The organism is Halomarina litorea (genome assembly GCF_024227715.1).
Lineage (GTDB): Archaea > Halobacteriota > Halobacteria > Halobacteriales > Haloarculaceae > Halomarina > Halomarina litorea.
This window is the reverse complement of sequence record NZ_CP100448.1, coordinates 872365-982587: the sequence shown is the minus strand read 5'-3', so window position 1 is coordinate 982587 and position 110223 is coordinate 872365. Positions and strand designations below refer to the sequence as shown.

113 protein-coding genes and 1 pseudogene (2 of these 114 cut by a window edge) are annotated in these 110223 nt (G+C 69.7%); 56 read left to right on the top strand and 58 right to left on the bottom strand.

Going from position 1 to position 110223, the window contains the following annotated elements:
• A protein-coding gene (locus NKG96_RS05345) for a PHP-associated domain-containing protein (RefSeq protein WP_368409290.1) crosses the window boundary here: on the bottom strand, nt 1–407 show its 5' portion. The gene continues 322 nt to the left of window position 1, outside the view; 407 of the gene's 729 nt are visible here — the first part of the coding sequence; the start codon lies at nt 405–407; the stop codon falls past the left edge of the window.
• 131 nt (nt 408–538) lie between these two features.
• Between NKG96_RS05345 and NKG96_RS05340 the strand changes: the two genes are divergently transcribed.
• Nucleotides 539–1720 carry a redox-regulated ATPase YchF gene (locus NKG96_RS05340; RefSeq protein WP_254537437.1) on the top strand — a complete coding sequence of 394 codons (1182 nt, stop codon included), beginning with the start codon at nt 539–541 and terminating at the stop codon, nt 1718–1720.
• 6 nt (nt 1721–1726) lie between these two features.
• Here the strand turns inward: NKG96_RS05340 and NKG96_RS05335 are convergent, their stop codons facing one another.
• The 7 genes from NKG96_RS05335 to NKG96_RS05305 form a co-directional block, all read right to left on the bottom strand.
• Nucleotides 1727–2122, bottom strand: coding sequence for a DUF8048 family protein (locus tag NKG96_RS05335; RefSeq protein WP_254537436.1), 396 nt, complete (start codon nt 2120–2122; stop codon nt 1727–1729).
• Between the two features lie 82 nt (nt 2123–2204).
• Complete coding sequence (locus NKG96_RS05330) at nt 2205–3128, bottom strand: ornithine cyclodeaminase family protein (protein WP_254537435.1); 924 nt, start codon at nt 3126–3128, stop codon at nt 2205–2207.
• Nucleotides 3125–3916: a class I SAM-dependent methyltransferase gene (locus tag NKG96_RS05325; RefSeq protein ID WP_254537434.1), complete on the bottom strand. Its 792-nt coding sequence runs from the start codon at nt 3914–3916 to the stop codon at nt 3125–3127. Before NKG96_RS05325 ends, NKG96_RS05330 begins: the two co-directional genes overlap by 4 nt.
• A gap of 43 nt (nt 3917–3959) precedes the next feature.
• Nucleotides 3960–4814 carry a UbiA family prenyltransferase gene (locus NKG96_RS05320; protein ID WP_254537433.1) on the bottom strand — a complete coding sequence of 285 codons (855 nt, stop codon included), beginning with the start codon at nt 4812–4814 and terminating at the stop codon, nt 3960–3962.
• A gap of 63 nt (nt 4815–4877) precedes the next feature.
• Nucleotides 4878–5204, bottom strand: coding sequence for a hypothetical protein (locus tag NKG96_RS05315; protein WP_254537432.1), 327 nt, complete (start codon nt 5202–5204; stop codon nt 4878–4880).
• Nucleotides 5205–5427: 223 nt separating this feature from the next.
• Nucleotides 5428–5799 carry a hypothetical protein gene (locus NKG96_RS05310; protein WP_254537431.1) on the bottom strand — a complete coding sequence of 124 codons (372 nt, stop codon included), beginning with the start codon at nt 5797–5799 and terminating at the stop codon, nt 5428–5430.
• 52 nt (nt 5800–5851) lie between these two features.
• Nucleotides 5852–6973, bottom strand: a complete 1122-nt coding sequence (locus tag NKG96_RS05305; protein ID WP_254537430.1) for a pyridoxal phosphate-dependent aminotransferase — start codon at nt 6971–6973, stop codon at nt 5852–5854.
• A 79-nt stretch (nt 6974–7052) separates the two neighbouring features.
• Here NKG96_RS05305 and NKG96_RS05300 point away from each other — a divergent pair, with 79 nt between their 5' ends.
• A complete protein-coding gene (locus NKG96_RS05300; RefSeq protein ID WP_254537429.1) occupies nt 7053–7247 on the top strand; it encodes a hypothetical protein in 195 nt (64 codons plus the stop codon).
• Between the two features lie 4 nt (nt 7248–7251).
• On the opposite strand, the gene NKG96_RS05295 is transcribed toward NKG96_RS05300, so the two are convergent.
• The 3 genes from NKG96_RS05295 to NKG96_RS05285 all read right to left on the bottom strand — a co-directional run bounded on the left by NKG96_RS05295 (nt 7252) and on the right by NKG96_RS05285 (nt 10609).
• Nucleotides 7252–8406, bottom strand: a complete 1155-nt coding sequence (locus NKG96_RS05295; protein WP_254537428.1) for a thiolase family protein — start codon at nt 8404–8406, stop codon at nt 7252–7254.
• 58 nt (nt 8407–8464) lie between these two features.
• Entirely contained in the window at nt 8465–8611 is a 147-nt protein-coding gene (locus NKG96_RS05290; RefSeq protein WP_254537427.1) for a hypothetical protein, read from the bottom strand.
• A gap of 78 nt (nt 8612–8689) precedes the next feature.
• Nucleotides 8690–10609: a beta-CASP ribonuclease aCPSF1 gene (locus NKG96_RS05285; protein WP_254537426.1), complete on the bottom strand. Its 1920-nt coding sequence runs from the start codon at nt 10607–10609 to the stop codon at nt 8690–8692.
• A 219-nt stretch (nt 10610–10828) separates the two neighbouring features.
• On the opposite strand from NKG96_RS05285, the gene NKG96_RS05280 reads away from it, so the two are divergent.
• Genes NKG96_RS05280 through NKG96_RS05270 form a run of 3 tightly spaced genes read left to right on the top strand, consistent with a single transcriptional unit; the run spans nt 10829 to nt 12417 of the window.
• On the top strand, nt 10829–11302 hold the full coding sequence (locus NKG96_RS05280) for a DUF7984 family protein (protein WP_254537425.1): 474 nt from the start codon (nt 10829–10831) through the stop codon (nt 11300–11302).
• Nucleotides 11303–11354: 52 nt separating this feature from the next.
• Nucleotides 11355–12074 (top strand): AzlC family ABC transporter permease, encoded by a 720-nt coding sequence (locus NKG96_RS05275; protein WP_254537424.1) that lies wholly within the window; start codon nt 11355–11357, stop codon nt 12072–12074.
• Nucleotides 12067–12417 carry an AzlD domain-containing protein gene (locus NKG96_RS05270; RefSeq protein ID WP_254537423.1) on the top strand — a complete coding sequence of 117 codons (351 nt, stop codon included), beginning with the start codon at nt 12067–12069 and terminating at the stop codon, nt 12415–12417. Before NKG96_RS05275 ends, NKG96_RS05270 begins: the two co-directional genes overlap by 8 nt.
• On the opposite strand, the gene NKG96_RS20875 is transcribed toward NKG96_RS05270, so the two are convergent.
• The 3 genes and pseudogenes from NKG96_RS20875 to NKG96_RS05265 form a co-directional block, all read right to left on the bottom strand.
• The gene (locus NKG96_RS20875; protein WP_256558111.1) at nt 12393–12515 is read right to left on the bottom strand and encodes a hypothetical protein; all 123 of its coding nucleotides are present in this window, start codon (nt 12513–12515) and stop codon (nt 12393–12395) included. The genes NKG96_RS05270 and NKG96_RS20875 overlap by 25 nt on opposite strands.
• Before the next feature lie 110 nt (nt 12516–12625).
• Nucleotides 12626–12895, bottom strand: a pseudogene (locus NKG96_RS21005) (ATP-binding cassette domain-containing protein); the annotation flags it as partial.
• A 195-nt stretch (nt 12896–13090) separates the two neighbouring features.
• Nucleotides 13091–13807 carry a helix-turn-helix domain-containing protein gene (locus NKG96_RS05265; RefSeq protein ID WP_254537422.1) on the bottom strand — a complete coding sequence of 239 codons (717 nt, stop codon included), beginning with the start codon at nt 13805–13807 and terminating at the stop codon, nt 13091–13093.
• 448 nt (nt 13808–14255) lie between these two features.
• On the opposite strand from NKG96_RS05265, the gene proS reads away from it, so the two are divergent.
• From proS to NKG96_RS05230, 7 genes are all read left to right on the top strand, one after another.
• Nucleotides 14256–15713 carry a proline--tRNA ligase gene (gene proS, locus NKG96_RS05260; protein ID WP_254537421.1) on the top strand — a complete coding sequence of 486 codons (1458 nt, stop codon included), beginning with the start codon at nt 14256–14258 and terminating at the stop codon, nt 15711–15713.
• Nucleotides 15714–15863: 150 nt separating this feature from the next.
• Nucleotides 15864–20393, top strand: coding sequence for a glutamate synthase large subunit (gltB, locus tag NKG96_RS05255; protein ID WP_254537420.1), 4530 nt, complete (start codon nt 15864–15866; stop codon nt 20391–20393).
• Between the two features lie 51 nt (nt 20394–20444).
• Entirely contained in the window at nt 20445–21191 is a 747-nt protein-coding gene (locus NKG96_RS05250; RefSeq protein ID WP_254537419.1) for an MBL fold metallo-hydrolase, read from the top strand.
• A gap of 35 nt (nt 21192–21226) precedes the next feature.
• Nucleotides 21227–22213 (top strand): NAD-dependent epimerase/dehydratase family protein, encoded by a 987-nt coding sequence (locus tag NKG96_RS05245; RefSeq protein WP_254537418.1) that lies wholly within the window; start codon nt 21227–21229, stop codon nt 22211–22213.
• 148 nt (nt 22214–22361) lie between these two features.
• On the top strand, nt 22362–23333 hold the full coding sequence (locus tag NKG96_RS05240; RefSeq protein WP_254537417.1) for an NAD-dependent epimerase/dehydratase family protein: 972 nt from the start codon (nt 22362–22364) through the stop codon (nt 23331–23333).
• A 172-nt stretch (nt 23334–23505) separates the two neighbouring features.
• Entirely contained in the window at nt 23506–23967 is a 462-nt protein-coding gene (locus tag NKG96_RS05235) for a MaoC family dehydratase (RefSeq protein WP_254537416.1), read from the top strand.
• Between the two features lie 22 nt (nt 23968–23989).
• Nucleotides 23990–25036, top strand: a complete 1047-nt coding sequence (locus NKG96_RS05230) for an NAD(P)-dependent glycerol-1-phosphate dehydrogenase (RefSeq protein ID WP_254537415.1) — start codon at nt 23990–23992, stop codon at nt 25034–25036.
• An 18-nt stretch (nt 25037–25054) separates the two neighbouring features.
• Here NKG96_RS05230 and NKG96_RS05225 read toward each other — a convergent pair whose 3' ends face one another.
• The 3 genes from NKG96_RS05225 to NKG96_RS05215 all read right to left on the bottom strand — a co-directional run bounded on the left by NKG96_RS05225 (nt 25055) and on the right by NKG96_RS05215 (nt 27909).
• Nucleotides 25055–25531 (bottom strand): NUDIX hydrolase, encoded by a 477-nt coding sequence (locus tag NKG96_RS05225; RefSeq protein ID WP_254537414.1) that lies wholly within the window; start codon nt 25529–25531, stop codon nt 25055–25057.
• A 276-nt stretch (nt 25532–25807) separates the two neighbouring features.
• Nucleotides 25808–26023 (bottom strand): hypothetical protein, encoded by a 216-nt coding sequence (locus tag NKG96_RS05220; RefSeq protein WP_254537413.1) that lies wholly within the window; start codon nt 26021–26023, stop codon nt 25808–25810.
• A 74-nt stretch (nt 26024–26097) separates the two neighbouring features.
• The gene (locus NKG96_RS05215; RefSeq protein WP_254537412.1) at nt 26098–27909 is read right to left on the bottom strand and encodes a S9 family peptidase; all 1812 of its coding nucleotides are present in this window, start codon (nt 27907–27909) and stop codon (nt 26098–26100) included.
• Between the two features lie 95 nt (nt 27910–28004).
• Here NKG96_RS05215 and NKG96_RS05210 point away from each other — a divergent pair, with 95 nt between their 5' ends.
• A complete protein-coding gene (locus NKG96_RS05210) occupies nt 28005–29054 on the top strand; it encodes a glycosyltransferase family 4 protein (RefSeq protein ID WP_254537411.1) in 1050 nt (349 codons plus the stop codon).
• A gap of 25 nt (nt 29055–29079) precedes the next feature.
• On the opposite strand, the gene NKG96_RS05205 is transcribed toward NKG96_RS05210, so the two are convergent.
• Both NKG96_RS05205 and folP read right to left on the bottom strand, forming a co-directional pair.
• Nucleotides 29080–29229, bottom strand: coding sequence for a hypothetical protein (locus NKG96_RS05205; protein ID WP_254537410.1), 150 nt, complete (start codon nt 29227–29229; stop codon nt 29080–29082).
• Nucleotides 29230–29297: 68 nt separating this feature from the next.
• The gene (gene folP, locus NKG96_RS05200) at nt 29298–31724 is read right to left on the bottom strand and encodes a dihydropteroate synthase (RefSeq protein WP_254537409.1); all 2427 of its coding nucleotides are present in this window, start codon (nt 31722–31724) and stop codon (nt 29298–29300) included.
• A 110-nt stretch (nt 31725–31834) separates the two neighbouring features.
• Between folP and NKG96_RS05195 the strand changes: the two genes are divergently transcribed.
• Nucleotides 31835–32725 carry a hypothetical protein gene (locus tag NKG96_RS05195; protein WP_254537408.1) on the top strand — a complete coding sequence of 297 codons (891 nt, stop codon included), beginning with the start codon at nt 31835–31837 and terminating at the stop codon, nt 32723–32725.
• Here the strand turns inward: NKG96_RS05195 and NKG96_RS05190 are convergent.
• Nucleotides 32621–33214, bottom strand: coding sequence for a hypothetical protein (locus NKG96_RS05190; protein ID WP_254537407.1), 594 nt, complete (start codon nt 33212–33214; stop codon nt 32621–32623). The two genes, NKG96_RS05195 and NKG96_RS05190, sit on opposite strands and share 105 nt — an antisense overlap.
• Nucleotides 33215–33314: 100 nt before the next feature.
• Between NKG96_RS05190 and NKG96_RS05185 the strand changes: the two genes are divergently transcribed.
• The 3 genes from NKG96_RS05185 to NKG96_RS05175 are packed head-to-tail and all read left to right on the top strand — an operon-like array spanning nt 33315 to nt 34541.
• Nucleotides 33315–33668 carry a hypothetical protein gene (locus tag NKG96_RS05185; RefSeq protein ID WP_254537406.1) on the top strand — a complete coding sequence of 118 codons (354 nt, stop codon included), beginning with the start codon at nt 33315–33317 and terminating at the stop codon, nt 33666–33668.
• A gap of 45 nt (nt 33669–33713) precedes the next feature.
• Nucleotides 33714–34250, top strand: a complete 537-nt coding sequence (locus NKG96_RS05180) for an HAD family hydrolase (protein WP_254537405.1) — start codon at nt 33714–33716, stop codon at nt 34248–34250.
• A gap of 45 nt (nt 34251–34295) precedes the next feature.
• On the top strand, nt 34296–34541 hold the full coding sequence (locus tag NKG96_RS05175) for a hypothetical protein (RefSeq protein WP_254537404.1): 246 nt from the start codon (nt 34296–34298) through the stop codon (nt 34539–34541).
• A gap of 476 nt (nt 34542–35017) precedes the next feature.
• Here the strand turns inward: NKG96_RS05175 and purH are convergent, their stop codons facing one another.
• Nucleotides 35018–36595 carry a bifunctional phosphoribosylaminoimidazolecarboxamide formyltransferase/IMP cyclohydrolase gene (gene purH, locus NKG96_RS05170; protein ID WP_254537403.1) on the bottom strand — a complete coding sequence of 526 codons (1578 nt, stop codon included), beginning with the start codon at nt 36593–36595 and terminating at the stop codon, nt 35018–35020.
• 206 nt (nt 36596–36801) lie between these two features.
• Between purH and purB the strand changes: the two genes are divergently transcribed.
• A complete protein-coding gene (gene purB / locus NKG96_RS05165) occupies nt 36802–38163 on the top strand; it encodes an adenylosuccinate lyase (RefSeq protein ID WP_254537402.1) in 1362 nt (453 codons plus the stop codon).
• Nucleotides 38164–38176: 13 nt separating this feature from the next.
• On the opposite strand, the gene NKG96_RS05160 is transcribed toward purB, so the two are convergent.
• Nucleotides 38177–39256, bottom strand: coding sequence for an endonuclease/exonuclease/phosphatase family protein (locus NKG96_RS05160; protein WP_254537401.1), 1080 nt, complete (start codon nt 39254–39256; stop codon nt 38177–38179).
• A gap of 137 nt (nt 39257–39393) precedes the next feature.
• On the opposite strand from NKG96_RS05160, the gene NKG96_RS05155 reads away from it, so the two are divergent.
• Together NKG96_RS05155 and NKG96_RS05150 are read left to right on the top strand one after the other, a co-directional pair.
• On the top strand, nt 39394–40035 hold the full coding sequence (locus tag NKG96_RS05155) for a phosphoribosyltransferase (RefSeq protein ID WP_254537400.1): 642 nt from the start codon (nt 39394–39396) through the stop codon (nt 40033–40035).
• A 42-nt stretch (nt 40036–40077) separates the two neighbouring features.
• Entirely contained in the window at nt 40078–40290 is a 213-nt protein-coding gene (locus NKG96_RS05150; protein ID WP_254537399.1) for a zinc ribbon domain-containing protein, read from the top strand.
• A 15-nt stretch (nt 40291–40305) separates the two neighbouring features.
• Here the strand turns inward: NKG96_RS05150 and NKG96_RS05145 are convergent, their stop codons facing one another.
• The 7 genes from NKG96_RS05145 to NKG96_RS05115 form a co-directional block, all read right to left on the bottom strand.
• Nucleotides 40306–41358, bottom strand: coding sequence for a M20 family metallopeptidase (locus tag NKG96_RS05145; RefSeq protein ID WP_254537398.1), 1053 nt, complete (start codon nt 41356–41358; stop codon nt 40306–40308).
• On the bottom strand, nt 41355–42206 hold the full coding sequence (gene dapF / locus NKG96_RS05140) for a diaminopimelate epimerase (protein ID WP_254537397.1): 852 nt from the start codon (nt 42204–42206) through the stop codon (nt 41355–41357). Before dapF ends, NKG96_RS05145 begins: the two co-directional genes overlap by 4 nt.
• Nucleotides 42203–43432: a diaminopimelate decarboxylase gene (gene lysA, locus NKG96_RS05135; protein WP_254537396.1), complete on the bottom strand. Its 1230-nt coding sequence runs from the start codon at nt 43430–43432 to the stop codon at nt 42203–42205. Before lysA ends, dapF begins: the two co-directional genes overlap by 4 nt.
• Nucleotides 43429–44262, bottom strand: a complete 834-nt coding sequence (locus NKG96_RS05130; protein ID WP_254537395.1) for a 2,3,4,5-tetrahydropyridine-2,6-dicarboxylate N-succinyltransferase — start codon at nt 44260–44262, stop codon at nt 43429–43431. Before NKG96_RS05130 ends, lysA begins: the two co-directional genes overlap by 4 nt.
• Nucleotides 44259–45008, bottom strand: coding sequence for a 4-hydroxy-tetrahydrodipicolinate reductase (dapB, locus tag NKG96_RS05125; RefSeq protein WP_254537394.1), 750 nt, complete (start codon nt 45006–45008; stop codon nt 44259–44261). The genes NKG96_RS05130 and dapB overlap by 4 nt, the downstream gene beginning before the upstream one ends.
• Complete coding sequence (gene dapA / locus NKG96_RS05120) at nt 45005–45916, bottom strand: 4-hydroxy-tetrahydrodipicolinate synthase (protein WP_254537393.1); 912 nt, start codon at nt 45914–45916, stop codon at nt 45005–45007. The genes dapB and dapA overlap by 4 nt, the downstream gene beginning before the upstream one ends.
• 233 nt (nt 45917–46149) lie before the next feature.
• On the bottom strand, nt 46150–46332 hold the full coding sequence (locus tag NKG96_RS05115; protein WP_254537392.1) for a hypothetical protein: 183 nt from the start codon (nt 46330–46332) through the stop codon (nt 46150–46152).
• A 112-nt stretch (nt 46333–46444) separates the two neighbouring features.
• Here NKG96_RS05115 and NKG96_RS05110 point away from each other — a divergent pair, with 112 nt between their 5' ends.
• The 6 genes from NKG96_RS05110 (at nt 46445) to NKG96_RS05085 (ending at nt 49307) form a co-directional block, all read left to right on the top strand.
• Nucleotides 46445–46942 (top strand): LabA-like NYN domain-containing protein, encoded by a 498-nt coding sequence (locus NKG96_RS05110; RefSeq protein WP_254537391.1) that lies wholly within the window; start codon nt 46445–46447, stop codon nt 46940–46942.
• A 53-nt stretch (nt 46943–46995) separates the two neighbouring features.
• On the top strand, nt 46996–47457 hold the full coding sequence (locus NKG96_RS05105; RefSeq protein WP_254537390.1) for a PUA domain-containing protein: 462 nt from the start codon (nt 46996–46998) through the stop codon (nt 47455–47457).
• 90 nt (nt 47458–47547) lie between these two features.
• Nucleotides 47548–47955: a nascent polypeptide-associated complex protein gene (locus NKG96_RS05100; RefSeq protein ID WP_254537389.1), complete on the top strand. Its 408-nt coding sequence runs from the start codon at nt 47548–47550 to the stop codon at nt 47953–47955.
• Nucleotides 47952–48674, top strand: a complete 723-nt coding sequence (locus tag NKG96_RS05095; RefSeq protein ID WP_368409282.1) for a methyltransferase domain-containing protein — start codon at nt 47952–47954, stop codon at nt 48672–48674. The genes NKG96_RS05100 and NKG96_RS05095 overlap by 4 nt, the downstream gene beginning before the upstream one ends.
• Before the next feature lie 70 nt (nt 48675–48744).
• Entirely contained in the window at nt 48745–48969 is a 225-nt protein-coding gene (locus NKG96_RS05090; RefSeq protein ID WP_254537388.1) for a hypothetical protein, read from the top strand.
• Entirely contained in the window at nt 48966–49307 is a 342-nt protein-coding gene (locus tag NKG96_RS05085; protein WP_254537387.1) for a hypothetical protein, read from the top strand. The genes NKG96_RS05090 and NKG96_RS05085 overlap by 4 nt, the downstream gene beginning before the upstream one ends.
• Nucleotides 49308–49322: 15 nt before the next feature.
• Here NKG96_RS05085 and NKG96_RS05080 read toward each other — a convergent pair whose 3' ends face one another.
• The 3 genes from NKG96_RS05080 to NKG96_RS05070 all read right to left on the bottom strand — a co-directional run bounded on the left by NKG96_RS05080 (nt 49323) and on the right by NKG96_RS05070 (nt 50851).
• Nucleotides 49323–49934 carry a DUF6517 family protein gene (locus NKG96_RS05080; RefSeq protein ID WP_254537386.1) on the bottom strand — a complete coding sequence of 204 codons (612 nt, stop codon included), beginning with the start codon at nt 49932–49934 and terminating at the stop codon, nt 49323–49325.
• A 286-nt stretch (nt 49935–50220) separates the two neighbouring features.
• Nucleotides 50221–50544 (bottom strand): transcription factor S, encoded by a 324-nt coding sequence (locus NKG96_RS05075; protein ID WP_254537385.1) that lies wholly within the window; start codon nt 50542–50544, stop codon nt 50221–50223.
• Nucleotides 50545–50593: 49 nt separating this feature from the next.
• Nucleotides 50594–50851 carry a DUF5789 family protein gene (locus NKG96_RS05070; RefSeq protein WP_254537384.1) on the bottom strand — a complete coding sequence of 86 codons (258 nt, stop codon included), beginning with the start codon at nt 50849–50851 and terminating at the stop codon, nt 50594–50596.
• Between the two features lie 126 nt (nt 50852–50977).
• On the opposite strand from NKG96_RS05070, the gene NKG96_RS05065 reads away from it, so the two are divergent.
• From NKG96_RS05065 to NKG96_RS05040, 6 genes are all read left to right on the top strand, one after another.
• Nucleotides 50978–52324, top strand: a complete 1347-nt coding sequence (locus NKG96_RS05065) for an MFS transporter (RefSeq protein WP_254537383.1) — start codon at nt 50978–50980, stop codon at nt 52322–52324.
• A gap of 105 nt (nt 52325–52429) precedes the next feature.
• Nucleotides 52430–52903 carry a redoxin domain-containing protein gene (locus NKG96_RS05060; protein ID WP_254537382.1) on the top strand — a complete coding sequence of 158 codons (474 nt, stop codon included), beginning with the start codon at nt 52430–52432 and terminating at the stop codon, nt 52901–52903.
• Nucleotides 52904–53019: 116 nt separating this feature from the next.
• A complete protein-coding gene (gene sppA / locus NKG96_RS05055) occupies nt 53020–54042 on the top strand; it encodes a signal peptide peptidase SppA (protein WP_254537381.1) in 1023 nt (340 codons plus the stop codon).
• Between the two features lie 57 nt (nt 54043–54099).
• Nucleotides 54100–55254 carry a DUF373 family protein gene (locus NKG96_RS05050; protein ID WP_254537380.1) on the top strand — a complete coding sequence of 385 codons (1155 nt, stop codon included), beginning with the start codon at nt 54100–54102 and terminating at the stop codon, nt 55252–55254.
• A gap of 59 nt (nt 55255–55313) precedes the next feature.
• Entirely contained in the window at nt 55314–56066 is a 753-nt protein-coding gene (locus NKG96_RS05045; RefSeq protein WP_254537379.1) for a diphthine--ammonia ligase, read from the top strand.
• A gap of 231 nt (nt 56067–56297) precedes the next feature.
• Nucleotides 56298–60941 carry a multicopper oxidase domain-containing protein gene (locus NKG96_RS05040; RefSeq protein ID WP_254537378.1) on the top strand — a complete coding sequence of 1548 codons (4644 nt, stop codon included), beginning with the start codon at nt 56298–56300 and terminating at the stop codon, nt 60939–60941.
• Between the two features lie 604 nt (nt 60942–61545).
• On the opposite strand, the gene NKG96_RS05035 is transcribed toward NKG96_RS05040, so the two are convergent.
• Nucleotides 61546–62502 (bottom strand): nucleotidyltransferase family protein, encoded by a 957-nt coding sequence (locus NKG96_RS05035; protein ID WP_254537377.1) that lies wholly within the window; start codon nt 62500–62502, stop codon nt 61546–61548.
• An 86-nt stretch (nt 62503–62588) separates the two neighbouring features.
• Between NKG96_RS05035 and NKG96_RS05030 the strand changes: the two genes are divergently transcribed.
• Nucleotides 62589–62876 (top strand): transcriptional regulator, encoded by a 288-nt coding sequence (locus tag NKG96_RS05030; protein WP_254537376.1) that lies wholly within the window; start codon nt 62589–62591, stop codon nt 62874–62876.
• Between the two features lie 65 nt (nt 62877–62941).
• Here the strand turns inward: NKG96_RS05030 and NKG96_RS05025 are convergent, their stop codons facing one another.
• Together NKG96_RS05025 and NKG96_RS05020 are read right to left on the bottom strand one after the other, a co-directional pair.
• Complete coding sequence (locus NKG96_RS05025; RefSeq protein WP_254537375.1) at nt 62942–63358, bottom strand: Rieske (2Fe-2S) protein; 417 nt, start codon at nt 63356–63358, stop codon at nt 62942–62944.
• Between the two features lie 59 nt (nt 63359–63417).
• Complete coding sequence (locus tag NKG96_RS05020; RefSeq protein ID WP_254537374.1) at nt 63418–63927, bottom strand: SRPBCC domain-containing protein; 510 nt, start codon at nt 63925–63927, stop codon at nt 63418–63420.
• Nucleotides 63928–64036: 109 nt separating this feature from the next.
• Between NKG96_RS05020 and NKG96_RS05015 the strand changes: the two genes are divergently transcribed.
• Nucleotides 64037–65104: a saccharopine dehydrogenase family protein gene (locus NKG96_RS05015; protein ID WP_254537373.1), complete on the top strand. Its 1068-nt coding sequence runs from the start codon at nt 64037–64039 to the stop codon at nt 65102–65104.
• A gap of 6 nt (nt 65105–65110) precedes the next feature.
• On the opposite strand, the gene NKG96_RS05010 is transcribed toward NKG96_RS05015, so the two are convergent.
• The 5 genes from NKG96_RS05010 to NKG96_RS04990 form a co-directional block, all read right to left on the bottom strand.
• The gene (locus NKG96_RS05010; protein WP_254537372.1) at nt 65111–65983 is read right to left on the bottom strand and encodes an aminotransferase class IV; all 873 of its coding nucleotides are present in this window, start codon (nt 65981–65983) and stop codon (nt 65111–65113) included.
• Between the two features lie 61 nt (nt 65984–66044).
• Nucleotides 66045–66698, bottom strand: coding sequence for an anthranilate synthase component II (locus NKG96_RS05005; RefSeq protein ID WP_254537371.1), 654 nt, complete (start codon nt 66696–66698; stop codon nt 66045–66047).
• Nucleotides 66695–68155 carry an aminodeoxychorismate synthase, component I gene (gene pabB, locus NKG96_RS05000; RefSeq protein ID WP_254537370.1) on the bottom strand — a complete coding sequence of 487 codons (1461 nt, stop codon included), beginning with the start codon at nt 68153–68155 and terminating at the stop codon, nt 66695–66697. Before pabB ends, NKG96_RS05005 begins: the two co-directional genes overlap by 4 nt.
• Nucleotides 68156–68225: 70 nt before the next feature.
• Nucleotides 68226–69068: a helix-hairpin-helix domain-containing protein gene (locus tag NKG96_RS04995; protein WP_254537369.1), complete on the bottom strand. Its 843-nt coding sequence runs from the start codon at nt 69066–69068 to the stop codon at nt 68226–68228.
• 33 nt (nt 69069–69101) lie between these two features.
• Nucleotides 69102–69893 carry a shikimate dehydrogenase gene (locus NKG96_RS04990; RefSeq protein WP_254537368.1) on the bottom strand — a complete coding sequence of 264 codons (792 nt, stop codon included), beginning with the start codon at nt 69891–69893 and terminating at the stop codon, nt 69102–69104.
• A gap of 129 nt (nt 69894–70022) precedes the next feature.
• Between NKG96_RS04990 and NKG96_RS04985 the strand changes: the two genes are divergently transcribed.
• The 5 genes from NKG96_RS04985 (at nt 70023) to NKG96_RS04965 (ending at nt 74822) form a co-directional block, all read left to right on the top strand.
• Nucleotides 70023–71402 (top strand): calcium:cation antiporter family protein, encoded by a 1380-nt coding sequence (locus tag NKG96_RS04985; protein ID WP_254537367.1) that lies wholly within the window; start codon nt 70023–70025, stop codon nt 71400–71402.
• 48 nt (nt 71403–71450) lie between these two features.
• On the top strand, nt 71451–72776 hold the full coding sequence (locus NKG96_RS04980; protein WP_254537366.1) for a D-aminoacyl-tRNA deacylase: 1326 nt from the start codon (nt 71451–71453) through the stop codon (nt 72774–72776).
• Between the two features lie 67 nt (nt 72777–72843).
• A complete protein-coding gene (gene ftsZ, locus NKG96_RS04975) occupies nt 72844–74052 on the top strand; it encodes a cell division protein FtsZ (protein ID WP_254537365.1) in 1209 nt (402 codons plus the stop codon).
• Nucleotides 74053–74209: 157 nt separating this feature from the next.
• Nucleotides 74210–74383, top strand: coding sequence for a protein translocase SEC61 complex subunit gamma (locus NKG96_RS04970; RefSeq protein ID WP_254537364.1), 174 nt, complete (start codon nt 74210–74212; stop codon nt 74381–74383).
• 1 nt (nt 74384) lies between these two features.
• Entirely contained in the window at nt 74385–74822 is a 438-nt protein-coding gene (locus NKG96_RS04965) for a transcription elongation factor Spt5 (protein WP_254537363.1), read from the top strand.
• 391 nt (nt 74823–75213) lie between these two features.
• Here NKG96_RS04965 and NKG96_RS04960 read toward each other — a convergent pair whose 3' ends face one another.
• On the bottom strand, nt 75214–76086 hold the full coding sequence (locus tag NKG96_RS04960; protein WP_368409280.1) for a polymer-forming cytoskeletal protein: 873 nt from the start codon (nt 76084–76086) through the stop codon (nt 75214–75216).
• A gap of 153 nt (nt 76087–76239) precedes the next feature.
• Between NKG96_RS04960 and NKG96_RS04955 the strand changes: the two genes are divergently transcribed.
• A complete protein-coding gene (locus NKG96_RS04955) occupies nt 76240–76437 on the top strand; it encodes a DUF5800 family protein (protein ID WP_254537362.1) in 198 nt (65 codons plus the stop codon).
• Between the two features lie 52 nt (nt 76438–76489).
• Complete coding sequence (locus NKG96_RS20870) at nt 76490–76621, top strand: hypothetical protein (protein WP_256558110.1); 132 nt, start codon at nt 76490–76492, stop codon at nt 76619–76621.
• Here NKG96_RS20870 and NKG96_RS04950 read toward each other — a convergent pair.
• Nucleotides 76618–76947: a DUF7410 domain-containing protein gene (locus NKG96_RS04950; RefSeq protein WP_368409279.1), complete on the bottom strand. Its 330-nt coding sequence runs from the start codon at nt 76945–76947 to the stop codon at nt 76618–76620. The genes NKG96_RS20870 and NKG96_RS04950 overlap by 4 nt on opposite strands.
• A 2-nt stretch (nt 76948–76949) precedes the next feature.
• The gene (locus NKG96_RS04945) at nt 76950–78341 is read right to left on the bottom strand and encodes a hypothetical protein (RefSeq protein WP_254537361.1); all 1392 of its coding nucleotides are present in this window, start codon (nt 78339–78341) and stop codon (nt 76950–76952) included.
• An 85-nt stretch (nt 78342–78426) separates the two neighbouring features.
• On the opposite strand from NKG96_RS04945, the gene NKG96_RS04940 reads away from it, so the two are divergent.
• Together NKG96_RS04940 and NKG96_RS04935 are read left to right on the top strand one after the other, a co-directional pair.
• Nucleotides 78427–79287, top strand: a complete 861-nt coding sequence (locus NKG96_RS04940) for a cytochrome c oxidase subunit 3 (RefSeq protein WP_254537360.1) — start codon at nt 78427–78429, stop codon at nt 79285–79287.
• A gap of 101 nt (nt 79288–79388) precedes the next feature.
• A complete protein-coding gene (locus NKG96_RS04935) occupies nt 79389–80297 on the top strand; it encodes a biotin--[acetyl-CoA-carboxylase] ligase (protein ID WP_254537359.1) in 909 nt (302 codons plus the stop codon).
• Between the two features lie 43 nt (nt 80298–80340).
• On the opposite strand, the gene coxB is transcribed toward NKG96_RS04935, so the two are convergent.
• Nucleotides 80341–81261, bottom strand: coding sequence for a cytochrome c oxidase subunit II (gene coxB / locus NKG96_RS04930; protein WP_254537358.1), 921 nt, complete (start codon nt 81259–81261; stop codon nt 80341–80343).
• 107 nt (nt 81262–81368) lie between these two features.
• Here coxB and NKG96_RS04925 point away from each other — a divergent pair, with 107 nt between their 5' ends.
• The 3 genes from NKG96_RS04925 to NKG96_RS04915 are packed head-to-tail and all read left to right on the top strand — an operon-like array spanning nt 81369 to nt 83780.
• On the top strand, nt 81369–82796 hold the full coding sequence (locus tag NKG96_RS04925; protein ID WP_438267389.1) for a heme o synthase: 1428 nt from the start codon (nt 81369–81371) through the stop codon (nt 82794–82796).
• Nucleotides 82797–82836: 40 nt separating this feature from the next.
• Nucleotides 82837–83532, top strand: a complete 696-nt coding sequence (locus tag NKG96_RS04920) for a DUF7546 family protein (protein ID WP_254537357.1) — start codon at nt 82837–82839, stop codon at nt 83530–83532.
• Entirely contained in the window at nt 83529–83780 is a 252-nt protein-coding gene (locus NKG96_RS04915) for a SelT/SelW/SelH family protein (RefSeq protein WP_254537356.1), read from the top strand. The genes NKG96_RS04920 and NKG96_RS04915 overlap by 4 nt, the downstream gene beginning before the upstream one ends.
• An 8-nt stretch (nt 83781–83788) precedes the next feature.
• Here NKG96_RS04915 and NKG96_RS04910 read toward each other — a convergent pair whose 3' ends face one another.
• Both NKG96_RS04910 and NKG96_RS04905 read right to left on the bottom strand, forming a co-directional pair.
• Nucleotides 83789–84397 (bottom strand): class I SAM-dependent methyltransferase, encoded by a 609-nt coding sequence (locus NKG96_RS04910; protein ID WP_254537355.1) that lies wholly within the window; start codon nt 84395–84397, stop codon nt 83789–83791.
• Nucleotides 84398–84451: 54 nt separating this feature from the next.
• The gene (locus NKG96_RS04905; RefSeq protein WP_254537354.1) at nt 84452–85456 is read right to left on the bottom strand and encodes an aldo/keto reductase; all 1005 of its coding nucleotides are present in this window, start codon (nt 85454–85456) and stop codon (nt 84452–84454) included.
• A 99-nt stretch (nt 85457–85555) separates the two neighbouring features.
• Here NKG96_RS04905 and NKG96_RS04900 point away from each other — a divergent pair, with 99 nt between their 5' ends.
• Both NKG96_RS04900 and NKG96_RS04895 read left to right on the top strand, forming a co-directional pair.
• On the top strand, nt 85556–86482 hold the full coding sequence (locus NKG96_RS04900) for an ABC transporter ATP-binding protein (RefSeq protein ID WP_254537353.1): 927 nt from the start codon (nt 85556–85558) through the stop codon (nt 86480–86482).
• On the top strand, nt 86479–87252 hold the full coding sequence (locus NKG96_RS04895) for an ABC transporter permease (protein WP_254537352.1): 774 nt from the start codon (nt 86479–86481) through the stop codon (nt 87250–87252). Before NKG96_RS04900 ends, NKG96_RS04895 begins: the two co-directional genes overlap by 4 nt.
• 9 nt (nt 87253–87261) lie before the next feature.
• Here the strand turns inward: NKG96_RS04895 and NKG96_RS04890 are convergent, their stop codons facing one another.
• Nucleotides 87262–88293 carry a S1C family serine protease gene (locus NKG96_RS04890; protein ID WP_254537351.1) on the bottom strand — a complete coding sequence of 344 codons (1032 nt, stop codon included), beginning with the start codon at nt 88291–88293 and terminating at the stop codon, nt 87262–87264.
• Nucleotides 88294–88415: 122 nt separating this feature from the next.
• Nucleotides 88416–89081: a DUF420 domain-containing protein gene (locus tag NKG96_RS04885; RefSeq protein ID WP_254537350.1), complete on the bottom strand. Its 666-nt coding sequence runs from the start codon at nt 89079–89081 to the stop codon at nt 88416–88418.
• A 114-nt stretch (nt 89082–89195) separates the two neighbouring features.
• On the opposite strand from NKG96_RS04885, the gene NKG96_RS04880 reads away from it, so the two are divergent.
• From NKG96_RS04880 to NKG96_RS04870, 3 genes are all read left to right on the top strand, one after another.
• Complete coding sequence (locus tag NKG96_RS04880; RefSeq protein ID WP_254537349.1) at nt 89196–89624, top strand: cobalamin B12-binding domain-containing protein; 429 nt, start codon at nt 89196–89198, stop codon at nt 89622–89624.
• Between the two features lie 6 nt (nt 89625–89630).
• On the top strand, nt 89631–90695 hold the full coding sequence (gene meaB / locus NKG96_RS04875) for a methylmalonyl Co-A mutase-associated GTPase MeaB (protein ID WP_254537348.1): 1065 nt from the start codon (nt 89631–89633) through the stop codon (nt 90693–90695).
• Between the two features lie 72 nt (nt 90696–90767).
• Nucleotides 90768–91712, top strand: coding sequence for an alpha/beta fold hydrolase (locus NKG96_RS04870; protein WP_254537347.1), 945 nt, complete (start codon nt 90768–90770; stop codon nt 91710–91712).
• Nucleotides 91713–91851: 139 nt separating this feature from the next.
• On the opposite strand, the gene dnaK is transcribed toward NKG96_RS04870, so the two are convergent.
• Complete coding sequence (gene dnaK, locus NKG96_RS04865) at nt 91852–93735, bottom strand: molecular chaperone DnaK (RefSeq protein ID WP_254537346.1); 1884 nt, start codon at nt 93733–93735, stop codon at nt 91852–91854.
• A 171-nt stretch (nt 93736–93906) separates the two neighbouring features.
• On the bottom strand, nt 93907–94581 hold the full coding sequence (locus NKG96_RS04860) for a nucleotide exchange factor GrpE (RefSeq protein WP_254537345.1): 675 nt from the start codon (nt 94579–94581) through the stop codon (nt 93907–93909).
• Nucleotides 94582–94662: 81 nt separating this feature from the next.
• Between NKG96_RS04860 and NKG96_RS04855 the strand changes: the two genes are divergently transcribed.
• The 3 genes from NKG96_RS04855 (at nt 94663) to NKG96_RS04845 (ending at nt 98546) form a co-directional block, all read left to right on the top strand.
• Nucleotides 94663–96018, top strand: coding sequence for a DEAD/DEAH box helicase family protein (locus tag NKG96_RS04855; RefSeq protein ID WP_254537344.1), 1356 nt, complete (start codon nt 94663–94665; stop codon nt 96016–96018).
• Between the two features lie 118 nt (nt 96019–96136).
• Nucleotides 96137–96796, top strand: a complete 660-nt coding sequence (locus tag NKG96_RS04850; RefSeq protein ID WP_254537343.1) for a helix-turn-helix domain-containing protein — start codon at nt 96137–96139, stop codon at nt 96794–96796.
• A gap of 247 nt (nt 96797–97043) precedes the next feature.
• Nucleotides 97044–98546 carry a DUF790 family protein gene (locus tag NKG96_RS04845; RefSeq protein ID WP_254537342.1) on the top strand — a complete coding sequence of 501 codons (1503 nt, stop codon included), beginning with the start codon at nt 97044–97046 and terminating at the stop codon, nt 98544–98546.
• Nucleotides 98547–98798: 252 nt separating this feature from the next.
• On the opposite strand, the gene NKG96_RS04840 is transcribed toward NKG96_RS04845, so the two are convergent.
• The 3 genes from NKG96_RS04840 to NKG96_RS04830 form a co-directional block, all read right to left on the bottom strand.
• Nucleotides 98799–103499, bottom strand: a complete 4701-nt coding sequence (locus NKG96_RS04840; RefSeq protein WP_254537341.1) for a multicopper oxidase domain-containing protein — start codon at nt 103497–103499, stop codon at nt 98799–98801.
• 244 nt (nt 103500–103743) lie between these two features.
• The gene (locus tag NKG96_RS04835; protein WP_254537340.1) at nt 103744–104280 is read right to left on the bottom strand and encodes a DUF7122 family protein; all 537 of its coding nucleotides are present in this window, start codon (nt 104278–104280) and stop codon (nt 103744–103746) included.
• The gene (locus tag NKG96_RS04830) at nt 104277–105182 is read right to left on the bottom strand and encodes an RsmB/NOP family class I SAM-dependent RNA methyltransferase (protein WP_254537339.1); all 906 of its coding nucleotides are present in this window, start codon (nt 105180–105182) and stop codon (nt 104277–104279) included. Before NKG96_RS04830 ends, NKG96_RS04835 begins: the two co-directional genes overlap by 4 nt.
• Before the next feature lie 109 nt (nt 105183–105291).
• On the opposite strand from NKG96_RS04830, the gene NKG96_RS04825 reads away from it, so the two are divergent.
• Nucleotides 105292–106032, top strand: a complete 741-nt coding sequence (locus NKG96_RS04825; protein ID WP_254537338.1) for a proteasome assembly chaperone family protein — start codon at nt 105292–105294, stop codon at nt 106030–106032.
• Between the two features lie 10 nt (nt 106033–106042).
• Here the strand turns inward: NKG96_RS04825 and NKG96_RS04820 are convergent, their stop codons facing one another.
• The 4 genes from NKG96_RS04820 to NKG96_RS04805 form a co-directional block, all read right to left on the bottom strand.
• Nucleotides 106043–106504, bottom strand: coding sequence for a DUF7575 domain-containing protein (locus NKG96_RS04820; protein WP_254537337.1), 462 nt, complete (start codon nt 106502–106504; stop codon nt 106043–106045).
• 58 nt (nt 106505–106562) lie between these two features.
• Nucleotides 106563–107240, bottom strand: coding sequence for a type I 3-dehydroquinate dehydratase (locus NKG96_RS04815; protein ID WP_254537336.1), 678 nt, complete (start codon nt 107238–107240; stop codon nt 106563–106565).
• 22 nt (nt 107241–107262) lie between these two features.
• Nucleotides 107263–108300: a DNA-methyltransferase gene (locus NKG96_RS04810; RefSeq protein WP_254537335.1), complete on the bottom strand. Its 1038-nt coding sequence runs from the start codon at nt 108298–108300 to the stop codon at nt 107263–107265.
• Between the two features lie 110 nt (nt 108301–108410).
• Nucleotides 108411–109373, bottom strand: a complete 963-nt coding sequence (locus NKG96_RS04805) for a transcription initiation factor IIB (RefSeq protein WP_254537334.1) — start codon at nt 109371–109373, stop codon at nt 108411–108413.
• A 203-nt stretch (nt 109374–109576) separates the two neighbouring features.
• Here NKG96_RS04805 and NKG96_RS04800 point away from each other — a divergent pair, with 203 nt between their 5' ends.
• Entirely contained in the window at nt 109577–110116 is a 540-nt protein-coding gene (locus tag NKG96_RS04800; protein WP_254537333.1) for a DUF84 family protein, read from the top strand.
• Here NKG96_RS04800 and NKG96_RS04795 read toward each other — a convergent pair.
• Nucleotides 110113–110223: the 3' portion of a flippase-like domain-containing protein gene (locus NKG96_RS04795; RefSeq protein WP_254537332.1), read on the bottom strand. 1692 nt of this gene lie beyond the right edge of the window; 111 of the gene's 1803 nt are visible here — the last part of the coding sequence; its start codon lies off the right edge, out of view; the stop codon is at nt 110113–110115. The genes NKG96_RS04800 and NKG96_RS04795 overlap by 4 nt on opposite strands.

Here is a 110223-nt window from a genome sequence, read left to right as displayed (position 1 = left end):
TCGAGCGCGCGGTCGTTCTGCTCGGGGAAGTGCTTCGGGTTGTACACCTCCACGGCGTCCACGTCGTACTTCCGGATGTCGGACTCCTCCAGGCTGACGGTGAGGAACTCGGGGTGGGGGGCGAGGACGGCGGCGTCCTGCCGGTCGAGTTCCCGCATGGCCCCCTCGAGCGTGACGAAGTCGGGGACGGGGTCGGTGAGGCCGACGGCGAGGACGTGCTTCCGGTCGCGCCACGACCCGGTGAATATCTCGCGGGCGGGGAACACCCGCAGATCCTCGTCGGAGAACGCCTCGGCCTTCGCCGCGATGTTCGGCAACCGGACGAAGTGGGGGGCGTACACCAGCGCGTCGAGGCCGCGCGCCTTCGCTCGCTCGACGACTCGCTCGTCGAGTATCTTGACGTGCATATCGACGCGGAACTCCTCGCTCGACACGTCCCCGGCTACCGGCGGTTCGATGATAACTGGTTCGGACGAGCGCGGGACGCGAGAGTCGCGCGACCGAAAGGCACACCCGGTCCCCCCGCGAGGGGTGCGGTATGCTCTCAGTCGCGCTCGCGGGCAAGCCCAACGCGGGCAAGTCCACCTTCTACCGCGCCGCGACGCTCGCGGACGTGGACATCGGCAACTACCCCTTCACGACCATCGACCCGAACCGGGGGGTGAGCCACGTCCGGACCGAGTGTCCCTGTCTCGAACGCGAGGAGCGCTGTGGCGACGAACACTGCCACGACGGGAAACGGTACGTCCCCATCGAACTGCTTGACGTGGCGGGACTGGTCCCCGGCGCCCACGAGGGGCGCGGCCTCGGCAACCAGTTCCTCGACGCGCTCTCGAACGCCGACGTCATCCTCAACGTCGTCGACGCCTCCGGCGGGACGAACGCCGAGGGCGAACCCGTCGAACCGGGGAGCTACGACCCCGTACAGGACGTCGACTTCATCGAGGAGGAGATGGACCTCTGGATGGCGGGCATCGTCGACCGCAACTGGGAGTCCGTCGAGCGCCAGTCTCGCTCCCCGAACTTCGACCTCGAAGACGCCCTCACCGAGATGCTCACCGGCATCGGCGCGAGCGAGGCCGATGTGGCCGCCACCCTCCGCACCGTCGAGTACCCGACCGACCCCAAGCAGTGGACCGACGAGGACCGCAGGCGACTCGCGCGTGACCTCCGCGAGCGCTCGAAGCCCATCATCGTCGTCGCGAACAAGGCCGACGCCGCGAGCGAGGAGAACCTCGACCGCCTCCGGGAGGCCGCAGAGGTCGTGGTACCGGCCACCGCCGAGGGGGAACTCGCCCTCCGACAGGCGGCGAAGGCGGGCGTCATCGACTACGACCCCGGCGACCCGGACTTCACCGTCACTGGCGACGTCTCCGAGAAGCAGGAGGCGGGCCTCGAACGCATCCGGACGGTCATGGAGGCGTGGGGCGGGACGGGCGTACAGGAAGCCCTCGACACCGCGGTCTACGACTTCCTCGACCACGTCACCGCCTACCCGGTCCAGAACGAGGGGAAGTGGACCGACGGGCAGGAGAACGTCCTCCCCGACGCCTTTCTCTTACCCCGAGGCTCGACGCCGAAGGACCTCGCGTACGCCGTCCACTCCGACATCGGCGACGGCTACCTCCACGCCGTGAACGCGAAGGAGAACCGCCGCATCGGCGACGCCTACGAACTGGCGGAGGGCGACGTGGTGAAGATCGTCAGTACGGCCTCCTGAGGGCGCTCAGACCATCTCCTCTGCCGTGTCGACGCCCGCGACGACCGCCGTCCCCTCGGCCAGTTTCTCCCGGTAGCCCGTCGTCGCCTCCGAGAGCAGTCGCTCGGCCTGTTCCTCGTGGGCGGCCCGGACCGCCCCGAGCGTCGACTCCGAGAGGTCCAGTCGGTCGCCGATGTCGGCCCACTCCTCGCCGTCGACGAAGTAGATTCGAGACCCCTCGACGGTGGTGTGGTCGTACTCGCGTTCGAACCGCGAGTGCTCGTCGGTCAGGTCGGCGGCGACCACGTCCAACGCGCCCGCGAGGTCGTCCGCGTCCACGTCGCGTTCGGCGGCGACGCGCTCGCAGATTCCCGCGTCGATGGCCGTCTCGCCGGTCGGCGTGTCGTCGGTGTCGTCGGTCATCGCCGGGGCCTACTCGCGGACGGGCCATGAAGCCCCCACCCGACGCGACTCGATTCGCCCGACCCCGTCCGATCCCGCCCGACTACTCCCGCCCCGAGAGCAAGGCGTCCGCGAGGACGACCTCCGTCCCCGCGAGGCCGACCGAACAGAACAGCGTCAGGTCGTCATCGCTCTCGCGTCCGACCTCGTCGCCCGCGACGACGGCGCTCAACTCGACCATCTCGTCCCGGGGCGAGTCGAGGAAGAACGGGTCGCGGTACTCCGCGTACCCCTCGACCTGCGCCAGCGAGTCCGTCGCGATGCAGTCGGCGGCCTCGGCCATCGCGAGGGGGAGTTCGTGCGCTCCCGCGAACTTCGGGCCGAGGGTGGTGACGTGCGCGCCCGGCGCTAGCCACTCCGGGTCGAAGACGGGCGAGTCGCTGTCCGTCGCACACACCAGCACCTCGCAGTCGCGGACCGCCGCCTCGGCGCTCTCGACGGCTTCGACGGGCACCCCCGTGGACTCCCGGAGGGTCGCGGCGAACGACTCGCGGTGCTCCCTCGTCGGCGAGTAAACCAGTGCCGCCTCGACATCCCGGACCGCACAGGCCGCCTCCAGTTGCGACCGGGCCTGCGCGCCAGACCCGAGGACGCCCACCGTCGACGCGTCGCGGGGTGCGAGGTGGTCGATGGCGACGCCGCCGATGCCGCCCGTGCGCAGGAGGCCGACGGCGTGTCCGACGCACTGCCCCCGGTAGGCCCCTGACTCGCTGTCGAAGACGGCCACGAGTTGCGTGTGGTCGTCACCCGTCCCGAGCGTCTCGTACACGCGAAAGCCCATCGCGCCCCGGCCGAGGGCCGCGCCCGCCGTGAACACGAGTTCTCCAGCGGGAACGTCCAGCGACCAGCGCGGGGGCGCGACGAGCGTTCCGGCGGCGTGTTCGCGGAACGCCGACTCCATCGCCGCGACCACCCTCTCGGTGTCGGCGGCGAAGACGTCGCCGTCGGTGAGGGTCGGAGCGCTCATCGACCTCCCTCCTTCCGGGCGACGAGGACGCCGGTGTCCTTCTCGACGTGGAGGACGCCGTCCTCGAACCGGTCGACGAACGCCGCGTGGAGGTCGGGGGCGTCCTCGGGGCCGAACTCCTCGCGCGAGCAGAGGTAGCGCACGACGGGTTCCACCTCCGTCACGGCGAGGGCGTTGTCGTGACGGTGCAGCGTGACGGACTCGAAGACGTCGGCGAGTTGCTCGCGCCCGTTCTCCAGTCTGAACCCGTCGATTCGAGCGAGGGGGCCCCCGTGGACCCCCTCCGCGACCTCGTACACCTCCTTCAGCGCCCGCTCGCCGTTCGTGGTCGCGTACAGTCGCCCGCCGGGCCGGAGAACCCGACGAACCTCGCGGAGCGCACGGCGGCGCTCGGCGACGTGGTAGAGCATGTGGTTCGCGGTGACGGCGTCGAAGGAGTTCGAAGCGAAGGGGAGCGAGGCGGCGTCGACGACGCCGAAGCCGAACCCGCCGTTCGCGTCGCGGAGGGTCTCGCGTGCCTCCTCGACCATCCCCGGCGAGGCGTCGGTGTGGAGGACCGACCAGCCCTCGGGAACGCGGTCGGGGACGGCCGCCCAGAGGTCGCCCGGCCCGCCGCCGAGGGTGAGGACGCGGGCGTCCGACGGGAGGTCGAGGCGGTCGAACAGCCACGGGTGGAGGTCCACCTCGGCTGTCGAGAACCGTTCGTGGAGGGCGACGCGGTCGGAGAGGTTGGCGGCGTCGGCGTACTGCTCTGCGAGGGCCTCCCGGTCGTCGAACCAGTCGGTCATGGCCGTCACTCGCCGTGTGCCGTGAAAAAGCCCCCCGACGCCCTCACTGGAACGGCCGGAACCACACCGCGACGACGAGGAGAGCGAGGAAGACGTACGACCCGCGGATGAGCACCATCGTGGTGTGTTCGGCGTCCATCCGGCGGGTGAGGAGGGCGATGGCGGCGAAGGCGGCGACGGCGAGGACGCTCCCCGGCGGGAAGACGGGCGTGAGGACGGCGAGCGCACAGACGACGACCATCCCCGTCGCCATGAGGAGGTAGGCCGTCGTGCGCGCGCGCTCGCGCCCGAGGACGACGGCGACGGTGCGTTTGGAGATGGAGCGGTCGTACTCGTAGTCCTTCGCGTCGTCAATGACCTTGATGCCCGAGAGGACGGCCACGAAGACGACGGCGAAGCCGAGGACGGTCGGCGAGACGGACTCGGCTTGGACGTAGTGGCCGCTGACGAGGGCGAACCCGATTCCCAGCGGGTAGCCTGTCGTCGCGGTGACGGGGTTCATGTCCAGTTGCGGGGCGTGGAGATAGCCGATGACCCACCCCGGGAGGGTGAGCAGGGCGGCGGTGGGGCCGACGAGGACGGCGATGGCCGTCGTCCCGAGGAAAAAGAGGACGGAGGACCCGGCGAGGGTGCGGCGACACCCCGCCGCGCTCAGGGGATGGTCGTTGTCCTCGCCGCGGACGTGGAAGTCGACGTAGCCGTCCTTGACGTGGGCGGTGTACAGCGCGAAGAACGCCGTCACCATGTGCAAGAGCGCCAGTGGGACGGAGAACTCCCCGGCGAGCACCGCGCCGAACGCGCTCGCGGCGACGGGCGGGAGCATGAACACCGGGTGGACCTGCGAGGCGAGTGCCGCGAGGTCGGCGCGGACGCCGTCTCCGTGTCTGGCGATAGCCATGCTGAACGGTAGCGTGACACGGCAATAAAACGTCAGGCTGCTTTCACGCCGACCGGGGAGCGGTCAGCGTTCGGCGAGGCCGACGTCGAGGCGCAGGCCGAGGCCGGGGACGGCCAGCGAGGCCTGCCGGCCGGCGACCCGTCGTGCGGCGGCGCGAGCGACGGCCGCGAGGGCGGCCAGCGTCAGGAGGGCCGCGAGGGCGGTCAGCGGGTAGGCGACGACGGCGACGGCGAGAGGCGCGAGGAGCGTCATCGCCAGCGTCGCGGTCAGCGACCGGGCGTCGGCGGGGACGCGGCGGTGACCGGACGTGCCAGCGAGGGCGCGGGGCCGGTCGAGGGCGGCGGGTTCAGGGGCGGTACGTCGGGAACGGGGTGAGTGCTGTCGTGACATCTGACTGCGGGGGGTGGGCACTCGTGAGCGATGCGGCACTCGGCAGGAGCAGTCGTGCCGAGACGGGGGTCCCGACACGGCGAGGACTCGTCCACGGGAGACGAGGGCCGGTGGGACCGGGGTCAATCGAAGCGGATAACGGGGTTCATTGTCCTCACTCGTTCCGAGACCCGCGGGGAGTAAAAAGTGTCAGGGTGGTGTGACGAACGGTCGCACGGTACGGTCAGGCCCAGTTGCGCTCGTCGAGGACCGTCTCCGCGAGGTGCGAGGCGAGCGTCCGCGCTCGCTTCTCGGTCCCCTCGTGCAGTTCGCCGGAGACCGGTCCCGTCTCCCCGCCCAGTTGCTCGACCTGCGAGATTCGGGCGTCGAGGGGGTCGCGGTCGCGGTGGGCCAGAAGTCGGTCGCGGAGTCGCTGGAGGGCGTCCGGGGAGAGTTCCCGGTCGAGGTGCTGGAGGTCGTATCTGACGACGAAACCGCGTTCGGCGTCGCGGACCGCGACGACCGGCAGGTCGCGGTCGGCACATCGCTCCCAGACCCGACGCTGTTCGGCGGGCGTCTCGTAGAACGGGACGTGTGCGGGTGCGAGTGAGTCCACGTCGACACTACGAGTTCGAGGGGGAAGTGGTGCGCGTTCGTGGTTCGAGGACTCAGCGGACCGCGTCGGTCGCCTCGCGCATGATTTCGACGGCCTGTTTCAACTGCTCGGTGCTGGCGGCGTAGGAGATGCGGGCGTGGCCCGCGCCGCCCTGCCCGAAGGCGTCGCCGGGGACGACGACGACGCCGCGGTCGATGACCGCGTCGACCCACCCGTCGGGCACGCGGGGCATCGCGTAGAACGCCCCCTGCGGCGTGGGGGTGTCCAGTCCCATCTCCTCCAGTCCGTCCAGCAGGATGTCGCGGCGCTCCTCGAACGTCTCGACCATCTGGCCGACGACGTCCTGCGGGCCGGAGAGGGCGGCCTCGGCCGCGAACTGCGCCGGGGCGCTGGCGCACGCTTGCACGTACTGGTGGGCGCGGAGCATCCGCTCGATGCGTCGTTCGCTGCCGGCGACCCACCCGAGTCGCCACCCGGTCATGGAGTAGGTCTTCGAGCAGGCGTTGACGACGACGACGTTGTCCGTCTCGGCGAACGCCATCGGCGAGTGGTGGTCCCGCCCGAACGTGATGCGCTCGTACACCTCGTCGGTGATACAGAGCACGTCGTGGTCGTCCGCGATGCGGGCGAACTCGCGCATGTCCTCCTCGGACTGGACCGCGCCGGTCGGGTTCGACGGGGAGTTGACGACGAACGCGGCGGTGTCCTCGGTGATTGCCGCCTCGACGGCGGCGGGGTCCATCGTCAGGTCCTCGCGGAGTTCGACGGGTTTCGGCGTCCCGCCGGCCAGTCGGGTGAGGGCGTCGTAGGAGACGAATCCGGGGTCCGGAAAGAGTACTTCCTGACCGTCCTCGACGTGGGCCTCCATGGCGATGTGGAGGGCCTCGCTCCCGCCCGCGGTGGCGATGACATCCTCGGGGTCCACCGAGAAGTCGTTGTCCCGGTCGTGTTTGGCGGCGATGGCCTCCCGGAGTTCGAGCGTGCCCTTGTTCGAGGTGTAGCCGTCGGCGCGCCCCGACTCGATGGCGTCGATGGCCGCTCGCTTCGCGTGTGCCGGCGTCGGGAAGTCGGGTTGCCCGAGGCCGAGGTTGATGGCGTCCTCGCCCGCCGCCTCGAACACCTTCCGGATGCCGCTGATGGAGATCTCCTCGATTCGCCGTGAGAAGCCGGTCATACCCCTACCCCGGAGCGATGGGGTATAACCCTTCATGTGCGACGAACACTCATGTCCGTCGGGTGCGTACTGTCACCACGTGACGTCACCGATCGCACTCTCGATGCCGGGCGGCGTCGAGTCGTTCCTCGTCGCCGTCCTCGCGATGGTCGGCCTGCCCCTCACCATCTTCGCCGTCGGCCACCTCTTCGACACCTACCTCATGGAACCGTGGGACGGCACCGACCCCGGGGCGCGCCTGAACCTCGACGACCCGGACGACCGAGACGACTGAATCCTCACGCGCGTTCGAGGAGGAGCATGATGCCGCCGCCCCCGCCGATGCTCATCCCGACCATCCCGTAGCGCACGTCGTCGTCTCGCATGGCGTACGCGAGCGAGGCGGCGAGCATCCCGCCGCTGGCGCCGATGGGGTGACCGAAGGCGACGGCCCCGCCGCGCGTGTTCAGGCGGTCGGCGGGGATACCCAGACGGTCGCTCGTGTGGACCATCTGGGCGGCGAACGCCTCGTTCAACTCGTACAGGCCCACGTCTGCCACGTCGAGGCCCGTCTTCGAGAGCAACGCCTCCACGGCGTCCGGGACGGCGTCGTTGAACCACTTCGGGTCGCGGTAGGTCACCACGTAGTCCACGACGCGCGCGAGGGGGTCGACCCCGTGGTCCTCGACCGCGTCGCCGGAGGCCAGCAGGACGACCCCCGCCCCGTCGCTCAGTTTCGAGGCGTTGCCCGCCGTGATGGTCCCGCCGAAGGCGGCCGGCAGGTCGCCCAGTCGCTCCATCGAGGTGTCCCGGGGGCCCTCGTCGGTGTCGACTGGCCCGTCGCGCGTCTCCACCGTGACCGTCTCGTCGGCGAACCGCCCCGACTCGATGGCCGCCAGCGCCTTCCGGTTGCTCTCGACGGCGTACTCGTCCTGTCGCTCCCGCGAGATGCCCTCCCGCTCGACCAGCGCCTCGGTCAGTTCGCCCATGTGGGCGTCGTAGCTCTCGTCCCAGAGGGCGTCGCGGACCATCGAGTCGACCAGTCTACTGTCGCCGTGCCGTCGCCCCCGCCGGTGGTCGGGGACGAGGAAGGGCGCGTTCGTCATCGACTCCATCCCGCCGGCGATGGCCACCTCGCTCCGTCCCGCCAGAATGCGGTCGGTGCCGAGGGCGATGGCCCGCAGGCCCGACCCGGACGCCTCGTTGACGGTGGTCGCGGGTGTCGTCTCGGGGAGGCGGGAGGCGACGACGGCCTGTCGGCCGGGGACCTGCCCCAGTCCCGCCTGGATGGCGTTGCCGAGGCAGACCCAGTCGACGGCGTCGGGGGGGACCGGGACGCGGTCAAGGAGGCCGTCGAGGGCCACCGTCCCGAGTTCGACCGCCGTGTGGCCCGCGAGCGACCCGAGCAGTGCGCCGTGGGGCGTGCGAGCGCCGTCGACGAGGAAGACGTCCATGGCCCGGCGTACGGCAGCGCTGGCTATGTGGTTTGCTCACGTTTCGCAGAACGACCGGCTACTGCGTCTCCGCTTTCAGTTCGTCGACGTAGAGTTCCATCGCGTTCATCGCCGCGTCGGCGTCCATGTAGCCGCGTTCGTACTCGTGGAACACCTCGTCTGCCTTCCGGATGAACTGCTGGACCGCTGCGTCGGATTCACTCATACCTACCAGAAGGCGCGGCCGGGTAATGAAGCCCCGCCACGGCGGACGAGCCGAACCCGATTCGACGGACGTGCGGACCTATCGGAACCGGAACGTCTCGAGGTTCTTCGGCGCGAACGTCCGCATGTTGAACTCGTGGTAGAGCGCGCTAGAGAGGTCCTGCACGCTCGACTCGTCGCCGTGGACGCAGAGCACCTTCTCCGGGCGCGGGTTCATCGTGCGCACGAAGTTCTCCAGGCCCTGCCGGTCGGCGTGGCCGGAGAAGCCGTCGACCGTCTCCACGTCGAGTTTCAGCGTGAGCGTGTTCGACCGCCCGCCGCGGCCGTTCATCGGAATCTCGTCCCAGCCGTTCTGGATGCGGCGGCCGAGGGTCCCCTGCGCCTGGTAGCCGACGAACACCATGCGCGACTTGGGGTCGGGCCCGATGTGTTCGAGCCACGACATGATGGGGCCGCCCGTGACCATCCCGGACGTCGAGAGGATGATACACTGGTCGCCGTCGGCGACCTCCTGTCGTTCCTCCTCGCCGCGGTCGATGTGGTTGAACTGCGGCGCGAGGAACGGGTTCTCGTCCTCGTGGAAGATGCGGTCGCGCAGGTCGTCGCGCAGGTACTCGGGGTAGGTTGTGTGGATGGCCGTCGCCTCCCAGATCATCCCGTCGAGGTGGACGGGCATCTCGGGAATCTTGCCCGAGCGCATCGCCTCCTCGAGGACGAGCATGATCTCCTGTGACCGACCGACCGCGAAGGCGGGGATGACGACCTTCCCGCCCTTCTCGTAGGTCTCGTTGATGACCTCGACGAGTCTCCGCTCGGAGTCCTCCTGGTCGGTCTGGTAGTCGTTCCGTCCGCCGTAGGTCGATTCGAGGACCAGCGTCTCGACGCGGGGGAACTCGTTGACCGCGCCGTTGAACAGGCGGGTGTCGTCGTAGTGGATGTCGCCGGAGAACGCCACGTTGTAGAGGCCATCGCCGATGTGGAAGTGACTCACCGCCGACCCGAGGATGTGCCCCGCGTTGTGGAAGGTGAGTTTGACGTCCGGCGCGATGTCGGTGACGTCGCCGTATTCGAGGGGGATGGTGTGCTTGATGGCCTCGCGCACCATCTCGGACTCGTAGGGCGGCGTCCGCCCCTCCTTGGCCGCGACGTCGAGGTAGTCCAGCGTCAGCAGGCCCATCAGGTCCCGCGTTGGTTCCGTACAGTAGATGGGACCGTCGTAGCCGTACTTGAACAGGAGGGGGATGAGCGCCGAGTGGTCGAGGTGGGCGTGGGTCAGGACGACGGCGTCGATGGTGTTCGCGCCCGCTCCGAGGGCCTCGGGCACCTGCAAGTAGGGTACCTCGCCCTCCGCACCCGGTTTGTCCCCGCAGTCGATGAGGATGCGCGTCTCGGGCGTCGAGAGGATGAACGAGGCGCGACCGACCTCGCGACAGCAGCCGAGGGTGGTGATACGCACCCACTCGTCGTCGGACATCTCCTTGCGGTGGATCTGTCTGCCGACGCGTTCGAGGATGTCCCGGCGCTCCTCGCGTTCCTGCTTGAGGAAGTTCCGGACGTTCGACACCGTGGAGGACTCGATGGGCGGCGTCCGGACGACTTCGGGCGTCCAGCCGACGCGCTGGGTTATCTCACGGAGGGTCGAGCCGTGACGGCCGATGACCATCCCGGGTTTCTGGGCCTCGATGACGACCTCGCCGGTGTCGGCGTGGAAGTCGAGGTCCGTGACGCCCGCCTCCTCGGGGATAACCCCGCGAATCTCCGCCTCCGCGTCGGTCGGTCGCGAGAGCACGTCCGGGTCGGGCCGGACCGTGATGCGCTTCCTGAGTTTGCCCGCGAGGGTGCGGATGAGGTCGCCGTTCTGCGCGAACTTCTTCGGGTCGCGCGTGTAGATGACCAGTTCCGGGCCCTCGTAGGTGACGTCGGAGATGGAAATGTCGTCGGGGACTTCCTCGGTGATCTGTGCTTTGAGTTCGTCGAGTTGCTTCTCTACCGTGCTCATATCTGGCTCGAAAAGGCGGGGTTCCGGGACACGCCGATGGCACTCGCCCGTCCGGCCCGGTGCCGGACCTCGGGAACCAACCCAGTGACGAAAGAGTAGGTCATGCTAGGGAGTCGTGACCGTTGAGACGGTCCGGAAAACCCGCGTTATCCGTGGCTATACCCCCACGGTTATAAAAGCCTTCGCAAAGACCACGTCGTTCGCCCGACAGCTTCCCCCATGCGTCTCACGCCCGGGACCGTCCGCGAGCACTACGAGTTCGTCCGCGAGCGCCCCATCGCCCCCCACATCACGGAGGTCAGGGCGGCTCTCGGCGAACAGTTCGACACCACCGTCGCGCCCGTCAGCGACGAGGAGTACCGCGCGGAGGTGGACGCCGTGTTCGCCGACGGCGACCGGGCGGTGAACGTCGCGGCGTTCGTCGCCATCCTCCGCGAACTCGACGTGGAGGGCGACTACCCGGGGTTCGTCGTCGACGAGTTGCTGGGACGGCAGCTCGCGGCGACCATCGCGGGCGGCCAGCCGCTCGCCCTCCTCGCCGAGGCCACGTTCCACTTCGCTGACGTCCACACCGACAGCCCGGAGGGCGAGGCGGGCCTCGACGACCTCGATGCGGCGCTCGCGGCGGGCTTCCAGACCCGCCTCCCCGGGTGGGAGTGGCGCGAGTCGCCGAGTCCGTTCGCGATAGACTGAGCACGCTGGCCGGAACCGGGGCCGGTTTGTGTCCCGCCGTGAACGGAGTCGTATGGCAGCCAATCGTGTCCCGCGCCGCGCCTCCTTCCTCGCCGGCGTGCGGGCCGTCGCTCCCATCATGCTCGGCATCGTCCCGTTCGGCCTCGTGGCCGGCGCGGCGGTGGTGGCCGCGGGCCTCCCGCCGCGCATCGCCCTCGGGATGTCCGTCGTCATCTTCGCCGGCGCCTCCCAGTTGGCCGCCGTCGAACTCATCGAGGCGGGCGCGCCGGGCCTCGTCGTCGTCGCCACCGTCCTCGTCATCAACCTCCGGATGATGATGTACAGCGCCTCGCTCGCCCAGTACATGGACCGCCTCGGCCTCGCGCGGCGCTTCCCCCTCGCGTACCTCCTCACCGACCAGGCGTACGCCCTCTCGGTGGCACGCTTCGAGGAGGTCGACCGCGAGAGCAGGGACGTCTCCCGACCGTGGTACTACCTCGGCACCGCCGCCCCCCTGTGGGTCGTCTGGCAAATCTGCACCGTCGTTGGCGCGGTGGCGGGCGCGAGCGTCCCCGAATCCGTCCCGCTCGGCTTCGCCGTCCCGCTGACGTTCCTCGCGGTACTGGTGCCCGCCCTGAAGGGGCGGTCGACGGGCACGGCGGCCGTCGTCGGCGGCTGCGTCGCCCTCGCGCTGACGTGGCTCCCGTTCAACCTCGGCCTGCTCGCGGGCGCGACGGCCGGCATCGCGGGCGGGGCTGTCGCCGAACGCCGCTGGGGGGTCGACGATGCGTGAGGCGACTCTCTGGGCAGTCATCCTCGCCGCCGGAATCGGGACGTTCCTCATCCGCGTCTCGTTCCTGCTGGTGTTCGAACAGGTCGACGGCATCCCTCCACGCGTCCAGCGAGTCCTCAGATACGTTCCGGCGGCGGTGCTGGCGGCGCTGGTCCTCCCCGAGTTCGCCCTGAGCGATGCCGGCGGCACGACGGCCCACCTGCTGGCGAGCGTCGCGCCCGCACAACTGCTCGCCGGAGCCGTCGCTGCCGGCGTCGCGTGGCGCACCGAGAGCGTCCTCTGGACCATCGTCGTCGGGATGGCCGCGCTGGTAGCGCTTCAGTCGCTCCCGCTGCCGGTCTGACGGGCGTACACCATCCAGCGGAGGTCCTCCTCCCTCCCCTCGGGTGTCGTGGTCGTGTCGGGGAACGCCCCGAACCCGCAGCGCTCGTGGAACGGCACCGGTCCCTCGCGACAGGACAGTACGCGTGTGGTGCGTTCTCTCGGGAGTGGGTACAGTTCCTCCCATCGTCACCGCGTGCCTCGCGGGTCGCTCGCGCTCCTCGCTCGGATTCCGGGTCCATCGTGATGGCCCGCGCCAGTTCGACGAGTTTCAACTGCCCGCCCGAGAGGTCCGTCGAGGGCTGGTCGATGAGGTGTTCGATCTCGAAGCGTTCGAGCAACGCCTCGGCGCGAGCGAGGTTCGCCCGCACCTCCTCGGCCACCGTGTCGGACCGGAAGAAGAGAGGGAGGACCGACTCGCCCGCCTGCGGTCGGGGGCCGACGAGCATCGCCTCGCTGACGGTCATCCCCTCCAGTCTGCGAGGGGTCTGGAACGTCCGCCCACGTCGTGTCATCCCCTCTCATGTCGAGCACTACTGCCACGTTAGCGAGCCACACGAAATACCGTGACCTGTCCATGGTCGGATGTCGTCATGATTCACCGCCTGTAGCCCCGCAAACAACCGTCTGCGGGGGTCGCGTCGCTCGTCGGGCGCTCGTCGGGAGGAGGTGACGTGGCGGACCGCCGGTCGTGGTCAGGGGTCGAGCAGTTTCGCCTCTGCCTTGCGCAGGTGTTCGAGGAGCGTGGTCTTCGAGACGCCGAGGTCGGCGGCGAGTTCCCGCGTCGAGGCCTGTCGGGGCCACTCGTAGTAGCCCTGTTCGCGGGCGTGTTCGAACACCTCGCGCTGGGCGGCCGTGAGGGTGCCCGTCCGGTGCTGGCGCTCGGTGGCCGCGGTGTCGGTGGCCGTGATGCGCGAGACGCACACCTCGGCGGGGCCCTCCTCGCGGACTCTCTCCAGTCGAGACTCGATGTCCGAACGCTCGCCGGCGAAGCAGACCTGCCAGTACTCCCGGCCCGCCTCGATGCGGACGGGGGCGCTGTGGACGAAGCCGTGTTCGAGCAGGGTGGGGCAGATCATGTCGCCGGGGTCGTACTCGAGGAAGAACTCGCGGACGACGTTGCCCGGCGCGGCGTCCTCGGTGTTGCCCCCGAAGCGCGTCTGGAGTTCCTGGACCTCGCCGGCGTACGACGACTCGCGGACGGCGCCGAGGAGGGCTTCGACCTCCCGCTCGGAGTCGCCGTAGGCGGTGAACAGGCCGTTGACCGCCTCGCCCGCGGTCGGCGCGGTGTAGATGGCGTGGGCGAGCACCCCGCCACCCGCTCGCTCGGTCGCTTCGATGGCCCAGCAGTTCGGGTGCCAGAGGTCCAGCGTCAGTCGGGTCCCCGCAAACGGTGTCGCGGCGCCACTCATCGCTCACCCAATCGGCCGAGAGCCATATCCGTGTGTCGGTGTCGCAGGTCACCGACTGTGAGAGCCGCCCTCGGTCGTCCGCCCATCGTCGCCACGACCTGTCGGGGTACTGTGGCATGGTGAGGAGGCCCCGAGGGTCGAACACACGCCTCCCCTCCGGCGTGCCGGTATCCGAGCCTCCGTCGCGTCCCCCTGCCAACCATCACCCCACACCCCGGCGTGTCGCCTCGTCGGTCACAATGCGAACGCGTGACACGGCTTCGGACGGTTTATCCGTCTCGCCGGCCCGCTCTCGGATATGGACCGACGGACCCACTCGCGATTCGCCGCCTGGCGAGCCGACGGGTCCCGCCGCCGGCCGACACCGGGTGGCCCGCGCGCCACCACCACTTCTCCCCCGCCGACCGAAACGCACCGCGTTTAAATCGTCCCGCAGACAGCACTAGACATGAGCGACACCGACCAGGAACTCGGAATCACCGAGTCGAAACAGCACAGCCCCGGCGACTGGTACGCCGAAGTCGTCCAGAAAGCCGGCCTCGCCGACTACGCCCCCATGGGCGGGTTCATCGTCACCCGCCCCCGTGGGTACGCCATCTGGGAGGGCATCCAGAGCTACCTCGACGGCGAGTTCAAGAACACCGGCGTCCAGAACGCCTACTTCCCCCTCATGATTCCCGAGTCCTACCTCGAACGCGAGAAGGACATCGTCGAGGGGTTCGACCCCGAGGTGGCGTGGGTCACGCAGGGCGGCCACGAGGAACTGGAGGAGCGACTCGCTGTCCGCCCCACCAGCGAGTCCATCATCACCCCCTACATGTCCCAGTGGGTCCGCTCGCACCGTGACCTCCCCCTGCGCCTGAACCAGTGGTGTTCGGTCGTGCGCTGGGAGGCCACCGACACGAAGCCCTTCTTCCGGACGAAGGAGTTCCTCTGGCAGGAGGGCCACACCGCCCACAAGAGCCACGAGGACGCGTGGGAGGAGACGATGACCCGCCTCGACCAGTACGAACGGCTCTACACGGACGTCCTCGCCCTCTCGGTCATGCGCGGGCGCAAGCCCGACCACGACAAGTTCCCCGGCGCGGACACCACCACCACCGTCGAGGCCCTGATGCCCGACGGGAAGAGCGTGCAGGGCGGCACCTCCCACCACCTCGGCACTTCCTTCGCGGAGGCCTACGACGTGACCTACGCCGACGAGGGCGAGGAGGACCAGTTAGCCCACACCACCTCGTGGGGCCTCTCGTGGCGCGCCATCGGCGCACTCGTGATGAGCCACTCCGACGACCAGGGCCTCGTCCTGCCTCCCACGCTCGCGCCCGAACAGGTCGTCGTCGTCCCCATCTGGCAGGAGGACACCCGCGACGAGGTGCTGGAGTACGCCGAGGGCCTGACCGAGGAACTTGACGAGGCGGGCGTCCGCGTCCACCTCGACGACCGGGACGAGCGAAACCCCGGCTTCAAGTACAACGAGTGGGAGCTGAAGGGCGTCCCCCTCCGCATCGAGGTGGGTCCCCACGAGGTCGAAGACGGCGAGGCTACCCTCGTCCACCGCCCCGACGGCGAGAACGAGGTGGCGACCCGCGAGGACATCACGAGCACCGTCGAGGACGCCCTCGACACAGTGTACGCGAAGCTGTACGCCGCGAGCGAGGAGCGACTGGAGGAGAACGTCCGGGAGGCCCACGGCCGCGGGCAGATTCTCGGCACCATCGGTCAGCACGGCGGCTACGTCAAGACCGGCTGGTGCGGCGAGGAGGCCTGCGAGACGGCCATCAAGGACGAAATCGCCGCCGAGATCGTCATGGTCCCCATGGACGAGGACGAAGAACCCGTCCACGACACCTGCGGGGTCTGCGAGGAGGAGAGCGTCACGACGGCGTACTTCGCGAAGTCCTACTGAGGCCGGTCCCTCGCCCCCGGCCCGGTATCCCTCATGAACCTCTAGGAGGATACTAAATCCTTAGCCGCAAACTATGCCTTAATATAGCATTAATATGCCCAAACCCCCTTGAGGATAACCCTCATAGGGGGCGGCCCGCCGCACCTAGGTATGACTGGACGAACCACCGACTTCGCGAGCGGTGCCGGGCTCGCGTCCCCCGACGACTCCCGCGGCAGTTGTGGCGTGGGCGTCGTCATGGACCTCGACGGGAGCGCATCGCACGGCGTCGTATCCGACGGGCTGGACCTGCTCGGGAACCTCGAACATCGGGGGACGACCGGTGCCGAGGAGGACACGGGCGACGGCGCGGGCATCATGCTCCAGCGGCCCGACGAGTTCCTCGCCGACGAGTTCGACGAACTGCCGGAGACCTACGCGGTCGGCTCGCTGTTCTTCCCGCAGGACGGGACCGCCCGCGAGCGCCTGCAGGACCTCTTCGAGGAGGTCGTCGAGAACCACGGTCTCGACGTGGTCGGCTGGCGCGACGTCCCCACGGACAACGACGGCCTCGGGAAGACCGCCCTCGACTCCGAACCCGACGTCTGGCAGGTCGCCGTCGCCCCCGACGACGACTGCACCGAAGAGGCGTTCGACCGCCGCCTCTACGTGGCTCGCAACGCCGTCGAGAGCGCCGTCGAGGAGCGCGCGCCTGACGGCAGCGGTCGCTTCTACGTCTGCTCGCTCTCGCGGACCACGCTCGTCTACAAGGGCCTCCTGAAGTGCGAACAGCTCCCCGCCTACTACCCCGACCTGACCGACGACCGGGTGCGTTCGACGTTCGTGATGGTCCACGCCCGGTTCTCGACGAACACGCTCGGCGCGTGGCACCTCGCGCACCCCTACCGCCGCATCATCCACAACGGCGAGTTCAACACCATCCAGGGGAACATCAACTGGATGCGGGCGCGACAGAACGACGTCGCCCACCCCGAGTTCTCGGAGCGCGACCTCGACACCATCCGCCCCATCATCGACGACCCCGAACAGTCCGACACCGCGAGCGTGGACAACGCCCTCGAACTCCTCCTGGAGTCGGGCCGCGACCTGCCCCACGCCCTCCGGATGCTCATCCCCGAGGCGTGGCGCGACGAGGCCACTCACGTCGACGAGTCCAGAAAGGAGTGGTACGACTTCCACGCCTCGCTGGTCGAACCGTGGGACGGGCCGGCACTCGTCGCCGCGACGGACGGCACCCGCGTCGGCGCGGTCCTCGACCGCAACGGCCTGCGCCCCTGCCGGTACGACGTACTGGAGGACAACACGCTCGTGATGGCGAGCGAGGTGGGCGCGCTCGACTACGACGCCAGCGAGGTACGCGAACGCGGCCGGCTCCAGCCCGGACAACTGTTCCTCGCCGACCCCGAGGAGGGCCGGGTCATCCCCGACGACGAGGTGTTCGAGAGCCTCACCGACGAGAAGTACGGCGAGTGGGTCGCCGAGGAGCAGGTCCGCATGGACGCCCTCGACGTGCCCGAGCGCGACACGGGGAGTCGAGAGGGACTTCGCTCCCGGCAGGCGCTCTACGGCTACACCTACGACGAACTCGACCACCTGCTCGAACCGATGGCCACCGACGGGAAGGACCCCGTCGGGTCGATGGGCGACGACACCCCGCTGGCGGTCCTCGGCGAGTACGACCGCCCGCTGGCGTCGTACTTCAAACAGCTGTTCGCGCAGGTGACGAACCCGCCGCTGGACTACATCCGCGAGGACCTCGTCACCTCCCTCGAATGTAGGCTCGGCGAACAGCGCAACCTGCTCTCGGAGTCGCCGGCACACGCGCGACAGCTCGTCCTCGACTCGCCGTTCCTCACCGACGAGGAGACGAGCGCGATAAAGGACCTCGACGGCGAGTTCTCCTCGCACGTCGTGGACATCACGTACGACGGCGACACCGACCTCGAGGAGGCCGTCGCCGCCGTCCGCGAGGAGGCGAACGCGAACGCGGACGGGCACGACCTGCTCGTGCTCTCGGACCGCGAGGCGGGAGAGGGGCGCCTGCCCGTCCCGAGTCTGCTCGCGGTGAGCGCGGTCCACCACCACCTCGTGCGGACGGGCCAGCGCAACCGCGTCGGCCTCGTCGTGGAGTCGGGCGACCCCCGGACGGTCCACCAGATGGCCACGCTCGTCGGTTACGGCGCGGGCGCGGTCAACCCGTACCTCGCCTTCGAGACCATCGAGGACCTCGTGGCCGGGGCGGACGGCGCGGACCCCGAGGCGGCCATCGACGCCTACCTCGGCGCGCTGAACGACGGCCTGCTGAAGACGATGGCGAAGATGGGCATCTCTACGGTGGAGAGCTACCGCGGCGCACAGATATTCGAGGCCGTCGGCCTCGACTCGGGGCTCGTCGCCGAGTACTTCGAGGGCACCACCGCCCGCACCGGCGGCATCGACCTCGCCGACGTCGAGAGCGACCTCCGGGCGCGCCACGCGGCCGCCTTCGGCGAGGACGCCGACCTCGAACGGCAGGGCGAGTTCGAGAACCGCAAGACCGGCATCCGCCACAGCTGGAACCCCGAGACGGTCGGGACGCTCCAGCAGGCGGTCAGACAGGGCGACTACGAGCGCTACCGGGAGTTCGCCGCGCTCTGCAACGACGAAGACGGCGACGGCCCCATCCAGACCCTCCGGAGCCTGCTCGAGTTCGAGTCGGGCGACCGCGAGGCCATCGACATCGACGACGTGGAGCCCGTCGAGTCCATCGTCAAGCGCTTCTCGACGGCTGCGATGAGCCTCGGGAGCCTCTCGCCGGAGGCCCACGAGAACAACTCCATCGCGATGAACCGCCTCGGCGCGAAGTCGAACACGGGCGAGGGCGGCGAACCGCCCGAGCGCTTCGGCACCGAGAAGGAGTGCAACGTCAAGCAGGTGGCCTCCGGGCGCTTCGGCGTCACCTCCGAGTACCTCGCCAACGCCGAGGAGATACAGATCAAGATGGCGCAAGGGAGCAAGCCCGGTGAGGGCGGCCACCTCCCCGGCGGGAAGGTCAACGAGATGATCGCCCACATCCGCTACTCCACGCCCGGCGTGGGCCTCATCTCGCCGCCCCCGCTGCACGACATCTACTCCATCGAGGACCTGAAACAGCTCATCCACGACCTGAAGACGGCCAACCCGCAGGCCGACATCAACGTGAAACTCGTCAGCGAGGCCGGTATCGGCACCATCGCGGCGGGCGTCGCGAAGGCCAACGCCGACGTGGTCCACATCTCGGGGCACTCCGGCGGGACCGGCGCGTCCCCGAAGACGAGCATCAAGCACGCGGGCCTGCCGTGGGAACTCGGCCTCGCCGAGGCCAATCAGATGCTCCGGCACACGGACCTGCGCTCGCGCATCAAGGTCACCTGCGACGGCGGGATGAAGACCGGCCGCGACGTGGCCGTCGCCGCCCTCCTCGGGGCAGAGGAGTACGTCTTCGGTACCGCGCCGCTCGTCACCTCGGGCTGTGTGATGGCCCGGCAGTGTCACAACAACACCTGCCCGGTCGGCGTCGCCACGCAGGCGATGGACCTGCGCGAACGCTTCCCCGGCCAGCCACAGCACGTCATCAACTACATGACGTTCATCGCCGAGGAACTCAGGGAGATAATGGCCGACCTCGGCTTCGAGACGGTCGAGGAGATGGTCGGGCACGTCGAGTGCCTCCGCCAGCGCGAGGACGTCAGCCACGAACGGGCGCGGAAACTCGACCTCTCGGCGGTGCTCGCCCAGCCGGCGGGCGACCAGCGCACCAAGACCGTCGAGCAGAACCACGACGTGGACGAGGCGCTGGACCACGACCTCATCGCGAAGGCTGCGCCGGCACTCGACCGCGAGGAACCCGTCCAGCTCTCGTCCGAGATCGCGAACACGAACCGGGCCGTCGGGACGCTCCTCTCGTACCACATCTCCGAGCGCTACGGCGGCGCGGGACTGGCCGACGACACCATCAGCATCGACCTCGACGGCGTCGCGGGCCAGAGCCTCGGGGCGTTCCTCGCATCGGGCGTCTCGATGCACCTCACGGGGACGGCGAACGACTACGTCGGCAAGGGCCTCTCGGGCGGCAGGATCGTGGTCGAGACGCCCCCGGAGGTGCCCTACGACCCCGCCGACAACGTCGTCGTGGGCAACGTCGCGCTGTACGGCGCGACGCAGGGCGAACTGTACGTCAACGGGCAGGCCGGCGAGCGCTTCGCCGTCCGCAACTCGGGCGTGAAGGCCGTCGTCGAGGGCGTCGGCGACCACGGCTGTGAGTACATGACCGGCGGCGTGGTCGCCGTCCTCGGCGAGACGGGCCGGAACTTCGCCGCCGGGATGTCCGGCGGCATCGCCTACGTCCACGACCCGTCCGGCGAGTTCGCCGACCGCGCCAACACCGGCATGGTCACCCTCTCGGACGAACTCGACGACCGGGACCGCGCGATGCTCCGCCGCCTCGTCGAGAACCACCGGGCGCACACCGACTCCGCCCGCGCGACCGACCTCCTCGACGACTGGGAGGCCGAAGTCGGGAACTTCGTGAAGGTGCTCCCCGACGCCTACGCCGCCGTCATCGCAGAGGACGAGTCCGAGGACGTGCGCACCGAACTGCCCGACAGCGTCGCCCCCGTCGCGGGCGAGGACGCCGCGACGGCACGCAGTCGGTCGGACTAGGTAGACTGCCGCCGTCCCAACGGCTACGTCCTCGGCGTGCGACGGACGAACATGGTCTCGATCACGCTCGTTCGCCACGCCACCCTGCTTCTCGACTTCGACGGCACGCGCCTCCTCGTGGACCCGATGCTCGCCGAACGGGGAGCCATGCCGCCCATCCCGAACTCGCCGAACGACCGCCGGAACCCGCTCGTGGCCCTGCCGGACGTCTCGCTTGAGGCGGACGGGATGCTGGTGACGCACCTCCACCGCGACCACCTTGACGACGCGGCCCGCGAGCAGTTGCCCGCCGATATTCCGGTGCTCTGCCAACCCGAAGACGAGTCCGAACTGGAGGAGACGTTCGAGGACGTGCGCCCCGTCACGGACTCGCTGGCGTTCGAGGGCATCGACGTCGACCGCGTCCCGGCGCGCCACGGGCACGGCGAACTCGCCGAGCAGATGGCCCCCGTCTCGGGGTTCGTGCTGGACGACGGGTCGACCACGCTCTACCACGCGGGGGACACCGTCTGGTACGACGCGGTGGGCGAGACGCTCTCGGCGTACGACCCCGACGCCGTCGTCGTCAACGCGGGCGCGGCGCAGTTCACCGAAGGGCGACCCATCACGATGACCGCCGAGGACGTGATTTCGGTCTGTGAACACACCGACGCGCCCGTCCTCGCGGACCACGTGGACGCCATCAACCACTGCCTGCAGACCCGCGGGGACCTCGCGCAGGCGCTAGCCGAGGGGAGTCACGCCGAACAGGTGGTGGTGCCCGAGGACGGGGAGACGGTCGACCTCGGCAGACCGTAACCCACGCTTTTGTCGCTGGCTCCCGGACACGAATTATGCCGACCCTGCTCACCATCGGTGGCACGCGCTTCATCGGCCGCCACACCGTCGAGGAGTTCCTCGCGCACGACTACGACGTGACGCTCCTCACGCGCGGGGAGAGCGAGAATCCCTTCGCCGACCGCGAGGACGTCTCGCACGTTCAGGGCGACCGGAACGACCGGAGGGACCTCGAACGCGCCCGGGGACAGGTGAACCCGGACGTGGTCGTGGACCTCTGTGCGTACCACCCGGAGCAGGTCCGCGAGGCGTGTACGGTGTTCACCGACTGCGAGGCCTACGTCTACGTCTCCTCGGGGAGCGCCTACGCCGAGCAGTCCGTCCCGATGCGCGAGGACGAGACACCGCTGTGTGAGTGCACGCCCGAACAGGCCCGCGACGAATCGATGGAGACGTACGGCCCGCGGAAGGCCGAGGGCGACCGTGCGGTCTTCGAGGCCGCCGAGTCGGGGACGAACGCGATGAGCGTCCGGCCGATGCTCGTCTACGGTCCCCACGACTACACCGAGCGCTTCGCGTACTGGGTGAACCGGGTCAGCGAGTACGACCACGTCCTCGTCCCCGGGGACGGTGGGAGCCTGTTCCACCGCGCGTACGTCGGTGACGTGGCCAGCGCCCTCCGCGTCGTCGCCGAGGCGGGCGAGGCCGGCGAGGCGTACAACGTCGCCGACCGCGACGCGATGACCCTCGAACGCTCGCTGGACCTCGTCGCCGACGCCATCGACACCGAGGTGGAGGCGGTCCACGCGAGCGAGTACGACCTCGAACGCGGGGACCTCTCGCCGGAGGAGTTCGTTCTCTACACCCCCGACCCTCTGCTGGCCGACACGGGGAAACTCACCGCCCTCGGGTGGGAGTCCACGCCCGTCGACGAGGCCGTCACGACCACCGCGCGCGCCCACCTCGACAGCGACCGTACGGGTGCCGACCACGACCCCGGCCGGGAACGCGAGGCGGGCGTCATCGACGCGCTGACGGAGTAGGGACGGTCGCTCCTCTCGAATCGAACCCCATCCCGTTCGCGTTCGTTACCAGAACGCGGAGGGTTCTGGTCGCTCGTGGGACCGGAGGTCCCACGTAGGTCGCTCGGTGAACCACCACACCTTTCGAATCCCCACCCGACCCCCGGACATGGATTCCGTACTCGTCATCGGCGGCACGCGTTTCATCGGCCGCCACGCCGTCACCGAGTTCCGCGACCACGACTACGACGTGACGGTGTTCAACCGAGGGAACCACGACGTGCCCGACGGCGTCCGACACGTCGAAGGGGACCGGACGAACGACTCGGCACTCGAACGCGCCCGCGAGGAGACCGAACCCGACGTCGTCGTCGACTGCGTGGCCTATCAGCCGAAGGACGTCCGCGCCGCGACCGAGATATTCCGGGACTGCGAGGCCTACGTCTACGTCTCCTCCGGGAGCGCTTACGGCGAGGAGGTCATCCCCAAGCGCGAGGACGAGACCCCGCTCCACGACTGCACGCCTGAACAGGCCCGCGACGACTCCCCGGAGAGCTACGGTCCGCGGAAGGCCGAGGGCGACCGTGCGGTCTTCGAGGCCGCTGAGCGTGGCGTCCGCGCCACGTCGATTCGCCCGCCGGTCGTCTACGGTCCGTACGACTACACCGAACGGTTCGACTACTGGATCGACCGCGTCCTCAACCACGACCGACTCGTCGTCCCCTACACCCACCTTCGACACCTCGTCTACGCCGGCGACGTGGCCAGCGCCCTCCGCGTCGTCGCCGAGGCGGGCGAGGCCGGCGAGGCGTACAACGTCGCCGACCACACCCTGCCCGTCCTCACGGAGTGGGTGGACCTGCTGGCGGAGGAAGTCGGCGAGGACGTCGAGGTGGTCGAGGCCGGCGAGCGCGAACTGGCCGCGGGCGACCTCTCGCCCGCCGACTTCCCGCTCTACCGGGACTACCCGCACGTCCTCGACACGTCGAAACTCGAAGCCCTCGGGTGGGAGGCGACCCCCCACGAGGAGACGGTCCCGGCGACGGTCGAGGAACACCGCGAGAGCGACCGGACCGGGCGGGAGAACGGTCCTGCTCGGGAGGCAGAAGAGCGCGTGCTAGACGTCCTCTCGACGTTCTGACGGCTGCCCGCCCTCGAACCGCTCACCCGCGTCTGTCGGGGAACGCCTCCCCGAGGACCTCCCGAATCGCGTCGTGGCCGATGGGGTGGACGTGCTCTCGACGGTCCGAGTGTCGAACTCGTCCGACCGCCCAGCCGTAGTTTTTTGTCACCGCCCCAATCAGCGTCGTGGCATGACGCTGTACTTCGAGGACATCGAGGTGGGTCACACTCGCGACTGCGGGAGCGTGACCGTCACGCGCGAGGACATCGTCCGGTTCGCCGAGCGCTACGACCCCCAGCCGTTCCACCTGAGCGAGGAGGCCGCCTCGGAGACGATGTACGGCGGACTCATCGCCAGCGGCTGGCAGACCGCGGCGCTGACGGCCCGCCTGCTGGTCGAGTCCTACATGAACGAGACGGCGAGCGCGGGCGGACGAGGCATCGACGCCCTGCGCTGGCACGCGCCGGTCAGGCCGGGCGATACGCTCTCGGTGGAGCTGGAGGTCCTCGAGAAGCGCCCCGACGACCGGGGCGCGTTCGGCCACACCCGCGTCGGCGTGACGACGACTAACGGCGACGGCGAGACGGTGTGTACGATGGAGGGCCTCGGCATGGTGAAGTGCCGCAAGTCGGCCGAGAACGAAGCTATTTGACCCGCCGACCGGGAGAGGGTGTATGTTCGACAAACGGGCGTGGATTCGCCTGCCACGCAACGTCGTCATCGGCCACGGCGTGCTGGACGAGACGGCGACGGCCGTCGAGGAACTCCGCCTCGGCGGGACGCCCCTCATCGTCACCAGCCCCACCCCGCGTGAGATTGCGGCGGGCCGGGTGGCGGACCAGTTCGACGACAGCGACGTCATCACCGTCGAGGAGGCCTCGTTCGCCGCCGTGAAGGAGGTCATCGCGCGCGCCGAGGCCGTGGACGCGGGCTTCCTCGTCGGCGTCGGCGGCGGCAAGGCAATCGACATCGCGAAGATGGCCTCCGACGAGGTCGGCATCGGCTTCGTGAGCGTCCCCACCGCGGCGAGTCACGACGGCATCGTCTCCGGGCGCGGGTCGGTCCCCGAGGGCGACACCCGCCACTCGGTGGCGGCAGAACCCCCGCTGGCCGTCGTCGCGGACACGGACCTCATCGCCGACGCGCCGTGGCGACTCACCACCGCCGGGTGCGCGGACATCATCTCGAACTACACGGCGGTCAGGGACTGGGAACTCGCCCACCGCCTGAAGAACGTCGAGTACAGCGAGTACGCCGGCGCACTCTCCCGGATGACCGCCGAGATGCTCGTGAACAGCGCCGACTCCATCAAGCAGGGACTGGAGGAGTCGGCGTGGATCGTCATGAAGGCCCTCGTCTCCTCGGGCGTGGCGATGTCCATCGCCGGGTCCTCGCGGCCCGCCTCGGGCGCGGAACACCTCATCTCCCACCAGTTGGACCGCATCGCGCCGGGCGTGGCCCTCCACGGACACCAGGTCGGCGTCGCGAGCGTCGTCACCGAGTACCTCCACTCGGGGAGCGACGGGCGCTGGCGGAACGTCCGCGACGCTCTCGACCGCATCGGCGCGCCGACGGACGCCGACGCCCTCGGCATCGCTCCCGAGGACTTCGTGCAGGCGATGACGACGGCCCACGAGATTCGCGACCGCTACACCATCCTCGGCGACGGGGTGAGCGAGGAGGCGGCCATCGAGGCCGCGACGGTGACGGGCGTCATCTGACCCGACGCGAGTCGAGAATCAGGGGTCGACGGGGAGCGCACCCGGCGGGGCGGTCCGCCACGCGCACCCCTCCCGCGGGTCGCCGGTGCGGTACTCCGCGGTGAACAGTGCCGAGAGTCGGTAGAGCGCCTCGCGGTCCGGGTCGGCGCGGTCGGTGGCGGCGACGATGCGCACCCCGAGGAGGTCGACGATGCGACACTCCACGCCCGTCGCCTCCCGGAGGACGCGGTGAGCGGCCTCCTCGACGGTCTCCTCGGGTCCGACGCATCCCAGCGGGTCACACCAGAGGCCGTCCTGCCTGACCGCGAGCGCCCGCCCCGAGTCGTCGCGGACGCGCGCGCCCGCCTCGACGACGCCACACTCCGTCTCCCGTCGGAGGCGGTCGTAGTCGGCCGACGAGACCGAGACGCTCGTCTGCTGGACGGCGAACTCGCTGTACGCCCCACGGAGGGACGCCAGATGCGCCGTGACGCGGTCGTAGGTGTCGCCCGCCATCTACCCCGACCACACCGGACAGTACTATAAGCAGGGGGGACCTTTCGCGGGCCGGACCGGCCGTAAATGTCGTGTTAAACGGTGCGTCGAGCGTGAAACAGTCGTGTCCCGGGAGCACCCGTGACCCACATGTCGTGTGGGTCGTCGCCCCGACCGGTCGAGTTCGGAGCGGAGGACCCCTCCTCGCGGTGAGCGAACCACTAACGCACCCCAAATCGGGAAATTTCATCTGGGAAGTATGGTAATACTGAACTCACCGTTCCCCGACAGTCACAACTATAAAGGAATATCAGACACCGACCTGTGATCGAGCGCGACTCCCTGCGGGGGGACGCGCGCTTCGCCGTCGCCACCGTCGTGGTCATCCTCCTCGGAGTCCTCGCACCGCTCGCCTACCTTCGCCAGCCGCTCCACGTCGACGAGTCCACCTTCCTCGTCGTGGGCCGGGAACTGCTCGAGGGCTCGACGCTGTACGTCGACGTCATCGACCACAAGCTCCTGTTCGCCGTCCCCGCGGCGGCGGTCCTCGGTGCGGTCCGACGGGAACTGACCGCTCGAAAGGGTCCTCAGACGTGGTCGTCGAGGAACGCGACCACGCGGGAGTACGCCTCGATGCGGTTCTCGCGTTTCGCGATGCCGTGGCCCTCGTCCTCGAATATCAACTCCTCGACGGGGACCCCCTGCTCGCGGGCCTCCTCGACGATCTGTTCGGCCTCCCCGAGGGGGACGCGCGGGTCGTTCGCGCCGTGGAGGACGAACAGCGGCGCGCGGATCTTCTCGATGTTGTTGATGGGCGAGATGGACTCCAGGAACTCGCGGTCCTCGGCGAGCGACCCGTACTCGGCCTCGCGGAGTTCGCGCCGCCACGACCCGGTGTTCTCGAGGAACGTGACGAAGTTGGCGATGCCGACGACGTCCACCCCGGCGGCCCAGCGGTCGGGATACTCGGTGAGTGCGGCGAGCACCATGAACCCGCCGTACGAGCCGCCGAAGGCGACGATGCGGTCCGGGTCGACGGTGTCCTGGGCGTGGAGCCATTCCACGCCGGCCTCCACGTCCCGCACCGAGTCCATGCGCTTCTCCACATCGTCGAGGTGGGTATAGGTCGTCCCGTACCCCGTCGACCCGCGAACGTTGGGTTCGAAGACGGCGTAGCCGTGTGCGAGGAAGTACTGCTTGAGGGAGTTGAACGACGGCCGGCGCTGGCTCTCGGGGCCGCCGTGGATGTCCACGACGACGGGCGCGCCGCCCTCGGGCACCTCGTGGGGGAGCGAGAAGAACGCGGGGACCGCCAGCCCGTCGAACGACTCGAAGCGCACGAGGTCCGGTTCGACGAACGACTCGCGGGGGATGCCCGCCGTCGAGGCGCAGGTCCAGCGGTCGGCCTCGCCCGTGTCCACGTCCACGCCGTAGACGTTCGTGTTCGCCGAACTCCCCGTCGCCGTCAGCGCCATCGACGTCGCGTCGGCGTCGAAGCTCACCCCACCGGCGACCCCCTTCGGGAGCGCGGGCGCCGAACGCTCGGTGAACTCGGTGCCGTCGATATCACCGACCGTGAGTTCGGTGTAGCCGTCGACGTTCTTCGAGTACACCGCCCGTCGGGTGTCGTGGTCGACGGCGATGCCCTCGACGTTCCACTCCGAATCCTCGACGACGGGGTCCATCGCGTCGAGGCCCGCCCCGAGGTCCTCGGGGGCGAACCGGACCAGCGAGAGGGTGTCCCGGTCGTGGTCGGTCGCGAGGTAGACGCCGCCGTCCGGCCCCCACGTGGCGCTGACGAACCGCGCGGTGCCCTCGTGGGGCGTGAGGTGGACGAACTCGCCCGATTCGAGGTCGAGGACGTACACGTCCTGGTCGAAGTTGGAGTAGGCCTCCGAGACGAGGAGTCGAGAATCGTCGGGCGACCAGCCCTGGACGGTGAGCCACCCGCTGCCCTCGTGGACGAGGTCGGTGTCGCCGCCGACGGCGTCCCTGTCCTGCACGTAGACGTCGAAGACCGACTCGTCGCGGCGGTTCGAGGCGAAGGCGAACCGGTCGCCGTCGTGGCTCCAGCCCCCCCAGCGGTGTTTCGCGCCGGGGCGGTCGGTGAGGTTCGTCACGTCGTCGACGCCGCCCGCGAGGTCGAGGCGGTGGAGTTGTGTGCGTTCGTTGCCCCCCTCGTCCATCCCGAAGACCAGTTCCTCGCGGGTGGGCGAGCAGTCGACGAAGCCGACCGACTCGTCGTAGAAAGTGCGCTGTTCCGGCCACGCTCGGGGTTCCGCTAGCGTCCACACCTGCGAGACGCCGGTTGCGTCGTACAGGAAGGCGAGGGTGCCTCCGGGGGAGAAAGAAGCGCCGTAGGCGCTCCGGACGTTGAGATACCGCTCGATGTCGCGCATGAGACGTGTGAGGTCGCACCGCGTGATAGTCGTTCGGAAGGCGGCCGGCGGGGCGAGAGGTCAGGTTTGATAACCCCCGCGGTGCACCCCGCGGTATGCGAATCGCGCTCGTGGTGCCGGACTCGCAGGGGTGGCGCTCGCGGGGGTCGGCCCGCGAGTCCGAACGGTCGCGTGTGCTCGCCGAGCGACTCGCCGCCGACGGCCACGAGGTCCGCGTCTTCTGCACCCAGTTCTGGCCCGGCTACGAGCAGGTGTTGCGCCACGAGGGCGTCGCCTACCACGGCGTCACCGTCGCCCCCGCCCGCACCTCGTTCACCGCTCGGCTCCCCGCGCTGCTCGCCCGGTACGGCCCGGACGTGGTCCAGACGGCACCTCGCCCGGCGAGCGTCGTCCTCGGGGCGCGGGCGGGGGCGAGACTCGCGCGCTCGCCCCTCGTGGTCGGGTGGACCGACGAGGTGCCGCCCGGGGGGCGACTCGCCCGCCGGGCCGCGACGGCACCCGACGGGGCCCTCGTCCCCTCGGAACTCGTCGGGCGGCGCGTGATGGAGTACGGCACGCCCGACGACCGGGTCCGGCGGGTCCCGCAGGCCGTCGACTGCGAGCGGGTGCGGGCGGTCGACCCGGACCCGACGTACGACGTGGTCGCCGCCACCCCCCTCGACGAGGACGCGAACCTCGACAGCCTCCTGCTGGCGCTCGCCGAACTCAGGGACCGCGACTGGTCGGCGCTCGTCGTCGGGAGCGGCGCGGGGCGGGCGGGCGTGGCCGACCAGCTCGATTCCCTGCGAATCGCCGACCGGGTGACGCTCGCGGGCGACCTCAGCCGCGACGAGCGACTGGCGTACTACCGCGGCGCGCACGTGTTCGTCCAGACGCGCCGGCACGTATCGTTCGCCCGCGAACTGCTGTGGGTGCTCGTCGCCGGCTGCGTCGGCGTCGTGGAGTACCAGGGCGGGTCGAGTGCCCACGAACTGGTCGAGCGCCGCGAGCGCGGGGTGCGCGTCACCTCGCCGGAGGAACTGGAGGCGGTCATCGCGGGCGCGAGCGACCGGGAGCGCCGGGACTACGACCCCACCTTCGAGCGCTACGACTGGGAGCGGGTGCTGGCAGAACACCTCGAGTTCTACCGGGAGCTGGGCGCGTAAGAGGAAAGGAGTCGAAACGAGACGCTCAGCGGTGCTCCTCGACGTCCACGACGAGGTCAGAGGAGAGCCAGCCGTCGGTGTTGCCCTCCTCCGCGATGAGGGTCCGACCGGGACAGGTCGTGCAGGCAGTCACCCGAATCTCGTCGTCGTCCGCGGGCGCGGCGCGGGAGGTCATACGAACGGTTTAGGCAGCCCTAAACATAAGTCGTGCGACTCCGACTCGCACCGGAGACCGACCTCGTCCTACAGGTCGTCGGGGTCGGAGGCCGCCCGCTGGGTGCGGACGGCGGCGACGTTCTCGGGGACGTCGTGGACGCGGACGATGTCGGCCCCCCGTTCGGCGGCGACGGCGGTAGCGGCGACGGTGGCGGGGAGGCGTTCGCCCGCCTCGCTCCCCACGAGGTCGAACATCGACTTGTGCGAGTGGCCGACGAGGACCGGACAGCCCAGCGCGTGGAACTCGTCGAGGCGGCCGAGCAGTTCGAAGTTCTCGTGGCGCGTCTTGCCGAAGCCGAGACCGGGGTCGACGATGACCTGCGAGCGGTCCAGTCCCGCCTTCTCTGCGAGGAGGACTCGCTCGCTCAGGGCCTCTAACACGTCCTCGACCACGTCGTCGTACTCCACCTCGGTGTCCGGGTCGACGGGCGCCTCGATGGAGTGCATCACGACGACGGGCACGTCGTACTCGACGGCGAGGTGGCGCATCTCGGGGTCAGCCAGCCCGGAGACGTCGTTGAGGACGTCCGCGCCCGCTTCGAGGGCAGCACGGGCCACCGCCGCCTTGCGCGTGTCGATAGAGAGCAACACGTCGAGGTCGGCGAGGGTCTCGATGACCGGTACGACCCGGGCGATCTCCTCCTCGTCGGGCACCGGGTCCGCGCCGGGGCGGGTCGACTCCCCGCCGACGTCGATGACGTCCACCCCGGCTTCGACCATCGCCTCGGCCCGCGCGACGGCCGCCTCGTGCTCTTCGAACTCCCCGCCGTCGTGGAAGGAGTCGGGCGTCACGTTGAGGATCCCCATGACGGCGGTCCGACCCTCCCACGGGTAGCCCCGTTCGACCGACTCGACGCCGATTTCGAGCGCCTCGCGGAGGGTGGCCGCCAGTTCCGAGAGTCCGTAGGGCTGGTCGGCCAGCGTCTCGGTGAGGCGGCGGAACTGTGCCAGCGTCCCCATCAGCACCACGTCGACGCGCTCGCTATCCTGTGCGGAGAGCCCGGAGGTGGCGCACTCGCCGCCGAGCGACAGCAGCTCCTCTTTCAGGTACTGGGCCTGTCGCGGTTGGACGCGGGTCTTCACGACCCGGTGGACCCCCTTCCCGCGCATCCGCCAGATGCCCCCGTCGGTCACGTCCGCGTCCGCGAGGACCGCCTCGGCCTCGTCGAGGTCGGTCACGCGCTTGGGGACGTCGAGACGGGTCCATCGCTCGCGCGCCTCGGCGACGACGTACAGCGACCCGGTCACGAGGACGCAGTCGTCCGGTCCGGCCCGGTCGAGGGCCGTCGCGAGGGCGTCCGTCACGTTCCCCTCCTGATGGACCGCCCCTCCCACGTGGTTCTCGAAGACGCGGGCCAGCACCTCGGGGGACTCCGCGCGGTCGATGTCCGCCCGGCAGGTGTAGACGTGCGCCGGGTCGGGGAGGGCCTCGGCCATCGCCCCGTGGTCCTTGTCGTGCATCGCGCCGACGACGAGGTGCAGGTCGTCGTAGTCGAACGTCGAGAGCGTCTCCGCGACGGTGGCGCACGCGCCGGGGTTGTGCGCTCCGTCGAGGACCGTGAGGGGCGACCGGGACATGACCTCGAAGCGCCCCGGCCAGTGGGCGCTCGCGAGTCCCCGCGCGACGGTGGCCTCGTCCACGTCCGCGACCTGTCGGCACAGGGCGGCCGCGATGCCCGCGTTCGTCGCCTGATGCGCGCCCAGTTGCGGGAGCGTCGTCTCCACCGACCAGTCTGGGCCCGAAAGCGAGACGCGTCCCTCGACTCCCTCGCGGCCCCCGTAGGTGGCAGTCACGTCCACCCCCGACGGACCGACCGTCAGGACCTCGCCCACCTCGTCGCGGATGGCCGCGAGGGCGTCCCCGTCGGCGCCCGTCACGAGGGGGTGGTCGCCGGCGACCTGCGCCTTGTCGCGAGCGATCTCCTCGACCGTGTCACCGAGCATCTCGGTGTGTTCGAGCGAGACACTCGTGACGCAACTCGCGACGGGCGAGACGGCGCTCGTCGCGTCGTAGCGCCCGCCGATACCGACTTCGAGGACGGCCACGTCCACGTCGGCGCGCGCGAACGCCCACAGCGCGAGGACGGTGTTCGCCTCGAAGAACGTCGGACAGTCGCCGTCGGCGGCGGCTTCCAGAATCGGCTCGCGGGTCGCCTCCACGAACTCGGTCAGCGCCCGTTTCGTCACCTTGCGCCCGTTGATGCGGACCCGCTCGCGGACGTCGTCCAGGTGCGGGGAGGTGAACAGCCCCACGTCGAGGCCCGCCTCGCGGAGGACGCGTTCGACCATCCGCGCCGTCGACCCCTTCCCGTTCGACCCGGCGACCTGCACGCAGGCCAGCCCTTCGTGGGGGTCTCCGACGTACGAGAGGAGGGCCCGCGTCGCGTCGATACCCCGCCGCGAGGGGTACCGCCGCAGGTCGAAGAGGAAGTTCGCGGCCTCGTGGTACTCCATGCCGAGGCGTGGGACGGGTGGCGGTTTTAGCCTATCGAAGTGGGGAGTGAGGCTCAGACGACCGTTTGATGCTGGCGAATAGATTCATATCCAGTGTCACAACAGCAGATATGGACCGCCGCCACTTCCTCGCGCTCGCGGGCACGGGAACGACCCACGCGCTCACCGGCTGTCTCGCTACCACCGATTCACCGGGGACGCGTACGGACGATGGCACCGCATCACCGACCACGACGGATCCGGACGACCCCACACCGGAAGGCGACCCGCCGCGGCTCGTCGTCTCCGACGTTTCGACTGCACGGATGGCCCTCCGCAGCGGAGCCCACCTCGACGTCGTGGGCGACGAGACGGAACAGTTCGTCACATTCGCGGTCCGGCCGGCCGAGGGAACGCTTGACGGCGTCGGCGCTCGTGAGCTCCCGGAGCGGTTCACGGTCGAACTCGACGGCGTCCGCTACCCGAAGAGGTCAGACTCCGTCGTGGACACGTTCGGCGACCCGGTGACCGTCGGCGTACCGGTCCCGCTCGACGTCACACCGACCGAAGGGAGAGTCGTCCTGACGGACGGGCCCGACGCTCCGACCGACTGGTCGCTGGACGAGAACGTCCTCGGCGCGCTCGCTCACCCGGCCCGATTCACCGTCGAGTCCTTCGACCTCCCCGAGACGGTCTCGAACCCGAACGCCATCGACGTCGCTGTCACCGTCCAGAACGGCGGTGAGGGGGGCGGCGAGTTCCTCGCGGAACTGGGCGTGGCGACCATCTCCGACGTGAGCGAGATCCGCTTCGACGTGCCCGCCGGCGAGTCCGTGCGATACGACACGCAACTCTCCTCCCACGGGGTGACCGACCAGCAGACGCTCCCCGTCGTGTTCGACTGGGGGTACGGGCGGCTACGGCGGGAGGTCCCCGTCGAGGAACCCACCGGGGAGACCGACGAGTCGCGGGAACGGGAGACAACACAGTCCGAGGACGAGCGTGGAGGCGGCGAGCGCTGACCACACCGAGACCGGGACCACACCGAACTGCGGGCCGAGCGCGAGCGAAAGGCTGCTGGCGAGGAAGCCGGGCGCGAGCCACGGGTGTCGCTCGCGCATCAGCCACCCCCACGCCGAGACGATGCGGGCACTGGTCGCCACCCACGTGCAGGGCCGCGACAGGTCGTAGTGCAACGCCCGGTCGTCGGGGTACGCGCGCATCGCCTCGGCGGCGACCAGCACCTCGACGTGGGCGGCGGTGACCAGCGACAGCGTCACGGCGGCCCACGCGAGGGGTATCGGTGGTGCGGGCAGTAGCCGCCCGCCGCCCGCGGCGAGCGTGTAGAGCGCAAGCACCGCCCCGCCCACCGCCAGCCACCGATGCCACCCGGTGCGGGCGAACCGGACGGCCCGCTCACGGACCCGCCCGCTCCGCGAGAGCCACAGCGTGGCGTACGGGAGGAGCACGGCTCCGGCCACCAGCGAGACGAGGAACGACGTGCTGGTCACGCGGGGGAGTCGCGCCCGAGGCCGGTAAGCGTACGCATCTCACGACCCTGCCACGGCAAGCACCAGCGACACTCCCGCGTCGGCCCCACCGGGCAGTGGAATGACCGACTACACGCTCCACGTCCCGTCGATTCGCGGTGCGACGGTCGACTCGCCCGATATTCCCTACCAGGAGGACGACTTCCCGACCGACGACTTCGCGGAGATAGACGACTACTACCTGCTCTCGACGTCCGACATCCCGCCGGAGTCGTTCGACGACCTGCATCTCCCCGTCGCACACATCGACCAGCGCCTCAGCCTCCCCCTCCTCAAGCGGGCGCTGGAGAAGGTCGAGACCCTCGACGACATCGACGTGCAGACGAAACGCGAGACCATCGACATGATCCACGACCTCGGGGAGTGCTTCCCGAACCACGACCTGACGACGGACGATGACATCGGCAGCCTGTAACGGCGGTCGGAACGCTCTTCTCACCGTTCCGTGTCGGACAGCGGGATGACCGACACGCAAGACGACGCGTACGACGCCGTCGTCTACGACCTCGACGGGACGCTGGTCCGCCTCGCCGTCGACTGGGCCGAGACCGCGGAGCGAATCGAACCCGTGCTCCGGAGCCACGGCGCCGAGACGGACGTCGACGACGCCCTCGACTTGCTTCCCATCGCCGAAGAGCTCGGTGTCGCCGACGAGATAGAACCCTCCCTCGCGGCCGCCGAGTGCGAGGGCGCGCGTCGGTCGGAACGCCTCCCCCTGCTCGACGAGTTCGCCGACTCCGAGAAACCAGTCGGCGTCTGCTCGCTCAACTGCGAGGCGGCCTGTCGGGCGGCGCTGGACACCCACGGAGTGACGCGGGAGGTGGGGGCAATCGTCGGTCGGGACTCCGTCGCGGAGCGGAAACCCCACCCGCGGCCGCTCCTCACCGCCGTCGAGGCACTCGGTTCGACCCCGGAGCGGACGCTGTTCGTTGGGGACTCCGACAGCGACCGGGTGACCGCAGAGCGGGCGGGAACGGCCTTCCGTCGGGTCGAGTAGGTCGCCACAGAAGGCTTATCACGTCAGTCGAGAAACACACCGGACATGAGTGACGACACGCTCACGGCCCTCTCCCAGCGCGACGAGGCCTTCTGGATCGGTCTCGCGCTCCTCCTCGGCGGGTCGCTCCTGTCCGACCCGTCGACGACCGGACCCGACCTCGGTGCCATCCTCGCGGCACTCGGTGGCGTCGTCCTCACCGTTCGGATACTCGTCGCCGTCTTCAGCCTCCTCGAGACGACGGCCCTAGCGGGTCGGGTCGGCTACCGAGAGGGGCGGAACGGCGAGTGAGACCCAAAGCGTAGTCGCGTCCGAGACCACACGAGTTGACGGGTTGGAGTGTAGTGCCGTCGTTCGCGTTGGCGCGGATTCGACGGGGGGGCCCCCGGACGATGCGAGCGACGAGATAAGTTGGTCTTTTTGCCGGGGATGCGACACCGATACTGCTGCTGAAGCTACTGTTACCTGTCGTCAGTAGTGTCTGGATCGATTGTCGCGTTGTAGCCTGAAAAGACCAAATCGTCGCCGGGAGCGACGACGGGAGACAGGAACTCGAACGGACCACGGGGCGGTCCTGACCGCCCGCCGACCGGTGACGACCGGGAGTGGTCGACGATAGAGCACGCCGCCGTCGGCCGCCGAGGGGCGAAACCTCGGGTGAGACGTCCTCCGAGCTTCAGACGTTCTCTCACTACCGTTCAGTCATGTCTGAAGCCGCGCGAGCTCGCTTCGCTCGTTCGCTGGCTTCCGGCACTCCTTCGCTTCGCTCAGTCATGTCTGAAGCTCCGCTGGCCGGTGAACGCCATCGCGATACCCAGTTCGTCGCAGGCCTCGACGACGTCGTCGTCGTTGACGCTCCCGCCGGGCTGGACGACGGCCTCGATACCGGCCTCGGCGGCCGCCTCGATGCCGTCCGGGAACGGGAAGAAGGCGTCCGAGGCCATCACCGCGCCCTCCGCGGACTTGCCCTCGGCGTGTTCCTCGGCCTTCATCGCGGCGAGTCGGACCGCGTCCACGCGCGAGACCTGTCCCATGCCGATACCGACCGTCTCGGTGCCGTCGGCGAAGACGATGGCGTTGGACTTGACGTGCTTGCCGACCTGCCACGCGAAGCACATCGTCTCCAACTGCTCCCGGGTGGGTTCACGCTCCGTGACGACGTCGAGGTCCTCAGGGGTGACTCGCTGGGTGTCGCGCTCCTGGACGAGTCGCCCGCCCGTGATGGGCTTCTCGGCGAAGCGCTCCTCGAAGGCGAGGGGGGCATCTCCGACGTCGAGGACGCGGAGGTTCTCCTTCTCGCGGAGGGTGGCGAGCGCCTCCTCGGTGTACCCCGGCGCGACGACGACTTCCTTGAACGAGTCGATCACCAGTTCGGCGGTCGCGGCGTCGCACTCGCGGTTGAGGGCGACGATGCCGCCGAAGGCGCTCATGGGGTCCGTCGCGAGGGCGCGTTCGTACGCCTCCGCGAGGGAGTCGGTGGTGGCACAGCCGGCGGGGTTGGTGTGTTTGATGACCGCGGCGGCGGGTTCCTCGAACTCCTTTATCAGGTCGAGTGCGCCATCGGCGTCGTTGTAGTTGTTGTAGCCCATCCCCTTCGCGCCCTCGTTCAACTGGCGGGCGTGGACGACGGAAGCCTCCTCGCAGGTCGGGTCGGCGTAGAGGGCGGCGTCCTGATGGGGGTTCTCGCCGTAGCGGAGCGTCTCGACGTGGTCGGTCGAGTCGAGGCGGCGAGTCGGGAACTCCCCACCGTCGTCGCCCTCGACGTTCACGGAACCGTCGGAGACGGAGAGGCGGTCCTCGGCGACCCAGCGCACGGCGCGGGGGTACGCCCTGAACTCCGCCTCGTGGAGGACGCGCGCCTTCAAGGAGTCTGCGTCGTCGCCCTCGAAGACGGGGACGGGTTCCTGCGTGACGACGGGGCCGGCGTCGACGTCCTCGGTGACGACGTGGACCGTACACCCCGTCACGCGGACGCCGGCGTCGAGGACCTGTTCGTGGGCGTCCATCCCCGGGAACGCGGGGAGGAGGCTCGGGTGGACATTGAGCGTCAGCGGCGCGTCGTCGAGGAACTCGCGCGTGAGTACGCGCATGTAGCCGTCGAGACAGACGAGGTCGACATCGTAGTCGGCGAGGGCGTCCAGCACGCGGTGCTCGTGGGACTCGCGGGACCCTCCGTCGTCGCGTTCGACGGTCTCCGTCGGAATCCCGCGCTCGGCGGCGGCGTCGAGGACCGGCGCGTCCGCGTGGTCCGAGAGCACCACCGAGAACGACGCCGCCTCCACACGGTCGGCGACGTTCAGCAGGTTCCGCCCGCGATTGCTCGCCATGCCCGCAATCCTGACCATGTGCACCCCTCCCGCCAGCGAGGCAAAAGCGGTTCGATCCCGACGGAGCTAGTATACACGTACGTGTATCGAATCGGCCCCGAAACAGCACTTAGACGTGGGACGATGCACGTTCGAGCATATTCGAGGGGTCGTGTGTTCGTCCTGTCACCGCGACGCCGATGGGGTTCGATACGCTTTTTCAGTCTCCTTCCGCACGACGGAGTATGCGTACCGCACTCGACGCCGTATCGCCGCTGGACGGGCGGTACTCGGACTACACCGCCCCCATCGCCCCGTACGCCAGCGAGGCGGGCCTCATGCGTGCCCGGGTCCACGTGGAGGTGGAGTACCTCGTCGCCCTCGCGGACCTCGACGCGACGCCCCTCGAACTCGCAGACGACGAGCGTGCGGCCCTCCGCCGACTGTACGAGGAGTTCGACTTCGACGACGCCGCTCTCGTCAAGACCATCGAGACGGAGGGCACCGAACAGTTCGCCGCGACGAACCACGACGTGAAGGCCGTCGAGTACTTCATCCGCGACTCGTTCCCGCAGTACGCGCCGTGGATTCACTTCGGCCTCACGAGCGAGGACGTGAACAACCTCGCCCAGCGACTCCTCGTCGCAGACGCCGTCGAGGAGGTGCTGGTGCCCTCGCTGCGCGACCTGCGGGACACGCTGAGCGAGATGGCCCGCGAGTACCGGGATCTGCCGATGCTCGCGCGCACGCACGGCCAGCCAGCGACCCCCACGACGTTCGGCAAGGAAATGGCCGTCTACGCCGCCCGTCTGGGCCGGGCGCTCGCGGACATCGAGTCGACCGACCTCGCCGGGAAACTCGCCGGCGCCTCCGGGACGTACGCGGCCCACGCCGCCGCCTACCCGGACGTGGACTGGCGGACCTTCTCCCACGAGTTCGTCGAGTCGCTCGGGTTCGAGCACGTCCCCCTCGCCACGCAGGTCAACCCGTGTGACGACCTCTCGGCGCTGTTCGACGCCTTCCGGCGGGCCAACCAGATACTGGTGGACATGGACCGCGACGTCTGGCTCTACGTCTCGAATCGCTACCTCGGACAGGAGACGACCGAGGGGGAGACGGGCAGTTCGACGATGCCCCACAAGGTCAACCCCATCGACTTCGAGAACAGTGAGGGGAACCTCTCGAAGGCCAACGCGGACCTCGCGTTCCTCGGCGAGTACGTCACCACCTCTCGCCTCCAGCGTGACCTCTCGGATTCGACCGTCAAGCGCAACGTCGGGAGTGCACTCGCCCACTGTCTCATCGGCTACGAGAAGGCCGCGAACGGACTGGAGAAGGTCGTCCCGAACGAGCACGTGATGCGCGAGGACCTCGAATCGAACCCGGCGGTCGTCGGCGAGGCGGTCCAGACCATCCTCCGTCGGGAGGGCTACGCCGACGCCTACGAGTCCGTCAAGGCCGCCACCCGGGGCCGGGAGGTCACCATCGAGGACTTCCACGACATGTTCGAGGACCTCGACGTGGACGAGTCCGTCCGCGAGGAACTGTACGCGCTCACCCCCGAGGGGTACATCGGGTTGGCGAGCGAACTGGTCGACGACTGCTGAGCGGGTCTCCCGTTCAGAGGCCGAGCGTGGCGACCACGCCCGCGTGGTCCGATGGCCAGACGCGGGTCCCGTCGCCCGCCGCGACCCGGTCGCTCGTCCGCGACCCGACGCGGGCCGCCTCCCGCGCGTCTCCCGCCCGGTAGAACACGCCGTCGACGCGTCTGCTCAACAGCGACTCCTCGTTCCTGAGGTCCGCCGCCTGACAGCAGGTCGGACCGGGCGTGCCGCTGTCGGCGTCGGCCCACGCGTCCCGATACGACCGGGTCAGCAGGCCGTAGGTCGCGTCGCCCGGCGGGGCGTTGAAGTCACCGAGGAGAATCGTCGGGTCGCCGGTGGACCCGAGGTCCCGCCGGAGTTCGTACGCCTGCAGGTAGCGCACGACCGCGGAGGCGGCTTCGAGGTGCGTGTTCACCGCGGTGAAGCGCAGGCCCCCCGACTGGAGGCGGGCCAGACAGTACCCCCTGTGGACCGTCACGAGCGTCCCGTCGCCCGCACGGAAGGAGAGTCGATAGCGGTAGCGGCGGGCGTCCGTGGCGCGCACGTCGACTCCCCGTCTGACGAGGAGGACGTCGCGGTCGGTCAGGCGCACGTCGAGCCGGCGGCCCTCGCCCTCCGCCGGGAACTCCTCGTCTGCGGTGACGACGCTCGCGGCGACGTGGTACTCCCCTCCGAGTCGCGCTTCGAGCGACGCGAGGAAGTCGTAGTCGACCCGCGAGGCGTTCGGGTCGCCGCCCGCGTGGTCGCTCGGCTCCTGCGTCCGGACGAGTGCGACCTCCTGCAGGCCGACGACGGAGGGTCCGTTCGCCAGTATCTCGGCGGCGATGGCGGCGAGACGCGTCTCGACGGCGCTCGCGGACAGTTCCGCGTAGCGCTCGTAGACCCGCCGCGGGTCGAGGTCGAGGCCGGACTCGAACAGGCGAAAGAGGTCGGTGCCGACGTAGCAGTTGCGTGTCATCGCCGTGACCGGTCCCGTCGCACCGGAGCCGACGCCGACGAGCGTTCGACCGCCCAGCAGGAGGCCGCACGCGGCCGCCGACCCCCGTAGGAGCGCGCGCCGCGAAGTCCCGCCGGTCGTGGAGTGTGTGGTGTCCATGAGTCCCCTCGTTCGCGTGGGGGTACAGCATGTCCGACGATAAACACGACTGGTCGGACACACACGCGTTCGGGACTGTCAGGGGTTCGCGCGGCGGGTTCATCCGCCGGGGTGTGCTAGTACCACCGTGAGACGCGATGTTCAGAGACCGCACCGACGCAGGTGAGCGCCTCGCCGAGACCCTCCGGGAGCGAGGGGTGACGGCCGACGTCGTCCTGGCGGTGCCGCGCGGCGGCCTCCCGGTCGGACGGGTCGTCGCGGACGCCCTCGGCCGCCCGCTGGACGTGGTCGTCGCCCGGAAACTCGGCGCGCCCGGCAACCCCGAACTCGCCATCGGCGCGGTGGGGGCTGACGGCGCGACGTGGCTGAACGACGACCTCCTCGACCGCCTCGGCGTCGGCGAGGGGTACGTCGAACGAGAGCGCGAGCGACAGACCGCGGTCGCCCGCGAGAAACGCGAGGCGTACCAGCCAGAGCCCGTCGACCTCGCGGGGAAGTCGGTGCTGATCGTCGACGACGGTATCGCGACGGGCGCGACGACCATCGCCTGCGTCCGGGCCGTCGAGGCGGCGGGCGCGAGACGCGTCGTCGTCGCCGTCCCCGTCGCCCCGCCGGAGTCCGTGGCGCTGTTGCGACAGGTCGCCGACGACGTGGTCTGCGTCGAGACGCCGTTCGTCTTCGGGGCCGTCGCCCGGTTCTACGACTCGTTCCCGCAGGTCTCGGACGACGAGGCGCGTGCGTACCTCGACCGCGGACGGGTCGACCCGGCCGCCCCGTGACCACCTGAAAATATTTACCGACCTGTCACGAACCGCGAGTGTATGCCCTCCAACAGCGACAGCGGCTGTCCGAAGTGCGGACACGGCGAGGTCGACGTCGGCGAGATTTCGACGACGGGAAGCGGCCTGAGCAAGATGTTCGACATCCAGACGAACAAGTTCAAGGTGGTCTCCTGTACGAACTGCGGCTACTCGGAACTGTACCGCGACGTGGGGTCGGGCGGGAGCGACCTCGCGGACATCTTCTTCGGCTGAAAGGTTCGATACCTTTCAGAACGCCGCCAGCACGTCGCCCAGTATCGTCGCCGCCTCCTCGACCTCTGCCCGCGAGACGTACTCCCGTTCGGCGTGCGCGACGGGTCCTACCTCGTCCGAGAGCACCCCCGGCCCGAACACCACGGTTGGAGCGGGCGCGAAGTACGACGCCTCCGTCGCCGCCCCGAAGGGACGCACGTCGCCCGCGCCGGCCCCCTCGAAGGCAGCCACGAGGGAGTCGTCCGGGTCGGTGGCGAACGCTTCGAGGAAGGGCGTCTCGCGTTCGGTGAGCGCGAACGTCGCGTCCACGTCGGGTGCGGTGGCGGCGAGGTGGTCGTTCAGCGCCGTCTCGAACCCCTCTGCCGTCTCGGGCGGGACGCTCCGGCGGTCGACGTCGACCCGACACGCGGCGGGAATCTGGTTGATGGCCTCGCCGCCGGCGATACCCGTGGGGGTGAGCGTCGGCCCGCCCAACTGGTCGTGCGTGCCGGGTCCGTGTTCGGCGTCGAAGGTGCGGAGCGCCCGGAGGACCCCCTCCGCGCCCGCGACGGCGTTGACGCCCGACTCGGGGTGGGCGGCGTGGCCCGCCTCGCCCCGTATCGTGACGGCCCCCTCGAAGCGCCCCCGTGCGGCGGTACAGACGTCGAGACCGGTGGGTTCGCCGACGATGTAAGCGTCGCCGTCGAGAGAGAGGGCGTCGGCTCCGGCGGAGGTGGTCTCCTCGTCGGGCGTGACGGCGAGCGTGAGGCGGTAGTCGGGGTCGGCGGCGAGAAAGGCGTCCACGAGAGTCGCGAGCGGTCCCTTCGCGTCGCAGGCCCCGCGACCGCGGACCGTGTCGCCGTCACGGGAGAACGGGACGTGCGGCGGGACGGTGTCGAGGTGCGTGTTCAACACGAGGTGGAAGTCGCCCTCGCCCGTCGAGGCGAGGACGTTCCCGGCGCCGTCGACCCGCGGGTCCGCGCCGTTCTCGTCGAGGGTTCCGACCAGCAGGTCGCGCATCCCGTCGACCGACTCGTGAGAGGGCGTCCGGACCGCCCGCTCGTGGAAGGCGAGCGGGTCGAAGCTCATCGGGTGTGCGGAACGGGGAGTTCGCCCTCGAACTCGCGGGCGACGGGGCCGCGGAGGTAGGCAACGCCGCCGTCCAGCGTGACCGTCAACTCGCCGCCCGGCGGGGTGACGGTGACGGCGTCCCCGGCGGCGACCTTCCCCAGTTCGCGGGCGACGGCGACGACGGCGACCGCACCGGTGCCGCAGGCGTCCGTCTCGCCCTCGACGCCGCGTTCGAAGGTGCGCTGGCGGAACCCGCCGTCACCGTCGGGGCTGGCGAGGGTGACGTTCGCGCCCTCGGGGAAGACGTCGGCGTGGCGGACCGGCGGCGCGACCGACTCGAGGTCGACCGCGTCCACGTCGTCGACGAACGCGACGGCGTGCGGGACGCCCGTGTTCACGGCCGAGACCGTCAGGCCCTCCACGTCCTCCTCCAGGAGCGACCCCTCGCGGTCGGGGGCGAGCGGGACGGCCTTCGGGGTGAACGTCGGTGGCCCCATCTCGACTTGCACGGAGTCGCCGTCGAGGACGGCGTAGCGGGTCCCTGCCGGAGTGTCTATCATCACCTCGTGGCTCCCGGTGCGCTCGGCGGCCCACTGGGCGGCCACCCGCGCGCCGTTGCCGCACATCGCGGCGGTCGAGCCGTCGGGCTGGACGAGCGTCATGACGACCCGCGGCGGGTCGAAGGCGTCTTCGAGCGCGAGAAAGAGGACGCCGTCCGCGCCGACCCGCTCCGAGGAGCCGTACTCGACGCCCGTCTCGCGGTCGCAGTGCTCGACGGCGAAGCCCCGTCGGTCGGGGACGGATGCGTTCGCGTCGACGACGATGAAGTCGTTGCCGGTGCCGTGGTACTTCTCTACAGGAATCATGTGTGGTAGTTGGGTTCGAGTCGCGTGAGGTCTGCGAGCGTCTCGCGGCGGGCGACCGTCCCGCCGTCGACGGTGACGACGGCCGGTCGCGGCCGGGAGTTGTACTGGCTCGCCATCTCGTAGCCGTACGCTCCCGCGTTGCCCACCGCGAGGAGGTCACCGCGTCGTGGTTCGGGGAGAGAACGGCCCTCCCCGAGGATGTCCGCCGTCTCGCAGACCGGCCCCGCGACGAGGCAGGTCGTGGCCTCGCGGTCGGCGGCGTCCGGCGCGAGGCAGTCGATGTGGTGGTACGCGCCGTACAGCGCCGGGCGAATCAGGTCGGTCATGCCCGCATCGGCCCCGACGACGGTGGTCTCGGGCGTCTCCGTGGTCGCCGTCACCCGTGTCAGGAGGACGCCCGCGTCCGCGACGACGTAGCGCCCGGGTTCGACGGCGAGGCGGGCGTCGCAGTCGAACGCCTCGCGGGTCGTCTCCGCCACCGAGTCGAGGTCCAGCGGCGGTTCCTCGGGCCGGTAGGGGACGCCGAAGCCGCCGCCGACGGCGACGAATTCGAGGGACCCATCCTCGCCCACCTCGCCCGCGAGCGCCGACATCCGCCGGACGAGTTCCTCGTGGGCCGAGAGGTCCTCGCCCATGATGCCGCTGCCCGCGTGGGCGTGGAGGCCGACGAGGTCGCCCACGTCGCGTGCGGCCTCGCAGAGCCCCGGCGCGCGGTCGTAGGGCACGCCGAACTGCGGGGCGTCGCCGGTCGTCACCTTCGCGTGGTGGCCTGCGCCGACGCCGGGGTTGACCCGGACACAGAGGCGGCCCTCGTAGCCCCGGTCTGCGATTCGTTCGAGCGTGTCGCGAGAGTCGACGGTGACGGTCAGTTCCGGGTGCTCGTCGGCCCACTCGACGACGGCGTCGAGGTCACGCCCCGGCGGGTTGACGGCCGTGTAGCGCACCTCGCTCGCGGGGAAGCCCGCGTCGAGGGCGCGCCGGACTTCCCCGGCGGAGGCGCACTCCGCTCCGAGGCCCGCCTCGCGGACGGTTTCGAGGACGGTCCGGGTCGTGTTGGCCTTCACCGCGTAGTGCACGTCCGATGCGGGGAACGCCCCGAGGAGACGGTCGCAGTTCTTCCGGACGCGGTCGGGGTCGAGGACGTACAGCGGTGTGTCGAACTCGTCGGCGAGCCCCCGCAGTCGGGGGGCGTCCCACTCGTCTAGCCGCCGTACGTCGCCGCTCATTCCCGGAGCGCCCCCTCCCGTTCCGTGGCTTCGAGGGTCTCGTCCTCGATGTGCGTGGCGACGACGGCCGGCTTGTACGCCCCGCCGTCGAACAGGTCGTGGTCGCCGACGCTCGACTCCACGTAGCGGATGAACGCCCGGCGTTCTGCTGGCAAGTGCCCGTAGACGACCTCCTCCTCGACGAGGTCGTAGACGGGGATGCGGGGCGTGAGCAGGGTGTTCTCGCCCACGATGGAGTCCTCGCCGACGACGAACCCGCTCGTGACCCGGCAGCCGGCACCGAGCGAGACGCCGTCCTCGACGACGACGGGCGCGCTCTCGACCGGTTCGAGGACGCCGCCGATGAGCGTGTTCGCCCCGAGTTTCACGTCGCTCCCTATCTGCGCACACGACCCGACGGTGTCGCAGGAGTCCACGAGGGTGCCGTCGCCGACGTGCGCACCCACGTTGACGAAGGCGGGCGACATGAGGATGGCGTCGCTCCCGACGTACGCCCCTCGACGGATGACGGTGCCGTCGGGCGTGTTTCGCGTGCCGCGACGGCCGAGGTCCGCGGTGTCTCGGAGGGGGAGCACGTCGTGGTAGGTCACGTCGCCGTACTCCCGGGCGCGGGTCTCCCGGAGCGCGAAGTTCAGCAGGATGCCCCGCTTGACCCACTCGTTTGCCTCCCACTCGCCGCCGCGCTTCTCGGCGGCACGCACCTCGCCCGCCTCCAGCGCTTCGAGGAAGGCGTCGAGCGTCGTCAAATCGTCGAGGCCGGCGTCGGCCGCCGTGAGGCCGTCCTCGCGGCGCGCCCACAGGTCGGCGACGTCGGATTCGAGGGCGCTCACGCGGCGAGCACCTCCCCGAAGTCGTACCAGCCGGCGTCACGACCCGCGACCCACTCCGCGGCGTCGAGTGCGCCCGCCGCGAACACCCCTCGCGACTCGGCGCGGTGGGTGAGCGTGAGCACCTCGTCGTTGCCCGCGAACAGCAGTTCGTGTTCGCCGCGCACGTCGCCCGCGCGACGGACGTGGACGCCGATTTCGCCGTCCTCCCGGGGCTGGATGCCCTCCCGACCGTGGGTCCGACCGGTCGTCTCACCCGCTTCCTCGACGGTTTCGAGGAGGCGTTCGGCGGTTCCGCTTGGCGCGTCTCGCTTGCCGTTGTGGTGCGTCTCGGTCAACTCGATGTCGTACCCCGGCAGCGACTCGGCGGCCTCGCGGACGAGCGAATCGAGGACGCTCACGCCCCGCGAGAAGTTCGGCGCGTACAGGACCGGAACCTCGTCGCTCGCCCGGCGCAGGGCCTCGACCTGTTCCTCGGAGAAGCCGGTGGTGCCCGTCACCAGTGGCACGCCCGCCTCGGCGCAGGCGGCGGCGTACTCGACGCTCGCCCCCGGCGCGGTGAAGTCCACCAGCGCGTCCGGCGACTCGCTAGTCAGGACAGCCGCGAGGTTCGAGGCGGGGGAGGCGTCGAACCCCTCGATTCGTTCGCTCGCCCGCGAGACGGGGAGCGTTTCGGTACCGCGTTCCCGGGCGGCGCCGATGACCGCCTGGCCCATCCGGCCGGTCGCGCCCGTGACAGCAACCCTCATGGTCGCGGTTCGACCTCGGGGGTGGTAGCGCTGTCGAGGGCCGCAAGAATCGACGCTAACTCCTCCCGGTTGGCCTCCGAGAGCGGCGAGAGCGGCGGACGCATCCGGTCGGACATGTGCCCGCGGATGCCGAGGGCCGTCTTGATGGGGATGGGGTTGGTCTCGGCGAACAGCGCGCGGTTGAGCGGCCCCAGTTCGTGGTGGAGGTCGCGGGCGCGGCCGTAGTCGTCTTCCAGTGCCGCGCCGACCATCGCACAGACTCGCTCGGGTTCGACGTTGGCGGTGACGCTGATACAGCCCGCCCCGCCGAGGGCGATGACGGGGAGCGTGAGGGCGTCGTCGCCCGAGAGCACCGAGAACGCCTCGTCGCGCGTGTGTTCGACGACCTGCGTGACGCGGTTCAGGTCGCCGCTGGCGGCCTTGTAGCCCACGATGTTCGGGTGGGAGGCGAGGGACGCCGCCGTCTCGACGGCGATGTTCCGTCCCGTCCGCCCGGGGACGTTGTAGATGACCTGCGGGAGGTCGACTTCGTCTGCGACGGTCCGGAAGTGCTCCTCCATGCCCGCGGGTTCGGGGATGTTGTAGTACGGCGAGATGAGCAGGAGGCCGTCCGCGCCCGCGTCGGCCGCCCGCCGGGAGAGTTCGAGTGCCTCGCGCGTCGAGTTCGACCCGGACCCGGCGACGACGGGGACGTCCACCGCGTCGGCCACCGTCTCGATGACCTCGATGTGTTCGTCGTGGGTCATCGTCGCGCTCTCGCCGGTGGTGCCGACGGGCACGACGCCGTCGACGCCCGCCTCCTGCAGGCGTCGGGCGTTGGCCGCGAGTGTCTCGTGGTCGATACCGTCGTCGTCGTCGAAGGGCGTGGTGAGTGCCGGGAACACGCCGGTGTAGGGTTCGTACGTCATCGTGTGGTGTGTCGTGGGTCGTGGGTCGTATCGCGTGGACGCTGGTCGCATCGCTGTCCGTGTACCGAGAACAGGCCCGAGACGGGACGCCACCCCGCCGTGGACCAGACGCTACGCGCGTTTAGCAGAAGTCGCGCCGCCCCCGACCGTGGCGATGGGGTGCATGGCCGAACGACGGTACCGCGTGAACTTAGGGGTTGTGACCCGCACCAATACCTGCCAGCGGTCCGACTTTAGTGTCCGACACCCGCGAGCGGTCCCGCTTCCTCGGCGTCGACGGCGGCGACGACGAAGTCCACGAGGTCGGTCGTCGAGTGGTCCCCGGCGAGGTGCGCACGGAGCGAGCCCTCGACATCGTGTTCACAGTGACACAGCGGACACATCAGAGCCGACCGGTAGAGTCTCACCTCGTTCATGACTGATGGTAGCAAGTGACGAGCTAAAAGCTTCACGTCGGTTCCCGGCGCGCCGGTGCGCCCCGGCGCCTCGAAGCCGAAGCGCTATCCGCCGGGCCACCAGAGAGGGCGTATGCCACCGCTGCACCCCGACCAGCGCGTCGCGGTCCTCGCCGACGCGCGGAACCTCTATCACACCTCTCACAGCCTCTACTCGCGGAACGTGGACTACGCGTCGCTGCTCGACTCCGCGGTCCAGAACCGCAGGCTCGTGCGCGCCATCGCCTTCGTCGTCCGCGCGCAGGCTCCCGAAGAGGAGTCCTTCTTCGAGGCCCTGCGCGACATCGGCTTCGAGGCGAAGATCAAGGACCTGAAGACCTTCGGCGACGGGACGAAGAAGGCCGACTGGGACGTCGGTATCAGTCTCGACGCCGTCACCCTCGCCCGGCACGTCGACGCCATCGTCCTCTGTACGGGCGACGGGGACTTCGCCCGCCTCTGCTCGCACGTCCGCCACGAGGGGACGCGCATCGAGGTGATGGGCTTCCGACAGTCCACCGCGAGCGAACTCATCGACGCCGCCGACTCCTTCATCGACCTGAGCGAGGACACGGAGCGCTACCTGCTGTAGTCTCGCCGACCGCGCTTCGACGTGTCTTTACCCGCCCGGCGGCAGGCGGGCACATGAACGACGACGAGCGGGCGCGCCTGCGGACCGTCGCGGACTACCAGTTCGGGGCCGGCGCGGGCGCCGCGCTCTTCCCCGACGACGAGTCCCTCGACGTGTTGCGCTCCTCGACGGGCCGTCCACAGCAGGTCCGGACCGACGACGGCACCAGGGTGGTCTCCTACACCGTCGAGGGCAGGTTCACGCTCGGAATCGCCGGCGGAAGGCGGCTCCTCGCGGACCTCGGCCGCCCCCGCGTCGAGGTGGGCGACGAGAGCGGCCCGTTCGTCCGCGACGGGAAGAACGCCTTCGCGAAGTTCGTCCGCGAGGTCGACGGCGACGTCCGGCCCGGCGACGAGGTGCTCGTGACCTACGACGGCGACCTGCTGGGCGTCGGCCGCGCCGAACTTCCCGCGGCGGGGATGCGCGACTTCGAGACGGGCGTCGCCGTGAAGGTACGCGAGGGAGCACCCGCGTAGCCCGGGGCGGGACGCGACCTCCGAGAATCTGGAGACGAATCCTGCACCAAGTGCGCTGGCTTTTTTAGCAGGCATTACCACCGTCCACCTATGTTCGGAGGAGGCGGCGGGCTCGACCCGCGCAAGATGAAGCAGATGATGGAGCAGATGGGTATCGACATCACGGAGCTCGATGCCGAGGAGGTAATCATCCGGACCCCCGACGAGGAACTCGTCTTCACGGGTGCGGACGTCCAGCGGATGGACGCACAGGGACAGGCGACCTACCAGATCGTCGGGGAACCGGAGTCCCGGCCACGCGGTGCGGGCGGCAGCGACGCCCCGGCGGTCGAGAGCGGAGGGGCGGACGCCGAGGCCGACGCCGGCAGTGACGGCGACATCCCCGAGGCGGACGTGGAGATCGTCGCCCAGCGGACGGGGTCGACGAAGGAGCAGGCGCGCGAAGCCCTCGAGGCGGAGGGCGGCGACCTCGCGGCCGCCGTCTCGCGCCTCGAGTGATACTTCTCGTCCGAGGCAACCGGGAGTACCTCCTCGCGCCCGGCGCGACGCTGGAGACGGACCTCGGCGTGCTGGAGGTCCCAGAGAACGTCGAACCGGGCGACACCGTCGAGACGCACCTCGGCGAGTCGTTCGACGTCCGCGCCCTGCGCGGCCCGGACCTGTTCAACCACCTCGACCGGACGGGCGCGCCGATGATGCCCCGCGACATCGGTCTCGTGATGGGCCACACGGGAGCGACCGGCGGCGACCGGGTCCTCGACGCGGGCACCGGGACGGGCATCCTGTCGGCGTACCTCGGGCGTGCCGGCGCGGAGGTCGTCACCTACGAGCGCAAAGCCGAGTTCGCCGACGTCGCCCGCGAGAACATGGAACTGGCCGGCGTCGCCGACCGCGTCGAGGTCAGGACGGGCGACCTCACCGAGGACCTCGACGCGCTCGTCGAGGAGTCCTTCGACGTCCTGACCCTCGACACGGAGGACGCCCCGAGCATCGTCGACCGCGCGCCGGACCTGCTGGTCCCGGGCGGGTACCTCGCCGCGTACGTCCCGTTCGTCGAGGGTGCACGCGACGTGGTTCGGGCCGCCACCGAGGCCGGCCTGCAGGAGGTGACGACGTTCGAGACCATCCAGCGCGAGATGGACTTCGACGAGCGCGGGTCGCGCCCGTCGACGGCGGGCGTCGGACACACGGGGTACCTCGTCTTCGCCCGAGCGTAGCGGGATATCCGGCAAACCCCTTGCCAGCGAGTAGCCTTATGTGTCAGTCAGGCGTGTTCAATAGCGTATCATGAGCGACACAGAGTCCAAAGCGGAGCGGACCGACGAGACGACGACGTGGCCGGACCTCGGCATCGCGCTGTACGACCGACTGACCGGTCGGAACGCCGTCATCGAGTACGAGTTCGACGACATGAACGTGTTCGTCCCGAGCCGTGCCGGTGAGGGGGCCGACCACGCACACTGGCGCGTGGACGGCACCGTCACCATCAGCACGCGGGAGAAGTCGGATTGAACCGCGAGCGCGAACCCGTCGACGTCGAGGCCGATCTGACGCTCACCATCGACAGCCAGCCCATCAACATCGAGTCGTACACGGACACGGTGCTGGTCGACCTCCCCTCCGTCCGGGTCGGCGTCGCCCTCGTGCGGACCGAGGGGGCGCGCCTCGCGGAACTCGACCGCGTGCTCCGTGACCTCGACGTGACCGTCGTGATACAGGTCGACGGGACGCCAGTCGCCCGTCTCGGTGCCGACGCCCGCCCGCAGTTCGCCGACCTCGCGCCGGTCGAAGTCGTCACGAGCGGCGCGCTCAGGGCCGCAATCGCCGCGCCGATGCGCTTTTTCAGTTGAGCGGGCCGGTCGGAGTCACTCGACGGCCCGTATCAGCCGCCACAGTTCCTCTCGACACTCGCTCGCGTCCGGCAGGTCGGGGACGCCGAGTGCGTCGCCGAGTCCCGGCAGGTCGGTGGGGTAGGCCCCGCCCGCCAGTCGGAACTCGCCGGTCGTCGTCCAGACGCCGAGCCACCCCTCTACGTCCACCGTCTCGACGCCGGCAACGCCGACCGGGAGGCGTGCCTCGAAGGACTGGAGGTACGCCCGCCCGCCCGAGCGGACGCGGATGCGCTCGGTCCGACCGCGCGAGACGGCCTCGAAGCCACGCTCCCGGAGGTCGTCGGCGAACCGGCGTCGCGCCTCTGACTGGACCGTCGGCGTGAGCATCGCCGGGCCGACGCCCGGTGCGAGCGGGGGGATGAACGAGAGACGGGTGGCGAAGAAGAAGCGCCACTGGCGGTCGACGTCCGCGACGCGCTCGATACCCTCTCGCAGGTCGCCGTCCTCGTAGAGGGTGGTGTAGCCGCGGACCCGTGCGGTCGGCAGGCGGAACAGCGTCTCCTCGCGCTCTTCGACGAGCGTCCACCCGCCGTCGTCGAGCAGTCGCTCGGGGACGTCGGGCAGTGAGGACGGTGGGACGGCCATTGACCGTGGTACGGGCGCGCCGCTCTTCAGTGGTGGTGTCGTCGGGCGACCGGCGAACCGCCGGGTGGCGGAGGGCGTCGGATACCGGAGGGAGTCTCGGATACCGCGGGGGCGGGCAGGCGACGCGAGGGGACAGACGCGAGGAGGGGCGTCACGCGACCACGGCGGTACCGGGCGCGGCGTCGGGGGGTGCAGGTCCCCGCGGAGGCTCCTCGCGGCGAGCGTCAGACCATGCGGGGGGTGGCCCCGCTCTCGGTCTTGAACGTTCGGACGGTCTCGACGGGAGCTAGTGGTCGTCCTCGCGCCACTTGTGCTCGCACTCGGTACAGACGAAAAAGCGCGTCTCGGACTCGTCTGCCGAGCGAATCTGCTGCATGTACCAGTACGCGCGGTCGTTGCCGCACTCGGGGCAGTGGACCGTCGTGGTGGGCAGGCCCTTGTCCTCGGCGTCGCTCACGTCGATGACCTCGCTGTGTTCCTGTCCCTGTGTGGTCGTCATCTGGGCTTCGTTCGCGGAGTCGCGGGGTTTCTCGTAGCCGCAGCTGGCACAGACCCACATCCCCTCGTCGTTGGTCTTCATCATCGAACCGCACTCGTCGCAGAATTCCATAGCAGGCCCAATCGGCCCGACGCCTATAAGCGCCGTGTTCGCCGGCCGTTCACGCGTCGCCTTCGGACTGTCCGGGTTCGCCCACCGCGCCGACGGGCAACTGCGAGAACACCTCCATCTCGAGGTCCTCCTCGGTCTCGAAGCGGTCGCTGCCCAGTTCCTCGATGGTCGCCCCGAGATTCATCTCCCCGTCGGCGAGGAGGACGGTCACGTCGTCGCAGCCGTTCGCGGCCTCCGTACGGGAGATGGGGTACTCGAGGGCAGAGAGCACCGACTCGACACGGCTGAGTTTGATTGTTCGGGTCATGCCGTACCAGACGCGCGCCGAGGGCTTGGTCTTGTCTGCCGACTGGCGGTCCGGAGGCGAGGCCCGAAAGTCGCGATTTCGAGGGTGATGCGAAGTGGTATGGCGCGTTCGGCCGTACGGAGACCAATGGTCCTGGGCACGGACAACCGTGTACTCACGCTTGGGCTGGCCCGCATGGCCGATGCCCTCGGCAACTCGTTTCTCATCATCGTCCTCCCGCTGTACATCGAGAGCGGTCAGATCGTCCTCGACGGCATCGTGGGGTCGAGCGTCCTCGGGCTGGAACTCACCGTCCCCTTCCTCGTCGGTCTCGTCCTCTCGCTGTTCGGCTTCCTGAACAGCTTCGGTCAGCCGTTTACCGGACGGTTCTCCGACCGACTGGGCAAGCGTCGGGTGTTCGTCCTCTTCGGCCTCGCGCTGTTCGGCGTCGCCAGCGCGGCCTACCCGTTCGTCCATCGCTACGAACTCGTCTTGCTCATCCGCGCCCTGCAGGGACTCGGCGCGGCGTTCACCATCCCCGCGACCATCGCGCTGGTCAACGAGTTCGCCGCCAGCGACACCGAACGCGGGGGGAACTTCGGCGTGTTCAACACGTTCCGGCTCATCGGGTTCGGGTTCGGTCCCATCGTGGCCGGCCTCGTCGTGCAGGCCGGGCCGTACACGACGCCGTTCGGCGAACTCACGGGGTTCAACGCCGCCTTCTCGGTGGCCGTCCTCGGAGCCGTCGTCAGTTTCGCGCTCGTCAGTCTGCTCATCGAGGACCCGGAGCGCGACGGGGCGGAGGCGGGCGACGACCTCTCCTTTCGCGTGTTCGACCGTGACGGCTCGAAACTGCTCGACCCCGTGTTCGTCCTCGGCGTCTGCACCCTCTTCATGGCCATCACCATCGCCCTGTTCGCCACCCTACAGGAGACCATCAAGACGCAACTCGGCGAGGAGGAGTTCCTCTTCTCGGTGCAGTTCGCCGCCGTCGTCATCGCGAACGTCCTCTTCCAGGTGCCCATCGGGCGGGCCAGCGACGAGTACGGCCGCCGCCCGTTCATCGTCGCGGGGTTCGTCCTCCTCGTCCCCTCCGTCCTCCTGCAGGGGTACGTCCCCGGCATCGCGGCGGCCGTGGAGGGGAGCGCTCCGGCCGTCCTCGCAGGGAGCGTCGCGCCCGGCCTGATGCTCCTCTTCCGTCTCCTGCAGGGCATCGCCGTCGCGCTCGTCTTCGCCCCGTCGCTGGCGCTCGCGGGGGACCTCGCGGGGAAGGGCCAGTCGGGGACCACCCTCTCGGTGCTGACGACGGCGTTTGGCCTCGGCGTCGCCATCGGGCCGCTGGCGTCCGGATACCTCGTCCGGTTCGGCTTCGCCGCGCCGTTCACGTTCGGTGCCGGTCTCGCCTTCCTCGCCCTCCTGCTGGTCTACTCGCAGGTCGAGGACACCATCACCGCCGGTGACGCGCCGGGGCGGGCCGCCGCGCAGGACGACTGACTGGACGGGCGGACGGGCCGAACTGCCCCGTCAATTCCTTCGCCGGTAGGCCCACACTCAAGTGGGGGACCCGGACTTTTCCGTGTGACGCCCCTCCTCTCGGGTATGGTATCCGAAGGCGACAGCGCGCCCGACATCGAGGCGAAGGTCGCGAACGGTGACGTCGAGGACTTCACGCTCTCGGAGCATCTCGACGAGGCACCCGTCGTCCTCGCGTTCTTCCCCGGGGCGTTCACGCCGCCGTGCACCAACGAGATGAACGCCCTGCAGGAGGACATCGACGGGTTCGAGGAGGCCGGCGCGACCATCTACGGTGTCAGCGCCGACTCCGCGTTCTCGCTCAACGCCTTCCGCGACGAGTACGACTTCGAGTTCGACCTCGTCAGCGACATGAGCCGCGAGGCCATCGAGGACTACGGCCTCTCGCTGGACGTGCCCGAACTCGGCCTCTACGGCGTCGCCAACCGCGCCGTCTTCGTAGTTGACTCGGACGGTCAGGTCACGTACGCGTGGACCGCAGACGACCCCGAGACGGAACCCGACTACGAGGAACTCAAAGAGGCCGCGGCGGCAGTCTGACCACGGCGCGACAGGCACCTCGACAGGCCCGCATCGCGGCCGCGACCGCCCGTTTTTCGCCCGACGACGCACCCCCTCCCGCGTAGTTTTAACTCCACGCCACCCGCAGACGGGCCATGACCGCACCAGACAGCAGGGAACGGCGCCTCGGGCAACTGCTCGTCGCGCTGGGGGTGGCGGCGCTCGCCGCGTTCGTCGGCTGGTTCCTCTTCGTGACACTGCCCGACGTGCCCGACACCGACGGGCCGACCATCCTCGGCGTGGTGCTGACGCTCCTCGCCGCGTTCGTCGGGTTCCGGGTCGGCGCCAGACTCGCGGGACGACTCGTCGCGACGTACAACGTCGCGGAGGTGGCAGTCGAGGGGCCCATCACGCGCACGGGCGACTTCGGCTCGATTCCGGGTCGAGGCAGCGGGACGCCCGCAGACGACGTGGTCGAGCAGATTCGGAACGCGGACGACGACGACAACGTGGACGCCCTCCTCGTCAAACTCAACACGCCGGGCGGGGAGGTGGTCCCGAGCGACGACATCAGGAACGCCGCGATGGCTTTCGAGGGGCCGACCGTCGCCTACGCCACCGACACCTGCGCCAGCGGGGGCTACTGGATCGCGAGCGGGTGTGACGAACTGTGGGCGCGCGACACCAGCATCGTCGGCTCTATCGGCGTCATCGGGTCACGGGTCAACGCCACGCAGTTCGCCGAGGAACTCGGCCTGTCCTACGAGCGCTTCGCCGCCGGGCGGTTCAAGGACGCCGGGACGCCCCTGCGCGACATCGACGAGGAGGAACGCGCCTACCTGCAGGGACTCATCGACGACTACTACCAGCACTTCGTCGAGCGGGTGGCACAGGGTCGGGACATCGCACCCGGCGCGATTCGGGAGACGGAGGCCCGGGTCTACATCGGCGAACGCGCCCTCGACCTCGGCCTCGTGGACGCCCTCGGGACCCGCGAGGACGTCGTCGACCACGTCGAGGGACTGCTCGACCGCGAGGTGAGCGTCGCCGAGTTCGAACCCTCGCGGGGGCTCCGTCAGCGCCTGCGCGGGGGCGCACAGGCCACCGCCTACGCCTTCGGTGCGGGCATCGCCAGCCGGTTCGCGGACTCGGACGCCGACGTCGACGTTCGCCTCTGAGGCCGGGGGGCGGGACCGACGTGTGGTTTTTTGGCGGGACGGGGCATCTCGACAGACGTGAGCACGCTGGTGCTGTGCATCGACCGCGAGGGGCGGGTCGCCGCCACCGACCGGGACACGCCGCTGGTCGGGGAGCGCCACGTGCGTGCGCTCGTCACGGAAGTCGGCATCGAGGACCCCGAGGACAGCGGCGTCAACTGCCTGCTGGAGACCCTCCGGGTCGCCCGCGACATCGAGGCCGACGGCGACGACGCCATCGTCGCGGTCGTCTCCAGCACCGCCGACAGCGCCCGCGGGGACCTCTCGCTGGCCGCGCAGGTGGACGAACTCGTCACCCGGTACAGCCCGGAAGCGGCCGTCGTCGTCGTGGACAGCGCCGACGACGAGCAGGTCGTCCCCATCGTCGAGAGCCGGGTCCGCGTGGACGCCGTCGACCGCGTCATCGTCCGGCAGGCCCGCGACATCGAGTCGACGTACTACCTGCTGAAGCAGTTCCTCGGCGACGAGGAACTGCGCGGGACGGTCCTCGTCCCTATCGGGGCCGCGCTGCTCGCCTTCCCCGTCCTCCTCTCGGTCGCCGACAGCGTCACCACCGCCGTCGCCATCGTCGCGGGCGTCATCGGGACGTTCTTCCTCTACAAGGGACTCGGCATCGACGACCTGCTGACGGGCCTCCCCCGGAGCCTCAGAGACGCCTTCTACTCCGGACAGGTGTCGCTGGTCACCTACGTCGTCGCGGTCGGTCTCGCGCTCGTCGGCGCGTTCGTCGGCGCACTCGCCATCTCCGGGATGGACGAGTCGCTCGGCGTCGGCCTGCTGGCGACGCGCTTCGTCTACGAGAGCGTGCCGTGGCTGGCGCTCGGTGCGCTCGCGGCCGCAACCGGTCGCCTGCTCGACGAGGTGTTGCGCGACGACGGCGAGAGCGTCGCCGCCTCGCTGATGAACCTCCCGTTCGGCGTCCTCGCCATCGGCCTCGTCGTCCGGGGGTTCACGGCCTTCTTCCTCGAGAACGCGGGCGTCATCGGCCCGCTCGTCCTCCCGGCAGGGACGCTCGGCCCCCTCTCGTTCGACGGGTTCGAACTCTCCTCGGGGCCGCGCCTCGCCGCGTTCGTCGTCCTCGGCATCCTCGTGAGCCTGCTCGGGGTGCGCTTCGCCACCTACATGAACGGCCTGAGCGTGGACGAGGAGTTCGACTCGCGGACCGGACCCTGACGTGGTGGTCCCACGGGGCGTTCCGTAGCCCGTAAGCCGTCCTGCCGCCTACCCCGTCCATGACCGACAGCGACGACCACGCCGGCTACCCGTGGGTGAGCCTCTTCTCCGGGGGCAAGGACTCCTCGTGGGCGCTCTACCGCGCGATGGAGGCCGGCCACCCCGTCGAACGCCTCGTCACCGTCCATCCGGCGGGCGACTCCTACATGTACCACGTGCCCGCGACCGACCTCGCGGAACTGGCCGCCGAGTCCATCGGCATCGAACTGCTCTCGGTCCACCCCGAGGACTTCGGCGCGGACGACGTCCCCGACTCGGGCGAGCAGGGAGACCGGGAACTCGAACCGCTGGAGGAGGCCTTAGAACGCCTCGCCGTCACGTGGGGGGGTATCGGCGGCGTCACCGCTGGCGCAGTCGAGAGCGAGTACCAGACCGCCCGCATCGAGGGGATGTGCGAACGCCTCGGCGCGGACCTGTTCGCCCCGCTCTGGCAGGAGGACCCCCGAGAACTCGGCGAGGCGATGCTCGACGCCGGTTTCGAGATAACCATCATCCAGGTGGCCGCCCACGGACTGGACGAGTCGTGGGTCGGCCGGACCCTCGACTCCGAGGCGCTGGACGAACTGGAGGCCCTGAACGAGGAGTACGGCGTCCACATCCTCGGGGAAGGCGGCGAGTTCGAGACGCTGGTCACCGACGGCCCGCACATGGCCCGGCCCATCGAACTGGACTACGAGGTAGAGTGGGAGAGCACTCGGGGGCGGATGCGGGTTCTGGACGCGTGGCTCGGTGAGCGCCCCGAGTCCCGATAGCCGACGAGGGAGGGTCAAGCAGGGGACCGACGGACGGTACCTCGGGTCGTCACCCCGAGTCTCGCAACCCACGCGCCTCGAAGCGCAGTCGGGGCATCGTCCCCGCAGCAGCACATCCGAATTACATCCGTGTAGGTATCCTCCACGATTTACCAACTTCTCGCGCGAATTCATGTAATTCACTTGTTATTTAATGGGGATATATAATCAGGGGAGTCTGTGAGTCGAGGTATGTCAAGAGGAGGAGACGACGGTGAGGAGACGAGAAACGACGCAGGGGGCGTCCGGCGCCGGACGTTCGTCAAGGGGACGGGTGCGCTGTCGACGGGGTCGCTGTTGATGGGTCTCGGGGAGGCCGCGCCGGGAGCGGGGATGGAGACGGCGGCGGCGAGCAACCAATCCGACGTCAGGTCGTTCGACGTCCACGCCGTCGAGGTGGACATCGTCTACAACGCGTTCGACCTCCACCAGCCCAACGGTGCGATGTACGTCCTCGAGGAGAACCTCGACGCGGTCCGGGAGGCATCGGGAGTGACGCCCGACGACGGCTTCTCGCTCATCGACGGGACGGACCCGAGAGAGGGCGTCGACACCTCGGTCATCCAGCCGCTCACGATCCGTGCGAACCGCGGGCAGACCGTCGAAATCACCTTCACGAACCACCTCGACCGTCCGGCGTCGATCCATCAGACGTCGCTGCCCTACGACGTCGAGCGGAGCGACGGGATGGCCGTCGGGTTCAACCCGAGTACGGTCGCTCAGCCGGGCGAGACCGTCACCTATCGGTGGCAGGCCGTCAGCGAGGGCGGCAAGTTCTTCTACGACGGCGCGAATCAGGCGGTCGCCACCGCCGACGCGCCACCCCAGGAGGCGAACCTCCTCTCTCGGGGCCTGTTCGGCATGCTCGTCGTCGAGCCGCCGGGCACGAGCTGGACCGACCCCGAGACCGGCGACCCGCTTCGGAGCGGCGTCCGCGCCGACATCCACGGCCCCATCGGGCCGCAGGTTGGAGACTCACACTACCGGGAGTTCGTTATCCACTACCACACGCCGGAAGGTCTCACCCCCGACCTCACCTGGCCCGGAACGGACACTCCGCAGACGGTCCACGCCATCAACTACCGTGCGGACCCGACCGGCCAGCGCGTCAACGACGACTGCGCGGACTGCGACCTCGAGAAGGGGTTCTACAACTCGTGGACGAACGGCGACCCCGGCGGCGGCGACAACGTCTACGAGACCTACGTGGGCGACCCGGTGAAGTTCGTGTTCACGAGCGCCTCCGGCGAGGAGAACCACGTCCACCACCTCCACAACCACCGCTGGAAACAGGTCCCCCGGACGGGCGCAGACACCATCGACGCCCAGACCATCGGCCTGGGCGAGACGTTCGAGTCCTACCTCGTCGCGGGCCACGGGCCCGGCAGCACCCGCCCGAACATGACGTTCGCGCAGGCCTTCGAGGTGGGCGCGGGCTACGTTCACGGCAACGCCGGCGACGTGCTCTTTCACTGCCACCTCTTCCCGCACTACGGCGAGGGGATGTGGGGGTTCATGCGGGTCCACGACAAGCGGCGACCCTGGTTGGCCGAACTACCGAACACGGGGGACCTCCTGGCGGCGGACTCGCCGCTCGGCTTCCCGGAGTTCGTCCCCGGCGAGCGGGGGCGACTCCCCCCGGACGAACCGGCGCTCGACGAACCCACCATCGCCGCCGGAGCCGAGAGCGCACGGGAGGCGTCCGAGGAGGACGCCCGGGGGCCGACGCCGACCGAGCGGGCGGCACTCGGCGACATCGTCCCGGGGGCACCCTACAGCGACCCCTGTGTCGACGCCAATCGGACCATCAAATACACGCTCCGGGCGATGTCGACCGACATCGTCTACAACGACGCCGGCGAACACGACCCGGACGGGCAGTTCTACATCCTGGAGGAGGCGACGATCGACGGCGAGACCCACCAGGTGACCGACCCCGAGGCGGTCAGGAACGGCGAACTGAATCCCGAACCGCTGTTCATCAGGGCGAACGTCGGCGACTGCATCGAGTTCACGCTCGTGAACGAACTCGACCACGACGTCTCGATGCACCAGCACTTCGTCGGCTACGACCTGCTCGGCTCCGACTCGCTGGCGACCGGCTACAACTACACCCAGGAGACCGCCGCGAACGGCGGGCGGAACCAGTATCGCTGGTTCGCCGACGAGGAGGGAACCATCTTCTTCCACGACCACATCGTCGGGCTGGGGGAGGTGATGCACGGCCAGTTCGCCGGCCTCATCGTCGAACCGGAGGGGTCGGAGTGGCGCGACCCCTACTCCGGCGACCCGGTGTACAGCGGCGCGCAGGCCATCATCGACCCACCGAGCGGGGAGAGCTTCCGCGAGCAGTGCCTCCACCTCCACGATTTCGCCCAGCTCAGGGACCGACAGGGACGGTTCATCAATCAGGACCGAGAGCACAACCAGAACGCCGGGACGATGGCCATCAACTACCGGAACGCGCCGTACTACACCCGAAACGACCCCGACCCGGCGTACGTCCACAGTTCGGCGGTCCACGGCGACCCCGAGACCCCCGTCCTCGAGGCCTACGAGGACGACACGATTCGGTTCCGCGTGTTCCAGGGAGCCTACGAGGAGCAGCACAACTTCGGGCTCCACGGGCTTCGAATCGACCCCGAGGGGTTCGACCCGCAGGACTCCGTCAGTGAGGTCATCGGTACCTCGGAGGCGTTCACGTACACCGTTCCGCCGGAGTCGGAACAGTTCCCGTTCGACAAGCTCGACAACCCCGACGGCCTGCCGGTGCGCGACTACCGCTACGGGTCGAGCATCGTCGACGACCTCTGGTGTGGCATGTGGGGTCTCGTCCGCGTCTGGGGCGAACGGGTGGACCACCTCCGGTCGCTCCCGGGGTCGTCCCCCGGCGGGTCCATCTCCGAGACCGACCTCCGGGAGATGGGACACCCCGCCGTCTACTCGGACCTCGACTGGACCGACCTCGGCCAGGAGGCGAAGCTACGGTACGGGTCGGGGGACGACACGAGTCGTCCGGCCGACAGGGACGCCCGGCAGAACAGCGCCGTCGGTAACGTCCCGCCCGCTCACCCCGGTCCGGGGAACCCGGCGCCCGACGACCGGGAACCGGACCGCGTCTACGATGTGGCGGCGGTCTCGACGCAGCTTCGCTACGACGACTACGGTGACCGCGACCCGCACGGAGTGGCGTTCGTCGCGAGCGTCTACGCGAACCAGGTCCGAAACGGCGTTCGAGAACTCGTCCCGCTGACCATCCGCGCCAACGAGGGCGAACTCGTCGAGGTGCGGGTGACGAACGAACTGCAGAACCTGAACGACAATCACCCCGACCCCGAGATGCGCATCGAGCGCCCGTGGGAGCGGTCCGAGCGCATCTCTCTGCACCCCCAGCGCATCGCCTACGACGTGAACGGCTCTGACGGCGCGACGGTCGGGTTCAACTACGACCAGACGGCCGACCGGGGAGAGACCGTCACCTACCGCTGGTACACGGACGAACCCCTCGGAACGACCGTCCTCTGGGACTTCGCCGACGTGCGCAGCAACCGACACCACGGGTCGTTCGGACAACTCGTCATCGAACCGGAGGAGTCGGTCGTACTGACGAACGACACCGCCGAACCGATACCCACCGACCCCGAGTGCATGGTGACGAACCCCCGGGGGGGACGGCTGCCGGACTTCCGGGAGAACGCCCTCCTGTTCGCCGACGGCCAGTACGTCGTCAACGGCGGCCCGAACCGGAACTGCGTCGTCCCGCCCGGCGAGGAGGACGACGACGGCCCCTGTACGCAGATCGGTGACTCCGAGGACCACGGGTACTTCGGCATCAACTACCGGGCCGAACCGTTCGTCCGTCGGTTCGAGAACGGACCGGACGACCCCCACCTCGTCTACAGTTCCGAGGTCCACGGCGACCCGGCGACGCCCGTCCTCCGCGCTCTCCTGGACGACCCGGTGACGTTCCGGGTCGGGCAGGCCGCGGACAAAGGCCGAGCCATCGCGTTCCACCTCTCGGGCCACCAGTGGGCCCGGTATCAGGGTGTCGCCGTCTCCGCCGACACCGGGGTCAACAGTCAGTTGAGCGTCGGGAAGGCGGCCGCGTACGACCTCGTCGGGGGCGCGGGCAACACGACGAACTCCGTCGGCGACTACGTCTACCAGGAGACCAAGCAGGTCCGGCGACTGGAGGGCGGTCTCTGGGGTATCTTCCGCGTCCGCGAGGAACCCGACGACTTCGACGAACCGGTCCAGCCACTCCCCGACAGGGCGCGAGGCCGACCTGGCGGCGGTGGCGGCGGCGGTGGCAGTCCCGAGGACTCGCCGCTCGTCTTCCGGCCCGGTTACGTCGTCCGCGTGGCGAATGTCACGGGCGGGCCGCAACCGGACACCATCGTCGGCGTCCCCGACAGCGACCTCGGCGCGCCAGACGGGGGTGCGGTGTACGTCTTCTTCGACACCCCGCCCGGGCAGGTTCGCGACTTGCTCGACCCCGACCTCCAGATACCGAGCGAACTCGCCGGCGACCGCATCGGACAGCGGATATCGGTGCAGACCCGCGCCAACCAGTCGTTCGTGTTCGTCGAGGGCAACAGCGGGACGTACGGCATCGGCATCGACGGCCGACTGGTCGAGATAGCGGAGAACCCCCCGGAGACACCGCTCGCCGAGTTCGTCAGGGGAGCGACGAACTCGGCGGTCCGGGCGACCGTCCCCGTCCAGGCGGTGGATGCGTGGCAGAACCCGGGGCGTGGATCCGGCGGCGACGGTCCGCCGGGACAGGAGGACAACCCGGGGAACGGCAATCCCGGAAACGGGAGGGGGCAGAACTAGCGGGACCCGACCACACGCTCTGGTTCGGGGAGACACGCACCGGAGAGCACTACCCGAACTGGGTTCGACCGAACCGACCGGCGATACTCGGGGAGACGCTCCTGACGGTCGCTGGCGTGTTCGGCGGACTCGGACGGGGCCGGAGTGGTGTACCAGAGCAGACGACCGGACCGACCGACGCGCGGTAGACGAAATTCCGCCCGACGAAAAACTAGTCCGGTCTGGCGCGGGGCTGTCGGGGCACTGTACCGCGAGCGAGTGAAGTTCCCGTGAGCTGGGCGGGACCGAAGGTCCCGCCGGAAGCCGGCGCGAGCGCCGGCGACGAAGCGAACGGGAGCACGGGAGACGAGCGACGCGAGTCTCCCGGAGCGAGCGGGGTGACCGAACCCGTGAGAGCCGAAGGCTCGAACGGGTGAGGGAATCCTTTTGTCGCCAGAAATCGGGGATTTCTGGCTGCTAACCAGAACGGCGGAGCCGTTCTGGTGATGCCGTCAGAGCGCCGCGCGCTCTGACTGCTAGCCGGACTGCGGTGCAGTCCGGCGATGCTCCAGCTTTTACACTGCCGGGGTCGCTTCGCGACCCCGGCGCGTGGATAAAAGGTGGCTCAGCAGATCCGCGAGTACGACCCCACCAGCGAGCACTGCAGGTCCTTGCCGCGAATGTCGGCGTGTTCGTCGACGATGGAGTCGGCGATGTCGGCGTCCTCGAGGTGTGCGTCGGGAAAGACCACCGAGTCGGTGAGCGAGACCTTCCGGAGGTCGGCGCCGGCCATCACGTGGACGTTGTCGCCGAGCGTGCAGTCTTCGAGCACCGCGCTGTCCGCGACGCGGTTCTCGCCGTCGAGCGCCCACGCGACGGCCTCGAGGTAGGCCTCGGGCGTGCCGATGTCGAACCACGGCTCCTCGAAGCAGAAGGCGTCGACGGCCTCCTCGCGCTGGAGCCACTCGATGAACCAGCCGGGTTCGTCGGGGTTGTTGTCGCCCGAGAGGTACTCCCGGAACCGCACCGAGTCGGCGGGGAAGGCGTAACAGCAGATGGAGACGAGCGTGCTGTCGGGGTCGTCGGGCTTCTCCTGGAAGTCGACGACTCGGTCGCCGTCGAGGGTGACGAGGCCGTAGGACGTCGCCTTCTCGCGCGAGCCGACGTCGTAGGCGGCGATGGTCGAGGTGCCCCGCTCCTCGTAGAAGTCGAGGAAGTCGCTCATGTCGAAGCCGATGAGGTTGTCGCCGGCGACGACGAGGAGGTCGTCGTCGACCTCCTCGCGCTCGACGAGCTGGGCGAGCGCGCCGACGACGCCGAACTTCTCGCTCTCGGCGGTGGTGTCCTCGATGGAGAGGCTGGCCTTCTCGTAGCCCTGCTCCGCGAGGTGGTCCTCGAAACTGGCCGCGAAGCGCTCGTTGGTGCTCAGGTAGACGTGCTCGATCCGGTCGTCCGCTTCGAGTTCCGAGAGAATCGAGTCGATGACCGTCGTCTCGCCCACGGGAAGGAGCATCTTCGGGCGATGGCGCGTGATGGGCCACAGTCGCGTCGCGTACCCACCGGCCAGAACGACTGCGTGCATATGGTCGCAAGTCCCGGTCCGCCAGTATAGGCATTTCCCCTTCAGTTGCCCGACAACTGTTTGTCGGGGGCCGACCAATCCGAACCATGCGCGCCGAGGAGACGACGCGCCAGCGTATCGCCGACTACCTCCGTCGCCGTCCGGCGGCGGCCGGGAGTCTCGCCAACGAGTTCGGCATCCGGTCGACGACGGCGCTCTCGCACGTCGAACACATCGCCCAGTCGCTCGACCCGACCGACGAGGAACTGCTGGTCGCGCCGCCGGAGTGTCGGGACTGCGGGTTCACGGACTTCCGTGACCTCATCAACCGCCCCTCGCGCTGCCCCGAGTGCAAGAGCGAGGGCATCGAGGAACCGCGATTCGTCATCGAGTAGCCCACCCCCTTGCCCTGTCCGGGTGGCCCGGGGGCGACGGGCCCACGACGACGCCCGGGGTCCGACTACGTCCCGGTGAAGTCGATGCGTCCCCGCGAGGAGAGGTCGTGGTCGCCCGACGGGCCGAGGCCGTCGAACTCGTAGTCCTCCTCCGCGAGGTAGACGACGCCGTCTTCGACGACGATGGCAACCTCGTCGAGATACGACCCCTCGCAGGGGCCGAAGTCGCAGTAGCCCGAGTCCTTCTGGAAGGTCGCGCCGTGTTTCTGACAGAGGATGTCCCCCTCGCGCACCGCGGCCCCGCTCCCCTTGTCGAGGCGCACGTCCGTCCAGTGCTGGCAGTAGTTCTTCCACGCGGCGACCCCGTCGGCGAGTCTGACGAGGATGGCCTCCTCGCGGTCGAAGCCGTCGCGGATGGTGAACAACAGTGTCCCGTCCTCGGGAACCTCCTCTACCGCGGCGATGCGTCGGTCCTCGTCCATACCCGAGGTTCGTCGGGGGCCGGTTCAAGCGTTCTGGTTGCCGGAGGCGTCGCCGCGCGTCACACCGCCGTCTCGCGGTCCCCGGCCCCGTCCGCGGTCCGCTCCGCCGTCTCCCGGGCCGTCGCCCCGGCGACCGTCGCACCCGCGAGCGCCGCCACGCGGGCCGCCAGCGCCTCGTTCATCGTCTCGTAGTCGCGGTGGGCGTCCGGCCTGACGGCCAGCGGGACCAGCAGTCCCGAGAGGTCCTCGCGGTTCCGGAACCGGGTCCGGTCGCCGGCGAGGGACTCGAGGGTGAACGTGTGACGTCCCTCGAACAGCAGACGCGACCCCGCCGTCGCGACCCACTGGAGGCGTCGCAGCGGTTCGAGCGCCGTCACCGTCGCGGTCATCGTCCGGGGACGACGCCCGGCCGGGACGACGGTGACGGTCACCGCCTCGCCCTCGCGGAGCCTCCCGGTGGCCCGTGTGACGTGGGGGTTCCACTCGGAGTACGCGTCGAGGTCGGTGAGGACCGCCCAGACGGCGTCGATGGGCGCGTCGATGTCGAGGCTCGTGGCGATGTGTCGCACAACGGATGACAGAGGGGCGCTCGGGAGATGAACGTAACGCGGGGGTGGGGCGGAGCGCGTGGCATCGTCGGCCGGCCATGTTACGGCCCCGGCGCCCCAACGGGTGGGTATGGGAACGACCGACGGTTCGACCCTGCTCGTCTACGGGTCGTACGGCTACACGGGACGGCTCGTCGTCGAACGCGCCGTCGAGGCTGGCGTCGAGTGCGTCCTCGCGGGGCGCTCGCCCGAGGAACTGGAACCGCAGGCGGCGGCCCACGACCTGCCCTCGCGGGCGTTCACGCTCGACCACCCGGAGGTGGTCCGGGACCACGTCGCGGACGCGGACGCCGTGTTGAACTGCGCCGGGCCGTTCCACCGCACTCACGAACCGCTGGTGGACGCCTGCATCGATACGGGCACCCACTACCTCGACATCACGGGCGAAATCGAGGTGTTTCAGGCCATCGCCGCGCGCGACGCCGAGGCGACGGAGGCGGGCGCGGTCCTCCTCCCCGGCGTCGGCTTCGACGTGGTCCCCTCGGACTGTCTCGCGGCCCACCTCGCCGAGGCGCTGCCGGGCGCGACGCACCTCGCGCTCGGGTTCGACTCGCTCGGACGACCCTCGGCGGGGACGCTCAAGACGATGGTGCAGGGTCTCGGGGAGCAGAGCGCGGTGCGCGAGAACGGGAGAATCACGCGAATTCCGCTCGGCTCCCGGACGAGGACCGTCGACTTCGGCGAGGGCGAGCGCACGGCGACGGCCATCCCGTGGGGCGACGTGTCGACGGCCTACCGGACGACGGGAATCGGGAACGTCGAGTTCTACGCCGCGGTGCCGCCAACCGTTCCGAAGTGGCTCCAGATGACTCAGGGGTCGGCGTGGGTGTTCACGCCCGCGGTCAAGCGGTTCCTCGAGTCGATGGTCGACACCGCCGTCGACGGCCCCGACGCGGACGAACGCGAGGGCGGCCGCGGCCTCCTCTGGGGCGAGGTGACCGACGGCGAGGCGACCGACGAGGCCCGCCTGCGGACGCCCAACGGCTACGCGCTCACCGTCGAGACGGCCGTCGAGTCGGCCCGGCGCGTCCTCGCTGGCGAGGTGGAACCGGGCTACCACACCCCCGCGGGGGCGTTCGGCGCGGACTACGTCCTCCAGTTCGACGGGGTGGAGCGAGAGGACGCCCACCCGGTCTGAGGAGGATCAGGCGTAGCAGGTCGCCTCGACGCGGTCGTCGTAGAGGCGCGTCAGCAGTCGGGTGACGGGCCCGTCGCCCACGTCGATGCCGTCGATTGTCCCCACGGGGCGGAGTTCCCACGTCGAGTTGGTGAGGAACGCCTCGTCGGCCCCGCGCACGTCGTCCAGCGTGTACCGGCCCGTCTCGACGGGGAACGACTCCCCCTCGGCGAGGTCGAGGACCGTCCGGCGGGTGATACCCGGGAGCAGGTCGTCCGCGGCGGGCGTCTTCAGCGTCCCGTCGTCGACGAAGAAGAGGTTGCTCGTCGCGCCCTCGGCGACGTACCCCTCCGCGTCGCGCATGAGCGCCTCGTCCGGGCGGTAGGCCTCGCTCGACGCCCGCCGGAGTTCGAGGCGGGCGAGAATCCCATTGAGGTAGTTGTGCGTCTTGACGTCGGCGGGGACCGCGTTCGACGGTATCCGGCGGGTCTTCACGGACTGGACCGTCGCGGGACCGTCCCACACTGGAGTCCCCGACCGCCCGCCCCGCGGGAGGTCCTTCACGACCACCACCATCGTCGGGTCCACGTCTTCTCGGGGGGTGAGTTTCCCCGGCTGGACGCCACGCGTGACCGAGACGCGGACGTAGGCGTCCCGGAGGTCGTTCGCGTCCAGCGTCTCCGCCACCCGCAGGGCGAGGTCGTCGGGCACCGCGTCGGGCATCCCCAGTACCTCACAAGTGTGTTCGAGGCGCGCGAAGTGGGCGTCCCACGCGAACACCTCGCCGCCGTACGCCCGCAGGGTCTCGAAGGCGGCGTCGCCGTAGCGAAAGCCCCGGTCGCGGACGCTCACGGTGGCCTCCTCGGCGGGTACCAGCGAACCGTCGACGTGGTACTGCATTCGGTCGGGGTTCGCGGCCGTCGCGAGTATAGCTTGTCCATCGACGCCGGTGAGGGGAAACTCAGCGCCGGAGGTCGGCGTCCCGACCGAGCGCCGCCGCACAGAAGTTCCGCACCATCCGTCGCCCGCCCGTCGTGAGGATGCTCTCGGGGTGGAACTGCACGCCGACGTGCGGGCGGTGGCGGTGCCTGACCGCCATCAGCGTCCCGTCGTCGGCGCCGACCGTCGTCGCCGTCACCGCGAGTTCGTCGGGGAGGTCCTCGACGGTGGCACACAGTGAGTGGTACCGGCCCACCTCCAGTTGGTCGGGGAGGCCGGCGAAGATGCCTCGCCCGTCGTGGCGCACCGTCGACGGCTTGCCGTGGACCACCTCGGGGGCGTGGCCGACACGCGCGCCCGACGCGGCACAGAGCGCCTGGTGACCGAGACAGACCCCCAGCGTCGGCACGTCGAGCGAGAAGACGTCCATCGAGACGCCGGCGCTCTCGGGCGTGCCGGGGCCGGGCGAGACGACGATGCCGTCCGGGTCCATCGCGCGAATCGCCGCGCGGTCCACCGCGTCGTTTCGTTCCACGACCACCGCGGCGTGGGGGGCCGCCACGTCGAGGGCGACCAGCGCCTCCCCCACGAACTGGACGAGGTTGTAGGCGAAGGAGTCGTAGTTGTCCACGACGAGAATCGTGGGGGTCGCGTCCGACGAGTTCGGGTGGCTCATCGCCCCTCCACGCGCAGGTCGCGGTCCGCGAGCGCGGTGTCGAGGGCGTTCACCAGCGCCCGCCCCTTCGCCAGCGTCTCCTCGTACTCGCTGTCCGGGTCGGAGTCGTGGACGATGCCCGCGCCCACCCGGAGGTGGTACTCCTTCCGGTACCTGACGAGCGTCCGGATGACGATGTTGAGGGTACAGTTCCCGTCGAACCCGAACGCGCCGATGCTGCCCGTGTAGGGGCCGCGACGGGTCGCCTCCACCTCGTCGATGATAGCCAGGGTCCGGGGTTTCGGCGCGCCGGTGATGGTCCCACCCGGGAAGACGGCCGCGACAGCGTCGGCGAGGTCGAATTCGGGGCGCAGGCGACCCTCCACCAGCGAGACGAGGTGCATCACCTCGGAGTAGCGGTCCACCCGGCGGTACTCGCTCACCTCGACGCTCCCGAACTCGCTCACCTTCCCGAGGTCGTTGCGTTCGAGGTCCACGAGCATCGCGTGTTCCGCTCGCTCCTTCTCGTCGTCCAACAGGTCGCGTTCGAGGTCGGCGTCCGCCTCCGGCGTGTCCCCCCGGGGTCGGGTGCCGGCGATGGGTTCGGTCGTCAGGCGGTCGCCCGTCCGCCGCAGGAGGAGTTCGGGGCTGGCGCTCACGAGGTCACACGAGGGGAACTCCACGAGCGCGGAGTAGGGAGCCGGGTTCACCGTCCTGAGCGCGGCGTACGCCTCGACGGGGTGGACGGCGGCGGGCGCGACGAGTCGCTGTGAGACGTTCGCCTGGAAGGTGTCGCCCTCGCGGACGTACTCCTTGACCCGCCGCACCCGGTCGGCGAACGCCTCGCGGGTGCAGTCGGCCTCGAAGCGGACCTCGTCGGCGCGCACGCGGGGCGCTCCGACGCTCGGGTCGCCCGACAGCATGGAGTCGGCGAGATCGAGCGCACGGTCCCGCCCGACGTCGTAGGCCTCGCCGGGGGAGCCGAACTCGTCGAGTCGTGGGCAGGCGGTCACGCGAACCGTCGTCTCGCCGTCGTGCGGTTCCTCCCACGCGGCGACGCGGTCGTAGACGGCCAGTTCCAGCCGGGGCAGGTCGCGGTCCGCGAGGGCCGACTCGGGGATGGACTCCAGGTCGCGGGCCACGTCGTAGGAGAGCCACCCGAACGCGCCACACGGGTAGGGGAGGTCACAGTCGCCGCGAGCGAGCGTCTCGTCCGCGAGGCGGTCGGCGAGGGCGGCGAGGGCGGGGCCGTCCCCGAGGTCCACGCGGAGGTAGTCGACGGGGTCGGTGGCGAGAAAGCCCCACCCGGACTGCCCGCCGGTTGTTTCGAGGTACACGCCCGGCGTGTCGTCGCGGGCGCGGCGGTAGGCGTCGAACGGGTCGACGGTGACCGACACCTCGACGGGGACGCGCGCACCGGGCGGGGACGCGCGGGCCGTCGCGAGGAAGTCGGCCCGGTCGGTGCGGACCGTCGGCATCACCGAGAAGAGACGGAGAGCGGGTATCCGTGTTCCGGTCGTTCTGTCCGGTCGCTGTCGTCCGGGTCGCTCAGTAGTTCTTCGCGCGGCCGACCCAGCGTTCGAGGCGCTTCTCGGAGATGCCCGTCGCCTCCGAGAGGTCGGCGGGGTCGGCCTCGGCGAGGTCCGAGATGTCCTCGACGCCGGCGTCCGCGAGCGTCTCGGCGTACGCGGGACCGATACCCTTGATGCGGGTGACCGGGTCGGTCCCGTCCGCGCCGCCGGCGCTCGGTCCGGCGGCTTCGGCGGGTTCTGCCGCCTCGTCGCCCGTCTCGGCGTCTCCCGGACCCGCGGCCTCGCCGGGTTCGGCGGCGCCCTCGTCCTCCGGGGGTTCCTCGGTCATCGTCCCCGTGGAGGCGACGGCGCTCGTCTCCTCGGCGGCGGCCTCGTCGTCGGCCTCGCTATCGTCGTCGGCACCGGTGTCGTCGGCACCCTCCCCGGTGTCCGTCTCGACGGCCGCCTCGCTCTCGTCGGGTTCGGCCGCCTCGCTCTCGTCTTCGACCTGCGCTATCTCCGACTCGTCGGCGTCCACGTCGACGTCGGAGGGCTGGTCGGTCTGCGACCCGGGACCGGCCGCCTCCGCGGGTTCGGTCGCCGCGGTCGGATCGTCCGCGGGCGGTTCCTCCGTCATGGACCCGGTGGACGCGGCGGCGTCCGTCTCGGCGGCGGCCGACTCGTCGGGGTCCCCTTCGCCGGTGAACCCCTCCTCCTCCGTCCCGCTCTCGCTCTCCGAGGACCGCTCGCGTTCGACCGTGACGCCCCCTTTCGTCTTCGCGCTCGATTCCGTTCGCGACTCGGACCTCGACCGTTCGCGTTCCGACTCCGACTTCGACTCCAGTCCCAGTACCGACTTGATTTTGTCGAGGATGCTCATGTTCCGTAGTAGATAGGGGCACCCACTTAACCCTTAAAGCCGCGCCCGGAGGGCGGCGTTCATCGAATCAACCGGCGCATCCCGGCCCGTCCACCGCTCGAAGGCCGCCACCCCCTGATAGAGGAGCATCCACGCGCCGTCGATCGTCGTCGCCCCGGCGGCGGCCGCCTCGCGCAGCAAGCGCGTCTCCAGCGGCGTGTAGACGGCGTCGAGCACCGCGAGGTCGGCGTGCAACGCGGCCGCCGGGACCGGCGACTCGTCGTCTTCCATGCCGACGCTCGTCGCGTTCACCAGCACGTCCGCGTCCGCGAGGAGGTCCCCGAGGGCGGACAGCGGGTGCGCGCTGGCGTTCGGCACGTCCGCCGCGAGGGCCTCTGCCCGGTCCACGGTCCGGTTGGCGATGGCCACCCGCATCCCCTCGTCCGCGAGGGCGAAGGCGGCCGCCCGGCCCGCACCGCCCGCGCCGACGACCACCGCCGTCCCCGTCAGCGCGACGTCGTGGTGGCGGAACGCGCGCACCACGCCCACCGCGTCGGTGTTGTAGCCCGTCATCGTCGGCACGTCGACGGTGTTGACCGCGCCGATGCGGTCCGCGAGCGGGTCGGGGTCGACGAGTGCGAGGACGTCCCGCTTGAACGGGATGGTGACGTTCAGCCCGGCGATGCCGAGTGCTCGCGCGCCCTCGACGGCGTCGGCGAAGTCGTCGGGCGCGGGTTCGAAGGTGACGTAGCGCGCGTCCATCCCCAGTTCGTCGTAGGCCGCCTCGTGCATCGGCGGGGACAGCGAGTGGCCCACCGGGTTGCCGAGGAGTCCGAACACCTGCATGGTCGGGGGTTCGCTCCCCGACGGTTAACTGGTGCGTTCGAGACACCGGACGGGTCGACGGCGGTGTCGCGCGCAGCACTCGAAGGCAACCGACAAGAAAACGTACCCTCAGTGCGAGCGTCGAAGATAATGAGTAGTCGATTACGCCACCCACTCGTGGCCGTCGCGTTCGCGCTGGCTCTGACACTTCCGTGGGTCGTCTCGTCGTTGACGGGGATGGTAGAGTCGTTCTCCGAGGGCGTCGTCGTCGCGGTGAGCGGCCTCGCGGTCCTCGGCGCGTCGTTCCTCCTCGCGTGGGGCGCGGAGACGGCCGAGAAGGACGTCCCCAGGGCGTTCGCGCTGGCCATCCTCGCCGTCCTCGCCGTCGCGCCGGAGTACGCTGTCGACGCGCTGTACGCCTGGACGGCGGGCGCGAACGCGGGGACCGCACGCGGTGCCGAGGCAGCCAACCTCGCCGTCGCCAACATGACCGGGGCGAACCGCATCCTCATCGGACTGGGCTGGTCGGGCATCGCCCTGTTCACCGTCTACCGCTCGGGGAGCAGCGAGGACCCCGCGGTCGAGCAGCGCGCCGGGGCCCTCCGAGACGCGGTGAAACTCGACCGGGACATCGCTACCGAGATTACGTTCCTGCTGGCCGCGACCGCCTTCGCCTTCTTCGTCCCGCTCAGCATGGGGACGTTCAACGGGGCCGCCGGCAACGCTATCGGCGGCATCGGCATCATCGACACGGTCATCCTCGTCGGTCTCTACCTGCTGTACATCGCCATCATCATCCGTGGCGACGTCGAGGAGCACGAAGAACAGGTCGGCGTCCCGGCGTACCTCCAGTCGTTCTCGAAGGGACCGCGGATCGCGAGCGTCCTCATCCTCTTTGGGTACTCCGGAGTGATGATATTCACCGCGGTCGAGCCGTTTGCCCACGGTCTCGAACAGCTCGGGCAGGCCATCGGCATCCCGTCGTTCTTCATGATCCAGTGGATCGCCCCGCTGGCCTCCGAGTCCCCGGAACTCATCGTCGTCGCCTACCTCGTCAACAAGGCACGCTCGACGGCGGGGTTCAACGCGCTCATCTCCTCGAAGCTCAACCAGTGGACGCTCCTCATCGGCACGCTCGCGGTCGTCTACAGCATCGCGCTCGGTGCCCTCGGGACGCTCCCGTTCGACATGAAACAGGTCGCCGAGATCTGGATCACCGCCGCACAGAGCCTCTTCGCCATCGCTATCCTGACGAACTTCGAAATCACCGTCCGGGAGGCGCTGGCGTTGCTGTTCCTGTTCGTCACGCAGGTCGCAGCGGAGTTCGCCGTCATCCGGCTGTTCTCGGAGACAGTCGCCTCGACGTACAGCCTCTGGATCCTCTATGCGTACACCGTCGTCTACCTCGCACTCGGGATTGGCCTGTTCGCCACCCGGCGCAGCGAACTGCGAAAGATGGTCTCGAAGGCGGCTTCGACTGCTCGGAACGCCTTCGGCGGGTCCGAGAGCGCCCCCGGAACCGCCGACTGATCGGGACGTCCCGACACCGCTTTTACGGCCCTCGCGCGTACCCCCGCTGTGCTCGGAATCGTCGTCAGCCGTGCGGACAGCGCCTCCGTCCACGTCGGCGAGCATCTGCGCTCGCTCGCCGACTGGACCGAACACGAGGACGACTCGCGGCCCGACGCGGCGGGCGGCGGGACCGTCTACCGACTCCCGGACGCCGAACTCCGCGAGTTCGAGGACCTCCACATCTACCTCGACGGCGTCGGGGACACCTTCGCGGGCGTGGACTGCATCGCGTTCGCCTCTCGACACGCCGGGGACACCGGGAACCTCCTGACGGCCCACCACACGGGCAACTTCGGGGCCGGGGAGTACGGCGGCGAGGCGGGCCACTTCGCCCGCGCCGCCCCGAACGCGCACAAGCGGGTCGTCGAGGCGTTCGACCGCCACGTCCCCGAGGGCTACGAGGTGGGCATGGAGTGTACCCACCACGGCCCGACGGACCTCACCACCCCGTCGCTGTTCGTCGAACTCGGGAGCGACGAGTCGGCGTGGGACGACCCCGCCGGGGCGGAGGCCGTCGCGCGGGCCATCCTCGACCTGCGGGGCGTCGATCCGACGAGCGACCGCACCCTCGTCGGGTTCGGCGGTGGCCACTACGTCCCCCGATTCGAGCGAATCGTCCGGGAGACGGACTGGTGTGTGGGTCACGTGGGGGCGGACTGGTCGCTGGAGTCGATGGACGGTCCCGATCCCGCCGTCTTCCGGCGGGTCTTCGAGGCCAGCGGCGCGAGTCGCGCCGTCGTGGAGGGGGACCGTCCCGGCCTCGAATCGCGCATCGAGGACCTCGGCTACCGCGTCGTGAGCGAGACGTGGGCAAAGGAGACGACGGGCGTCCCCCTCGAACTCGTCGACCACCTCGAACGCGAGGTGGCGAGCGTCGAGGAGGGACTGCGCTTCGGGGCAAACGTCCACGACGTGGCGACACCGGCCGACCTCCGCGTCGAGACCCTTCCCGGGGAGCTACTGGACGAGGCCAACGGCATCGACGGCGACCGGGCACTCGAACGGGTCCGCGAGCACGTGGTGGCCGCCGTCACCGACGAGGCCGGCACCCGACTCGCGGGGCCAGTCGTCCTCGGCGCGGGACCCCGCGAGGCGGTGGTGGACGAACTCGTCGCCGTCCTCGCGGGGAAGTACGACGCGGTCGAACGTCGGGAGGGTGTCCTCGTCGCCCGCGAGACGGCGTTCGACCCCGAACTCGCCCACGAACGGGGGGTGCCCGAGGGGCCGGCGTTCGGGAAGTTGGCGGGCGGGCAGGCCGTCGAGGTGGACGGCGAGACGGTCGACCCCTCGTCGGTGCGCCGGGAGCGAGAAGTCCGGTTTTCGCTGTCCTGAGCGTCCGACGCGCGTCAGACAATTGGGGAAAGGTAATTATCCCACCTCCGTAATATCCCGCGCAGGTATGGACTCGCTTATCGAGGACGCCATCGACGAGGCCGAACAAGCGGAGGAGGACTCCCCGCGTGGGAACGGGGCGGGGCCAGAGGGCTCCAGGAACACGGACGCGGACGCCGGACCCGTCAACACGTCCGGGACGATGACCGACGAGGAACTCGCGGAAGTCGTCCGGGACCTGGAGACGAAGATTACGGTGTTCGGCTGTGGCGGGGCGGGCGGCAACACCGTCACCCGGATGGCCCAGGAGGGCATCCACGGGGCGCAGACGGTCGCCGCCAACACCGACGCACAGCACCTCGCGGACCAGGTGCAGGCGGACTCGAAGATCCTCATCGGCCGACAGCGCACCGGCGGGCGCGGTGCGGGGTCGGTCCCCCAGATCGGCGAGGAGGCCGCACAGGAGAACATCGAGGACATCCAGCACGCCATCGGCGACTCGGACATGGTGTTCATCACGGCGGGTCTCGGCGGCGGGACGGGTACGGGGTCCGCGCCCGTCGTCGCGCAGGCCGCACAGGAGGCCGACGCGCTCACAATCGCCGTCGTCACCATCCCCTTCACCGCGGAGGGCGAGCGACGGCGCGCGAACGCAGACGCGGGCCTCGAACGCCTGCGGAGCGTGGCGGACACGGTCATCGTCATCCCGAACGACCGACTGCTCGACTACGCGCCGAACCTCCCCCTGCAGGACGCCTTCAAGATCTGCGACCGCATCCTGATGCGCTCGGTCAAGGGGATGACCGAACTCATCACGAAACCCGGTCTCGTGAACGTGGACTTCGCCGACGTGAAGACCATCATGGAGAACGGCGGCGTCGCCATGATCGGCCTCGGCGAGTCCGACTCCGAGAATCGCGCGCAGGACTCCATCCGCTCGGCGCTCCGGTCGCCGCTGCTGGACGTGGAGTTCTCCGGTGCCAACTCCGCGCTCATCAACGTCGTCGGTGGGCCGAACATGAGCATCGAGGAGGCGGAGGGCGTCGTCGAGGAGATCTACGAGCGCATCGACACCGACGCGCGCATCATCTGGGGTGCCTCCGTCAACCCCGACTTCGAGGACAAGATGGAGACGATGGTCGTGGTCACGGGCGTCGAGTCACCGCAGATCTACGGCAAGGGCGACAGCGCACAGGAGGTCAGCGCCGAACGCGCCAAGAGCGCACACAGCGACGGCGGTGCGGACGACGACGGCGACATCGACTTCATCGAGTAATCGACCCGGCGCGGTGCGGCGTTTTCCCGGACAGTCCCGGACCGCCGAGCCACCGGGCCGCCGAACCGAATCTCGGCGGTCTGCGGACGCGTCCGACGGGCCTGCGGCTAATCACGTTGTAGAAAGATAGAAAAAGGCGCGACGGTAAGCGACGGCCATGGAAGTGCCCAAAGACCTCTCCTCGTACGTCCGCGTGCTCAAGTTGGCGAGCACACCCTCCACCGAGGAGTTCTCGCAGGTGTCGCTCATCGCGGGGGCCGGAATCGCGTTCGTCGGCTTCCTCGGCTTCATGATCTTCGTCGTCATGGCGTTCCTGCCAGGTGGCGTCTGAGATGCCCATCTACGCCGTCAAGACCACCGCGAGTCAAGAGCGCACAGTGGCGGACATGATCATGAACCGCGAGGAGGAGTCCATCCACGCCGCCCTCGCGCCTGACTCCCTGACGAGTTACGTCATGGTGGAGGCCGACGACCACAGCGTCTTCGAGCGAATCCTGGACGAGATTCCCCACGCCCGCGGCGTCGTCCCCGGCGAGTCGTCCATCATGGAAGTCGAACACTTCCTCTCGCCGAAACCCGACGTGGAGGGCATCGCGGAGGGGGACATCGTGGAACTCATCGCCGGCCCGTTCAAGGGCGAGAAGGCGCAGGTCCAGCGTATCGACGAGAGCAAGGACCAGGTGACCGTCGAACTGTACGAAGCGACGGTCCCCATCCCCGTCACCGTGCGTGGTGACCAGATTCGGGTTCTCGACTCGGAAGAACGGTAGCACTCGCGTTTCCCTCCGTCGTACTCGACCGACGAGCGACCGCACCGAGAAATCGGCCTCGACGCACGGAACTGCTTTGCGAGCGCCCGCCGTCTCACTTACGCTCCTCGCAGTCTGTGCCGCGTGTAGCGCGCTTGACGCCTCCGACGCGTCCCCCACGGTCCAGCCCACGCCCGCGCCGGTCCCGACGGACGAACCGGCGCCCACGGCGACTGACCCCGCCGACAGGACGACGCTCCGCATCGACAACGACTGGAGTAGCCCGGCGGCCGTCGTGGTGTACCTCTTGGAGGGCGAGCGAGGGCGCTCTCGCGGAGGAATCGGTCGGGGAGGAGGGCAGGCGCATGGCTCGACTAACCCGAGAACTGACAAGACGGTTTCGCCGGGGCGCTCACTCAGCTTCCCGGATGAACTCCTTGACGATGGACATCTCGCCGCGGGCGCGGATGGCCCCGTCGACGGCGGCGTCGTCGTGCAGCGAGAGGTCGTCGCAGGCGATGTCGCCGAGAATCTCCGCGCCGGGGGCGATGCGGACCGTCCCGCGACGGGTGGTCACGTCGCCGTGGATTCTGGTACCCTCGCCGACGGTGATGTCGCCCTTGGCGCGGAGACTGCCGAAGACGTTGTTGTCCTCGCCGACGACGAGCGAGGCGGCCCGGAGGTTGCCGTGGATGCGGCAGTCGTCGCCGACGACGGCGGGCGTGGAGACGCGCCACGCGTCGTCCGAGACGTTCGACCCGCGCGGGACGACGAGGGGGTCCGGTTCGTCGCTCTCCTCTTCGTCGTCCTCGGGGTCGCCGAGAAGTTCCTCCGCGGCCTCGCGGGCCTTCTCCTCCTCGCCGATGCGCAGGAGTTGCGAGAGGTAGACGAAGAAGAACACGACGGTCGGCATGGGGTTGCGGATGACGATCCAGCCGTTGGCCTCGAACCCGCGTTCGATGTCCACGTCGTCGCCGATGTCGAGGTCACCGCTGACCATCAACTGCCCGCCGATGGCGGTTCGCTCGCCGATGTAGGCGTCCTGCCCGACGAGGACGTTCCCATCGACGGTGTTCCACATGTCGAGGCGGCAGTCGCCCTCGGCCTCGATGTCGCCGCCGAAGGAGACGCGTTCGCCCGCGACGACGGTCCGGCCCCTGACCCCGAACTCGACGGTGCTCTGGCCGCCGACGATGATGTCACCCTCGGTCACCAGGTCGCGTTCCTCGACGGTCGTCCCGTCGGGAATCTCCAGTCGGTCGAGCGGGTCAGAGCCGAGCGGCACGGGTAGTCGTTGCCGCGGGCCGTAATAAACTCCACGCGAACGTCTGCCGCGCGTCTGACGCGGGCGGAAGTGACCGACCGCGAGGCGACGACGGGCCACGTGACCAGTCCGCAACGCTAGCTGTTTTTACCGGCGCACCGACTACCCGCCGGTATGACTGTTCTCTCGTTCGACGAGACGGGCGTCGACGTCGTCTACGAAGGGACCGAGTTCAGACTGGAGAAGGCACTCATCGAGGAGGCCATCGGGAAGTCCTACCCGGACGTGACCGACCACGAGGTGCTCCAGATGGTCGAGGAAGCGCCCTCGCTGAGCGGCGAACCGCGACGCATCGGCGACATCATCGCCTGAGTGGGCGCGAGCGCAACGACAGACCTTTGCTCCGCGCCACACACTCCCGCGCATGGACCTCGCCGAGTTCGACCACCCCTCGTTCGTCACCGCCGCCGCAACCGCCGGGAGCTACCTCCTCATCCTCACCGCGATGACCGTCGCGCTGTTCGGCATCCCGTACCTCGTCTTCCTCGCCCTCTAGGTGACGAGGCCGTAGACGATGAGGAAGGTGAAGTAGACGAGCACCAACACTCCGAGCGCCTGCAGGCGGAACATCCGCAGGTCGGCCTCCTCGCCCTCGTACGCCGCCTCGAACGCCTCCCGTTCCGCCTCCGTTATCTCTCCCTCGTGGTCCAGTCCCCGGTGGAGCGCCAGCCACGCCTCGCGGGCGAACGGCCGACCGCAGTACCCGCAGGTGTGCGGGCCGCCCTCCGGGTCCGGCGTGTGGTCCGCGCTCACGGGGGCCGTCTCGGGGGTGGTCTCTCGGGGGGTGGTGTCGGAGGCGTCTGCGGTGGTGTCCGTGGACATGGTCAGAGGTACGGCGGGTCGATTGCGGGCTGTGAGACGATGAGCAGACTGGTCATGGTGTAGAGGATCATCACCGCGGTGAGCGGGTACTGGCTCCGGATGGCCTGCATCCGGCCCGGAAAGAGGGCGTAGGCCGTCGCGTGGGCCACCCAGATCGCCAGCAGGTGGCCCACGAGGACGAACAGCAGTTCGAGGCCGCCCACCCACGCCGGCAGGACGAGGTACTCCGGCGGCGGCGGCGAGAACGGCGAGAGGAGCGCCCCGACCAGCATCGGGAGCAGCGAGAGGAAGTACCCCAGGTAGTGCGCGAGGTGGTAGCCCGCCGCAATGGCGAGCAACGAGGGGGCGAACCGCCGGGCTATCTCGCCCGCCGCGAGGTAGGACTCGGCGTACTCCCGACCCTTCCGTGCGGCGAGGCGGAACGCCCCGAGGAACAGCACGTAGCCGACGACGAGCGCCAGCGGGTAGAGGAGCGCCGGTGGAAGCCCCGCCTCGACCAGCGGCGTCACGAGCGTGCGCCAGACGGGCGTGGCGACGAAGCCGTCGTAGGTCGTCACCCAGACGAGGGCGACGACGAATCCCACCTCGCTCGAATCGACGGCGAGGCGGGATTCGGTGAGCGCCGACCCGGGCAGGCGGAGTTCGAGGCCCGACTCGGTCCGGGAGACGGGGGCGACCCGGCCGTAGTAGGCGAACACGCGCGAGACGGGGTCGACGCGGCGGAACCAGACGCCCTCGCCGACGACGAGAACGCCCCCGAGGGTGACGACGGTGTAGGCGGCGACGACGACGGTCAGCAGGCGCGGGTCGTCGGCCAGCGGGCTGACCACCTCCACCCAGATGAGCAGGAGGAGGCCGACGACGCTCGGCCACGCGCCGAGTCGCTCGGGGTAGTCGTAGCCGAGGCTCGGGAGGTACCGGCCGACGGTACGCCATGGGTTGAGGACGGGCCACGCGTCCCCGACGAGGTAGGTGGTCATGGCGAAGCCGGCCCACCACCCGCCCCAGACGACGAGGACGGCGAGGTTCTGGAGCGGGTCGACGGGACCGACCCAGCCGACGACGAGGACGGCGAGGAGGCCGACGACGCCCACGAGTCGGGTGGCGGCGACCAGCAGGTCCCGCGCGGGCAGCGAGAGAGCGTCGCGGGCGCGGTGGACCGACCGGACGAACGCCCGGTCGGTGGCGAAACTCGCCAGCAGGAACGACGCGCCGACGGCCCCGCCGCCGGTCGAGAGGAAGAGCCACGTCGGGATGGCGAGTTCCTGCTGGTTGCCCCGCAGGGTGCCCCCGTGAGCGAGCGCCGGGCCGGCCGCGACGGCGAGCAGACAGCACGCGAGGGCGAACGCGCGAACCCCTCGCGAACCGAGCCGTCGGACGACCCTCCGGTACATGGTCGGGATAGGGTCACCCCGAAGGAGTACCTTCCGACTCGCGGGCTTTGGGAGGGTTTTTGACGACTGGCACACAAGCGAGCCTATGGCTACAGAAGAAGCGGAAGACCACGGCGGGCACCACCTCCCCGCCGTCGAGGACTGGCCTCGCGGCTTCGGCGAGGCGAGCTGGTGGCCCTTCGTGACGGCCATCGGCGGCGCAGGCTTCTACATCGGTGCCGCACTGTTCCTCCTCGGACAGGGCGATGGCGCACTCGTCGGGCCGCTCGTCGGTCCCGCCGTCTTCATCGGTTCGACAGTGGTGTTCCTCGCCGGACTGTACGGCTGGCTCTACCACGCGTTCATCGTCAACTTCTGGGAGGGCGAGGCGAGCGAACACGGCTCCAGCCGGCTCAGGATGGCGATGATACTGTTCCTCGGGACCGAACTCTCCACCTTCGGGGCCGGGTTCGTCTACTTCTTCTTCATCCGCGCGGGCACGTGGCCCCCGACGGGTGCGGAGATGCCCCACCTGCTGGGCTCGCTGGTGCTCATCAACACCGCCCTGCTGGTGGCGAGTTCGTTCACGCTTCACTACGCGCACACCGCGCTGCTGTCCGGTAACCGTTCGCGGTTCATCGGCTTGCTCGTCGTGACGCTCCTCCTCGGCGTCGTCTTCATCGGCGGGCAGGTCTACGAGTACTACGAGTTCATCGTCCACGAGCACTTCACCCTCACCGAGGGCGTCTTCGGGTCGGCGTTCTACGGCCTGACGGGCCTGCACGGCCTGCACGTCACCCTCGGCGCGGTGCTCATCAGCATCGTCCTCATCCGGGCGCTGTTCGGCCAGTACTCCGCCGACCGTCACACCTCGGTGTCGACCGTCTCGATGTACTGGCACTTCGTCGACGCCGTCTGGCTGTTCCTCGTCGTCGTGCTGTACGTCGGCGCGGAAGTCACCATCTGACGGCGCGACTCACTCCTCCGTTCGTTCTTTCTCCTCGCCCGACCAGCGGCCGCGCTCGCGCGCGGCGGAACGCTGATTGACCATTGACTCGGACTCCGACCGTGACCTTCGACGAGGACCGCCTCGCCGCCATCGACGCCCCCGTCCGTGTCTTCGGCGAGGTGCCCAACACGACCGACTGGGTGCGCCGCCGGGGCTTCTCGGGCGCGCCACACGGGACGTTCGCCGTCGCGGAGGCGCTGACCGCCGCGGTGGGCCGCACCGGCAACGACTGGAGCGCGCCCCCCGGCGGCGTCTGGTCGAGCGTGCTCCTCCGGCCCGAACTGGACGCGGAGACGGCGGGCCGACTCACCCTCGCCAGTGGCCTCGCCGTCCTCGACACCGTGCGCGCCTTCGGCGTGGACGCGGCGCTGAAGTGGCCGAACGACGTCGTCGTTCCATCAGGAGCGACGGCCAATCAGACGCAGTCTGATGCTGTCGTCGTTCCATCAGGAGCGGCGATCGGTGGTGGGGAGTCGGCCGTCGGGGACGACCCTCGTCCCGCGAAACTGGCGGGCGTTCTCGTCGAACGGGTCGCCGACGACGTGCCCGTCGCGGGCAAGGCGGTGAGCGACGTACTGGACGGGCCGGCGACCCTCCAGTTCGTCGTGGTCGGCGTTGGCATCAACGCGGACCTCGACCCGTCGGCCCTCGCCACGGACCGCCCGGTCACGACGATGCGCGCGGCGGTCGGACCGGTCGACCGGACGGCGGTGGCCCGCGAACTGCACGCCAACCTGCTCGCGCGCGCGGGCGAGGCCGAGACGGAAGCGGGCTACGCGGCACTGCGCGAGGAGTGGACCGAGGCCGCGGCCACCCTCGGGGAGCGGGTGGTCGTCCACCGCGACGGCGCGGACCCGGTGGTGGGCGTGGCCCGCGAACTGGACGAGACGGGCGGTCTGGTGGTCGAGACGGACGACGGAGGGGTCGTCGTCACCGAGGGGGAGTGCGAGCGACTGCGGCGGGGCTGAGCCGTCGCTGGGGATTCGTGAAAACAGTAAGTGAGTGGTACGTTCAGGCCGCGACGGCGACGCTGGAGGCGTTCGTCGCGTTGCCGGAGGCGTTACCGGAAGCGTTGCCCGAGGCGTTGCCGGAGGCGTTACCGGAAGCGTTGCCCGAGGCGTTACCCGAACCGTTCGCGGAGGCGTTACCGGAGCTGTTGCCGCCCGCGTCGGGGGCGTTCTCCTCTAAGTACTGCTGGTACTCCTCCTGCGAGACGACCTTGATGGTGCCGAGCATGCCGGAGTGGCCGACGCCACAGTACTCCGCACAGTAGAGCTGGTACGTGCCGGTCTCGTACACCTCGGTCTTGATGGTGTTGTACTGGCCGGGGAAAGCGTCCTGCTTCAGCGCCAGGTCGGGCGCGTGGAACGCGTGGAGCCAGTCGACCGACGTGATGTGGAGGTAGACGGGCGTGTTGGCCGGTATCACGAGCGTCCCGGTCGCCGTGGCGTTGTTCTCGTGGGTGAACGTCCAGACGTACTTGCGGGCCTCGACGTCGACCTGCACGGCGTTCTGTTCCGTCGGTGCCTGTGCGCCGGGGTAGTTGTGGACGAGCGGCATCAGTTCCTCGCCCGAACTGACGTCCTCGCCGCTGGTGGCGGTCGCGCCGCCGATGAACGCGCTCCCGAGCACCTGGTAGGACGCGAGGCCGACGAACAGCAGGATGATGGCCGTCGCGACGGTCCACGTGATCTCCAGCCGACGGTTCTCGCGGGTCGGCTGTGCTTCCTCGGCGTTACGGAACCGGTAGACGGTGTAGATGAGGATGCCCTCGACGAGCACCGTGATGGGCACCGCCACGTACATCAGCTTCCGGTTCAGCCCGAAGATGAGTTCCTCGTTGACGGACGACTGGGCGGCCGCGGGTTCGACGAAGAGAGCCAGCACCGCGAGACCGGCGAACGCCCCCAGTAGTTTCCGCGCCTTTCTCATGAATCGGCGTTCGATTGTGCGACGTAAATACCTGCTGACTGCGGCCCGATACCCCCGCGAAAAGCGCGGGGTTTACGTGCGGAGACACCAGAGTACGGATACTACCCGTGTCCCGGACACCACGCTTCACTACGCTGCTCGCGGCCACCGTGCTCGGCGTCTACCTGCTGGTGGTGGCGGGCGCGACGACGGCCCTCGCGGAGGCGGTCACGGCGTGTACCTCGTGGCCCCTCTGTTCGGACCCGCTCACGGACCCGAAGGTGGCCATCGCGACGGGCCACCGGGTCGTCGCCGCCCTCGTCGGCCTCCTCGGCGTCGTCACCGCGTACGTGGGGTGGTCCGCCGCCTCCCGACGCGTGAAGGGCGCGCTCCTCACCGCCGGCCTGCTCTACCCCGTACAGGTCGGTCTCGGCGCGTTCGTCGCCGTCACCGGCGCGCCCGCACCGCTCTCCGGCGCACACCTGCTCGTCGGGACGGCCATCTTCACCGCCCTCGCCCTCGCGCTGGCGTGGCAACTCGAAGCCGAGACGGGCCACCGCGATCCGGTGGCCGACACCGACGAGCCGCCGGTTGCAGAGGACTCCGACACCGACTCCCACCCGGTCCCTCCATCACCCGCCCCGACGCGCCCGACGACGTTCGCCGGGCGCGCGAAGACGACGCTCTGGGCCTACTTCCAGTTGATGAAGCCGCGACTCATGTGGCTGCTCTGTCTCGTCGCCAGTGCGGGGATGGCGCTCGCGGCGGGCCCCGCCCTCCGCCTCGACACCATCGTCTACACCCTCACGGGCGGCATCCTCGCCATCGGCGCGAGCGGGACGTTCAACCACGTCCTCGAACGCGACATCGACCAGAAGATGCAGCGGACGAGCGACCGACCCCTCGCGACCCATCAGGTGCCGGTGCGGAACGCGCTCACCTTCGGCGGGATGCTGACGCTCGCGGCCGTCGCCATCTTCCTGCAGGTGAACCTGCTCGCGGCGGCGCTTGGCTTCGTCGCCATCGTCTTCTACAGCGTCATCTACACGCTCGTGCTCAAGCCCAACACGGTCCAGAACACCGTCATCGGCGGGGCGGCGGGCGCGCTCCCGGCGCTCATCGGCTGGGTGGCCGTGACAGGCGAGATCACGGGCGACGTCGCCGGCGGGACCGGTCTCGGCGGCCTCGTACTGGCCGGCGTCATCTTCCTCTGGACGCCCGCGCACTTCTACAACCTCGCGCTGGCGTACAAGGACGACTACGAGCGCGGCGGCTTCCCCATGATGCCCGTCGTCCGCGGCGAGACGGCCACCCGGAAACACATCCTCTACTACCTCGCGGCGACGCTGCTCGCGGCGACGGCGCTGACCGCCCTGACCGGTCTCGGCCCCCTGTTCGCCGTCACGACGGTCTCCCTCGGGGCGGTATTCCTCTGGATGGTCGTCCGCCTCCACCGCGAACGGACCGAGGCCGCCGCGTTCCGGGCGTTCCACGCCTCGAACGCCTACCTCGGCGCGCTCCTGTTCGCCATCGTCGTCGACGCCATCGCGCTGTGAGGTCCCGCGACACGACCACCACCGACACCCGACCCAACGAATGAGCACTATCACCACCCACCGAATCCGACCGAGTCGCGAGGGACTGCTCGCGTGGGCCGTCCTACTCAACACCGAACTGCTCCTCGTGGTCGCCTACCTCGCCTGGACCGGCGTCGTCCCGACCCGGCCGGTGTACTACGTCTACCCGTTCGTCTGGATCAACGCCGCCCTCTGGGCGCTCTGGGCGGTCGACCGCCCGTCGGGGACGACCCGCCGCAAGGTGCTCGCGGGACTCGTCGGCGCGGGCTACTTCCTCGTACTCGCGTACTTCGGCGGCCTGTTCGCCGTCGGCGTCGGCGGCTACGAGAGCGGCCTGAACGTCGTCCTCTCCTCGTTCCCGCCGGGGTGGAGTCCCGCCGTGCTGTACGGCGGGTCGACGTTCACGCTGGTCTTCCTCCCGTTCAAGGTGTTCGGCTACCTCACGCTCGCCTACCTCGCCTACGCCACCGTCCTCGACGCGGCGAGCGGCGCGGCGGCGAGCCTGCTCGGCCTGTTCTCCTGTGTCTCCTGTACACTTCCCCTGATTGCGGGCGTCCTGAGCGGGTTCGTCGGCGGGTCCGCGGCCCTCGTCTCCGCCGCCTACGGCCAGTCCTACGGCCTCTCGACGCTCGTCTTCGTCGTCACCGTCGTCCTCCTCGTCTGGCGACCCACGATGGCCGACGTGGGCCGACTGCGCCGGGGGGTCGGGCGGTGAGTTCGAGTGCGTCCGACGGGGCCGTCGTCGAAATCGAGTACTGCGTCCCCTGCGGGTTCCTGAACCGGGCGGTGGACGTCCAGCGCGCGCTCCTCACGAACTTCGGCGAGCGACTGGACCGCGTTGCCCTCGTCACGGGCGACCACGGCGTGTTCCGCGTGTCGGTGGACGGCGAGGCGGTCTTCGACGTCGCCGACGACGAGTTCGACGTGGACGCCATCGCCCGCCTCGTCCGCGAGCGACTCTGACTCGACGGCTACCCCTCGTACCGCGCGAGCAGGAACGGGAAGTCCCCGCCGTCGGGGTGGCCGTTCGGCCACTCCTCCTCGATTTCGAACCCGTGTTCTCGAAGCGTCCCGCGCGTCTCGTCGGCGGTCGGATAGCTCCACTCCATCCTGACGCCGGTGTCCAGCCAGTCGTCGTTGTGGCCCGTCCACGCCTCGTCGCCCGAGGTGAGCAGGAGCCACCCGCCCGACCGGAGGACGCGGGCGAACTCCCCGAGGACCGCCGGGTGGTCGTCGAGCGGGAGGTGGATGATGGTGTAGAGGCAGGTGACAGCGTCGAAACTCGAACGCTCGAACGGGAGGTGAGTCACGTCGCCCCGGACGAGGGGACCGTCCGTCCGGCCGCGGGCGATGTCCAACTGGGCGGCCGAGAAGTCGAGTCCCACCGTCGGGTAGTCGGCGTCAAGTCGGGTGAGAACGGGTTTCCCGCCGCCACAGCCGGCGTCGAGCACCCGGTCGTCCGGGTCGAGTCGGTCCGTGAGGGCGTCGAGGGTCGCGGGCGGGTCGGCCGAGCGCTGGTCGTCGTAGTCCGCGGCGAGGGTGTCGTAGCCGTCGCGGACCCGTGTTCGCTGGTCGGTCATGAGGGAAGGGACCGCGCGACCGACAAAACCGCTTGGGAGGCGTGCGAACCGCTCTCAGTGCCCCCAGCGCCGCCCGTCCTCGGCGTAGCGCGCGTCCGTGATGCGCTCGCGCTGGTCGGCCGACAGCGAGACGTCCACGGCACCGAGATTCTCGTCCAGTTGCTCGACGGTCCGCGCCCCGACGATGGGCGTACACGTGAACGACTCGCGGTCCATCAGCCAGCGCAGGGCGACCTGTGCGGGCGTCGCGTCTACCTCCGCTGCCACCTCCCGGACCGCGTCGAGGACGTGCCACCCGCGCTCGGAGAGGTAGAAGTCCGAGAAGCGGTCGTCGAGCGTGGCGCGCGACCCCTCGGGGCCCTCGACGACCGTCGGGTCCTCGGGGTCCGCACGTTCGTACTTGCCCGTGAGGAACCCGCCCGCGAGCGGGGAGTACGGACAGACCGCGAGGTCCTGGTCGGCACACACCTCGAGGTAGTCGCGCACGTCGTCGTGGTAGGCGGCGTGGAACAGTGGCTGGGTCACCTCGAAGCGGTCCAGTCCCTCGACGTCGCTGGTCCACAGCGCCTTCGTGAGCTTCCAGGCGGCCATCGTGCTCGCACCGAGGTAGTGGACCTTCCCCTCGCGGACGAGGTCCGAGAGCGCGTTCAGGGTGACCTCGATGGGCGTCTCGTCGTCCCAGCGGTGGATGTAGTAGAGGTCGAGGTAGTCGGTGTCGAGACGGTCCAGCGTGCCCTCGATTTCGGCGCGAATCGTCTTGCGCGAGAGGTTCTCGTCGGGTTCGGACATCTGCGTCCAGTACACCTTCGAGGCGACGACGAACTCCTCCCGGTCGCGCTCGTTCAACCACTCACCGATCCACTCCTCCGAGCGGCCGTCCCCGTAGCCGTTGGCCGTATCGACGAAGTTGCCGCCGCGGTCGGCGTAGGCGTCGAGCAGGTCGTGTGCCTGTCCGCGGTTGGTCTCCATCGTGCCCTTCGACTCCTGACCGAAGCGCCACGTCCCGAGACAGAGCGGGGCGACCTGCAGACCGGTCGACCCGAGCGTGATGCGGTCCATGGCCGCCCCACGTCGGGCGGTGACAAAAGCGTGTACGGGCGGTCCCGCGCCGGAGGCGCGAACCCGAATCCTTAGGCGGTGGTACGCCGGAGGACGGGTATGGTCATCGTCGCCGAGGGCGTCCGCCGCGAGTACGGCGACACCGTCGCGCTGGACGGCGTCTCGCTCTCCGTCGCGGAGGGCGAGGTGTTCGCCCTCATCGGTCCGAACGGCGCGGGGAAGACGACGCTCATCCGCGCGCTGACGGGCACGACGGAGTACGAGGGTCGGGTCGAACTGTTCGGCGGGTCACCCCGGTCGGTCGACCCGCAACGAATCGGCTTGCTCCCGCAGTCGTTCGACCCGCCCGAGCGCCTGACCGCGCGCGAACTCGTCGCGTACTACGCCGGCTTGTACGACGAGTCCCGGCCCGTGGGCGACGTGCTGGCCGACGTGGGGATGCTGGAGGACGCCGACACGTGGTACGAGAACCTCTCGGGGGGCCAACAGCGACGGGTCTGCGTCGCCATCACGCTGGTCAACGACCCGGACCTGCTGATTCTCGACGAACCGACGACAGGCATCGACCCCGCCGGGCGGCGGGACCTGTGGGGCCTGCTCGAATCGCTCGCCGCGGGCGGCACCACCGTCCTCCTCACCACCCACTACATGGAGGAGGCCGACCGCCTCGCGGACCGGGTCGTCATGCTCGCCGACGGGGCAGTCGCCGCCGAGGGGACGCCCCGCGAACTCGTCGAAGCCTACGGCGGCCAGCCGGAACTGCTCGTGGGAGCCGACCCCGACCGCGCCGTGCCGGCCCTCGAAGCGCGCGGCTACCGGGTCGAGGCGACGGCACGCGGCGTCGTCGTCACCGACGTGCCCCCGACGGACGTCGGGGCCATCGTCCGCGCACTGGAGGACGAGGAGGTGGCCTACGACGAACTCCGGTGGGAGCAACCGGACCTCGAATCCGTCTACCTCGCGCTGACGGGCCGCGGCGTCGACGCGTCGGGCGACCCCGTCGAACGGGCGGAGGTCCCGGCGTGAGCCGCGCGAACCGGGTGCTGGCCGAGGCGCGGGCGGCGTGGTACTCCTTTATCCGCCGGCGGACGGCCGTGTTCTTCACGTTCTTCTTCCCCGTCATCATCATCCTCATCTTCGGGGCGCTGGTCCAGACGCAACCCACGGGCGGCGGCCTGTTCACCGAACCTGCGGGCTACTACGTGCCGGGGTACCTCGCCGTGGTGGTGCTGTTCACGCCCCTCTCGCGGGTTGGGAGTACGGTCGCGCGCCACCGCGAGGGCAACCGCTTCGAGAAACTGGCGACGACGCCCCTCTCGCGCGCCGAGTGGCTACTGGCGCACACGCTCGTCAACGTCCTCATCATCGGGCTGGCGAGTCTCATCATCCTCGCGCTCGTCGTCCTCGTGACGGGCGCGGAGATTCTGTTCTCGCCGCTGCTGGTCCCGTTCGTCGCCCTCGGCGTGGCGCTGTTCTGCGGATTGGGCGCGCTGCTCGGCCGGGTCGCGGACTCGCAGGACGGCGTCATCGCCGCCTCGAACGGCGTGGCTCTCCCCCTCCTGTTCCTCTCGGAGACGTTCGTCCCCCTCTCGCTGCTGCCGGAGTGGTTCCACCCGCTGGTGAACCTCTCGCCGCTGACGTGGTTCTCGCGGGGCGTCCGCGGGGCGACGTACTGGCCGCTACAGGACGGTGGGGGTGCCGGAACGGTCGACCCCATCGCCAGTCTCGCCCTCCTGCTCGTGCTCACGACGGGCTTCTTCCTCGCGGGGGCCATCGCGCTCCCGCAGACGGATTGAGCGGGACGGTCAGCGGACCGGGATGCGCCCGGACCCGCCGTCGCCCCCCCGGCGACCGGGGTTCGGGCGCTCGCCGAGCGTAACTCGTTCGGTGAGGCGTTCGCCCCGGCGGAGCAGTTCCACCTCGACGGTGTCGCCCGGCGTCGTCTCCAGCAGGAGGTAGCGCATCAGCCCCTCGTGGGAGTCCACCGGCCGGCCGTCGACGCTGACGATGACGTCGCCGCCGACGGGTATCTCGCGCCCGCGGACCGTCCGACTGCCGCGCGCGCCGAGGAGTGCGCCGCTGGCGGGGCCGAGGCTCACGTCCACGACGAGGACGCCCCCGGTGTCGGGTAGGCCGTTGGCATCGGCGACGGTGGGCGAGACGTCGAGGGTGCGGACCTTGAGGTAGGAGTGACGGTACGCGCCCGTCTCGACGAGGGCGGGGACGACGCGGGCGGCCACCTCGCCGCTGACGGCGAAGCCGATATTGTCGCCGCCGCGGGCGCGGTTGACGCCCACCACCTCGCCGGCGAGGGTGACCAGCGGCCCTCCCGAGTTACCGGGGTTGATGGGCGCGTCCGTCTGGACGGTGTCGGGGATGGCGAAGCCCTCGCGCGTGTACATCGAGCGGTTCGACCCGCTGACGACGCCCACGGAGATGGAGCCATCGAGACCCATCGGGTTGCCGAGGGCGGCGACGGGCGTTCCGGGGAGGGGGTTGCTCGCCGCGAACGGGAGCGGGCGGGCGGAGGCGGGCACGTCGGGCACGCGGACGACGGCGAGGTCGGTGTAGGCGTCCACGCCGACGACGTCGCCGACGCGCCAGTCGCCCTCGCTGAATCGAACGTCGACACTGTCGCTCCCGCGGACGACGTGTTCGTTGGTCACGACGAAGCCGTCGTCGCCGACGTCGTCGGCGCCCCCGTCGGGGCGTTCGACGCGGAAGACGAACCCCGACCCCGCGCCGCCGGGGCCGCGCCCGTCGCCCGCGAGGTAGATGGAGACGACCGAGGGTATCGTCGAACGGTACAGCTCCTGATAGCGTGTGTCTTCAGTCATAGGCGTCCGCACGGCGGTCCCACGCGGGCGCCGTCGCCGGACTTACCTCGGGTAAGTGTGGGGGCTACTTACCGAGCGTGCGGGTGGGTGACACTCTCGCACGACCGGGGACGTCGAGGGAATCAGTCCCGGTCGGGGAGGTACTCGCCGACAGCGGGGACGACGACGAGGAGGAGTGCCTCCCGGACCTCCCACGAGTAGACGTGGTTGAGCATGACGTAGGTGACTACGCCGAGGAAGAGGCTGAGCGACCACGCGGTGACGGCGATTCGCCCGACGCGCGCGTGAGCCGTGTTCCGCAGTTCCTCGGGCGTGTGGGTCAGGCCGAGGACGATGGCGTAGAGGACCACCGGGACGGCCACCACCGAGAGGACGATGTGAGTCGCCAGCATGGCGAGGTAGAACGGTTCGACGATGCCGGCGTAGGCGGCGAGGAACTGTCCCTCGCGGATGGCGATGCTCTTCTCGAAGCCCCCGCCGACCTTCCAGAGGTAGAGGACGAGGAAGACGACGATGAGCGAGAACGCCGTCAGCATTGCGGCGCGGTGCTTCTCGACTTCCCCGCGGCGGATGAAGCGCCACCCGACGAGGAGGGCGGTGAGCGCGAGGGAGTTCACGACGGCGATGAGGTCGGAGAACAGGACGACGGTGTCCCGGGAGAGTTCGGGGAACAGGGGGATGACGCCAGCGAACGCCCCGAGGACGAGCGCGTAGCCCACGACCGAGAGGACGGCCGTGACGGCCCGCGGGTGTTCCTTGACGACGTTTTCGCCGGTCGCTGTGGCCATGGGTGGTGTTGGGAGCCCCGCAGTATGGCCGCTTCGCTTCCGCCTCGCGGGGGTGTCGCGACGGCCACCGTGTGGACCGTTAGAGTGAAACGGTGTACCACCGATTCACCGGGTATGAGCGCAGACGCAGACGCGGCCGAAGGGCGGACCATCCGGTGTCTCGTGGCGAAGGTCGGTCTCGACGGACACGACCGGGGCGCACACGTCATCGCCCGCGCGTTCCGCGACGCCGGGTTCGAGGTCATCTACTCCGGCCTCCACAAGTCGCCGGACGAGATCGTGCAGGCGACGGTCCAGGAGGACGTCGACGTCCTCGGGATCTCCATCCTCTCGGGGGCGCACAACACGCTCGTCCCCAAGATCATGGAGGGCCTGGAGGAGTACGACGCGGCCGACGACACCCTCGTGATACTGGGGGGCATCATCCCCGAGGACGACCGCGAGAAGTTGAAGGAGGCGGGCGTCGCCGAGATATTCGGCCCCGGCGCGTCGATGGAGCAGACCGTCGAGTTCGTCCGGGAGAACGCGCCGCACCGCGACTGACCCCCGATGGCCGACCTCATCGAGGAGTTGCTCGACGGGAAGCATCGCGCGCTCGCGCGGGTCATCACGAAGATAGAGAACCGCTCGCCGGGCTACCGTGACCTCGTCAGCGCCCTCCACTCGCACACGGGGGACGCCGACGTGGTCGGTATCACGGGGAGTCCCGGCGCGGGCAAGTCCACGCTCGTGGACAAACTCGCCCGCCACTACCGCGACGAGGGCCTCACCGTGGGCGTCATCGCCATCGACCCCTCCTCCCCGTTCACCGGCGGGTCGGTCCTCGGCGACCGCATCCGCATGGCCTCGACCGCGGGAGACATGGACACCTTCTTCCGGTCGATGAGCGCCCGCGGATCGCTCGGCGGCCTCTCGACCGCCACCTCGGACGCCGTGAAGGCCTTAGACGCCTTCGGGAAGGACAAGATACTCGTGGAGACGGTCGGTGCGGGACAGAGCGAGATAGACATCGTGAAGACGGCCGACACGGTCGCCGTCCTCGTCCCGCCCGGCAGCGGCGACGACGTCCAGATGCTCAAGGCGGGCATCCTCGAAATCGGCGACGTGTTCGTCGTCAACAAGGCCGACCTCCCCGGGTCCGACCGGACCGTCCAGGAACTCCGCGAGATGATCCACACCCGTCGCGACTTCACCGGCGGGGGTCACCACGGTGCGGACGACGCGCAGGCCGCGATGGAGACCGTCGCCGCCGCCACCGAGGACGACGACGGCTGGAAGCCACAGCTCGTCGAGACCGTCGCCAGTTCCGGCGAGGGCGTCGACGAACTGATCGAGGTGCTCGCCGACCACGCCGAGTACCTCGACGCCTCGGGGACGCGGACGGAGCGCGAGCACCTGCGCTACGCCGAGGAGATTCGCACGCTCCTGCGCGAGGACACGAACCGCCTGCTGGCCGACGAGATTCGGCGACAGGGCGGCCTCGATGCGTTCGTCGAACGCGTCGTCGCCCGCGAGACGGACCCCTACAGCGTCGCCGACGACCTCCTCGAACCGCTCCGCGAGTGCGTCGAGGAACGGACGGGCGACGGTGACGACGCGAACGACGACAACTGAACCCGACGCCCGCCTCGACCACCCCGCCGCCGTAGGACAGTAATTAAGCGCTCGACGGTCGTAGCCGGGAGTATGCGACTCAAACCACTCCTGACGGGACTGGCGGGTGGCGTCGGTCTCACCGCCCTCGCGAACCGCGTCGTCGGTTCGCGAGCGCGGACCCTCCGCGCACCGCTCGGCCGCGCGACCCAGACGTACCGCTGGCGGGGCTTCGACATCTCCTACACCGAGGCGGGCGACCCCGAGGACCCCGACCTCCTCCTCGTACACGGCGTCAACGCCGCCGCGTCGAGCGCCGAGTTCGCCCCCGTCTTCGACGAACTCGCCGAGGACTACCACGTCGTCGCGCCCGACCTGCCCGGGTTCGGCCTCTCGGACCGACCGCCGCTGATGTACTCCGCGTCGCTGTACGCCACCTTCGTCGCGGACGTCGCCCGCGACCTGACCGAGGACGCCACCGTCGTCGCCTCCTCGCTCTCGGGGGCGTACGCCGCGATGGCGGCCGAGGAGGCCGGCTTCTCCGAATTCGTGTTGGTCTGTCCCACCGCCCGCACGATGCCCGGCCGGCGGACGTGGGTTCGGTCGCTCCTCCGGTCGCCGCTGGCGGGCGAGGCGCTGTTCAACGCCATCGCCAGCAAGCGCTCGCTGCGGCACTTCCAGGAGGACCACGGCTTCTACGACATGTCCCACGCGGACGACGAGTGGCTCCAGTACCGCTGGCAGCTCACCCACCAGAAGGGCGCGCGCTTCGCGCCCGCCTCGTTCGTCAGCGGCTTCCTCGACCCGGACGTCGACCTCGGGACGACGCTCGCCGACCTCGACGTGCCCGTCACCGTCGTCTGGGGCCGCGATGCGGACATCCTCCCCCTCGAACGGGGCCGCGAACTGGCCGAGGAGGCCGACGCACGCCTCGTCGTCTTCGACGAGACGCTCTTGCTCCCCCACTACGAGCACCCCCGCGAGTTCGCAGCCGTCGTCCGCGGCGAGGAAGTCGGGACCGTCGCAGAAGAGGCGTAGGCGGGACTGACCGGGTGGAGCGGAACCGAAAAAGCGCTTCTACGGCGAGGTCGCCGGTTCTGTGAGTCGAGACGGGCTTCAGTTCTCCTCGTCGTCCTCTACGTTCGCCGGACTGCGTCCGGCGGGCAGACGAAGACGACTACTCGTCGTCTTCGTCTACGTCCTCGAAGTCGGCGTCCACGTACTCCGACTCCTGGCCCGCACCGGGACCGGCACCGCCCGCACCGGGGCCGGCGCCCGCGGCACCGGCGCCCGCACCGCCCGCCTGCTGCTGAGCGGCCTGTTGCTCGTACATCTGCTTGCCGATCTCCTGCAGTTCCTTCGAGAGGGCCTCGGTGGCCTCCTGCAGTTCCTCGGTGGAGGCGTCCTCGTCTTCGAGGGTCGCCTCGACGTCCTCGATGGCCGCCTCGATGTCTTCGCGGAGGTCGTCGGAGACGTTCTCCTCGTTCTCCTCCATGAGGGTGCGAGCGCGCTGGACCGCGCCCTCGGCGTCGTTGCGCGCCTCGATCTGCTCGCGACGGGCCTTGTCCTCCTCGGCGTGCTCCTCGGCCTCCTGTTGCATCCGGTCGATCTCCTCGTCGGAGAGGCCCGCGCCGCCCTCGATGGTGATGGACTCGGCGTTGCCCGACCCCTTGTCCTCGGCCTCGACGTTGACGATGCCGTTCTCGTCGATGTTGAACGTCACCTCGATCTGGGGCGTGCCGGCGGGGGCGGGCGGGATGCCCGCGAGCTGGAACTCGCCGAGCAGTTCGTTCTGGTCTGCCATCTCGCGTTCACCCTGGAAGACGCGGACCTGCACGTTGGTCTGGTTGGCCGCGGCCGTGGTGAAGATCTTCGACTCCTCGGTCGGGATGGTCGTGTTCTTGTCGATGAGACGCTCGAAGAGGCCGCCCTTGACCTCGATACCGAGCGAGAGGGGCGTCACGTCCAAGAGGACGATGTCGTCGACGTCGCCCGAGAGGACGCCACCCTGGATGGCCGCGCCCAGCGCGACGGCCTCGTCGGGGTTGACGTTCTTCTTCGGGGCCTGCCCGGTGAGCTCCTCGACCTGTTCCTGGACCATCGGCATCCGGGTCGACCCGCCGACGAGAATGACCTCGTCGATGTCGGACTTCGAGTAGCCGGCGTCCGAGAGGGCCTGCTCGGTCGGTTCGACCGTGCGCTTGACGAGGTCGCGCGTCAGCGACTCGAACTTCGCACGCGTGAGTTTCGTCTCCAGGTTCAGCGGCCCGGAGTCGCCCGCCGCGATGAACGGGAGGTTGATGGTCGTCTCCTTCCGGCTGGAGAGTTCGATCTTCGCCTCCTCGGCGGCGTCCTTCAGGCGCTGGAGAGCCTGTCGGTCCTCGCGGAGGTCGACGCCGTGTTCGGCCTCGAACTCGTCGGCGAGGTAGTCGATGACCGCCTGGTCCCAGTCGTCGCCCCCGAGGTCGTTGTCCCCGTTCGTCGCGACGACCTCGTAGACGCCGCCACCGAGGTCCAGCACCGAGACGTCGAAGGTGCCCCCGCCGAGGTCGTACACCATCACGGTCTGGTCGGTGTCGTCGTCGAGGCCGTAGGCCATCGACGCGGCGGTCGGTTCGTTGACGATGCGTTCGACCTCGAAGCCGGCGACCTCGCCGGCGTCCTTCGTCGCCTGTCGCTGGCGGTCCGAGAAGTACGCCGGGACCGTGATGACGGCCTTCTCGACGTCGTCGCCGAGGTACTCCTCGGCGTCGCGTTTGATCTTCTGGAGGATCATCGCCGAGATCTCCTCGGGCGTGTAGTCCTCGCCGTCGACCTCGACCGTGTAGCCCTCCTCGCCCATGTGGCGCTTGATGGACGCGATGGTGCGCTCGGGGTTCTGGATGGCCTGGTTCTTCGCGGGGCGACCGACGAGTCGCTCGTCGTCCGTGAAGGCGACGACCGAGGGGGTCGTCCGCTCGCCTTCGGCGTTGACGATGATTTCCGGGTCCCCGCCCTCCATCACCGCGAACGCGGAGTTGGTGGTACCGAGGTCGATACCGAGAATCTTGTTGCTCGCCATATTACCTCCACCTATCGGCGTCGGACCGTTAAACCTTGCTGAATACGCTGTCACACACTCGCGCCCGACACCGCCGCAGTCGTGCGGTTTTCGCGAACCGGTCGGCTCGCCGTCCAGAAGGGTTATACAGAAGTGCCAGCCCAGACGCCCGAACCGGTTCGTGGAGGGCGACTACTCGTCGTCGCTGACGGTGACCTGCGCGGGTCGGATGACCTTCTCGGCCATCTCGTAGCCCGAGCGGTGGACCTCGTCGACGGTCCCGGCGGGGTGGTCGCTCTCGACGCGCATCAGCACCTCGTGACGCTGCGGGTCCACGTCCGCGCCCGGGTCGGGCGCGATCTCCTCGACGTTCTCGCCTTCGAGCACCTCGTCGAACTGCCGGAGGGTGGACTCGACGCCCTCGCGGATGTCGCCGTCCTGTTCGAGGCCGCGTTTCAGGTTGTCGCGGACGTCGACGAGACGGGAGACGAGGTCCTCGGTCGCACGCTGTTGTTCCTGTTCGCGGCGCTTGTCCATGCGCTTCTTGTAGTTCTGGAACTCTGCCTGCTTGCGCTTGAGTCGCGATTCGAGGTCCTCGACCGTCTCCTCGCGTTCGGCGACCTCCGCCTCCAGATCGGCGTTCCGTTCGCGCAGGGCGCGAATCTCCTCTGCGAGTCGCTCGGCGTCGCTCTCCTCGACGCGCGCGACGAGGTCCTGGTCCTCGTTCGCGCCCGCGTCGACGCCGTCGGGACTCGCATCCGGGTCCGCGGCCGCGTTCGTGGTGGAGGCGGCCGCCTCCGACGCCGCCTCGCCGTCGGCGTGGTCCGTCTCGACACTCACGTCGGTGGACTCCTGCTCGTCGGTCATTGTCTGTAGGAGGGTCGGCGGCCGTTTAACCCGAACGGAATCCACCGCAACCGACATACCGGCCGCCGGGCAACCTCGGGCGTGCTCTCGCTCAGGTTCGAGGACGGCACCATCCGCATCGGCGGTGACGGGGACGAGGGGGCCGCCGGGGCGCTCGACGGCCTCGCGTTCGTCGAGCGTGACGCCCGGTCGCTGACGTGGCGCGCGCCCGCCCACCGCTACCCCGACCTGCGGGCCGCCCTCGACGAGGCGGGCGTCGGCTACGAGGACCGCGTCCTCGACGCGCCCGCACTCGACCTGACGACGACCTACGACCTCCGCGAGTACCAGCGGACGGCCCTCGACGCGTGGCGCGAGGCGGGCGACCGTGGCGTCGTCGAACTCCCGACGGGGAGCGGCAAGACCGTCGTCGCCATCGGCGCGATGGTCGCCCTCGGAGTCCCGACGCTCGTCGTCGTCCCGACCGTCGACCTCCTCGAACAGTGGCGACGCGAACTGGAGGCGGAGTTCGACCGCGAGGTGGGCCAGATGGGCGGCGGCGAACAGCGCCTCGCCCCCCTCACCGTCTCGACGTACGACTCGGCGTACCTCCGGGCCGACGACGTCGGCGACCGCTTCGGCCTCGTCATCTTCGACGAGGTCCACCACCTCGGCGGCGAGGGCTACCGCGACATCGCCCGCCTGCTCCCCGCGCCGGCGCGGATGGGACTCACCGCCACCTTCGAGCGACCCGACGGCGCACACGAGGTCGTCGCGGACCTCGTCGGCCCGCGGGTGTACCGCCGCACCGCCGACGATCTCGCGGGCGACCACCTCGCGGAGTACGACATCAAGCGCGTCACCGTCACGCTCTCCGAGGCGGAGCGCGAGCGCTACGAGGCCGCACAGGGGACGTTCACCGACTACCTCGCGTCCTCGAACATCCGGATGCGTTCGGGAAGCGACTATCAAGAGCTGGTGAAGCGGTCGGGGAACGACCCGCGGGCGCGCGAGGCCCTGCTGGCGAAACAGCGCGCCCGCGACGTGATGATGCACGCCGACGCGAAGGTGGAGAAACTGGAGCGCATCCTCGACCGACACCGCGAGGACCGCATCATCGTCTTCACCGCCTCGACGGACCTCGTCTACCGCCTTTCGGAGCGCTTCCTCCTGCCGGCCATCACCCACCAGACGGGCGCGAGCGAGCGACGTACCATCCTCCGGCGCTTTCGCGAGGGGGAGTACGCGCGGGTCGTCACCGCGAACGTCCTCGACGAGGGGGTGGACGTGCCCGACGCGAACGTCGCCGTCGTGCTCTCGGGCAGCGGGTCCGAACGCGAGTTCACCCAGCGCCTCGGCAGGGTCCTGCGCCCGAAAACCGACGGCGGGCGGGCGCTCCTCTACGAACTCGTCACCGCGGAGACGGCTGAGGAGGGCGTCGCCAGCAGGCGGCGGTAGACCGGCCCCGTACGACGAGTGAACGGGGCCCGCGGTCCGTTCCCGGTAGATATTAGCGTCGCTATCGCTTCCCGTCCAACATCGCCGTTCCTCCGGCGGCCCCCACCTGTACTCCACCATGCCCCCCGACACGAGCATCATCGCCGAGGTGCGCGTCACCCACCCCGAGCAGATGTTCTATCACGCGAGCAGGGCCGTCCCGGAGGCGGTCATCGAGTCGCGCTACCACGCCGCGGCGACCGCCGGCGTCCCCTACCTGTTCTACTCCGTGGAGTGTCCGGACTACGACGCCTTCGACGCCGCGCTCGTCGAGGACGGGTCCGTCCGGAACCCCGTCGTCGTCGCAGCGGGCGATGGGGACCGCCTCTATCGGGTCGAACCGACGCCCGGACTGCTGGTGGTCCCCGAACTGGTCCGGCAGGGCGGGGCGCTGCTCAGCGGGACCTGTCAGGACGGGACGTGGACCAGTCGGTTCCAGTTTCCCGACCGGGAGGCGCTGGTCGAGTTCGGGGAGTACTGCCGAAACCTCGGCGTGACCTTCGACGTCCGGCGGCTGTTCAGCGTCGAGGACCACGGCGAGTGGGGCGACGCGGGCCTGACGGAGCCACAGCGGGAGGCCCTGCTCGTCGCCTTCGAGTGTGGGTTCTTCGACGACCCGCGAACCGCGACGCTGGAGGACGTCGCCGACGCACTGGGCATCTCCTCGACCGCCGCGGGCCGGCGACTGCGCCGCGGGACGTACCGGCTCGTCGAGACGGTGCTCACGGGATCCGGTTGACAGGTTATAAAACAGCAGATGAGACACCGCCGGCCATTTGTTCCCCTCCGGTGTACCGGCACTTGCGCATCGCGCGCACAAGCGTCGGAAATCCGGGCAACTGCGGTCGGGTCGGGCAACGCAGGGGTCGAAGTCAGAGGCACACGACGGCCGTCGTCACCGGCGACGAAGCGTCCTTGGGGGGTCGCAGTCGGTGTCCGCACGGCAGCCCGGCAGTTTTTCGTCGGTCGCCGGCCGAGGAGCGGACGTGCTGACCAAGGACCTCCTCCGCGTCTCGCGGGCGGGTGGCGGCTACCGGCCACAGTTCACCGACGAGCGTGACCGCCCGCTGGCCGCGCGCGTCCTCGGCGTCTTCCAGGGGCACGTGGGTGAGCCGCGCGCCACGCTCGACGACGCACTCGCGACGCTCGAAGGGGAGGCCGAGGACTTCAAGCTCGTCCGGGGGTTCGCGAAGCTCCTCGAACGCGAGGCCGTCTTCGAGACGCGGGCGGCGGTCCCGCCCGAACGCGCCCGCGACGTGGTGTTCCGCGCGGCAGCCGACCGGAACGCCGTCACCGGGACGGAGCGCGCCACCGTCCTCGAGGAGGCGGCGTCGACGCTCGGCGTCACGCCCCCAGAACTCGAATCGTCGCTCTACGCCGACCTGGAGGAACGCGAGGTGATGACGGCGTTCGACCCGCGGTGGGGACCGGCGGACCTCTGTGCGCAGTACGACCTCTCGCTGGCGCAGACGGCGCTGTTCGACGCGGTCGAGGTCCGCGTGCGCTCGTCGGACCCGAAACGGCTCATCTCGGCGGTCAAGCGCCTCCGTCTGATGTACGAGGTCCGGGCGACCGACGAGGGGCGGGTGGTCGTCGTGACGGGGCCGGACGCGCTGTTCGCCCGCTCGCGGCGCTACGGGACCCGCTTCGCCCGCCTCCTGCGGACCGTCGCGAAGACCGCCGAGTGGTCGCTGGAGGCGACCATCGACGACCGGGGGCGCGAGCGGACCCTCTCGCTCTCGCACGAGGACGTGGCCGTCCCCGACGCCGACCCCGTGACCGAGATGACGTTCGACAGCGGGGTGGAGGCGGACTTCGCGGGGCGCTTCCAGTCGCTCGACCTCGACTGGACGCTCGTGCGCGAACCGGAGCCGCTGGCCGCGGGCGCACACGTCGTCATCCCGGATTTCGCGCTCGACTGGGCGCACGGCGACTTCCGCGTCTTCTTCGAGGTGATGGGCTTCTGGACGCCCGAGTACGTCGAGAAGAAGCTCTCGCGGCTGGCCGACCTCGAGGACGTGGAACTGCTCGTCGCCGTCGACCGGTCGCTCGGCGTCGGTGAGGACATCGAGGCGCTCGACCACCGCGCCATCCCGTACACGGGAACGGTCCGCGTGAAGGACGTCCGCGACGCGCTGCGGCGCTACGAGGCCGAACTGGTCGCGGCGAGCGCCGAGGGTCTCCCCGACGAACTCGTCCCGGACGACGACGTGGTCACTATCGAGGCCCTCGCCGCCGACTACGGCGTCAGCGAGGACGCCATCGAGGGGAAGCGCTTCCCCGACCACGAGCGGGTGGGCCGGACGCTCGTCCGTCCCGCGGTGCTGGCGGCGCTGGCCGAGGAGGTCGAGGCGGGGATGTCACTCGCGGCGGCCGAGCGCGCCCTCGACGAGGCCGGCATCGACGAGGTGAGCGCGACGCTCTCGCGGCTCGGTTTCCGCGTGGAGTGGGCGGGGCTGAGCAGCGGCACCGTGCGACGAAAGGAGTAGCGAACGGGCGACACCTCGGCGGACGCGAAGCGGCGTGTCACACACGGCGGTGGGCCACCCGGCCGTGTCGGGACACGTGGTGCCCCGCTCCCGCGGACGCTTCGCGGCGACTCGTCAGCGCATGGGGCGGGTGGCCGCCTCCACCTACGTGAACCTTCGCGTCGGGCGGGGTGCTCGGCGCGCTGTGAGCGGAGAGAACGAGTGACGGACGGAGAGACGAGAGAAGCGAGAGAGCGGTGCGCGGTCGTCCGGTCAGTCGGCCGCGGTGGAGGCGCCGACGTCCTCCGGGAGCGGTTTGACCGTCGGATCCGACCCGCCGACGAGCACGCGGAAGATGCCCCAGAGGCCGCCTTCCGTCCGGCGGTCCTCCTTCATCTCGCGGTAGAGGAAGTCGCCCGCGCTGTTGGCGGTCCCGCCGGCCCCGCCCTCGATGTAGAGGTCGATCGAGCGGCCGGGGATGAACCGGTCGTCGACGCCGACGACCGGCGGGTTCTCCGTATCCATGTAGCGCGGCCAGTGGTGGTCCGAGAGGTGCAGCGAGATGCCGCGGGCCTTCGTCCCGGCCTGACTCGCGCGGAACACGACCGGCTCACCCTGGAGCGCCTTGAACACCGGGGTGTTTGGGTCGCCGTGGACGTCCGAGCTGTACACCTTGTGGATGCGGTCGTCGTCCTCGAGGCGGTAGCGGAATGGCTCCGAGCGGTAGTTCGTCGCCACGTAGCCGTGGTCCTCGGGGTCGCCGATCTGGTTGCACGGCTGGTGGTTGGGGTGACCCTGCCCGTGTTCGTCACCGTCCCCTCCGTCGGGGTCCTCCTGGTCGTTGACGACGTTGATTCCCTCGCCGTCCTCGACTTCCTCACCGAGTTCCCCGCCGTCTTCGCCGCCGTCCTCGACGACGAGGTCCTCCTCGCCGATGGGGACGACGCACTCGCCGGTGGGGTTGATGATGTCCATCCCGTCGCTCATCAGGAGCGCGAACTCCCGGAAGGTCCGCTCGGGGGAGACGATCATCGCGGAGTCGCCCGCCCCCTGTCGGAGTTTGCCGCCGGTCTCCGGGTTCAGGTACGCCGAGCCCTCGGGCTCGACGATGAGCTTCCCGAACGCGCCGTGGTGCCAGTGGCTCCGGGTGTCGGCCATGTCCCAGAGCACGAGCGAGCCGAACTCGTCGTCGGCGTACCAGCGGTAGGTGATCTCCTCGCCGGGCGCGACCGTCTGGTCGTAGTTGAACCCGACCGTCGCGCCGTCGCTCCCCTGTGCGTCGTAGCGCAGCTTGTGGGGGTGCATCGACATCCGCAGCGACTCCTCCCACGGGGCGTTGGCGCGCGGGAGGGGGTGGGTCGGTTCGGGCAGGTCCACGGTGAACGTGTGGGTACCCGGCCCGAGCGTCCGCGTCTCCGCGTCGACGAGGTGCTGGTGGGCCTCGGCGTCGAACTGCGCGGGCGCGGAGGGCTTGCGGTACATCGCGAAGGAGAGTTCGATCTCCCCCTCGCAGTCCTCGGCGATGGTCACCTCGACCGACGCGGTCTGTTCTTCGAGGTCCGTCGTGATCTCGCTGGAGGAGATGCACCGGCGCTTCTCGCGGTCCGCGATCCAGCTGACGTTCTGCCTGACGACGCCGTCGTCGGTCGTCCCGTGGGCGTACCGCGCGAGGCGGCCCTCGGGACCGTAGAAGTCCATCAGGTCCTCGCCGAGGACCGTCTCGGGCTTCCCGACGATGAGGTCCGCCTGGAAGTGGTCGTCCTCCGGGGGCTCGATGCGGTTCTTGAGAGTCAGCTCGATGCAGTCGCCCTCGTTGGCCCGGATGATGAGCGGTTCGGGGTTCTTCCCGCCGTACCTGATGGCGTTGACGTCGCTCTCGAGGGCGTAGACGATGCCGTCTGGGTCGTGGTCGCCGTACTCGTTGTACTGGATGTCGGTCCGGAGCGCACAGACGTCGTACGTCCGGATGGGCACGTCGTCCTCGCACGGCCACCCCGGGCTGGGTGCCTTCGGGGGCACCCGTCCGACGCTGTTGTTCTGCCGGGCGTCCTTGTCCGCCGGGAACGTCCTGTCGTCGTCCTCGGCATAGTACAGTTTCGCCTTCTGGCCGTAGCGCGCCCTCGAGAAGTCTGCGAATGGGGCCGGGTGGCCCATCTGGCGGAGCTGGAGGTCCGTGATCCGCCCCGGCGGCGGGGCGTTGCCGGGCAGCGGCTGGAGGTGACTGACCGAGTCGCCCCACACGCGGGTGATGCCCCACATGCCGGTCCAGAGGTCCTCGTCGATGGTCGACCCGTACAGGAAGTCGGTGACGGGCAGGCCGTTCGGGTTGGGCATCGGCCCGCCGGTGTCCTGCATGAGGACGTCGAGGTTCGGGTCCGTGAGCACCTCGTCGTTCTCGTTCTCGCTCAGGTCCTGCGGGATGCGCGAGGCGACGGTCCCGAGGGTGAACGCCTCGGAGGTGCCGATGATCTGTGCCGTCGACCCCGCGTCGGTCAGCCCTTGGCGGTCGAGGCGCAGGCCGTGCATCGAGAAGTTGTGCTGTTCCTCCCAGGCGCCCTGTACGAGGCGGATGCGGATGGGGTCGCCGTCGTAGGCCTCGAGGACGGGCGTCTCCGGGTCGCCGTGGCGCGCGGAACTGAACACGTACGCCGGGTCCGCATCGTCGCGGTGGAAGTACGGGCTGTTCCGGTAGTTGATGGCCATGACCCCCGCGTTCTCGGCGTGCTGGCGGTTGTTGTTGACGAAGTTGCCGTCGCGGTCCTTCAGCGGCGCGAAGTCGTGGTAGATGAGCGCTTGCTCGCGGAACGCCTCGGCTTCGGGCGGGTCGATCATCGCCTGCGCGCCCGTGGTCATCGGTTCGCCGGAGTAGGGGTCGAGCCACTCCGACCCCTCCGGTTCGACGAGCAACGTCGAGAACGTCCCGTGCTGGCCGAACTCGACGCCGACCATGTGGTCGTGCATGAAGATGGTGCCCTCCTCGTCGGCGAACCAGCGGTAGGTGCGCGACTCGCCGGGATCCGTCCCGCTGTCGTAGTTGTAGCCGACCATCGTCGAGTCCGACCCGAGCGGGTCGTAGGAGACGAAGTGGATGTGGTGCGAGGCGTCCTGGGGGAGTTCGTTCGTCAGCGTGACCTCGATGCAGTCACCGACGTTCGCCCGCAGGACGAGCGGTTCGGGGTTCATCTCCCCGTCGCGCACCTTCTGGACGTCCTCGGAGTAGTCCTGGTCGAGGACGACCACGTCGCCGTCCTCGCGGTGCTCCGTTATCTTCGCGGACTTGGCCATGAAGATGCGGCCGTCGGGGTCGTGGTCGCCCGAGTCGTTGTAGACGATGTTCGAGAACAGCGCGACCGTCTCGTACTCGACGGTCCGCTTGACCTCCTCCTCGATGCACGGGTCGACGTAGGGCGCCCCGTCGACCAGCGGCGTCAGGTGCTCTTCCTCCTCGGCGGTGGGTTCGCGGCCCTGTCCGGGGGGTTTGGCGGGTGCCTCGCCCTCCTCGTCGATGGTCGTCCCGACGAGTTCCTGCCAGCTGGGTCGGTCCGAGTCGGCCGGGTAGAGGTTGTCGTCGTCGTCGTCGTCCGCCCGGTTGTTCGGGAGTTCGACGAGGTCGTCTTTCACCTTGTCGTTGACGCGGAAGATGGCGTTCATCCCCTCGCCGTAGTGCGGGAAGAGGTGGCAGTGGAACAAGTAATCGCCGGGGGCCTGGTGGGTGCCGCCGGCGCCGATGTCGAACGCCTCCTCGAAGTCGCGGTCGGGGTAGGAGCTGTCGTCACCGTAGGCGGCCGTCAGGTACGCCTCGTAGGTCGCGCCCGGACCGATGGTCTGGGCGTCGATGGTGTCGGTCTCCTCACCACCCTCCGGGAACTGGCCCTCCTGCCAGCGGTGACCGTGGATGTGGTGGACGTGGTTCTCCTCTAGCTGGGCACCGACGGCGACGAACTTCGTCGGGTCGCCGGTGTACGCCTCGAAGACGGTGTCGCCGCCGCCCGGGTCGCCGTGGACCCACGAACTGTAGAACGTCACCGGGTCGGCGTCGTCTTTCAGGTCGGGGTCGTCCTCGTCGAAGCGCCCGCCGGTCGTCGCCGCCCGGTAGTTGATGCCGTGGACGTGCTGTTCCTCGTCGGTCCCCGGGTAGTTGAAGTGCCCGCCGTCTTCGGTCACCACGCCCTGCGGGTCGTGGTAGAAGACGACGAACTCGCGGTGGTCGATGCCGGGTTGTGCCTCGTCGTCGTCGTCGAGGAGGATGTTCGCGCGCGTCCCGCTCGGCAGGGGCTCGCCGTTTCGGGGGTCGGTCCACTCGGCCTCCTCGGGTTCGACGACCATCGCGCCGAACAGGCCGCGGGCGAAGCCGTTGATATTGCCGGGGTTGCCGTCCGGCATCGAGTCGTACGGCGACGTCGCGCCGTCGTGGAAGAAGAACGTCCCGAGGCGGTTGGCGTGCCACTGGTAGCTGATGGTCTCGCCGGGCGCGACGGTCGTGTCCTCGTTGAACCCGACGGCCATCCCGTCGGACGTCTGCACGTCGTAGGGCAGGCCCGTCTGGTGCATCGAGACGTGCTGGTCGAGTTCGTTCGTCAGCCGAATCTCGACGACCTCGCCCTCGTTCGCGCGGACGACCAGCGGTTCGATGAGGCGGGTCCGCGGGTCGCTCCCCGCTTCGAGGTCCTCGACCGCGCGGACGTCCTCCTTGTTCTCGTCGAGGACGAACATCGCGCCGTTGGGCTGGTGCAGGCCGGTCTGACTGAACGGGATGTTCAGGCTGATGGCGCTGACGTCGTAGGTCCTGTCGGGCGTCCGGTCCGGGACCTGCGCGTCGGCCGCAGTCGTCGCGCCGCCCTCGGTGACGAAACCACCCAAGAACGCGCCCGCGGCGGCCAGCGTCCCCGCACCCTTCAGGAAGGGTCGACGGCCGTACGTTGTTCCACTCGCAGTCCGGTCCCCACCGTCGGGGACGTACTCGTCGTTACTCACACGTAAGGAACAATCAAGATAGCTTATAGTTATTGTCGAAATGAATGTAATTGTTCGGAGATAATTTTAGCTATCGAGAGGTGGTGAGATGGGGGCGACTACGGGTCCCGATGGGCCGGGAAACCGCGTGACTCCGGAGCTGTCCAGACGATTTTAACGACCCGTTTTGCCGAAACCCCGGCAATAGATATAGTGTTGATACCCTGTGTCAGCGTCGTGGGGGGATCCGCTGGTCGCGCGCCGGTCAATCGAGGACCCGCCGTCGCCCCTTCGGTATCTGCGAGCGCAACTCGCCGTGGAGGTAGAGGCCGACGCCGAGGGGTTCCGCCCCGCCCGCGATGTCGTGGGTCACGACGAGGTACCCCCAGTCGCCGTCCCACTCGACGTCCTGGTCCTCGCCGGCGACGAACCGGCGTGCCGCCTCCCGGTCGAGGTGGACGACGTTCCTCGTCGCGTGGCGTCCGAATCGCTGGACGCCGTCGGTCGTCGGCTTCCAGTGTTCCTGTCTGACCCGCAGGAGCGTCATCCCGAGTGCCTCGATGGTCGACGGGTGGGGCACGCTCCCGGCGAACGCCCACACCTTCCCGGACCCCTTCTCCCAGAACGTGTGGTCCTCGAAGACGGCGGGCGGGACGCCGAAGCGCTCCTCCCACCAGTCGAGGACCGCCCGGCGGGAGGGCCGCCCCTCGACCTCGCGGTCGTCGGCCGTCTCGGGCAGACGGTCGAACTGGTGGCCGACGTTCTCGCGGATGTCCCCATCTCCGTCGGACGGGTCGCTCACGTTCCCACCTCCAGTTTCGCACAGAAGAACCCGCCCGTGTCGTTGAGGTGCGGATAGATTCGCCGGGCGTGTTCGACCGACTCGTCGTACGTCTCGCCGTTCCACTCGGTGACGCCGGGGCGCGTCTCGAGGTTCGTCTCGAAGGGGACGAGTCGGCAGTCCTCGCGGTCGAGCACCCAGTCGAGGACGCCCTCGTTCTCCTCGGGAGCGAACGTGCACGTCGAGTACACCACCGTCCCGCCCTCGCGGGTGACCTGCACGGCCCGTTCGAGGATGCCCCGCTGGACGCCCGCGATGCCCTCGACGTGCGAGAGACTCCACTCGTCGAGCGTGTCGGGGTTCTTCCGAATCGTCCCCTCGCAGGAGCAGGGAACGTCGACGAGGACGCGGTCGAACGCCTCCATGTCGAAGGGTTTGAGTGAGAAGTTGCGCGCGTCGCCGTGGGTCACCGCGAGGTTCGTCACGCCACAGCGCTCGGCGTTCGACCGCAGGGCCGAGAGTCGCCCGAGGTTGGAGTCGTTGGCGACGAGCGTCCCGGTGTCGTCCATCAGCGCCGCCAGCTGGGTGGTCTTGCTCCCCGGCGCGGCACAGGGGTCGAGGACGCGCTCGCCCGGTTGCGGGTCGAGGACGCGCGCCGGGAGGGCGCTGACCTCCTCCTGTCCGTACAGCCAGCCGTGGTAGTACGGCCACGTGTTGCCCGGCGACCGGGTGTCCAGCCGGAGGAGTTCGGGGTTCCACTCGGCCTGCTCGTACCCCTCGCCCTCGTCGTCCAGCGCCCGCATCGCCCGTTCGACGGTGGCCTTGATGGTGTTGACCCGGACCACCGACGGGAGCGGCCGCTCGCAGGCCGCGCGGAAGGCCGCCACGTCGTCGACGAGCGGGTCGTACCGCTCCAGAACCATGACCGCGCTTCCCTCCCGGCGCGTTTGTGCGTTTCCATCCGGGGCGCGCGTGGACCGTGTGGCCGCGAGACGGGGGTAGCGTTAACCGACTACCGGGCGAAGGTCACACATGGCTCACATCTCCATCAGGGCCGACGTCGACCTCGACACGCCCACGCTGGTCGAGGGACTGCCGGGCATCGGCCTCGTCGGGAAGATCGCCGCCGACCACCTCGTCACCACGTTCGACATGACCTACTACGCGTCGCTCCACTGCGAGGGGCTCCCGCAGGTCGCCACCTATCAGGGGGAGTCATCGGACCTCCGGCCCCCGGTCCGCCTCTACGCGGACGAGTCGCGCGACCTCCTCGTCCTCCAGAGCGACATCCCCGTCTCGCCGGGGAGCGCCGACGACTTCGCCAGTTGCCTCACGAACTGGCTCGTCGAGAACGACGTCACCCCGCTGTACATCAGCGGCCTGCCGAGCGAGAAGGAGAACGACGTGCCGGAACTGTACGGCGTCGCCACGGGCGAGGGCGAGGCCATGCTGGACGACGCCGGCATCGTCCCGCCCCGCGAGAGCGGCCTCGTCAGCGGGCCGACCGGGGCGCTCCTCTACGAGGCGGGGGCGCGCGACCTGACGAGCGTCGGTCTCATCGCCGAGGCCAGTCCGCAGTTCCCCGACCCCGAGGCGGCGCGCGTCGTCCTCGAACACGGCGTCTCCCCCATCGCGGACGTGGAAGTCGAAACCAACAAACTCGTCGAGCAGGCCGAGGAGATACGTGACGCCCGCGAGCGACTCGCTCAGCGGATGCAACAGGCCGAGAGCGACGAGAGTTCGCAGGCACAGCCCCTGCGGATGTTCCAGTAGTCGGGCCGGGTCAGGGGTTGGTCCCCGCGCCGCCGTCCCCGTCTCCCTCGGGGGCGGCCCCGCCGGTCGGTTCGAGTTCGGCGGCACACCACGGACAGAAGCCGTACTCCTCGCCGTCGACCGTCCGCCGACAGTTCGGACAGCGGACGTTCCCCTCGTCGTCCGTCTCCCCCTCGCGCCCGCCGACGCTCGGCGTCCCGCCGCGACTGGCGAGCCAGTAGGCGTCGACGACGCTGAACAGCGTCACGCCGATGAGGGCGGCCATCGCCACCGGCGGGAGGGTCGCCTGCGCCTCGAGAATCGCCTCCAGTCCGCCGCCCTGGACCGCCGAGTCGGGGACGACCAGCATGGCGGTCGAGAGCGCGAGGAGGAACCACAGGAGCGCTCGGAGCCACTCCCGCAGGTAGACGTGGCCCAGTCCCGGGTAGAGGACGGCCAAGACGGCGGCGAGCCAGGGTCGTCGGGCGGCCATCGTCGGCACTCTCGGGCCGACGACCATGAGCGTTGTGCTGACCCCCACCGGGAACGGGCTACGACAGGCGCTCGACGAGGTCCCTGAGCGTCGCGAGGTCGTACTGGCCGGGCGCGGTGGCCTCGGCGGGGTCGACGGGCGCGTAGCCGATGCGCGACCCGTAGAGGGGCGCGACGGCCCGCGAGTGTCGCCCCGCCTCTCCCATCGCCATCGTGGCGACGGGGTCGCCCGCGTTCTCCTTGCCGCGCGTCACCGCCAGCAGGCGGAGGACGTCGTCCGGCGAGTCGGCCGTGACCGCGAGTTTCCCCACGTCGCCGAACTCCAGCGCCTGGTCGAGCAGGCGAGCCATCTCCTGTCTGGCGGGCGTCTCCTCGAAGTCGTGTATCGAGACGACGACCTTCGCGCCGTGTTCGCGGGCGTGGGCGATGGTCCGGAGCGGGTCGTCGTCGTCGCCCGCGATGGCCGACAGTTCGAGGTCGACGGCCTCGACGCGGGGGTGTTCGACCGCGACGCGGAGGTCCTCCAGTCGCTCGGGGGCGTCGTCGGCCTCCCCGCCCTCCCACTCGACGCGGTTCGTCGCCAGAACCGGTAGCTCCCCGTCGTACTCCACGAGCGCTTCCAGCGGCGCGTCGGCGAGGTCCATCCGGAACTCGACGGCATCGGCGTGTTCGCGGGCGGCGGGTTCCGCCGCGAGGTCCCCCGTGCTCGCCGCGAGCACGAACTCCTCGAAGTCCATACCGGGCGTTGTGCGGCCCCACTCAAAACTCGACCGGGGCGTGCTCGCAGGCGTAGCCCGCCTCCGTGGACTCGACTGCCTCGACGACCCGCGGGCGGATGCGCCGCTCCTGTCTGGTCATCACCGGGAAGTCGTAGTGTTCGGCCTCGTAGGAGAGGTCCTCGCGTCCCTCGGCGAACGCGACGTGACGCTCCAGTCGGGCGACGGCACGGTCGACCGAGCGCTCGGGGAGGTCCGCGATTCGCTCGTCGAACGCCCCCACGAGGTCGGCGTCGAGTTCGTAGCCGACGGAGTCGCGGGCGGCGAGCATCGCCGCCAGCGTCGTCGTCCCCGTCCCCCAGAACGGGTCGAGGACCCGGTCGCCGTACGTCGAGAACATCCGAATCAGGCGGAGGGGCAGTCGGAGGGGGAACGCCCCGGAGCGCTCGCGGGTCTCCGGGGAGAGCGCACCCTCGCCGTCGCCCAGACGCTGGCCGACGCCGCCGAACTCCCAGAGGTCCGAGAACCACTCGTTGCGTTCCTCCCAGAAGTACGCCGCCTCGTAGCGCTCGTCCGCGCCGGGTTCCATCTGCCGGGGACCGCCCTTCCGGAACACCAGCAGGTGTTCGTGTTCGAGCGTCGGGTAGGCGTTCGGCGGGAGCATCCCCGACCCCATGAACTTCGTCGCGCGGTTGACCGGCTTTCGCCACTGGAGGCCCGGCAACTGCGAGAGGCCCCGGTCGCGCAGTCGTCGCGTCAGTTCGACGTGGTTCGGGAACAGTTCGAACTCCCCCAGCGAGCGTGTCGCGTCGCCCACGTTGACACAGACGAGACCGCCGGGCGCGAGGGCGTCGACCACGCCGTCCCACACGGGCGCGAGGCAGTCGTGCATCAGCGAGAACGCGCGTTCGCCGTCCCCCGCGTCGAGGGCGTCGCCGACCGCGGGGTCGAGGTCACGGAAGAGGTCGTCCCACATCGAAATCATGGGGTAGGGCGGGGAGGTGACCACGAGGTCGACCGACCCCTCGGGGAGGGCCATCTCGCGCGCGTCGGCGATGTGGACGGCGTGCGCGGTCTGCATACCCGCGACTCACCGCCCGGAATCTAGTGTCTTGCGGTCGGATCGGGGACCCATAGGTGGGGCTACGCGGCGGGTGAGAAGAAAATCCGGGGTGTGCGACGGTGGCCGGTCTACAGCGGGAGGTCCTGTTCCGCTTCCAGCAGTTCGTGGTAGCGGTTGCGGATGGTCACTTCACTGATGTCCGCGACGTCGCTGACGGCGGCCTGCGTCGTCTTCTCGTTGGTGAGGAGGGCGGCGGCGTAGACGGCGGCGGCGGCGAGGCCGACCGGCGACTTGCCCGAGTGGACGCCCTTCTCCTTCGCGTTGCGCAGGAGGCTTCGGGCGCGGTTCTCCGCCTCGTCCGAGAGACCGAGGGCGCTGGCGAACCGGGGGACGTAGCTCTCGGGGTCCGCCGGCTTCACCTCGAGGCCGAGCTCGCGGACCACGTAGCGGTAGGTGCGGGCGATCTCGCTCTTCTCGACGCGCGAGACGTCGGCGATTTCGTCCAGCGAGCGCGGGACGCCCGCCTGCCGGGCGGCGGCGTACACCGCGCTCGTCGCGACCCCTTCGATGGACCGGCCCGGCAGAAGGTTCTCGTCGAGCGCGCGGCGGTAGATGACCGAGGCGGTCTCGCGGACGTTCTCGGGCAGGCCGAGCGCACTCGCCATGCGGTCGATTTCACCGAGCGCCTGCTTCAGGTTGCGCTCCTTGGAGTCGCGCGTCCGGAAGCGCTCGTTCCACTTGCGCAGGCGCTGCATCTTCGCGCGCTGGCGACTCCCCAGCGAGTTGCCGTAGGCGTCCTTGTCCCGCCAGTCGATATTCGTCGAGAGCCCCTTGTCGTGCATCATGTTCGTGGTGGGGGCACCGACCCGGGACTTCTTGTCCTTCTCTGCGGAATCGAACGCGCGCCACTCGGGGCCGCGGTCGATGCTGTCCTCCTCGACGACGAGTCCGCAGTCCTGGCACACCGTCTCACCGTGCTCGGTGTCGGAGATGAGAGCGCCGCCGCACTCGGGGCAGTCGAACCCCTCGCTCTCCTCCGTCTCCTCGGTCTCCGTTCGTCGTTCTCGCGTTCGCGTATTGGAGTCGCTCATTGGTCGGGGGCGAGTGCTATCCGGGCAGGATACCGCCCCGAAAATCCCGGACAGCCGTTCGGTGGAACACCTTGGCCCGAAAGCTTCTTAACGTTACCGATACCTCTTTGTTGGGAGCGATTGACTCGGGAGGGGGAACTATCCGTTCGCGAGAACGCATCGAACCGCAAGCGGGAACCCGTTCGCGGGGGAATCGACCCGCTATGCACGTGGGCGTCGGGAGCCGAAATCCGGTGAAGCGACGGGCGGTCGAACGGGTCGTACCGGCGGGGTGGTCCGTCACTTCTATCGGCGTTCAGTCAGGTGTCGCGGAACAGCCGTTCGGACAGGCCGAGACGCTCGCAGGGGCGGAGGGTCGCGCGGAGACGGTCCTCGCCGCGAGCGGCCCCGAGAACGACCGAGACGGTGAGAGCGGGTTCGACCTCGGTGTGGGCATCGAGGGCGGCGTCGCGCGCCGCGAGTACGCCGAGGGACTCTGGCTGGTGATGTGGGCCGCCGCCACCGACGGCGAGCGATGGGGGCGCGGGACCGGACCCGGCCTCCGCCTCCCCGACGGTATCGCGGCCCGCGTCGAGGCGGGCGAGGAACTCGGGCCGGTGATGGACGACGTGCTGGGCGAAGCTGACGTCGCGAAGAAGCAGGGTGCGGCGGGCGCACTCACGGGCGGGGCGACCGACCGCGAGTCCGCCCTCGCGGGGGCCGTCGCCGGCGCGCTGGGACCGTTCGTGACGTCCCTGTACTAGTCCGTCTCGGGGACCTCGCCCTCGACGTCGCGGGACTCCTCGACGGCGGTGGTGAGCGAGACGTTGAACAGGAGCGTCGAGGCGACGCCCCCGACGACGGTGACGAC

Coding starts and splice junctions, on each gene's coding strand:
- NKG96_RS05110 (WP_254537391.1), top strand. CDS start 46,445: ATGCCACCGCTGCACCCCGACCAGCGCGTCGCGGTCCTCGCCGACGCG.
- sppA (WP_254537381.1), top strand. CDS start 53,020: ATGACCGCACCAGACAGCAGGGAACGGCGCCTCGGGCAACTGCTCGTC.
- NKG96_RS04860 (WP_254537345.1), bottom strand. CDS start 94,581: ATGACCGACGAGCAGGAGTCCACCGACGTGAGTGTCGAGACGGACCAC.
- dapB (WP_254537394.1), bottom strand. CDS start 45,008: ATGAGGGTTGCTGTCACGGGCGCGACCGGCCGGATGGGCCAGGCGGTC.
- NKG96_RS05100 (WP_254537389.1), top strand. CDS start 47,548: ATGTTCGGAGGAGGCGGCGGGCTCGACCCGCGCAAGATGAAGCAGATG.
- NKG96_RS04810 (WP_254537335.1), bottom strand. CDS start 108,300: ATGCAGACCGCGCACGCCGTCCACATCGCCGACGCGCGCGAGATGGCC.
- folP (WP_254537409.1), bottom strand. CDS start 31,724: ATGGAGTACCACGAGGCCGCGAACTTCCTCTTCGACCTGCGGCGGTAC.
- NKG96_RS05035 (WP_254537377.1), bottom strand. CDS start 62,502: ATGCACGCAGTCGTTCTGGCCGGTGGGTACGCGACGCGACTGTGGCCC.
- NKG96_RS05075 (WP_254537385.1), bottom strand. CDS start 50,544: ATGGAATTCTGCGACGAGTGCGGTTCGATGATGAAGACCAACGACGAG.
- NKG96_RS05060 (WP_254537382.1), top strand. CDS start 52,430: ATGGTATCCGAAGGCGACAGCGCGCCCGACATCGAGGCGAAGGTCGCG.
- NKG96_RS04970 (WP_254537364.1), top strand. CDS start 74,210: ATGGAAGTGCCCAAAGACCTCTCCTCGTACGTCCGCGTGCTCAAGTTG.
- NKG96_RS04990 (WP_254537368.1), bottom strand. CDS start 69,893: ATGCAGGTGTTCGGACTCCTCGGCAACCCGGTGGGCCACTCGCTGTCC.
- NKG96_RS05195 (WP_254537408.1), top strand. CDS start 31,835: ATGGACCGCCGCCACTTCCTCGCGCTCGCGGGCACGGGAACGACCCAC.
- NKG96_RS05180 (WP_254537405.1), top strand. CDS start 33,714: ATGACCGACACGCAAGACGACGCGTACGACGCCGTCGTCTACGACCTC.
- NKG96_RS04880 (WP_254537349.1), top strand. CDS start 89,196: ATGAGCGCAGACGCAGACGCGGCCGAAGGGCGGACCATCCGGTGTCTC.
- NKG96_RS05280 (WP_254537425.1), top strand. CDS start 10,829: ATGCGTCTCACGCCCGGGACCGTCCGCGAGCACTACGAGTTCGTCCGC.
- proS (WP_254537421.1), top strand. CDS start 14,256: ATGAGCGACACCGACCAGGAACTCGGAATCACCGAGTCGAAACAGCAC.
- NKG96_RS05330 (WP_254537435.1), bottom strand. CDS start 3,128: ATGAGCGCTCCGACCCTCACCGACGGCGACGTCTTCGCCGCCGACACC.
- dapA (WP_254537393.1), bottom strand. CDS start 45,916: ATGACGTACGAACCCTACACCGGCGTGTTCCCGGCACTCACCACGCCC.
- NKG96_RS04805 (WP_254537334.1), bottom strand. CDS start 109,373: ATGAGCGACTCCAATACGCGAACGCGAGAACGACGAACGGAGACCGAG.
- NKG96_RS04815 (WP_254537336.1), bottom strand. CDS start 107,240: ATGGACTTCGAGGAGTTCGTGCTCGCGGCGAGCACGGGGGACCTCGCG.
- NKG96_RS05270 (WP_254537423.1), top strand. CDS start 12,067: ATGCGTGAGGCGACTCTCTGGGCAGTCATCCTCGCCGCCGGAATCGGG.
- lysA (WP_254537396.1), bottom strand. CDS start 43,432: ATGAGCGGCGACGTACGGCGGCTAGACGAGTGGGACGCCCCCCGACTG.
- ftsZ (WP_254537365.1), top strand. CDS start 72,844: ATGGACTCGCTTATCGAGGACGCCATCGACGAGGCCGAACAAGCGGAG.
- NKG96_RS04890 (WP_254537351.1), bottom strand. CDS start 88,293: ATGACTGAAGACACACGCTATCAGGAGCTGTACCGTTCGACGATACCC.
- NKG96_RS04995 (WP_254537369.1), bottom strand. CDS start 69,068: ATGAGCATCCTCGACAAAATCAAGTCGGTACTGGGACTGGAGTCGAAG.
- NKG96_RS05160 (WP_254537401.1), bottom strand. CDS start 39,256: ATGGACACCACACACTCCACGACCGGCGGGACTTCGCGGCGCGCGCTC.
- NKG96_RS04945 (WP_254537361.1), bottom strand. CDS start 78,341: ATGTACCGGAGGGTCGTCCGACGGCTCGGTTCGCGAGGGGTTCGCGCG.
- NKG96_RS05205 (WP_254537410.1), bottom strand. CDS start 29,229: ATGACCTCCCGCGCCGCGCCCGCGGACGACGACGAGATTCGGGTGACT.
- purH (WP_254537403.1), bottom strand. CDS start 36,595: ATGGTCAGGATTGCGGGCATGGCGAGCAATCGCGGGCGGAACCTGCTG.
- NKG96_RS05185 (WP_254537406.1), top strand. CDS start 33,315: ATGACCGACTACACGCTCCACGTCCCGTCGATTCGCGGTGCGACGGTC.
- NKG96_RS05215 (WP_254537412.1), bottom strand. CDS start 27,909: ATGCGCGACATCGAGCGGTATCTCAACGTCCGGAGCGCCTACGGCGCT.
- coxB (WP_254537358.1), bottom strand. CDS start 81,261: ATGAGAAAGGCGCGGAAACTACTGGGGGCGTTCGCCGGTCTCGCGGTG.
- NKG96_RS04885 (WP_254537350.1), bottom strand. CDS start 89,081: ATGGCCACAGCGACCGGCGAAAACGTCGTCAAGGAACACCCGCGGGCC.
- NKG96_RS05320 (WP_254537433.1), bottom strand. CDS start 4,814: ATGGCTATCGCCAGACACGGAGACGGCGTCCGCGCCGACCTCGCGGCA.
- NKG96_RS05025 (WP_254537375.1), bottom strand. CDS start 63,358: ATGGACGAGGACCGACGCATCGCCGCGGTAGAGGAGGTTCCCGAGGAC.
- NKG96_RS05045 (WP_254537379.1), top strand. CDS start 55,314: ATGACCGACAGCGACGACCACGCCGGCTACCCGTGGGTGAGCCTCTTC.
- NKG96_RS05105 (WP_254537390.1), top strand. CDS start 46,996: ATGAACGACGACGAGCGGGCGCGCCTGCGGACCGTCGCGGACTACCAG.
- NKG96_RS05285 (WP_254537426.1), bottom strand. CDS start 10,609: ATGAGCACGGTAGAGAAGCAACTCGACGAACTCAAAGCACAGATCACC.
- NKG96_RS04900 (WP_254537353.1), top strand. CDS start 85,556: ATGGTCATCGTCGCCGAGGGCGTCCGCCGCGAGTACGGCGACACCGTC.
- NKG96_RS04950 (WP_368409279.1), bottom strand. CDS start 76,947: ATGTCCACGGACACCACCGCAGACGCCTCCGACACCACCCCCCGAGAG.
- NKG96_RS05150 (WP_254537399.1), top strand. CDS start 40,078: ATGCCCTCCAACAGCGACAGCGGCTGTCCGAAGTGCGGACACGGCGAG.
- NKG96_RS05290 (WP_254537427.1), bottom strand. CDS start 8,611: ATGAGTGAATCCGACGCAGCGGTCCAGCAGTTCATCCGGAAGGCAGAC.
- NKG96_RS04870 (WP_254537347.1), top strand. CDS start 90,768: ATGCGACTCAAACCACTCCTGACGGGACTGGCGGGTGGCGTCGGTCTC.
- NKG96_RS05250 (WP_254537419.1), top strand. CDS start 20,445: ATGGTCTCGATCACGCTCGTTCGCCACGCCACCCTGCTTCTCGACTTC.
- purB (WP_254537402.1), top strand. CDS start 36,802: ATGCGTACCGCACTCGACGCCGTATCGCCGCTGGACGGGCGGTACTCG.
- NKG96_RS04955 (WP_254537362.1), top strand. CDS start 76,240: ATGACTGTTCTCTCGTTCGACGAGACGGGCGTCGACGTCGTCTACGAA.
- NKG96_RS04905 (WP_254537354.1), bottom strand. CDS start 85,456: ATGGACCGCATCACGCTCGGGTCGACCGGTCTGCAGGTCGCCCCGCTC.
- dnaK (WP_254537346.1), bottom strand. CDS start 93,735: ATGGCGAGCAACAAGATTCTCGGTATCGACCTCGGTACCACCAACTCC.
- NKG96_RS05030 (WP_254537376.1), top strand. CDS start 62,589: ATGCGCGCCGAGGAGACGACGCGCCAGCGTATCGCCGACTACCTCCGT.
- NKG96_RS05230 (WP_254537415.1), top strand. CDS start 23,990: ATGTTCGACAAACGGGCGTGGATTCGCCTGCCACGCAACGTCGTCATC.
- NKG96_RS05065 (WP_254537383.1), top strand. CDS start 50,978: ATGGTCCTGGGCACGGACAACCGTGTACTCACGCTTGGGCTGGCCCGC.
- NKG96_RS04940 (WP_254537360.1), top strand. CDS start 78,427: ATGGCTACAGAAGAAGCGGAAGACCACGGCGGGCACCACCTCCCCGCC.
- NKG96_RS05005 (WP_254537371.1), bottom strand. CDS start 66,698: ATGAGCCACCCGAACTCGTCGGACGCGACCCCCACGATTCTCGTCGTG.
- NKG96_RS04825 (WP_254537338.1), top strand. CDS start 105,292: ATGGCTCACATCTCCATCAGGGCCGACGTCGACCTCGACACGCCCACG.
- NKG96_RS05305 (WP_254537430.1), bottom strand. CDS start 6,973: ATGACCGGCTTCTCACGGCGAATCGAGGAGATCTCCATCAGCGGCATC.
- NKG96_RS05090 (WP_254537388.1), top strand. CDS start 48,745: ATGAGCGACACAGAGTCCAAAGCGGAGCGGACCGACGAGACGACGACG.
- NKG96_RS05070 (WP_254537384.1), bottom strand. CDS start 50,851: ATGACCCGAACAATCAAACTCAGCCGTGTCGAGTCGGTGCTCTCTGCC.
- NKG96_RS04920 (WP_254537357.1), top strand. CDS start 82,837: ATGAGCACTATCACCACCCACCGAATCCGACCGAGTCGCGAGGGACTG.
- NKG96_RS20870 (WP_256558110.1), top strand. CDS start 76,490: ATGGACCTCGCCGAGTTCGACCACCCCTCGTTCGTCACCGCCGCCGCA.
- NKG96_RS05210 (WP_254537411.1), top strand. CDS start 28,005: ATGCGAATCGCGCTCGTGGTGCCGGACTCGCAGGGGTGGCGCTCGCGG.
- NKG96_RS04800 (WP_254537333.1), top strand. CDS start 109,577: ATGCACGTGGGCGTCGGGAGCCGAAATCCGGTGAAGCGACGGGCGGTC.
- dapF (WP_254537397.1), bottom strand. CDS start 42,206: ATGATTCCTGTAGAGAAGTACCACGGCACCGGCAACGACTTCATCGTC.
- NKG96_RS05080 (WP_254537386.1), bottom strand. CDS start 49,934: ATGGCCGTCCCACCGTCCTCACTGCCCGACGTCCCCGAGCGACTGCTC.
- NKG96_RS05340 (WP_254537437.1), top strand. CDS start 539: ATGCTCTCAGTCGCGCTCGCGGGCAAGCCCAACGCGGGCAAGTCCACC.
- NKG96_RS05040 (WP_254537378.1), top strand. CDS start 56,298: ATGTCAAGAGGAGGAGACGACGGTGAGGAGACGAGAAACGACGCAGGG.
- NKG96_RS05010 (WP_254537372.1), bottom strand. CDS start 65,983: ATGCAGTACCACGTCGACGGTTCGCTGGTACCCGCCGAGGAGGCCACC.
- NKG96_RS04985 (WP_254537367.1), top strand. CDS start 70,023: ATGAGTAGTCGATTACGCCACCCACTCGTGGCCGTCGCGTTCGCGCTG.
- NKG96_RS05175 (WP_254537404.1), top strand. CDS start 34,296: ATGAGTGACGACACGCTCACGGCCCTCTCCCAGCGCGACGAGGCCTTC.
- NKG96_RS05295 (WP_254537428.1), bottom strand. CDS start 8,406: ATGGACGTCTTCCTCGTCGACGGCGCTCGCACGCCCCACGGCGCACTG.
- meaB (WP_254537348.1), top strand. CDS start 89,631: ATGGCCGACCTCATCGAGGAGTTGCTCGACGGGAAGCATCGCGCGCTC.
- NKG96_RS04830 (WP_254537339.1), bottom strand. CDS start 105,182: ATGGTTCTGGAGCGGTACGACCCGCTCGTCGACGACGTGGCGGCCTTC.
- NKG96_RS05315 (WP_254537432.1), bottom strand. CDS start 5,204: ATGTCACGACAGCACTCACCCCGTTCCCGACGTACCGCCCCTGAACCC.
- NKG96_RS05335 (WP_254537436.1), bottom strand. CDS start 2,122: ATGACCGACGACACCGACGACACGCCGACCGGCGAGACGGCCATCGAC.
- pabB (WP_254537370.1), bottom strand. CDS start 68,155: ATGCCGACGGTCCGCACCGACCGGGCCGACTTCCTCGCGACGGCCCGC.
- NKG96_RS05015 (WP_254537373.1), top strand. CDS start 64,037: ATGGGAACGACCGACGGTTCGACCCTGCTCGTCTACGGGTCGTACGGC.
- NKG96_RS05325 (WP_254537434.1), bottom strand. CDS start 3,916: ATGACCGACTGGTTCGACGACCGGGAGGCCCTCGCAGAGCAGTACGCC.
- NKG96_RS05225 (WP_254537414.1), bottom strand. CDS start 25,531: ATGGCGGGCGACACCTACGACCGCGTCACGGCGCATCTGGCGTCCCTC.
- NKG96_RS05240 (WP_254537417.1), top strand. CDS start 22,362: ATGGATTCCGTACTCGTCATCGGCGGCACGCGTTTCATCGGCCGCCAC.
- NKG96_RS05155 (WP_254537400.1), top strand. CDS start 39,394: ATGTTCAGAGACCGCACCGACGCAGGTGAGCGCCTCGCCGAGACCCTC.
- NKG96_RS05245 (WP_254537418.1), top strand. CDS start 21,227: ATGCCGACCCTGCTCACCATCGGTGGCACGCGCTTCATCGGCCGCCAC.
- NKG96_RS05235 (WP_254537416.1), top strand. CDS start 23,506: ATGACGCTGTACTTCGAGGACATCGAGGTGGGTCACACTCGCGACTGC.
- NKG96_RS04820 (WP_254537337.1), bottom strand. CDS start 106,504: ATGGCCGCCCGACGACCCTGGCTCGCCGCCGTCTTGGCCGTCCTCTAC.
- NKG96_RS04910 (WP_254537355.1), bottom strand. CDS start 84,397: ATGACCGACCAGCGAACACGGGTCCGCGACGGCTACGACACCCTCGCC.
- NKG96_RS04965 (WP_254537363.1), top strand. CDS start 74,385: ATGCCCATCTACGCCGTCAAGACCACCGCGAGTCAAGAGCGCACAGTG.
- NKG96_RS04850 (WP_254537343.1), top strand. CDS start 96,137: ATGCCCCCCGACACGAGCATCATCGCCGAGGTGCGCGTCACCCACCCC.
- NKG96_RS05265 (WP_254537422.1), bottom strand. CDS start 13,807: ATGAGTGGCGCCGCGACACCGTTTGCGGGGACCCGACTGACGCTGGAC.
- NKG96_RS05115 (WP_254537392.1), bottom strand. CDS start 46,332: ATGAACGAGGTGAGACTCTACCGGTCGGCTCTGATGTGTCCGCTGTGT.
- NKG96_RS05145 (WP_254537398.1), bottom strand. CDS start 41,358: ATGAGCTTCGACCCGCTCGCCTTCCACGAGCGGGCGGTCCGGACGCCC.
- NKG96_RS05275 (WP_254537424.1), top strand. CDS start 11,355: ATGGCAGCCAATCGTGTCCCGCGCCGCGCCTCCTTCCTCGCCGGCGTG.
- gltB (WP_254537420.1), top strand. CDS start 15,864: ATGACTGGACGAACCACCGACTTCGCGAGCGGTGCCGGGCTCGCGTCC.